Here is a 115,343-nt window from a genome sequence, read left to right as displayed (position 1 = left end):
ATTACCGACGCCGGCAAGAACGTGCAGCTGTGCCTGGAGCACGACATCACCGAGCTGGACCAGTTCGAGCCGTTCCGCCTCAAGACGGACCCGGCGACGGGCGTGGTGGAGGCGCCGGTGTTCCGCGGACCGAAGGTGCGCCAGATCGCGGTGCCGACCACGCTGTCGGGCGGCGAGTTCCACCAGAGCGGCGGCTCCAACGACCCGGTCAGGAAACTCAAGCAGAGCATCCGCAACCCGCTGATGATTCCGCGCACGGTGGTGTTCGATCCGGTGCTGACGCGGCACACGCCGCTCGGGCTGTGGCTGTCCACCGGCATGCGCGCGGTCGACCACGCGGTGGAGTCGTTCTGTTCGCCCTACGGCAGCCCGTTCGTCGACGGCACCGCGCTGCAGGCGCTGCGCACGCTGCCCGATGCGCTCAAGCGTACCCGGAAGGACCCCGGCGACATGGAAGCGCGCGCCGACGCGCAGGCCGGCATGTGGCTGTCGCAGATGGGCATGTGGTCGCTGGTGCCGATGGGCGCCAGCCACGGCATCGGCCACGTGCTCGCGGGCACCTTCCACGTGCCGCACGGCCATTGCACCTGCGTGACCTTGCCGGGCGTGCTGCGCTTCAACAAGCCGGTGACGGAGGAAAAGCAGAAGCTGCTGAGCGCGGCGCTGGGCGACGCGAACCGCGAGACGGCCGACCTCGTGGCCGAGCTGATCGACGCGCTGGAGATGCCAAACCGACTGCACAAGGTCGGCGTGGAGCGCAAGGACTTCGAGCTGGTGGCGAGGAACGCGCTGCTGGACCGCTGGACGCACAGCAATCCGCGCAAGTTCACGGGGCCGGAGGAGATCATCGCGCTGCTGGAGCAGGTCGCGTAGGCGCGGCGGCGGGCCGCCCGTGTATGGGCTCGCCGCCGGAAAGTTCCGTCCACGCATGCGTCATGTAGTGATCTATTTTGTATCGGAATTTGTACAAAGTAGAAACATTGATTTTTCCCCGGAATTTCATTCGGACGAAAGCCGAATGCAAGGCGACGGTAAGCGGTTTGGAAGGCTGCGTTCATAGAGTCTCCACACGCCACGGCATCCGCGATTCATTCGCGGCGCGGTGGCGCAGAAATAGGAGACGAAAGGACCAGCCTATGTACCAAGACACCCACACATACCGCCCCGCGGCCACACGGCCGGCGGCGCCCCCCTCGCTGCCAGCGATCCGGGGAGCCGCGCAATGAGCACACCCTCCCAATTCAAGAAGGACTATTACGGCGGCGCCCTGATGACGCTGGTCGGGCTTGCCTCGGTCACGGCCGGGCTGCAATACCGCACCGGCACGCTGGCCCACATGGGGCCCGGCTTCTTTCCGGTCGCCGTGGGCACGCTGCTGGCGCTGGTCGGCGTGATGATCGCGCTGTCCGCGCGCGGCGAGAAGGCCGCGGCGGCGCCGGTGCCGGGGCATGACCACAGCCACGGCCTGCCCGACCTGCGCGGCTGCGTCTGCATCGTGCTGGGCGTGCTGGCGTTCCTGCTGCTGGGCAAGTACGGCGGCCTGATTCCCGCGACGTTCGCGATCGTGTTCATCTCGGCGCTGGGCGACCGCAGCAACACGATCAAGCAGGCCATCGTGCTGGCGCTGGCGATGTGCGTCATCGCCGCGGTGGTGTTCTGGTGGGCGCTGCAATTGCAGTTGCCGCTGTTTACCTGGGGAGGCTGATCATCATGGTCTCGAGTGCTTTGCATGACCTGTGGTTCGGCTTCGGCGTTGCCTTCCAGGGCACGAACCTGATGTGGTCCTTTTTCGGCGTGTTGGTCGGCAACCTGATCGGCGTGCTGCCCGGCATGGGCGCGCTGTCGGCGATCTCCATCCTGCTGCCGCTGACCTACGCGATGCACCCCGTGCCCGCGGTGCTGATGCTGGCCGGCATCTTCTACGGCTCGCAGTACGGCGGCGCCATCGGCGCGATCCTGCTCAACCTGCCTTCGCATCCGCCGCACGCGGTGACCTGCCTCGACGGCTACCCGATGACGCGGGCGGGCAAGGGCGGCACGGCGCTGGGCATCACCATGATCTGCTCGTTCTTCGCCGCCTCGGTGGGCATCATCGTGATGATCTTCGCCTCGCCGCTGCTGACGGAAATCTCGTTCAAGTTCGGCCCGACCGAGATCTTCTCGATCATGCTGCTGGGGCTGCTGGCAGGTTCCACCATGTCGCGCGGCTCGCCGCTCAAGGGCGTGGCGATGACGCTGTTCGGCCTGCTTTGCGGCGTGGTCGGCACCGACGTGAACACCGGCACGTTCCGCTTCGCGCTGGACATCCCGGAGCTGAGCGACGGCCTGGAACTGGTGGCCATCGCGATGGGCCTGTTCGGCGTGGCGGACTTCCTGCTCAACGTCAACCGCATGGCGGTGGTGCACAACAAGGGCTCGCTGCGCATCCGCGACATGCGGCCATCGATGGCCGAGCTGAAGGAGGCATTCTGGCCGATGGTGCGCGGCACCGGCGTGGGCACCGTGTTCGGCGCCATGCCCGGCACCGGCCCCACCATCACCACCTTCATCGCCTATGCGCTCGAGCGCAAGATCTCCAAGACGCCGGAGAAATTCGGCACCGGCATGATCGCGGGCGTGGCCGCGCCGGAGGCTTCGTCGCACTCCAAGACGCAGGTGGACTTCATCCCCACCATGAGCCTGGGCATCCCCGGCGACGCGGTGATGGCGCTGATCCTCGGCGCGCTGATGATCCAGGGCATCTCTCCCGGCCCGCAGCTGATCGGCGAGCACCCGGACATCTTCTGGGGCCTGATCGCCAGCTTCTGGATCGGCAACGTGCTGCTGATCGTGCTGAACGTGCCGCTGATCGGCGTGTGGGTCAAGCTGCTGCAGGTGCCATACCGCTACCTGTTCCCCTCGGCGATGTTCTTTATCGTGGTGGGCGTCTTCAGCACGCAGAACAGCCTGTTCCAGATCTGGGAAGTCATGGCCTTCGGCCTGATCGGAGCCTTGTTCATGTGGCTCGGGTTCTCGGTGGCGCCGATCCTGCTCGGCTTCGTGCTGGGGCCGATGGTGGAAGAGAACTTCCGCCGCGCCTTGCTGCTGTCGCGCGGCGACATGATGATCTTCGTGCAGCGCCCGATCAGCTGCACCTTCGTCGTCGCCTCCGCGCTGCTGCTGCTCGGCGTCACGTACTCGGTGTGGCGCGGCCGCAAGAAGCCGCGCACGCCGATCGAAGTCCCCGCCAGCGAACCCGCGCTGAGCAAGTAATCCCCCCGCGTAGCGCCCCCGGCGCGGATTGCCGCGGTCATGCGCTGGCGTGGCCGGCAAGCCGCCGGGGAGGGCGGGGCGCGCGCCCCGCCACGAGAGAATCACACGCCGCGCCCCAAGCCTTGGCTATACTTGAGCGGATGCCGGCCGCGAGTGCCGGCCGCATCTCGCAGTCCCTTGCCGGGAGCCCGCATGGAGTTCAAGGATTACTACGCGACGCTGGGCGTGGAGCGCACGGCCACGCAGGACGACATCAAGCGTGCCTATCGCAAGCTGGCGCGCAAGTACCACCCCGACCTGAACAAGGAACCCGATGCGGAGGCCCGCTTCAAGGACGTGGCCGAGGCATACGAGGCGCTGAAGGACAGCGAGAAAAGAGCCGCCTACGACGACGTCGAGGCGCGCTACAAGTCCGGCCGGGAGTTCACCCCGCCGCCGGGCTGGGACAGCGGCTTCGAGTACAGCGGCGGCGATGGCTACGCCGGCGCCGACATGGACCACAGCGATTTCTTCGAGACGCTGTTCGGCGCCCGCGCGGCCGGCGCGCGCGGCACGCGCGGCACGCACATGGCCGGCAGCGACCATCACGCCAAGGTGCAGATCGACCTGCGCGACGCCTACCGGGGCGCCCGCCGCACCATTTCGCTGCGCGTGCCGCAGATGGACGCGGATGGGCACGTGCGCATGCGCGAGCGGCAGCTGGACGTGAGCATCCCGAAGGGCATCCGCGGCGGCCAGCACCTGCGGCTCGCCGGGCAGGGCGGCCCCGCCATCGGCGATGCGCCGGCCGGCGACCTGTACCTCGAAGTCGCGTTCGCGCCGGACCCGCTGTTCCGCGTGGACGGCGGCGATGTCTACGTCGACATCCCGGTGGCGCCCTGGGAAGCCGCGCTCGGCGCGGACGTCATCATCCCCACGCCGGACGGCAGCGTGCAGATGAAACTGCCGCCCGGCTCGGCGTCGGGCCGCAAGCTGCGGCTCAAGGGCAAGGGCATTCCCGGCAGCCAGCCCGGCGACCTGTACGCGGTGCTGTCGATCGCCCTGCCGCCGGCGGACACGGACAAGGCGAAGGCAGCCTACCGGGAGATGGCGAAGACCTTCGACGGCTTTGCCCCGCGCCGTCCACTGGAGGCTTGATGCGATGAGCGATAACGGCATGCCCGGCTTGCAGGGCGTTCTCGTGGAGCAAGAGGTCCAGTTCACGCTGGTCGAACTAAGCGTGGCCTGCCGGGCCGAAACGGATCAGGTGGCCGCGCTGGTGGCGGAGGGCGTGATCCCCGCGCATGGCGAGGACCCGCGCCAATGGCGCTTCGACGGCTCGGCCCTGAAACGCACGCGCACGGCGCTGCGGCTGATGCACGACCTCGAACTGAGCGTGGGCGGCACCGCCGTGGTACTCGACCTGCTGGAGCAGATCGAGACGCTGAGGGCGCGGCTGCGGCAGCTGGGAGAACGATGAGGCAGGCAGGTGACGCAAGACCGGGCGCGGGCGCCCGGTCGCTGCCCGAGCTTTGCAGGTTCCCGGCCCGCATCCATCATCGCCAGTCCGCCAGTCTCCCGATCCGCTGAAGCCATGAATCTGTCCGCCGCCATTCCGATCCTCCGCATCTTCTCGATCGACAAGGCCAGGGAGTTCTATCTGGACTACCTCGGCTTCTCGCTGGAGTGGGAGCATCGGTTCGGCGACGACTTTCCGCTGTACATGCAGGTCAGGCGCTCCGGCCTGACGCTGCACCTGAGCGAGCACCACGGCGACGCGACGCCTGGATCGACGGTGTTCGTGCCGGTCCATGACATCGATGCGCTCCATCGCGAACTGGAATCGAAGCCGTATCGATATGCGAAGCCCGCCATCGAAGCCCTCGGCTGGGGACGGCAACTGCAGGTGGCGGATCCATTCGGCAATCGCCTGCGCTTCTGCGAGCTTTCCGAGGACTAGCGCGGTCCGCGCCGGCCCGGCGAAAAAAAAGCCCGCTTCGCAGCGGGCTGTCCAGCCTGTCCATGTGGAATCCGCCCGGCGGCGCATGGCCGCCGGGCAGGACATCACGGACGATTCACCGAAATGTCGAGGTACGGCTTCGTGACGTGCAGGCCGATGTTCACGCCCACGCCGGTGTTGCCCAGCGACATCGCGATCAGTTCGTCCGCGGCGCTGCCCTTGGCGCGATAGCGCAGGCCGTTTACCGGAACGTTCTGCGTCCAGGCGTCGACGCGCTTGTCGTCGATGCGGGTGCGCGTGTACGTGCTGGTCTTGGGATCGACGCTGGTGATCGTGGTGCTCCAGACGCCAAACTGGCTGGCGAGGTCGGCAAATGCCACATAGTCCCAGTACGAGTTGGTCGAACCGGCAACGGGCAGGGCGCGCACGACCTGCTTGGTGGCGACGATGAGGCCGTTCGACTGGCCGATCACCGCGGACACCAGTCCGTCCGTGCCCTTGAACGCCGCCGCCCGGCCAGTGCCGGCGTTGCTGGTCGCCGCAAAGGAGCCGTCGTTGTTGGCCGTGAGCGTGGCCAGCTCGCCGGCGCCCCAGCTCGTGCAGGCGTTATCGTCGTCGCAGCTCGAAGCGGCCGTCATCTTGCCGTTGGCGTCCAGCGTGAAGGTCAGGCGTGACGTACCGTACGTGTTGCCGTTGTCGGCGCTCTGGAAAGCCAGCGCATTCCAGTTGCCGGCGAGGTCGGCCAGCGGCAGCTGCTGTGCCGGCACGACGAAGCCCAGCAGGCCATTCGGCGCCGCCACGGCGCCGGCGCTCGGGATCAGCAGCGACACGCCCGATTTCGAGACCAGCAGGCTGGAAGGGGTGCCGGTGACGTCGAAGCGGCAGGCATCGTTCACGGCCGGCGCCAGCGGCCACGTCGGATTCACGACGGAAGCCGAGATCATGCTGGTCAGCGGCGAATTGTCCGTCAGGGTCAGCGCGTCCGCATCGACGGTCAGCGAGGAGAAGTAGCCGGCGCGCAGCCCGAAATACTTGCCCGTGCGCAGGCCCGCGCAGGTGGCGGAGGCCTTCTGCAGGATCGTGCCGATGGCCACCGGGCCCGCGTTGCTGCCGATGGCCGTGGACAGGTCGGCCACGGTGGCCTTGGACGTCGCCAGGCGCGCGGCCAGCTGGTCCAGCAACTGGTCCAGCGCGTTGCCGGCCTTGCCGCCGCTGGCCGCCACCAGCGCGCCCTTGAGCGGGTCGGTGCCGGAGATGTCGACCAGGCCGGTCAGCGCCAGGCGCACGGTATCGGTCGAGGTCGACAGGTTGGCGGCGGTCAGCCGTGCCTGGGCGTTGGCGTCGAACTGGTCGAAGAACGTGCTCGTGCTGCCTTGCGCCAGCGCGGCCGTGACCAGTTCGGTCAGCGGCGTGATGTTGGCCACCACGCTGGTGTCCGTGCCGGCTTCCACCACCGAATGCAGCACCGTGCCGTCCGGCGCCACCGCGCTCAGCACGCAGGGGCGCTTGGCGTCGGCGATGTTGATCGTGAAGGTGCCGTCGGCGGCCGTCGTGGCGCTGCCGCCGCCCACCGCGCACTTGGCCTGCACGGTGACGTTGGCCAGTGCCGCGCCCACCGCGGCAGTGCCGCTGACCTTGGTGGTAATGGGCGCAGGCGCAGTTGCTGCGCTATCCCCCGAACCGCCGCCGCACGCGGAAAGCACGGCAGCCGCCAGCCCCGCCAAAACAAGTTTCGATTTCATCCCTGAATGTCTCTTATCTGGTTGATTTCTGTCGCGCACACCGGGAGGTTCCCGACCCTTGACTCCCTTGGCTCTGGCGTGCGCTCCGGCCGGCACGGGCTGTCAGGCCAATGCCAGGCGGCGTCGAGTCTCGCGCAACGGTTTTCGACCTGATACCCCGCCAAAGGTGGAATTGACAAATATGGCGTGATGCACACTTGGCGGGATGGACATCGGCGGCCGGGGTATCCGGGCGCCGTCGTGGGGGGTGGTGCAGGGCGGTGGTGACACGGGCCTGATGCGACCAGGATGGGAGCGGGATGGGAGCGGTTTCACTGCCGATGCCGGTCTTCCGTTGTGCCCCATTCGGGCGGCCACTCAGGCAGGCGGGCTTCAGGCGGTCGGGCGCCATTCTGTTTCCCTGAAGCAAAAGTGACATATAAGACCATTAATATGCCTGTTTCTAATTGTAACAACCGCTCCCATCCCGACTATGGCAACCCCAGAAAAACAATTCAAAACCCGGAGACTGGTCTTCCCCTTGACCGCGCTCGCGCTTGCCCTGAGCGCGTGCGGCAGTGACTCCCCGTCCTCCTCCCCGGCAGGCCCCAGCGCCCAGACTCCCGCGGCCAGCGCGCCGGCGCTTTCCTTCGCGGCTGCGCAAGATACCTACGAGCTGGAGAACTACTACTCGACGGGCAAGTACGCGCTGCCGGTAGGGACCGGAGCCAACCTGCTGGCCGCGGAGGCGTCCGGCGTGACCTACAACCAGGACACCGGGACGCTGTTCGTCATCGGCGATGGCGGCACCTCGATCACGCAGGTCACGAAGCAGGGCCAGTTGATCGACTCCATGCAGTTGGCCGCCGACGCGACCAAGCCGCAGGGCACGTATTTCTACGACACCGAAGGCATCTCCTGGATCGGCGGCAACAAGTTCGTGCTGGTGGAAGAGCGCTTCCGGCAAGTCGACCAGTTCAGCTACGTTCCCAACACCGTTCTGGACGGCACCGGCGCGAAGACCGTCAAGCTGGGCACGACCATTGGCAACATCGGCCTGGAAGGGGTCAGCTACGACCCGATGACGGGCGGCTATATCTTCGCGAAGGAAAAGCAGCCCATCGGGCTGTTCCAGACCACGATCGATTTCGCTGCTGGCACGGCGTCGAACGGTTCGCCGACCACCGACAATTCGGTCGACCTGTTCGATCCCACCAAGACCGGGCTGTCCTCGCACAACGACGTGTTTGCCTTGTCGAACATCCTGCCGTCGACGGCGCCCGACTATGACAACCTCGTCGTCATCAGCGGGCCCGACGGCGAAGTCGTCAAGGTCGACCGGGCCGGCAACGTCCACAGCAGCCTGGCGGTGGGCAGCGCCGCCCAGAACGAAGGCGTGACGATGGACCCGGCCGGCAACCTCTACGCCGTGGGCGAGAAGGGCGATGGCACCGGTCCCGAACTGGCCGTCTTCACGCCGACCAAGAACAAGGACGCGGTCGGCGTCGGCAGCAACCTCTACCTGACTTTCCCGCAGGACGTGACCGCCGGCGACGGCTTCGTGGTCCTCAGCAACGGCGCCAAGGATGTCCGCAAGATTCCCGTGCGCGACGCGCAGGTGACCATCAGCGGCAAGGTCGTGAAGATCAATCCCGCCGTCGATCTGGCGCCGGGTTCCCAGTACACCATCAGCTACGCCGATGGCGTCATCAACGGCGCGCCGGCCGTCTCCAACGCCGCCGCGCTGTCCTTCACCACCGTGGGCGAAGCCGACCACGTGGCGCCCCAGCTCGCCAGCACCATGCCGGCCGACGATGCCACCAATGTCGCCGCGAACGCCTCGATCTCGCTGAACTTCAACGAGACGGTGAGCAGGGGAGTGGGCAACATCGTGATCGAAAGCGCCGGCGATACGCGCACCATTCCGGTCACCGACACGGCGCAGGTCAAGTTCAGCGGCTCGTCGGTCATCGTCACGCCCGGCACGCCGCTGCAGAACAGCATCAACTACGATGTCCGCGTGGATGCCGGTGCCGTCCTGGATACCTCGGGCAATGCCTTCGACGGCATCAGTTCGCCCACGGCATTCAATTTCAGCACCGTCTCACTGGCACCCGTGGTCCCGACCGTGCTGGTCAGCGAAGTGAACTCGAACGAGAGCACGCCCTCCGGCGTCGACTTCTTCGAGATCTACAACTACGGCACGGCAGTGGCCGATCTGTCCGGCTGGAAGTGGAGCGACGACCACGCGACCGCCACGGATGCCAACAACTTCGAGTTGTTCCCCTCCGGCACGGTCATTCCCGCGGGCGGGCGCCTGGTCGTGGTCAACACGACTGACGCCACCGCGTTCAAGACGGCCTGGGGCCTGGATGCGACCACGCCGGTCATCGCAATGGGCGCCAAGGGCATCGGCCTGGGCAAGGAGGACATGGTGGTTCTCTTCGACCAGCAGGGCAAGGTGGTGACGGCCTTCAACTACAAGGGCTCGGCGGTCACGACGACGCAGGCGGACGGATCGACGGTCAGCGTCCCGACTTCGGCGCCTTCCACCGGCGTGACGTTCACCGCGGCCAGCCATGCCGGCGCCGCGTTCGGCGGAACGGCAAACACCTCGGCGGTCTGGGACGGCGTTTCCACCTCGGCGCCGGCCTATAAGGCGGCGGTGGCCGGTGAACTGAATGCCTTCGCCGCGCCTGGCGACCCCACCGAGGTCGGCTCGCCCGGCAAGTAAGGCCGACGCAGGACAACGCACCCCGGATGGTCGGTCGACCTCCGGGGTGCGGTTGTTTTTGCGGGGGCGGTGTGGTGTCCGGGCTTCAAACAGATCGGAGCATCGGCATGTTCGCGTTAGCCTACGGGAGCTATATTTCTATCCGGCCTCCACGGATTCATATGCGCATAATCATTGTTATGTTAAATATGCAATCCGGAACTGAAACCCAGCCCCGGCGAGTCGAAAGACGCAAAACTATGTTTGATCGCGACGTAAATACGTGTCCGAATGCTCTTCGGCTCATACGCGCCAAAACAAACATACTTTTTCATTTGCATCCCTTACTGCCCACAGTTTTGTTATCGGCCGAATGCCTTCGACCCGTGCGATGATGTCCAACGCATACGTGCCGCAGGAGTTTACATGGCCGCTCAAGAAGATGGGCTAAGCATCTCACCGTTTCCTTCTTCCCTGAGGGATCTCCGAACTCTATGCCAACCAGGGCATCCTTGCGATCCCGTCGATCGCGCTTTACATGATGGCGCGTATCAGGAGCTGGGGACTGTACTGCAGTGGCTGTCTGGATTTGCTACCCATGCTACGGAGCGTGCCTATGAGAAGGAAGTCCATAGGTTTTACTGCTGGGCGCTCTTCATCGATCGAAAGCTGTTGGCCGAAATCACCCCGTCAGACCTAGACTTCTATGATGCATTTCTCCGGGATCCTCCAGACTCCTGGTGCGGAATGCGCAATCGGCGTCGTACTGCCGGAGATTGGCGGCCGTTCGAGGGAGCTTTGTCGGACGCGAGCTGCTCATTCGCATTTCGCGTCTTGGAAAGTTTATTTTCGTTTCTGGTCGATTTCCGGCACATCCAATATAACCTCTTCCGCGAGCGACGAATCCGTCGGAAGAAAAGTGCCATGGGATCCACAAAGCCCTCGAGATCCCTGCCCCTTTTGTCGTTTGTTCGATTACTCCGAGAGCTCGAGTTAGAGTGCGAGAAGTTTCCAGTCGGACATCCAGCGCATGACGAGGCCGAGCGGATGCTCTTCGTAATTCGGTTCATGGGAAACACTGGCATCCGCGGGGAGGAGTTGGCCTGTATCCGCCTGTCCGATTTGTTTTGCTACAAGTCACCAAGCTCCGGAGATGAAACGTGGTCGCTTTCTTTAAGGAACGCGAGCGGGCAGCAGGCAAGGAAGATTGTCCTGAATCCTTCGGCCAAGTATGCCATTTACAGATACTTGGCGGCACGTGGTATCCACATTCCTCCTCCTCCGTCAGCAACGCCCTTGGTATCCCGGCTCCACGGAGACGAGCAAGCTGTTCCTTTAGGCCGGGACTCAATCTATGGAATAGTAAAAAACGCCGTGAACCTCGTTGCCGACAGGATCGAACACAAAAATCCGGATGAAGCTGCCCGTTTTAGGAAGGCAACTCCCCATTGGTTGAGGGTCACGTATCGTCGAATGAACGTAGATTCTCGGCAAAATGTCTACGCAATCCCAAGGATGAGTGCTTAGCTTACGGCATATCGGCACCGCTGCACCCGCCCAGGGCACCACCATTCGGCATATGGATACGCGAATAGTCTCGGCATCGTTGTCACTGGCTGGGTTACCGGCTATACGAGCCTGTGGAGTGTTGTGCCGCCGCCAACTAGCGCTGAATCTGAAAATCCTCTAACTGCTATTTCTCGTTCACACATCGCGCCACGCTCGAGTGCTCAGGTTCGCCTTCAGCGCAATTCTGAGCCATAGAGACGAACAAAAGCCCGCTTGCGCGGGCTTTTGGCGGCCACCAATGAGACATTGGGGTGGCCTCGTAGGCTAGGCCTGCTTCCATTATGCCATCGCGAAGCAGGGCTTCATCTATCTCGCAGACGGGGGCAGATTCCAACTGCCGCCGATAGCCTGAAGATGGGCCGCACTGCCAAGGCAGCCAATTGCCTGGCGGTCACGGCAAAGCGTCGGTGGACGCGAGCAGAACGCTTATGATTGACTACTAGCCACGCATTGCTGCCACGATATCAGCGGATTGCCAAATGCACGTGCGTCATTCATGCGCAACGTATAGGTGATGCGACGAAAGCTGGCCTGCCCTGCCCTACGCGTTGACCCGTCGCCGTCCTATTAGCTTGCCGTTGCCGGTGACACCGTGACGTTTGTGAGCGCTTTCGCATTTGGCTGATGAACGACGAAGCCGGTTCTGCAATAGAGCGCTCCGATCGCGGGCGGCTCTATCGCGCCGCCCTCCCCGGCCAATGCAATTCCCGTTTCTAAGCCATGCTCCAGCACGTTGAGAAATTCAGCCTTGTCTTCCCTGGGAATCTCTCGTGTAGCGGGATACGGCGAGGTATAAGCAAACAACATGTCCGCTACTTGCCGCAACCATCGGGCAAAGCCCTCGCGCATTCCTGTGACGTTATCCTTTCTGCGAAACAAGCCATTGGCGATAAATTTCACGAACTCTACAACTGCGCCGTACTGCATGGACACGTTTGGCATTCCTTGAATCAGGTCGCGCGCTAGGCCGATCGCGTACCGGCGATTGAGCGCGGTTGCGAGGTGGGTGGCAACAAATTCAAGCGTCCGCGCCGCCATCTGCGGCTGCTGGAGTCCCCAAAAGACGTCATCTGCATGAAGGGCGAAAACGGTGCGATTGTGCAGCGCCGAGTTGAGGGCGAACTCTGCGTGATCACCACGTGAGATCTTGCCGTCCTGCAAGCCCTTCATCGCCACGAGATAGGGGAACACACCCTTGATACCAAACACTCCATAGACCCAGTTCCTAAGGCGTTCATCCACCGAGAACAAGGCTGCCCCCTTTTCGAGGCACAACGCGAGCGCGTCATAGGTATCTGTATCGAGAAGATCCTTTAGAAGGATGAGTTCGTGAGGCATTTGCTCCGGCCCATACACCGGGCAAACTTCGCAGTGTTCGTCCATTAGCCTCAATGCTTCGGTATATTGGCTTGCCTTCCACTTGCGAGCCTCTTCCGTGATAGGCAAGAATGCGAACTGCCCATCTATATCGGCCGCATGTCCCTCTGCGCGAGAATCCAACGCCTCGACTTCCGCTTGTTTGAATCGATCGTAGGTCCCCCGGCAAACATACACCCGTGGCAACACTGAGAGAAGATCACCCTGTCCAAAGCGGACAAGTTCAGCCAGCGTGAGCGCGTCCATCACAACGGGGAACGATTGGTCGAGCAACAATGCACTTGCGGCCTCAAGCTCTGGCGCTGTGGTGACACCACTTGCGAGCGGAGGGTTGCGCTGGTCCCAACTGAAGACCATTTGCATGCCGTCGGCGCCGAGCATTTGCGCACACAAGCCAAGCGGAAGCTTGCTCTCGGCGTATTGCTCCATTACCGATTTGCTACGTTGCGTTTGCGCCTTGAGTCGGTCATGGATGGGCGAGACATCCAGGTTCCCATCCTCTTTCTCGGTCAGGCTGAAGAGCTGCAGACCAGGCGCGGGTTCTAGCGATTTCGACAAGAGTTCGTGCGCGTACTCGCCCAGTCCTTGATGAGCATCACTGATCTCACGAATCGTGAAATTGCGAACATCGAACGTTCCCTCGATGTCAACGGTGTCGCCGCATGCCAGTCCTAGCATCGTTTTCGCCAGCGGGCTGTCCGCAGCAAGGAATCTCGCAGATTTCGGCAGATCCGTCATGCCTGCAGGATCGATCACGATTTTTACGATGCTCCTGTCCGCGCCCTCAAGCGTCACCATGGAGCCAGGCCTCACCTCCGGAAAGTGTGTTCTACCGTGTCTGGCTCGGTGACCGATCAAAACTCCCATTAGATAGGAGGAGGCGGCACTGACGTCGTCCATGTTCGAGCGGAACATGCGATAAAGCCGCGCGTACCCGACCTCTGGCTTGCCATACTGCAACTCTGCCGCCGCCAAGTGCGCGATCTGCTTCAGGGTCCCCGTAAGACGCTCGGGCGCCTCGCTGAAGGCGTTTCGGATTTGTGCGGGTGGTCTGGTATGAAGAACAACTTGGTACCAAAAGACCCATGCTTCCGCCCGCTCTGGATGGGCCTCGCGATGCAGTCTCGCAAGCAGTTCGAGCTGGCTCCAGTCATTGGCTTCTTGTGCGACGCCCATCGCTAGGCGGCGGAAGGCGTCATCTGAAAGCCATTCGGGTGGCACTTTTTCCAGGAGGTCTTTTGACTTTCGCCGGTACCCACCAAACAATAGGGCACGCAGTCGTCGCGTCTGAATTGGTAGGCTGCGGCCGCTGGGGTCCACCGACTCCAAGAGGCCGACGGCGTCGGAGAACTGATCGGCGCGAATCAAAATATCCGCGACGATCAGACGCTCGCGCGAACTCGAATGGGTGGAGACTCGCTTCTTTATGACCTCGACAAACCGGAGCGCTTCGCTGTCACGGCCGGCATTGAGCATCAGCCCCGCAAAGGCGCTGAGTGTAATCAGATCAAGGCCATCAGCGGGCGTCTCACTGACTTCCTTGACCACCTTTTCGGATTGGCCGGAGTTGCACGCGCACACCATTTCAAGCAGCTTGACAACCGGTTTCTCGTCCGGCGCATGCTCGCGCAATGCGTGAGTGATGCGAGCAAATGCCTCGGACTCGCCTCGGTTTGCGGCCGTTTCGGCCGCAAGGAGCAATCCGTCTTCGTCCAGCGCATTGAGGTGGGCTATGGAAAATTTAACAAGATCCTCGTGCCGGCGGAGGAAGAGCAAGGATCCGATGTGTAGGGCGGCCACGTTATCGGCATACTCAGGAATTTCCGTTTCGATTCGCTCGCATATGGCGAGCGCCACGCCAGGCTTGCCGGTTAGCATGTGGGCAAGCGCCACGTGCGAGGCAGCTTCGGCCCTGTGCTGGCTATTTTCGATCCGCCATAGTTCTGTTGCCGCAGGCTCGAACGCGGCGATTACCTCATCGAGACCCTCACGCAAATCTTCGGCGTAGGCGTCGAAGTCCGCGGAAATCCCGTCCTTTCCTGCGACGCTAACGATGATGCCTGCGGCCCCTTTGCGGGTGAAAAGGCCTGCATCCTTTGCGCGTAAAGCTCGCCGTGCGTAGGTTACCGCCAAGTCGCTCTGTTGCCGATAAAAGGCGTAGGCCATCATTTGCAGCGCATCTGCTTCTTCTCTGAAGCGCGCCGGCAATTCGGCTTCCGTCAAGTCCTCGTTCTCGCAGATTCGAGCATTGGTAGCCGCTAGCCAAACATGGAGCGAAAGCGGGAATAGGCCTAGCAGGCGTGCCCCTTCAGCGTTGGCAAGCTTGAGGTCTCCCTGGATGATATGCGCTCGGATTTTGTTAGCGGCGATGCGCTCGTCATCCCAAAACAGGTCATAGGCACGTAGAAACCACTCAGCAGCGACCTCCTCACGATTCTGTTGCCAGTGTGCAATGCCATTCTGAAGAGTCCAGCGCGCCTTCTGATGTCTGTCGAAGCTCGCGATCTCGGTTTCGAGAGTGGCAAGCAACTCCTGCGCAGCCTGAAATTTCAGGCCGCGCAGCAGGTCGTTCACCTTGTCAAGCTGCCTCGTCACAAGCCCATTCGGTGAATCTGTCCGACCTGTAGGCAACATCTGCAATAGTGCCGCCTTGAATGTTGCTTCCATCGTCGCAGGCATGGCAGCGATCTGCGCCCCAGTCCTTTCTCCCTGCTCACGTAGCACCGCAATGGCACCGCCCGCGCTGTTTGGGGAGTATTTCGGATGCAATGCGTCGTATCGTTGGATGTGGTTGCATATCTCGGTCCACGATTCCACTTCGACCAAGAATTGGCCATTGGCCTGCCGAAGGTCGCTGACTTCCTGTGCGTGCTTGACGAGCGCCGTGTCGCTTGCAGCTGTCGTGGCAATTATGAGGCGGACAATCTTCCAACCCGCCGCGTCGGCCGCGGCAACCTCATCATCAATTGTCTTGGTGGTCACCCCGCCATCGACATACCGCTTGCACTGGATGCCAATTCGACCGGCTCTTGATGTAACGAAAATGTCTACACCGCCCTGCTTCTGCCCTGATCTGCCGTTCCTCTTTGGAGTCGGATCGTCGAACACGACACCGTAGACATCCGTGCACATGTTTTCGAAGCTGTCAGCATTCGTTGGCTTTGAGATCTCGATCTCGAACGCGCGCATTCTGTAGGCCTTTCTAGTTCTGTGTCGACGGATGACCCTTGCAACCATTCCGCGGTCATTGCTTCCCCGCATTCTGCCAACAGGTCCCAGCGACTCCCCTTCCCTTCGCCGCTTGTTCAGACTGGAGCATCATCTTCGACGTGTTCACACGATGAAGTATTGTCCAATGACTGCCACAGGTCTTGCAGCGTAGGGTTGGCGTTGGCAATCGCCCGGTAGCACCTGATTTCCAATTGAGCAGTCCAGGTGTCGTGGCCCGCCTGGACGAGGCGTCCCGCTGCGATCTCCTCCGCAACCGCGCTTACCGGTAACCACGCAACGCCGTATCGCTCGACCACCATCTTCATCAGCAACATCGCCATGTCCGCCTCGTAGCAGCTACGCAGATGGTACGGTGCGTCGGCGCTGTTCAAGATCATATCGACAACGCGTCCCATGAATGTCGTGGCCGTGTACGCGAGGTACGGGAGCGGAGCGTCGGTCGTGCCCGGCAGCGAAAAGATCGGTTTGCCGCGGTCGTCTGGCGCAGATACAGGGATGAAATCCTCATGGCCTAACGTGATGCCGGCGAACTTGTCGCGGTCGAGCAGGATCGGCACGAGTGGATGGTGATAGCCGATCATCAAGTCGCAACTGCCTTCAGCCAATGCGACGACGGCATCGTGAACGTTCGCTGCGACGACTCGCGCATTGAAATCACCGGTTTGTTGGTGGAACTGCTTCAACCACCTTGGCAAGAACGTCAACGAGAGCGTATGGCCGGCGGCGATCTGGATGGAACGGCCTGGCATCTTTGCCTCCTGGCGCAGTTCCGAACGCAGTTCCGTAATGGCACCGACGGATTCTTTGCTTTGCTCGCAGAACCTGCGGCCAGCAGGCGTCAATTCGACCGGGTAGGTGCCTCGGTCTACCAATTCGACGCCAACCCAATCTTCCAGCGACTTTACGCGTCGAGAAAGTGCTGATTGCGTAACAAATCGGAGCTCTGAGGCCCGGGAGAAGCTGTGCGTCTGTTCGATCGCCAAAAGATCTTCGATCCACTTCAGTTGCATTTGGCACCTCTTTGCCGCTGAGGGTCACACGTACCCAAGTGGGCAGCCGAACGCCCACGTAAACCCCATGTATGGACCGAAAACGCAAGAAATAAGCGAATCCTGATCATCAAAGTACAGCATAAAGTGCGCTATGTGGCGCTCCAAGCAAAACTATTCTGGTATGGAATAGTTTCAATTTACATCCTCATAAAGTGGATTCCATTGCGCTCCTAGAATCCGGTTGGCAAACAAGGCGCACTGATGAGGAATGCGATGGCTATTCAACAAGATTTCAAGGGAACGCGGCGCGAGCATGACTTGCTTGGCTACCGCGAGGTGCCGGCAGACGCGTACTACGGCATTCATACGCTGAGGGCACTGGAGAACTTCCCGATCACTGGCGACCCAATCTCGCGTCCAAGGACCAGGATCACATTAAGATGGTCGTGGAGCAGAATCCGCAAATCCCGGATCGCACGGCAAATCTGCTGCGCCACGAAGCGGACCCGACAGTTGCACTCTACGCAACCTGCAAACGTCTGGAATCTGAGGGGGCAAACGCCATTGCGATCCCCTGCAATACCGCCCATGCGTATGTTGAGCGGATTCAGCCGCATCTCTCGATTCCGATCGTCAACATGCTGACGGAAACCATCGGACACATCGTCGGCAAGTATGGAAAGGGAACGAAAGTTGGACTTCTTGCGACGTCGGGCACGGTGGAGAGTCGGGTATATCACGATGCTGCCGCAGGGCAGCTAGAACTGATCACACCGTCGCCCGACTTCCAGGCGATGGTGATGGAGGCAATCTATGGCCCGACAGGCGTGAAGGCTGGCTACACGCAGGGGCACTGTGCAGCGTCGCTTCGGGCAGCCATCGAGCACCTCCAAAATAAGGGTGCGCAAGTCCAGATCCTCGGCTGCACCGAACTCCCGCTCGTTTTCTCGCAGACCGACAGCTTCCCGGTCGGAAGCGCGAGCGTCGCACTAGTGGACCCAACTGATGTCCTTGCAAAACGGTGCGTCCAGCTAGCGTCCTCCGCCCAGGCGTAGTCACCTACACAATGCTCTCCTCGAGGCGGCCTCACGCCTCGGCCCACGCACGACAGTTCATTGATGCCTTTTTTGCGCTTCACTCGTTTTCTTGCCGCCTCGGCATTTGCTTTCGGCGCCCTCCCCCTCCCCGCAACGGCCGCGCAGGCTCCACAGATTGCAGCACGCTCTTACATTTTGCTCGACAGCGGCTCGCATCGCGTCATGCTCGAGAAGAATGCTGACGAGCGTCTACAGCCCGCGTCGCTAACTAAAATGATGACAGCCTACGTCGTGCTTGACGCCCTGAAGGCGAGCACGATCAAGTGGGAACAGTTGGTGCGTGTGGAGGCCAGCGACCTTGCTCATGTGGGCGGCGACGAGGCAACCATGCGCCTCCAGGCCGGCCAGATCATCAGCATTCAGGACCTACTGACGGGTCTCATTGTTGTCTCAGCAAACGATGCGGCAATGGTCCTGGCCCGTACGGTCGCCGGGTCGGAGGACGCATTTCTAGGGAAAATGAACGATTACGCCAATCGTCTAGGGCTGAGTGCCAGTCACTTCGCCACCCCTTCCGGCATTACCACGCCAAACCACTACTCGACTGCCCGAGACATTGCCCACCTGTCGGTGCGCTTGACGGAGGATTTTCCGGTCTACCTGGCCTTCTCCGCTCAGCGGGATTTCAGCTATGGCAGCTTCACCAGACACAACAAGAATCGGCTGCTGGACGATCCAACTATCGATGGCCTGAAGACGGGCCATACTGCCAAGGCAGGCTATTGCCTGGCGGTCACGGCAAAGCGCTCGGTGGCCAAGGGCAAAGCGATGCGACGTGTTTTCGCTGTGGTTCTCGGCGCACCCTCCAACGATGGGCGCTTCGTCGCGGGCAGGCAACTGATCGATTACGGCTTTCATTGAGCCCGCTGCGGCTCTGAGCCGCTCGTCGCTGGGGATGGTCAACGGCAAGCAGCGGTATAGCCCTCTGACTGCATGTTGTGCCGGCGTATGGGGGCGCGCAATGCGAAGCACGAGAACTCCAGGTCGCCGTTGACGGGAGTTTGTGTAATTCCTGGCACGTTAAGACTCTCCCTCACTAGCGGGTTGACGATGCTCACCCCTGCGCTTGGCGAGCGTGATGCGAACCGGTGCCGGGGCAAACGCAGTCTCATGCCGGATGCGCTAACTCCCCTTTGCCCTGCGCCCGCGCGACGTCGGCTTCGCCGGCACACTTCTCCCATACTCATTCCACCACGCTGTCAGCGCCTCCATCGTGGCCCCCAAGCCGCGCGCCTTTGCCGTGATCTCGTACTCGACGCGCGGCGGCACCTCAGCAAACACCGTGCGCGATATTAGGCCATCCGCCTCCAATTCACGAAGCTGTGCCGTCAACATGTGCTGAGTGATCCCCGGTATGGCCTTGCGCAGTTCCCCAAAGCGATAGATCCGCTGGTTGAGCAGCCACATGATTTCCAGCTTCCACTTTCCCGACAGTAGCGCAAATGCCCGGCGCATTTCCTCGTGCATGTTGATCTCATCGCCGCCATTAGTCTTCTTTTCCATACTAACCACCAGTTTTTCATCCTACTTGCTGACTTTTAGCTTAGACGACATTCTGTTGCGTGTCGATGCAATCCCCCAGCTTTAGGAAACCTCATGACTCAAAGTTACGTGTACTGGATCAGCACGGCGCTGCTCTCCTTGCTCTATCTCGCTTCCGCGACGATGTATTTAGCCAAACGGGCTTGGGTTGTCCAGGCACTTACAGACCTTGGCTATCCCGGCTATCTCGTACCGTTTCTCACTGCGGTAAAGCTCCTGGGCGTGGCCGCCATTTTGGCGCGCGTCAGCGCGCCGCTAAGCGACCTGGCCTACGCCGGCATGTTTTATCACCTGCTGCTGTCTGGTTTGGCTCACCTTGGCGTCCGTGAACTGAGAGGTGCGCTGCCTGCGGTAGTCGGCGTTGTGCTGCTCGTTTCGTCGTTCGCAACACAGAACATCGCTCGCGAGACCCCGTCCCCCTACGCTCCATTTGCGGAGCGCCAAACATCCCTCAACTAACGGAGATCAACCATGGCTCGACTCAACGGAAAAGTCGCGATCATCACTGGTGCCAGCCGCGGCATCGCAAAACTGTTTGCCGCAGAAGGCGCCAAAGTGGCCGTTCTTTCGCGCACCCTGGCCAATGTGGATGCGGTCGTTGCCGACATTCGCGCTGATGGCGGAACGGCAATCGGCGCGCTTTGCGACATCGCCAATGCCGGCGAGATTAAGGCAGCGGTGGATAAAGTCGTCGCTACCTATGGCGGGATCGACATCCTCGTCAACAATGCCTTCGACTCATCCGCGCCGTTCTCTTCCATTACCGATCTGTCGACGGAACAGTTGCAGCGCAATTTCGAGATGGGACCGATTGCGTATCTGCGGACGATGCAGGCGGCGTACCCCTACCTCAAGGCGAGCGGTGAAGGACGTGTCATCAACTTCGGCTCAATGGCTGGTGTCCTGGGCTTGGTGGGATATGGTCCGTACAACATGGCCAAAGAGGCAGTGCGCGCTCTCACCCGCACCGCTGCCCGTGAGTGGGGCCCCGACAAGATCACGGTGAATAATGTACTGCCGGTGGCCGAGACATGGGGTCCGGAAACCAACGTCCCTCCGCCGACCAACCCGCTCGGCCGCTATGGTTCGCCGGAAGACGATATTGCGCCTGTCGTCCTGTTCTTGGCGAGTAAGGATGCCCAGTTTTTGACCGGATACAGCCTTACCCCCGACGGCGGCTCGATCATCGACAGCGCTCGATAGCTCGGAGCAACTGTCCGTGGTTCGAACACGTATGCAATGCTATCAAATTTGATCGGGCCACTAGCACCTGAGGCTGTGAAGCGGCAATTGAGAGAGAGATGAAAGTTACCCTTTTCGGAGCGACCGGGAAAACCGGGCCATCCCTTGTAAACGAGGGCCTGCAGCGCGGCTTCGAACTCACCGTCTTTGCACGTTCCAGCAGTAAGTTTGAGAACGCCAATGTGCAGATTGTCCGAGGCGAGTTTACCGATATTGACTTGTTGCGAGACGCAATCCGTGGATCAGATGCGGTGCTTTCGGCGCTGGGCCCTGCCAGGCAGCCACACCCGAAAGGTATGCCAATCACTACGGCGACCCGGGCAATCATCTCAGCGATGGAACGCGAGCAGGTGAAGCGGTTCATCGCGGTCTCGACCGGGACAGCCGCTGATCCTGGCGATGATTTCGACCTCAAGATCTGGCTGCCTGCCGCAATCATCAAGTTCGCGATGCCAAGTGCTTACGAAGATATGATCGGACTTGCAAGAGCGATCCGTATCTCGTCGCTTGATTGGACAATGGTTCGAGCGGCTGTATTGAAGAATCGCCACGCCGCGGAGCAACTCAACGTCGGCTTGTATGGTCACGCCAAGCATTCGCTGACGGTCGCCCGTGAAGACTTGGCCAAATTCATGTTTGATCAAATTGCGAACCACGATTTCGTTCGCCGGGCTCCCGGAATCAGCACCCGACAATGACTTCGGGGAGGAGACCGCTAAGCGCTTAACTGCCCGGCCCAGTGTTCATGAACGCTGATTTTCCGTCCTGCTTACAAAGCGGTAAAACACATCGATTTCCGGGACTGTTGGGAGTTGCACCGCCTTTCAGTCACGAACTGGACTCTCGGCGCATGAATGATGAGCGACCAAGAGTGTCGTACGGGACGGCGGCATTTGACGTCGGTGAAGGGCGCCTCCTACGGCCGTTCTCGTCAGTCCACAGCGCTGCCTCGAACTCTAATGGATGGCCTCGGCACGCAGCAGCTTCCACGTGCCAATTTGGTGGTCGAATACGGCCCCATCGGGAGCCACCGCAGATCGCACATCCCAAAATTGATACCGGTCTGCCTTCCCGCCGATGGCGATAGTTTGTCCGCGGGCAATGCTCGCGCCCTTCACCAACAAATGCCGGGTAATGATTCCGACAACATTCGCACAGTTTGGGATTTCGGCCGGGGCACTGACTTCCTTCATCCCAAAATTATGCATACCGCAACTATAGGCACCGCTGCCGGCCCCATCGACCGTCACGACAAACGCCCGAAGAATCCCATCGACGCCCTCGCTCGCGAAGTCCAGCCATTTTTGCGGCGTATGGGCAATGCCGACGTGCTCGACGAGCACACCCAGCGCCCCAGCTTGAACCACAGCGCTTGCCGCAGCCATCAGATGCATCATCCGATGCAAACTGCCCCCCGCGCCCTTGATAATGACGCACGACGCGTGCTGCCTCACTGCACGCATCTCGCTGGTGTCGTGCCAGTGCAGACCAAAACACCAAAAATCCAGCACGGTATTCCTACGACGTCCTTTCCGAAACTCGATGAGGACGCTCTCCCCCGTGTGCAAATCCGTGAGCATGCCGTCAACAAGACGATACTTTGGCGCTTGAGAACTTAGCGCGGATAGAAATTCGGCACGGGAGACCCACGCGCCCGGAAGGGAAAGAACAACGAGAGAGTTTTGCATCGGACGGCTACATGAAAGTTGTCGAAGCGGCGGCGGAGCGATGCTCGTCACATACCAACTTCGATTTGATCTAATCGACAAAGCAAGGCGTCGGTTAGCCAGGACAGGAAAGCGCACCATCCGCCGTGTGAGAGACCCTGGCCGTCAGGCGTATCGATCAGCCACCCCGACGACTGGCCCGGCGCGCAATCGAGTTGCCACCGTAGCCATCGACGGAGAGGCACCGTGAACTCCGACGGCACGTCGTCAAGGCGGATGTATTCTTCGGGTTCAGATTTGATGGTTTGCAGTCCGCCCGGCAACCAATTCGCCAATGCGCAGTGTCGTTGCGCTGGTGTCGACGTTCGTTCCTCCCTCGGAGGATCTTCGTAACCTACGGTCACCGCCGTCACGCAATCTTCGCAACTGAGCGCACCATCATTCTTTGCGCGTTGGATGTTGCGCAGAATCTCCTGCGTGCGAAGAAACTGGCGCTCGGAAATCTCCCGGGTCGCCCGGAGCCGGCGATTCGCCCGGTACAACGTTTCCAGCGGGTAGCGTTGGGCGAGTTGGACCACATCAAACAGGGTCGGACGCGCGAGGATGATAGGGATTTCCGCCGGGGTGCCGCGCAGTTTGGGGTTGGACCATAGGTGTGCACCCGCGCGAAACGCCAGGTCTCGGAATACAAATTTTTCAGCCATGGTACCCCTCCCAGCAACTCGAAACCGTCTTAGATCGACTCGCGCGATAGCACGGTGCCCTGCGGCACGTCCTCCGAACGATGCATCGTGCGCTTAACCGGTGCCACGACGCTAAGCGCCATGCCGACCAATTGCATTGGGCGAACGAGGTCCCGTTCCACATTGTCTAGCGATGCGATGGTCCGGAACGTTGTGCGCGGCCCCGGGCCCCGCGCATCGAACTCGTCCATGACGATTCGGTAGGCACCGGTCACCAGCGAATCGCCCGCGATGTTCTCGATCTCAAGCTGCCCAAGTGTTCGGCGGCAGTCTTCCTGTCCGTCTGGAATGAGTTCCACGGTCACGCGTAGCATGGTGTTCACTTCCCGCTGAGCGTGCTTGCGGCCATCCCCTGCAGTCGCTGGGTCAGGTCGCACCGTGTCGACGCGCTCGCAAGCCCCAGCGCCCCATCCGTCTCGACCAAGTGGTCGCGCAGCGCGACGGGCCAGCCCTCGCTGTCGTCGTCGATGGCCAGCCAATGTTCGGCCCGCAGCCCAGATCGCGCAACGTATCGCGCGATCTGGGCATACCGCGTGAGTTCGCTGAACCAGCTCGCGTCGATGCGGTGCGCACCCTCATGGTGTCGCGCCATGGCCGAATGCCAAGTAGCGCCGATCACGCGCGCCTGCAACGCAGCGGGCAGATAGGCTTGGGTTCGGCTGAAGCTCTTGAGCACGCGCACCCACGACGTGGAGAGAACAATCTGGACCTGGGGATAGGGGGCGAGAGCTTCCACGAGAATCGGCGCCCACATGAACAGCGAGCCTGCCGCACGCAATTGAGGCCGGCCATTGACCAGATAGGCCGCATCGGGGTGCAGAACACCGTCGTAGTCCAGAAACAAAATCATCGTGCATCGTGTCGTTGCGCTGACGCAGGGCAATGCGTAGCCGCTCGTGCCTGCCGCCCCAGATCCGCCGTTCGGCGGCAGGCCCTCTCGGTGCTATGCGCGCGGGGCGGCGATCGGTGTGCGCAGCAGTGTGACGCCGCGCGAAGCCCTTGGTTAAGGGCCGCTGCAAAGGCGGCATTGTGTCTCAACGACTACAGAATGAGAAGACCTTGACGCAAGAATATGTTCGGAAAGCCTTGTCTTTCATGGAAACGGCGAGCTTATATAGCAGGAAAATATTGTGACTCAACGACCACTGACAGATAAGGGAACGGTCCGCAATATGGACGCATGTCCCGTGTCCATCAGCCCTCCGCTCGTGAATTGCTCGCCCTGAATATTCGGCGACTGCGCGCGGCCTATGCATGGACGCAGGAAGATCTGGCCTGGCAAGCGGACATGGACCGTTCGTTTCTGGCACACGTCGAAAGGGCGGCCCGCAATTTGTCGATCGACGTCATTGAACGGCTGGCGCTCGCCCTGGAAGTCCCGGTCGCGGAACTGTTTCGCGTGCCAGACGTGACGCCCCCGCGCAAGCGCGCCCCGCGTCATTGAGCCAGGGGCGTTTGGCGCAGATTCCTCAGTCGATCTGAAAGAATTCCGGCTGCTGTCCGGCGTTGATGGCCCGCTGAAACCAGTCGGGACGCTCCCCTCGCCCATCCCAGGTTTGCCCCTCGGCATTTTGCGGTAGCGTGGCCGTGCCGCTGTGGGCGCGAAACAGCCGGCCGCCAATAAATCGGCCAGTGTCAGGCCCGATTGCGCCATCTTGATACGCACCCAGCGAATGGCGTCGGCGCGGGCAATCTCATGGGGCGCGTGCATGGGCGGTGGCTCGAAGCGGTTAGGCGGCGGCCTTGCGCCGTGCCCCGGATCGCACCTTGGCGCCGTCGCGCCAATTGCCCAGCAACTCGCGCGACAGGTCCCGTTCAGTCTCGGCACGCTCGGCCCGCCGGGTCATTTCTGCCAAGGCCTCCTGGGCGGCACCCAGTTGTTGCTGTCCGCTCTCCTGCGCGTCCTGCAGCGCCGCGCAACGTACCTGCGCCGCCTGCGCCTGGGCTTGCCAACTACCCAGCGCTTCGGCCGCGGCCACCGCTTCCTGCCGCTGCATGTCGCGCAAGCGATCCACCTCCACCCGCGCCGCATCGAGTCCCCGGTCACTCTGGCGCCGCGCCGTGCGTTCCTGGTCCAATTCCAGTTGGGCACGCCGCACGGCAGCGTCCCCGCGCGCCTCCATCGCTTCGAGTTGCTCGCGCATGCGCTCCAGCTCCGCCAGGAAATCACTGCGCGCGGCGCCCGCCTGCTCGCGCGCCGCCAGCAGTTCGCTCTGCAAGGCCTCCCGGTGCGTCGATGCGGCTGCTTCGGCGCCGCGCGCCTGCGCCACCTGCTCCTGCAACTGGCGGCATTCAGCCCGCAACGCCTCGCGCTCGCGCTCGAGCGCGGTGAGCGCGGCTTGAGCGTCGGCGAAAGCCATCTGCGCGGCATCCCGCTCGGCCGCGACGACTTGCTCCTGCGCCTCTATGTCTTGGCGCGTCGCGGCGAGTTCGGCCAAGACGGCTTCGCCGGCGGCGCGCCAGATGGTCTGGACGGCGTCGGCAGCCACCTGCTTCAGGCTGTCGGGGAGATCGGGATGGTCAATCGTGACCCGCGAACGGGCGCGCAGGTCTTGCCAGAACTGCTGCAGCGCCTGGGCCGGCGTGCCCATGCTGCCCTTGCGCACCAGTTGATAGAGCTTGTTGGTGGTGGGCGTGATGCCGTAGCGAAAGAACAGCAGCCCGCACACCTCGCGGTAGAGCGTGCGCGTGTCGGCGTGAAGGTGCCGCAACTGCTCGACCTCGGCTTCGAGGCGAAGGGGATCTACAGCGTCTGGCGTCATGGTCGAGCACCTTTTTGGACATTCAGAGTTAAATATTACTACGTAATACGTAGTGGATAACAAGATTCGTGTAAAAGTTTAGACATAAGTACGCTTATGTCTATAATATTGGCTCGAATCGCCTCCCCACGCTGCCCCTGTCGGTATGCATAAATTTGTGCCCTCTTTTTGCAGAATTTTGTTCCCGACCCCCATGGGCACGCCTGGCTGGCGCGCTGGAGCGCACGCACCGGCGGCAGGCGCGGCGTGACTCGGCTAGCTTGCGTGGCACGCCTGACGGCGAACGTCATCGCTTTGCGCAGCTGAATCCCGTCCATCGGATCGCCCCGCGCCGTCGGCGGGGTGAAGGCTGACGACGGACCGATGCGTTGGGGGAAGGTACAAAATTGCTTCAAGTGTCGGCTGGGGGAACAATTTCTTGCAGCGTTTCTCGACGCAATATTGTTACCATCGCCCTGCAATCGGCTTGCTGGCGTGCGACCAGCGGGAACAAATTTGTGCAAACCGACGCTTAGGCCGATACACCATGGAACTGCTCCCGATTAAACCTTTGGATGGCCTGGCCGCCCCGCTTCCCACCCCGCTGGAGCGCCTGCGCCTGACCCCGGCGCTGTCCGGCGCGGCCGGCAGCAACCGCGCGCCCGCCAGCGCCACGCGGATCGCCGCGGCCGACGACCTGGCCGCCGTCACCGCCTGGCTCGCGCGCTATGCCGACAGCACCGCGACGCTCACCACTTATCGCCGCGAGGTGGAGCGGCTGATCCTGTGGACCGTGCTCCAGGTGGGCAAGCCCTTGTCCTCGCTGACGCACGAAGACCTGCTCGCCTACGAGCGCTTCCTCGCCGATCCGCAACCCGCCGCGCGCTGGGTGCTGGCCGGCAGCAAGAAGCTTGCACGCGGCCACCCCGACTGGCGCCCGTTTGCCGGGCCGCTGTCGCCGTCCAGCGTGCGCCACGCGATGGTGATCCTGAACGCGCTGTTCGCCTGGCTGACCGAGGCGGGCTACCTGGCCGGCAACCCGCTTGCCCTCGCCCGCCGCCGGCGCGCCCCCACCCGAGCGCGCATCACCCGCTATCTGAGCCACGACCTGTGGGAAACGGTCAAAGACACCGTCGCGGCCATGCCGACCGAGACCGCGCGGGAACGCCGGCACGCCGCGCGCTGCCGGTGGGTGCTGACCGTGCTCTATCTGGGCGGCCTGCGCGCCTCCGAGCTGACGGCGACCCCCATGGGCGCGTTCTTCTGCCGGCGCGATGGCCAGGGCATCGAGCGCTGGTGGCTCGAGGTGACCGGCAAAGGCAACAAGACCCGGCTGGTGCCGGCGACCGACGAACTGATTGCCGAACTCGCGCGCTACCGTCGCGCCCACGACCTGCCGCCTACCCCGCAGTTCGGGGAGACGCGGCCACTGGTGCTGCCGGTGATTGGCAGAGAGGGTGGCGAGAAACCCCTGTCACGCGGCGCGCTGCACCTGATCCTGAAAGAGGTGTTTGGCATGGCCGCGGAGCGCCTGCGGGCGCGCGGGCCCGAGTGGGGGGCGCAGGCCGCGGTGCTGGCCAGCGCCTCGGCCCACTGGCTGCGCCACACCGCCGGCTCGCATATGACCGACCAGCAGGTCGACCTGCGTTATGTGCGCGACAACTTTGGGCACAGCTCGCTGTCGACGACGAGCGGCTATCTGCACAGCGAAGAGGATGCGCGGCACGAGGCCACGCAGGAGCGGCACCGCATCGGATGGATCAGGAAAGCATAAGGCGCGTCAGCACACCAAGCGAAGTGCATTTCCGCACCGATCTGGGATCGCATCAGAGATTGATGCCCAGCCTGATCGCAGGCCTCTACTACTCTTCCAGCCAGGCGTGCTGTCGCCTGGCCGCGTCCTCGCCGATCTTGGCCGTATGGGCCGCTGCCTGTTCAAGCCAAGGCGCATGCGCCCTGGGAACGACCAGCATCGCCAAACCCAGTCCGTCCAACGCACGCAGGGCGTGCTCGAGATTGACGCCCTTGCCGTTCTCGAGCTTGGACAGCATGCCGACCGAGACCCCGCAATGTCTTGCCGCCTGGTCAATGGGCATCCTTTTCCCTGCCCGCGTTGCTCGAATGCGGTCGCCCAGTTGGTGAATGGTGCGAATCGTCGCACGCGACGGTGGCTTCGGATCAGGTAGTGGTCGTGGCATGGAGGTCGTTCTTGCAAAAGGAACACCAGCGTGGAGAGCGGTTTTCTGTGTTGTTTCACTATCGTGAAATTATACTCTCACAATGGCGGCCGGATGCCGGCAAAGATCTGCGCCTGCTAATAAGCACTTCGCAGAGGGTGGCAATTGCAGACACGGCATCGAAAGACCCCAGAAGAGACCGAACACTACGGTCCTGGACGCAACCTCCGTAGTCTCTACTGGGGCCAGGCCCCAACACCTTGACTGCTCTCGGGAGAGCTAGCGTTCTCTTCGCTGCGTCGGACCCGTCGCGATGAAAGGATGCTTAGAAAGCGGTGAAGCCCGTCAACGCGGATATCTCGCGCGTTGTCCGCAAGACCGGTATCAGGACAGGTGGAGGTTGATCGGTGCGAGTTTAACTTGATAGGACTGGGTGAACGATGACCTCATGTCCACGCGTCGCGGGCGCTCAAAGTGAGCGCTCATCTCATGGAAGAGCGCGCATCATGTTTGTTGAGGAAGCACAACAGCGCTAGGCCGGTGAATGCCGCTGCTGCTTCGATTCCAAGCAACATTCGAACGAGATCATTTGGCCACCCGTCAGCGGAAATGCTGACCAGCCGCCCGAGCACCAGGCCGCTGGTGAACACGACGTTGATCCACATCGAGGGCTTTCGCCACGCCTTCGAGAGTAGACCCAGGGCCAGCAACAGACTGATACCGAGATGCATGCCACCGTAGTTGGCACGGATCTCATTGAAGGCATTCACCGAATGGGGTTGCATATCGAGGCCCGCCATTGCCGTAGCGGGGTCGTGAAACGTATGCAAGCCAATTAGCAGGAAAGCCAGTGCCGAAACGGCCAGGTATATTTGAGAGAGGCGATGCATGAGTTGGCTCTCAGGTAGCGGACGTTGACGGAGTGGGTGTCGACTCACTGCCGGTCGGCTCGTTCCTGTCCACCGTCCATGTGTGGATGGGTTCATGACCACGGCGCACCCATTCCGGCGGCCGCCACAGGTGTTGCAGTCGCTGCCACACGGGCCCCGGTGACATCACGTCACGCCACATGTCGACAAACTCGTGGAGATTCAGCACCAGGATATTGTAGGACTTAATCTGTTGGGTGATGCCGTATTGCACCGTCTCCCGTTCTTCTTCGAAAGTGCCAAACATGCGATCGAAAATGATCAACATGCCACCGTAGTTCTTGTCGATATATTGGTCGTTTCGGCCATGATGGGCACGGTGATGGGACGGTGTATTGAAGATGTACTCAATCCAGCCAGGAAGGCGGCGGATCAGTTCGGTATGAATGAAATACTGATAGGACAGATTCACGGCCAGGATGAGTGCGACTGCGGCCGGCGGCACACCGAGGAGCACGGGAGGAAGGAAAAAGATGAAACTCCCAGCGACCACATTGAGCATCGATTGTCGTGCCGCCGTAGTGAAGTTCATGTTCTCGCCGGTATGATGAACGACGTGCGCCGCCCAAAACCAGCGGATTCGATGGCTGGCGCGATGAAACCAGTAGTAGCAGAACTCGACCGACAGAATGATTGGGAGAATGGTCCAACCGTCCACCGGGATATCAAACAAACGTTTTGAATATACCCACGCATAGATGGATCCTGTCACAAGAGCCACTCCCAGGGGCTCCATGATCTGGTAAGTGGTGCCCAATGCGATGTTCGCCCACACCTCTTTCCAGTTCAGTGTCGATTCGGCTCTACGCCTTCGATTGATCAGGGTCTCGAGACTGAATGCAATGATGAAGAGAGGAACCATGCTGAGCATGAACGCCTGCTTCCAATCCACGGACTTCCCAAATATGGAATGCAGCCAGTTCATCATATCGGACGGCAATTTAGACTCCTGTTCGCTTGGCTTGCCGACAGTTTGATCAAACTGGTGACCCTCCGCATTGACAGTCCTCGACACTTTCTTGACACTTCGCGACATTGTTCATTGTCATCCCATGTCCGCGCCCACCGCTTACTACGCCAGCACCTACGTGAACCTGCTTTTCGACTACTTGCAGGACCAAGGGCTGGATGCCGTGCATGTGCTGGGGGAATCCAGCCCTAATTGCCAGGAAGTGCGACTCTACGCGCTCGATCACTGGCGGCGTTTGCTTGAGCGTGCCGCCGAGGTTTGCAATGATCCGCTCCTCGGATTGCACGTTGGCCAGCGCATTGCGCCTGCGCATCTCGGCGTGCTTGGATACGCACTTGGGGCTTGCTCTGACGTCGGGGCTGTCTTGCAACGCTGGCAACAGTACGACCGTGTGGTTGCAAACGTTACGCCGGCGGAGCTAAGAACCGAAGGTAAGTCCGTCGTGATGACGTGGCCCCGTTCGACGGAACCAACGGGGCCGCTCGTTGACGAAACGGCCTTGGCTGCGATGACCCGTTTCACGCGAGCCATGACAGATGGTGATGTGAGGCTGGAGGAGGTGTGCTTTGTTAACGCAACACCTCAAGACACCACCCCTTATCTTGCATACTTCGGCTGCCCGGTGAAGTTCGACCAACCGGAGACGAGTCTGCGCTTCCCCGTCGACCTTTTGCAGGCGCCTCTGCGTCAACCTGATGAAGCGCTACTGCGAATCATGGAGCTTCAGGTACAGGCTCTGCTGGGTGCCATGCCGAAGATGGATGACATGGAACATGCCATCAGGCAAGCGGTAGCCGGGCTCGCGCGTCAAGGCGAAGTGAGCCTTGAAACAGTGGCTTCCTCCATGCACATGACCCCCCGCACGTTGCAGCGGCGACTCGACAAACTGGGTCTGAAATTTCGCGAGCTACGTGACGACACGAGACGCCGGATTGCAGAGAATTACCTAAAAGATCCACGGCTTTCGCTCGCTGAGGTGGCCTGGATACTTGGGTACTCGGAGCACAGTGCATTTACTCGCGCATTCCGGAGATGGACATCGCAGAGCCCGCAAGCCTGGCGCCGCGAAATGGATGCGTGATCCGCTACGGGCAACAGCGCAGTCGCCCATGTGATTGCAGCGCTGAAGGTTTTAGGCTGGCCTCCTCGGCCCAAGTCCCAAGCTCTCGCACCGGGTTGCATGGCCTTCCATCGCCGCTACGGCGGAGTAAGCGACCCGCCCTGGCCCGTCGCCTCACGTGGCGGAGAAGCTGTTGAGCTTCTACCCGACTCATCTTTGAGACGACGGGAAAGCAGGTACTTCCATGCCGTCTACTTACTGCGAATCACCTCGGTGATTGGCTCGAAATAGCAACCATATTTGACATCGCCCACCGTGTCACTCATTTGCATCTCCGCTGTGTTGACGCGAGCCTGGATCCCATCTGTGACGACCTGCGGGTCAGCGGCCTCGCAGTTATAGAGTGCCAGGTACTGCCACGGATGAGGCCCCGCTTTTCGCTGCTGCTCCGTGCGACTGAAGCGCTGTGCGCTCACCACGCCCGGTACGCGCAACACGTCTGGAAGGTGCTGCTCGGTATACCAGCGATTGAACTCTTCTTCACGCCCCGGAACCGCGTTCGTGAGTACCAGATAGGTGAACTTGACCATTCTTATCTCCTTAAGGTTATTGAAGTACAGGGAATGTCCAGCGGCCGATGCCCTGTGACGCGCCCGTGATGGGTATGTGTTGACTGGCGAGTCCCTTGTTCACGTGGTCCTCTTTGCTGGAACCCGCGCTTTGGCATTCCGGCGGTTTCGGCGCTTGAGAGAAAGGGTGTGGCCCAACGCTTCCATCAAACGACGCAAGCCCGTAGACGTTCCCATTCGATGCTGGGAAATCTATGCTGCAACCTTTCGTCCCCGTGTAAGGGGACAACCGGGAAGAAGGCGACGGAGCAAGCTCGAAACGCCAGTGAACAGAGTTCTCCGAAAACTTCAACGAGCGGATGTGCGTGAATTTCGTATCAAGTCTGCGGCCTTCTCTGCCATGGCCATAATGGGAAGGTTCGTGTTCCCACTGATGATCGTTGGCATCACAGATCCATCAATTACTCTCAAGTTCTCAACCCCGCGCACTTTCAACTCCTCGTCAACAACAGCGTTGTCGTCGACTCCCATGCGACACGTGCCAACCGGGTGATAGATGGTTTCCGCATGCGAGCGTATCCATGCCTTACGGGCTGCACCGGTGGAGAAAGCATCGATGTCGAGCCTTCGTTTGATGTACTTCCGGAGCGCCGGCTGGTCGACAATCTCGCACGTGCGTTCCACGCCGCGCACCAAACTCTCCAGGTCAGACTCGTCTGAGAGGAAGCGAGGGTCGATTCGGGGAGAATCGGACGGATCTGAAGAACGCAGTCGCAGCACGCCTCTACTTTTTGGACGCAGCTGGCATACGCGGACTGCAAATCCGTGGGGAACTTTTTCGTTAGGCGGTGGATTGCGCAGCGCAATGATCAGATGGGCCTGCCACTCAGGCAGATCCGGATTTCTGTCGGAGTTGTAAAATGCTCCTGCCTCAACGCCTTGAGAGGAAGCCGGCCCGCCTCCTGAAAGAAGATAGCGAGCTCCTGCCATTCCGCCTCTTACCAGGCCGATATAGGGCGTGAGCGTATTGGGCTGCGACGCTTCTAAGCGAATCGCGCAATCAAGATGGTCCTGAAGGTTCTCACCGACGCCTTGCAGATCGACCACGGGAGCGATACCAATCGACTGCAGATGTTTGGCCGGTCCGATCCCCGAAAGCATCAGGAGTTGCGGTGAGGCAATGGCCCCTGCTGTCAGAATCACTTCGCGGTCCGCGCGAAGCTCCACCTCCTCCCATCCATCCTCAATCACTACGCCTTGCGCTCGCTTTCCGGCAAGGAGAATCCTGCGGACTTTACAGTTCGCCATCAATGTCAGATTGGATCGGTTACCTGCTCGATCCAGGTAACGATAAGCACCGGATCGCTTTCCCTCGGCAATCGTAAGCTCGTAGAATCCTGCGCCTACCTGCGACGCCCCATTGAATCCGTTGTTCTCCGGCATACCGGCCGATACTGCGCTCTCTATGAACGCAGTCGATATGGCGTTTTGCTGCGTGCCGTATGACAGGCGAATCGGACCCGCGTACCCGCGATCGTCATTCCTCGCCTTCGTTACCAGTGATGCATCCTCAATCTTTCGAAAGTACGGACGAAGGGATTCATAGTCCCAGCCCGACAGGCCCTGAGATGCCCAGTTGTCGTAATCGGATCGGTTCCCCCGGATAGCAATCATGGAATTGATCGAGGATGAACCGCCCACCACCTTGCCCCGGGGTATATAAATATTCCGATTGTCCAGTTGTGTCTGGGGCTCCGTCCAATAGCGCCAGTTGAATTTTTGGCTCTTATAGAGAACCCGGATCCCTGCCGGCATCTGAACAAAGATGGATGACGCGGGAGCGCCCGCCTCTATCAGCAGTACCTTGACGCTGGGATCTTCACTCAGCCGAGAAGCGAGAACACACCCTGCCGAGCCGGCGCCGATAACAATGTAGTCGTATGTAGCGGTTTTCATAATCAGGAGATCACTCAACGCGAGCCGATGCCTTGAGCGCCATGCGCACGCGGCGAATGTGCTCGTCCGACTGTCCGAGCTCATCAATCGGTACTCGTGACGTTTCAGGAGACGCCAAGATGGCAAAAATAGACAACACTGCGCCCCCCATCATGAAATAGGCGGGTGATGAAGGGTTTCCGGTCAGCTTCGTCAGAGAAGCGCTGATTAAAGGAGCGGTGCCGCCAAATAGCACCATGGCCACGTTGTAGCCTACCGACATGGCGCTGTAGCGTGTGCGTGTCGGAAACAACTCCGTCATCATGCAGAACGGCGCGCTGCCATACATCCCCATCAATACCCCGACGCTAGCCATCGTGGCAATTACCACCTCTGGTGTCGAGCCCACGACGATCCGGAACAAAGGAAGCGCAACGACGAGGTATGCCAATGCCGCCGTAAAGGCGACGGGTCGTCGACCCACGCGGTCGGATAGCGCTGCAGCGAATGGGATCACAATCACTGAACCCAGAAAGGCCAGGCCGGACGCCGCTAGAGCTTGCCCGCTACTCAACCGTCCAGTTGACACGAGATAAGACGGGAGATACGCCAGGATCAAGTAGTAAGGGATGCCGTGTGAGATCGCTACGCCAAGACATTTGACAATGCTTCGCCAGTCGTCACGAAGGGCTTCGCGCAATGGTGCTTGTGCCGCGCCCTCGCGTTCCAAGTGCAACCGGAATGCCGGTGTTTCCTCGATGCGCAGCCGCAGCCAGAACGCACCCAACCCAATCGGACCAGCGATCAGGAAGGGCAATCGCCAGGCCCATGCCTCAACTGCCGTCTGACCAAAAATGCTGGTGATCGCCAGAACAAGACCGGATCCGCTCAACGCACCAATTCCAGCCGACATACCGAAGAACCCGATCACAACGCCACGCCGGCGTGTCGGGGCGTACTCGGCAAGGAATGCGAGTGCTCCACCTGCTTCGCCTCCCGCGGAAAATCCCTGAATCATGCGTAGGGCTACCAGCAGCAAAGGAGCGGCGATGCCAATCGCCTCGTATCCCGGTAGGACACCGACCAACCCCGTCGAAACGCTGATCAAACCAACGACAATCGCGAGCGTATCGCGCCGTCCAAGCCGGTCTCCCAGCGATCCAAAAAACAGAGCGCCGAGTGGTCGGGTAACGAATGCGACGGAGAATGCCGCGAAAGCCGCTATCAGGCTAACGATCGGGTCGCTGCTTGGGAAGAACACCTTCGCCAGGGTGGCGGAAAGATAGCCATACAACGAGTAGTCAAACCACTCCAGCATGTTTCCCACGGCGGCACCGGAGATCGGCTTGAGAACATCCCGGACCCGCTGGGGGGTGGGGGTCGAACCTCTTCGGGGATGATGTTGCATTGATTTTGTCTCCACTTCTATAAGCAATGTTTGAAAAACCGAAGCGCGCTTACTCTTATTTGTGGTAAATATTAGGTAGCCTACCTATTACAATCAAATAGGCGTTTACCCTCCCATCAACGAAGTCAGGTGGCTGATTTTGAGCCGCAAATGACACTTTTACGCTTTATCTTGACAGACCATCGTGGCGACCTACGCTCTATGTAATCGATTGCATCGTGGAATGGGCTATGCGCCGATGCGAACGAGTGTTGAAAGACCTGCTTTTTTCTTGCGGTGGCCCCCCTAACTAAAGTCGATCACCCCGGAGGTAGCTATGTCACTGATGGCAGCGGTACGCGAGGCGTTCAATCAATGGGAGCGCTTTCGATTCATGTCGATGTTCGAGTACCTCAGTGCCGAGTTAGGGGAGAGCTGGAGCCTATTTATTTGATTTGTAGGCTGCCAAAGCGAGGTCGCTTCGGCTTTCTCGCTTGCCTTCTTGCACCGGCTTCACTGTCCCCCCGCGCCTCTTTAACAACGCGTCGTGAGGCTGCCCCCTTGGTCAGCGAGTGGTGGCGATCGCGCACTTCTAACCCCACGTCCATGCGGGTGTTTTTTCACGCCTATGCATAGGTAAGAACCGAAGCCCTGCGATCCCGACCTTACGGAAGGTCCCGGCGTCAAAGGTGGCCTCCAGCAGGTCCCAAGCGGGCCTCCGGCCGCGCCTCACTCGGTACCGACCTCTGTCGTCAGCCAGCCCGGCCGGACCGCATATCTACCCTGGGACGAGCTATAACAACCAGAAGGCAAACAGTCCTCGCGCATACCCAGTGGGTCACCGGCGGCATATCTTGACCACTGAAATCGGCGGTCGCCCGCCTTCAGGCCAACTGGGCTCCCCCAGTCTAGCCACGCCCTCCTCTCCCACCCCTGGTCCCGCTCGAGATTTGTGACGCGAGGTCAATCCTCTGCACCGATTAGGGTAAACCCCTTTTGCATATAGTAGGTAGGCTACCTAATATGTACTCACAATTTCCCATCGGAGACATATTCATGACCGCCCCCCAAACCCCCACGCAGTCGACTGGCTGCCCGTTTCACGCGGCCTCACCTGCGCAGTCCACGTGTCCGATGCACGCTGGCGGGGACAGCGGCATCCCCGACTTTCCGCCCGAACGGGTCGATCCTTTGTCGCCGCCGCCGGTGTACTTCCAGATGCAGCAAGGAAGCGGCTTGGGGCAAGCTAGGCTCTGGGACGGAAAGATCGCCTGGCTGATTACGCGCTATGACGACGTCCGCTCGGTCCTGTCTGACCCTCGCTTTAGTTCTGACATTACGAATCCCGGCTATCCCACTGTCAGTGCTGCAATGAAAGTTGCCCGGGGTAGTAACCGGACCTTCATCACCATGGATGCACCCAAGCATGCAGAGCATCGGCGCATGCTGACAGGTGAATTCTCGATCCGCAAAATCGAGGCCCTTCGCCCGCGGATTCAGGCGATCGTAGACAAGCTGCTGGACGACTTCGCAACAAAGCCTCAACCCTCCGACCTGGTTAGCGCCTTTACGTTGGCTACGCCGGCATTGGCGATCTCAGAGTTGCTTGGCGTTCCGTACGAAGACCATGACTTCTTTCAGGAACTGGCGATGGTCCTGACGTCGAGTAGTGCGACGCTTGAGGAGGCCATCGCCGCAAATCATGAGTTGTGCGAGGTGTACCTGAAGGGCCTGGTGGCGAAGAGATCGGAGAACCCCGGGGAAGATATCCTCAGCCGCCTCATCGTCAATCACGTACGAAAGGGCGATATCACCGAAACGGACGTTGTTTCCCTTGCAAGGCTCTTGCTGATTGCCGGCCACGAGACCACGGCGAATACGACCGCAATGGGAGTGCTTTTCCTCCTGCAACGACCGGATATCTGGAATGAGCTTCGACAAGACACAAGCCTCGTTCCAAATGCGGTGGAAGAAATTCTGCGCTATCTGGATGTCACACATTCAGGAAAGCGTCGTGTCGCGACCGAGGACATTGTCGTGAACGGACAAATGATCCAGGCGGGCGACCCCGTTGTAGTGCTGAGTGTCTCGGCCAATCGCGACAGCTCGAAATTTGAAGATCCGAATGTGTTCGACCTTCGCCGAGATTCAAGGACGCAGGTCTCGTTCGGATACGGCCCGCATCAGTGCATCGGTCAACCCCTCGCACGGCTCGAAATGCAGATCATGTTCACCGCCTTGCTGGAGCGGTTTCCGAACCTCGAGCTTGCTGTTCCCGTGGAAAGCCTTGAGTTCAAGGGCGATTCACTCATGTATGGCGTCAAGGAACTCCCTGTTCGCTGGTAATCCCGACTTAAATGAGAAGCATCATGAAAATCACAATCTACCCCGAAAAGTGCTGCGGTTCTGGTCAATGTGTCGTCAACGCGCCGGATCTGTTCGACCAAAAGGACAATGGCATCGTCATTCTCTTGAACGCAGAGCCGTCGGCTGACCAATTCGAATCAGCACGCCTGGCGGCTGGCATCTGCCCAGCGCTCGCCATCGAGATTCACGAGGATCAGTGATGAACTCCCCCGAGCACATCGTCGTTGTCGGCGCCTCGGCCGCCGGCATCACGGCAGCACGAGCGCTGCGCGCACAGGGCTGGGGAGGGCGGCTCACGCTGATTGGAAAGGAAGGCGGCATGCCCTATGACCGCCCTCCTCTTTCAAAGCGGCTGATGGCAGGAGAATGTCCGGTAGAGGCGCTCAACCTTGTGTCCGAAGACGGCATGAAGGCGCTGAACCTGCACTACCTGGACGGGACATCGGCCACCGGCCTCGATACGGACGCCAGTTCACTGCAACTCAGCAACGGCTCCACACTTCAATATGATCGCTTGCTGATCGCCACGGGCGCGGACGCTCGAGTGATTCCCAACCTCAGCCAGGCGGCGAACTGCTACAGCCTGCGCAACTTAAACGACGCGCTGGCGATTCGGGAACATCTGACTGCCGGAAAGCGGGCACTAGTAGTCGGCGCGGGCTTCATCGGCACAGAGTTAGCGGCGATTGCAAAGACCAGCGGCTGTGAGGTGACCGTCATCGACAAGTCGAAAGTTCCTCTCGGGGCGCGAGTCGGGGATATCGTTGGGAAGCGGATCGAAAAACTCCATGAAGCCAACGGCGTGGTTTTCCACAACGACTGCGAACTCAGGGAGGTGAAATGGCGTGACCGCACCATTACCGAAGTCCGCTTGGACACTGGGGTTGTGATTGCTTGCGACGTAATTGTTGTGGCTATCGGCGCAGTTCCCAGCGTGCAGTGGTGCAGCGGATTAAACATCCGCAGCGGCGTAGTCTGCAATGAATACTGTGAAGCAGCCCCGAACGTATATGCCGCCGGCGATGCTGCAGAGTGGTTTCACAAAGGCTACGGCGAGCACATGCGTATTGAACACCGGACGAATGCAAGCGAACAGGCGATGGCCGCGGCAAAGAACATGCTCGGCTCTCGCGTTGAATACGCTCCGCTGCCGTTCTTCTGGTCGGATCAGTACCAGGTCCAAATCCACAGCTACGGACGCATCGGCCCTCAATACACCGTTGAAGTTGTCGAAGGGGATCAACTGAAAGACGACTCCTGCATCTTTCGCTACTACCAGGGAGACGTTTTGATGGGCGTTCTTAGTTGGAACGCCAGTAGAAAAGCGCGTGAGCACATCAAGCTGTTGAAGGAGGAGTGGACGAAGAGCCACGCTCCAGCTGCGGTAGCAGGTTAAGGCTGTATTTCATAATAAAAGAGGAGACAACATGACAAAACCCGCTTCGGCTATCCGCAGAGCAGTCCTACTCTGCTCCCTGGCCCTGCCCTCCATCCTGTACGCCCAGCAATCTGGCCCGTTGCCGGTCCGGCTCTTTGTTGGCTACGGACCGGGCGGTGGCACCGACGTAGTTGCACGCGCAGTTGGCGAAGAGCTGGCAAAAATCTGGAATCGGCCCGTAATCGTCGAAAATCGGCCAGGCGCAAACGGGGCGATCGCCAGCAAGGCTGTCGCGCGAGCTGAACCGGACGGTTCGATCCTTCTGGTCATGCCCCCGTCCACGTTGATCATCGACGCAAACTTGCGCCCCACTGTTGCTGTCGATCCCACCAAGGAACTCACCCTTGTGAGCGGGCTAGCCGCAACCCCACTCGTTGTGGTGACCCCGGCTTCCGCGCCATACAACAACCTCGCTGACCTCATTAAGGCAGCTCGTGCGGCCAACGGGAAGTTCACGTACGGATGGGCCAACTTGGGCATGCGTGTCGGTATGGAGGAGTTCGCGCAAAAGACCGGGGTAAAGATGACCCCAGTCGGCTACAAGAGTGCTGGGCAAAGTGTCCCCGCTATCGTTTCAGGCGAGATCGATATGCTCATGATCGATATGGCACCGATCGCGCAACTCGTTAAGGCTGGAAAAGTGAAGGCCTTTGCCGTGTCGACGCCAGAACGCTCGCCTATGCTGCCAAACGTCCCTACATTCAAGGAAGCGGGGATTGACGTCCAGCTTACGGGAACCATCGCCCTGTATGCGCCTGCCAAGATGCCCCAGAACGCAATCAAAAAAATGCAGAGCGATGTCGCTACGATTTTGAAGAACGGCGAGCTTCGCACGCGGATGCAAGGCACTGGAATGGAAGTCATTACGCAGTCCCCGGAGGATTTCGAGGGCTACCTTAAGCAGCGCAAGAAGAGCATTGATGCAGTAATTAAGGTCGGTGATTTTAAGCTCGAATAGATCGACCTCCGTCACAAGCACAGAATTTCGTAGCTAACCTCTTAGTCATTGGAGTACACGCTGTGTATCCAGAATTATCCCTTTACATCAATGGCGAATTTCTCGGCATTGAAGGCCGGCGACACCAGGACGTAGTCAATCCTGCGACGGAGGAGGTCGTTGGGCGACTGCCGCTCGCCACCCGCGAGGACCTCGACACCGCCGTCGAGGCGGCTCATCGAGCTTTCCTGACGTGGCGCGACTCATCGCCTTTGGAACGCAGTGCAATCTTGCGTAAAGTTGCGGAGCTCGCCCGTCAAAGGGCGCCGGAAATCGGCCGCAACATGACCATTGACCAGGGGAAGCCTCTGCACGAAGCCGTGGGCGAAGTAACGGTTTGTGCAGAGCATGCGGACTGGCATGCAGAAGAGGCTCGGCGGATCTACGGCCGCGTGATCCCCAGCCGCAACCCTAACGTCCGCCAGCTCGTGCTACGTCAGCCGGTCGGAGTCTGCGCAGCCTTCACCCCTTGGAATTTTCCCTTCAATCAGGCGATCCGGAAAATCTCTGCCGCGCTTGGCGCAGGCTGTACGATCATTCTGAAGGGACCAGAAGAGACACCGAGTGCCGTGCTGGCGATCGCTCAACTGTTCCATGATGCGGGCCTTCCTCCTGGTTGCTTAAACATTGTATTTGGCGTCCCGGCGGAGGTGTCAGCACACCTCATTGCATCTCCGCTGGTCCAGAAGATCTCCTTTACGGGGTCCACTGCTGTTGGCAAACAACTAGCAGCTCTAGCAGGATCCCATATGAAGCGAATCACTATGGAGCTTGGTGGTCACTCCCCTGCAATCGTCTTCGACGATGCGGATGTCCATACCGCCGCCGAGATGCTTGCAAACTACAAGCTGCGAAACGCTGGTCAGGTATGCGTCTCGCCCTCCCGCTTCTTCGTCCAGCGCGGGGCTTACGATAGGTTCCTCAGGCGTTTTACGGACGTCATTGGCGCAGTGCGGGTCGGCAACGGTATAGACAGCTCGACACAGATGGGACCGCTCGCAAACCAACGCCGTGTTGCTGCAATGGAAGGGTTGATTGCCGACTCCAAAGCGCGCGGCGGAAAGGTTGTCGTGGGAGGGACCAGGTGCAGCGACACAGGACATTTCTTCGCGCCCAGCGTCGTTATAGACATTTCAGACGACTCCATGCTCATGACTTGCGAGCCATTCGGCCCTGTCGCCCCGGTTGTAGCGTTCGACGATCTGGATGAGGTGCTGGCACGGGCGAACAAACTGACTTACGGCCTGTCGTCTTACGTGTTTACCGAGTCAGCGAAGACAGCGCATGCTGTCTCTACCCGCCTTGAGGCCGGCATGGTCAACATCAACCACTTTGGAAGCGCTCTCGCCGAAACACCGTTTGGAGGCATTAAAGATAGCGGTATCGGGAGTGAGGGTGGGACCGAGACGTTCGACGGCTATCTCGTCACGAAATTTGTAACTCAAGTGTAGATCGGGGGCCGCAAAGGGCGATACGTCGCCCTTTCCCCCGAAGCTACGTTCCCAGTCAGGTTTTGGCGCCTAAGTGAGTGTTAGGCGCCTTTTTTATTAGCGTATAGGTCGCGGCAGTGCGCCCCATATTGGGCGATGCGGTTGCTCTCGGCGACTCTGACAACTCCCTGCATGGCTCCGCAGTTGCAGCGCAAGCGCGGCCGGCTAGCGATAAGCCTTCTCGAATCGTGTCGTCTTCCAGGAAGATTTCGTTGGTATTACTCGTGGTCCAGCCACGGTTCTCTTTTGAACATCTTATCGATGATGGGGAACATCGCGATCACCGTCTGCAACTCCTCGGGCGTCAATCCCTCCATGCGCTTGCCCAGTGCCGCCGTCCGCTGTGCGGCCAATTTGCCGGCCACAGCCCGGCCTTCATCAGTAATCTGAATCATGTTGTTGTACGAGCCGACGGGTGCGGAGCGCGCGATTAACTCGGCGTCGACCATCCGCCCGACAATCTGCGTCATCGTAGGCAATCTGACGCCTTCATTCCTGGCCAGATCGCTAACTCGCATCGGCCCTCTTACGAGCAATGCACTAAGAACAGCGCTCTGCGCGGGGGGCACGTGCGCCGCTCTCATTTCCCGCCGCAGCGCTACAACGATCCGCATCAAGCGGGGTCTAAGTTCGTCCGCAAGCATTTCAACCGTAGGTTCTGTCATGTCTACAAAAAGGGGGCAATCACTGAGCAGATGATATAAAGATTCAGTGAAGAATGATCGCGCGAAGTACCTGGAGGCACCGAGTCGATATGGTCCGACTGGTGAGGGTAGCGACCACGCAGACAGCGGCGGCGCGTGAAGGGGTTCTGTGCCTGTGGCCGGGTAGCAACTCAAGGCCGGGCCTTGTCGCGTTCGTTCGCGATGGCCGGAGCACCAATCTTGATGGAGAGGGATGACGAGACGAGGCGCTGGCTGGCGCTCTCGTCTCAAGGCGTCGACGCTTGATCCGCCGACGCGCGGAGCTTGCTAACTCAGCTTGACCAGGTCCTTCTTGTACGTCTTCGCCTTGTTAATGTAGTCGTCAGCGTTCTTCTCGATCGCAGCTTTGACTTCCTCCGTTAGTTCACGTACCTGCTTTGCAGGTGTGCCCATGACCAAGCCTCCTGCCGGGAAGTTCTTGCGCTCGCCGATCAAGGATCCGGCCCCCACGAGGCATTGTTGTCCGAGTTCGGATCCATTCAGGATCACAGCCTGAATGCCGACCAGACTACGTGCTCCGACCTTGCAACCGTGAAGCATCGCCTGGTGTCCAATGGAGACCATCTCGCCTACCTCGACGGGAAAGCCAGGATCGGTGTGCAACACAGCCCCCTCCTGGACGTTCACGCCTCGCCTAATCGTGATCTTTTCATTGTCGCCGCGGATCACAGCGCCGGGCCAGATGGACACGTCTTCGGCGATTTCCACGTCGCCGATGATTACCGCATGCTCGGATACATACGAGCTCGGATGAATTGTCGGTTCTTTCTCTCCAATTCGATAGATCGCCACAAAATGCTCCTCTTATCTTGATGTGACTAACTTTTCGCCGACCGCGTTACTTGCAGGAGGCGAAACACTACTGCATGGGCCGCTCTCGCAGCCCGTGCCGACTTCGACGCCGTTTCTTGCCCTGCCGCTAGATAAATACTTGTTCCTCTGGTTGGACTGCCGGCTCGATTGCATCATCCAGTACCTCGATCCAGTGCTTTACTGGCGTGGGCGTTCCACTTTGCAAATGCTGGATGCAACCGATGTTCGCGGACACGATGCAGTCAGGTTGCTTCTCGCTCAGATGCTCGATCTTGCGGTCTCTGAGCTGGAGTGAAATTTCGGGCTGCAGAACGGAGTAGGTGCCGGCTGAGCCGCAACAAAGGTGACTCTCCACGCTGGCACGATGAACGGAAAAGCCCAACTGTCCCAGATGCTCCTCCACCACTCCCCGCAGCTTCTGGCCGTGTTGCAGCGTGCACGGCGGATGGAACGCCAAGGCCGGCTTGTCGCACGCTTTGACTTTGCCGCGCAGTCTTGGCAGAAGTTCAGGAAGCAATTCGCTCAGGTCGCGGGTCAACTCGCTAACCCGAGCTGCCTTCTCGGCGTACTCCGCGTCATGCTTTAGCAAGTCGGCGTAGTCCTTCACGGTCGCGCCGCAGCCGGACGCGTTCATGACAATTGCCTCGACTTCACCGCTGGAAATCGCCGGCCACCAGGCGTCGATGTTTCTGCGCATATCATCGAGGCCGCCCTTGTGATCTCCGGTGTGCAGCCGGATCGCGCCACAGCAACCGGCTCGAGGAACACTTACAACCTGAAAGTCGGCTGCATCGAGTACCCGCGCGGTCGCAGAATTGATGTTCGGCATCATCGCCGGCTGCACACAACCTTCGAGCATGAGCACTTTCCTGGCGTGGCGGCGCGTTGGGCGCTGACCCGCAGGTCTGCTCGGCGTAAGCTTGTTGGCGAGCTTGGAAGGAAGTAGCGGCCGAACCATTCGGCCAATCTTCATGGCCGGCAAGAACAATGGCGAAGTTAGCCCCTCACGCAGCAGCCAACGCACCGCGCGGTCTTTTGGCGGACGAGGAATTCGCTCATCGACTAGCTTCCGCCCAATGTGAACTAGCTTGCCGTACTCGACACCGCTGGGACAGGTGCTTTCACAGTTCCGGCACGTCAAGCAGCGGTCTAGATTCTGTTGGGTGCTTGCTGTGACCTCTTCCCCCTCAAGCAACTGCTTCATCAAGTAGATGCGTCCCCGGGGTCCGTTACGTTCATCGCCCAGAAGCAGGTAAGTCGGACACGTTGCCGTACAAAAGCCGCAATGCACGCACTTGCGCAGAATCTCTTCGGCCTCCGCCCCTTCTGGAGTGTTGGCAAACTCATGACTTAGTTTTGTCTGCATATGGAGCCCCTTACAGGCCGGGGTAGAGTCGACCAACATTGAAGATGCCATCGGGATCAAACGCTTGCTTGAGATTGCGATGAATCTCGAAGAGCGCATCGCTCGGTGGCGTGAACACGCCGCTCCTATGATGCGGATCCCTGAACAGCGTGGCGTGACCACCAAGCGATGACGCCATTTCCCGAACGTCCTCGATGGGATCGTCGGTGTATAGCCATCTCAATGCACCACCCCATTCAATAAGCTGATTCGCGGCCAAGAAGGGTTGGGAGACTGCCGGAACGGAAACACGCCAGAGAGGCGCGTCGCTCTGTGAAAAGAAGTCGTGGCGGTGGTCGCGGACGGCATCCCACCAGGACAACGCTTCGTCTGGTTCCAGCTCAGTCCCGCCCAAACGCTTTCTGGCTTCCGTGACAGCAGAGGCTGCACCACTCAGTCGGAGGAACAGCTTTCCGTCGTGCCAGGCACTCGCATTGACTGGCAATGCTTGCCGAGTCAGCCCGTTTAAGAGAGACAACGCCCCTGCTTCGTCGCGTTCAATGAACAGGGTGATCCTCGATGAATGAATGGGCAGAACCTTCAGCGAGACCTCACAGATAACACCGAGTGTTCCCATTGAGCCCGCCAGGAGACGCGAAACGTCATAACCGGCAACGTTCTTCATCACTTGCCCGCCGAATGTCAGAAGCTCGCCTTTGCCGTTAATCATGGTCGCGCCGAGAACGAAGTCCCGAATGGACCCTACCCCGACGCGTGCTGGCCCGCTCAGACCTGCCGCGACCGCTCCTCCGACAGTACTTCCTTTAGCAAAGCGTGGCGGCTCAAAGGCAAGGTACTGATTGTGCTCGGCCAGCACGGCCTCAAGTTCTTCTAGCGGTGTGCCTGCACGAGCGGTGACAACCAGCTCAGACGGTTCATAGCTGCAAATTCCGCTGAGGCGCCGGACATCACACGGTTCACCCGACGGCTCTTCACCGTAGAAGCATTTCGTACCGCCGCCAACGATGTTGAGAGAGGTCTTCGTTTTTCTTGCATGCAGGACTGTCTCAATCAGATGAGACACTTCCGTGGGGATCGTCGTCATTCTAGAACCTCGGGATTTCTGGATGCGGCAGCATCCCACGCCGAACAGTCATGCGACCATATTCGGCACATCGATGCAGCGTCGGAATTACCTTCCCAGGATTCAAGAGCGATTGCGGATCGAATGCACGTTTCAGCGCAAACATTTGTTCTCGCTCTGCGCCTGAGAACTGAACGCACATTGAGTTCAGCTTCTCCACGCCCACACCGTGCTCTCCGGTCACCGTCCCGCCAAGCGTGACGCTTGTTTCCAGAATCTCAGCGCCGAATTGCTCCGCCTGGTGCAGTTCTTCGGGATTGTTGGCGTCGAAAAGGATCAGCGGATGTAGATTCCCGTCGCCGGCGTGGAACACGTTCACGCAGCGAAGCCCATAGCGCACCTCCATCTCGCTGATTGCTCGAAGGATCGCAGCGAGACTCTTGCGAGGAATCGTGGAATCCATGCACAGGTAATCCGGGCTCATGCGCCCCGTCGCGGGAAATGCATTCTTTCGCCCGCTCCAGAAACGAAGACGCTGCGCCTCGTCCTGACTTGCTTCAAGACGAGTGGCCCCGCTGGCGGTGAGGACGGCATTCATCTTCACAATCTCGTCCTCGACCTCCAACGCCGTCCCATCACTCTCGCACAATAGGATTGCGGCCGCGTCCAGGTCATAGCCAGCATGCACGAAGTCCTCTACGGCGGCGGTCATCGGCTTGTCCATCAGTTCCAGGCCGGCTGGGATGATGCCGGCCGCGATGACGTTGGCTACGGCGTCACCAGCGGCTTCGACGGTGTCGAAGCTTGCAACGATGCATCGCGCAAGTTCTGGCTTAGGAATTAACTTGACGGTGACTTCCAATGTCACTGCGAGCATCCCTTCACTGCCTACAACGACGCCGAGCAAATCGAGCCCAGGGACATCAAGGGCTTCCGATCCAAACTCTATCGCCTCGCCCTGAATGGTGTATCCCCGTACTTTCATTACGTTCTGCAACGTGAGTCCGTACTTGAGGCAATGGACGCCTCCGGAATTCTCGGCCACGTTTCCACCGATCGTGCAGGCAATCTGGCTGGACGGATCGGGGGCGTAGTACAGCCCATACGTAGCGGCTGCCTCACTGATTGCGGCGTTGCGTACACCGCATTGGACCACTGCGGTACAACTCACAGGATCTACCCTGACGATCCGGTTAAAACGAGCGAGCGAAAGGAGCACGCCCATCTCATGTGGGAGCGCACCGCCTGACAATCCCGTGCCTGCGCCCCGAGCCACGACGGGCGCACCGAGCGTCTTGCACGTTCGCAGAATGGCAACAACCTGCTCTTCTGTTTCGGGAAGCACCACGACGAGCGGCTGCGCCCGATAGGCCGTAAGGCCATCGCATTCAAATGGCTGGGTGTCCTCGCGCTGCGACAGGATAAGGTCCCTAGGCAGCACGCCTTCTAGCGCGGAAACCACTTCCGCACGCCGGGCTTCCCTCCGCTCAGCGTCAGTAGGATGTGCCAACCAGCCGTCACGCGTCGCATTCATGACTTTGCCCTCCTGGTGCGATGAAGCTGCGTCGTGCTGTGCCGGTCTATTGGATAATCAGTGCGGAGCGACGGCGCGACCGTAGCGAGCCGGCGAACCGCGCAATCAGCCTGGACGGATGCTGCAGCTCCAAGGCGGAGCGTTGCTTCCGGGCGCTGAGGCTCAAACGTTGAGCGATGAATGCGATGCATTGTGTGGGGAGGTTCTAATACACTTCTGTCAAAGGCGTCGACGAGACGCCATGACTTGACTGTAGACAATCACGCGATATAGCAGGTTGAGAGTTATTTGCGGTTGAGTTGCAGAAAACTTGATTGCCGTGTTTGGGCCGCTCAACTTAGCGAGTCGGTGAGCCACTCCATAAAGGCGGCGCACTCCCATCTCTCCAGGGCCCCAGGTTCCCAGCATAAGTAGTGCGCCATCGGTGAAGGCACGGATCGATCCGATATGCGGATGAGTCGCCCCCCCTCTAGCCATGACTGCGCCATACGGGTCCTCACTAGTGCCACGCCGAACCCGCACGCGGCTGCGTCATAGAGAAGCCCTAGATCGTTGAATTGAGCGCCCACATGCGGCTCCGTTCTCGTCAATCCACATGAGGAGAACCATGTCGTCCAAGGCTCAAGCGGGCTACGTATCAGACGCGCCTGGTCGATTTCACCCGCCATTTCGAAGCCTTCGAAGGGGCCGAACTCGTTGAGATAGGTAGGGCTGCAAGCCGGCGCCACCTCCTCCGAGAGAACGACGCGATGATCGACGTCCGCATATCCGCCGGCGCCGTACCGGATTTCCAAATCGGATGGCTCGGCTGTGACGTCCAGGAATGGGATGGAGACCTGCAAGATAAGGTCGATGTCCGGATACTTGTTGCGGAACAGTTCCAGTTTGGGCATCAGGAACTGCCTGGAGAAAGTTGGGGTCACCGCGACCCGCAGTCGCGTGGAAGAGGCTTTTCCATTTTTGACCGGCATCTGCTGTAGCGCAGCGAGGCCGCTTCGGACATTCGCCAGGTACGCTGCACCATGTGCAGAAAGCGTGAAGTCACTCCGCCCGAAGAGTTCAACACCGAGGTGAGATTCAAGCTGGCGGATTCGATGACTCACGGCGCTGGTTGTTACACACAACTCGTCGGCGGCACGTGTGGCGCTCCGAAGCCTTGCAACCGTCTCGAAGGTGACAAGACATTGAATGGGCGGGATGTGTTGCAGGGCCATATCTTCTCTCCGTTTGGTGGGCTACCCAGGGCGGATATGCCGCATGTCATCGCTTGAGGCCTAGGGAGCGGCCACACTTCTTGCTGCTCTGTCGCTCGAGCACCATGCCAACGCTGCAACGAGCAAGCGCCCCCAGATTGCTTGCTCAGGATCGACTCACTGGGTCCTCAGGCAAGGACGTACGTGACGCCCTGCAAGGGAAGACCACCAAGTAAGTCGCTCTCCAACCCACAGTGACCTCGCCGCGGGAAGGTCTCTTAGCGATCCGATCTCTTCGTCGACTCCTGCTCCAACCCATGGCCGCGACTGCGTTAACTGCTTGACATTATGCCGCACCAATCTAAACTTATGTAATCGATTGCACGCAGTGCTGTTTTCGCCTCATCACCGTACTGGCATTGGTTATTTACAGTCTCTGATGCAGGTTACCGTAACGTATGTAATCGATTACCACATTACACAGGAGGCAACAATGCAGGAACGTCGTCGTAAGTTTTACGGGTGGGGCTATGAGGGTGACACCGTCACGCCGGACGAAATCCGGGAGTTCGAGGCAGCGTGGACACGCTTGCTGGGTGTCGAGCACTTCGAAGCGACACCTTTTCCGACGCCCGAAGAAATTTCGCTGCGCAAACCTCGCGTACAGCTGCCCGCGTCGCTTCGCGAAATCTGCACAAGCGATCATTACGACCGCCTGTATCACACCTACGGCGCGGGCACCATGGATGTTGCGCGCGCAATGCGCCGGGAATTTTCCAACCCGCCGGACGTCATCGCCTACCCGCGCACTGAGCAGGACATCGTGGACCTGTTCGACTGGTGCGGGCGCCAGAACGTTGCTGCAGTTCCGTACGGCGGCGGCACCAGCGTCGTGGCCGGCGTGAATCCGCCCGAGCACGATCGTTACCGTGGCGTGGTGTCCATCGACATGAAGCACTTCAACAAAGTGCTGGAGGTAGACCAAACATCGCAGGCCGCGCGCATTCAAGCGGGCGTCCTTGGCCCGGAGCTGGAACGACAGCTCAAGCCCACCGGCCTGACCATGCGATTCTTCCTGCAAGCGTGGGAGTTCTCGTCACTGGGGGGTTGGATCGCAACGCGAGCAGCAGGCCACTTTGCGACCGCGTTCACTCAGATCGACGACCACGTCGAGAGCATGCGAGTGGTAACGCCCCAGGGTGCCATTGAATCCCGACGTTTCCCGGTATCGGGTTCGGGACCCAATCCGGATCGACTTTTCCTCGGCTCCGAAGGCGCACTGGGCATCATTACCGAGGCGTGGGTCAAGCTTCACCGCCGGCCGGTCTTCCGCAAGCAGGTGACCGTACGTTTCCGTGACTATGCGCGCGCTGTCGAGGCCACACGGGTACTGTCTCAATCTGGACTGAACCCTGCCAATGCCCGCCTTGTGGAACGCGAAGAAGCCTTGTACACGGGTTCGAGCGACGGCAGCTATGACATTCTCGTGCTGGGATTCGAGTCCGCCGACCACCCGGTCGAGGCACGCCTGAAGCGAGCACTGGAAATTTGCGCGGAGTGCGGCGGCGAATGGGACGATGATCCGGTCAGCGGAAACCAAGGTGGTGCGGACGCTGCGACATCGAGCTGGCGAAACAAGTTCCTGCGCGGCCCATACCTGCGCGAGTACGCCATTGCTCGCGGCGTCATGCGCGAGACCATGGAAACCGCGTGCACGTGGGACAAGTTCGCCGCTCTTCACGCGCACGTCAAGGCAGAAACGCATCGGGCCATTCGCGAAGTTACCGGCCGCCCGGGTTCGGTGACTTGCCGCTTTACCCACCTCTACCCTGATGGCCCTGCGCCATATTTCACGTGGTTTGCCTATGGCGATAAGGCTCGATTGCCCGAGCAGTTCCAAGCGATCAAACGCATTGGAGAGCAAGCCATGGTGGACGCAGGCGGTACGGTGACCCACCACCATGCGCTTGGTCGGGACCATCGCCCTTGGTACGACAAGGAACGGCCGGAGCTGTTCTGCACCGCGCTAAAGGCCGCCAAGCAGGCCTTTGATCCGCACCAGGTCTTGAACCCTGGCGTGCTGTTCGACCCGAGCTAATTAGTTAGAAACTCAAAAAAGAGGAGTAGGAGATATGGCAGGCCCCCTTGCAGGTATCAAGGTCCTAGACTTGAGCCGGATCCTTGCTGGACCCTGGAGCACGCAACTATTGTCCGACCTGGGCGCTGACGTGATGAAGGTTGAGCGTCCCGGCACCGGCGATGACACGCGAGCTTGGGGCCCGCCGTTCCTTACTCGTGAGGATGGCACGACGACGGAAGAGTCGGCGTACTTCCTTTGCGCCAATCGCGGGAAGCGTTCGATCACTCTGGATGTCAGCAGCAAGGTCGGTCAGGATTTGCTGCACGAGCTAGTCAAAGATTGCGACGTCTTCGTTGAGAACTACAAGTTCGGCGATATGCAACGTTACGGGTTGGACTTCAAGACCCTGAGTGAGATCAATCCTCGGCTCGTCTACTGCTCCATCACCGGCTTCGGGCAGACGGGCCCATACCGCAAGCGGGCTGGATACGATTTCGTGGTGCAAGCCATGGGCGGGCTGATGAGCATCACAGGCGAGCGCGACGGCGTCCCCGGTGGCGGCCCGCAAAAATGCGGGGTGCCCATATCGGACTTGATGACTGGCATGTATGCAAGCGTTGCAATTGTCAGCGCGCTATTTGAGCGAGTCGGCAGTGGCCGCGGGCAGTACATCGATATGAGCCTGCTGGATACGCAGGTGGCGTGGCTGGCAAACCAGGCCTCGAACTATTTGGTGGGCGGGAGCCACCCGCGTCGTTGGGGCAACGCGCACCCCAATCTCGCACCTTATCAGTCATTCCCTGCAAGCGATGGCTCTCTGATCGTAGCAGTCGGTAATGACCGGCAGTTCCGAGCCATGTGCGAAGCGCTGGGTTTAATCAATCTTCCGGATGATGACCGCTATCGACGCAATGCGGATCGTCTAAAGAACCGTGAAAGTCTTGTGGAGGTGCTCTCGGCTCGCTTTGAAGAAGAAGAGAGAGACACGTGGCTCAAACTGCTGGAATCGGTCGGCGTACCTTGTGGCCCGATCCAGAGCATTCCAGAAGCACTGGAGGATCCCCATATCCGGGCGCGTGAAATGGTTTTCTCTTTGCCCCACAGCAGCGGTGCAAGCGCGCCCCAGGTTGCGAACCCTATCAAGTTCTCTCGCAGCAGTATCGACTACCTTCGCGCGCCCCCAGCGCTGGGCGAACACACTGAAACCATCCTGAAAAATGAGCTCGGGAAGTCTGTGGAGCAAATTGAGGCAATGCGCCGCGATGGGACGATCTGACGTGTAATCCGCCCGACCACAGTGATCACCATAAAGATCACGTTCAAAGGAGACAGACATGCATCGATTGCTACGAATTGCGGGGGCATTAGCCGTTTGCGGAGTGACACTGACCATCGGTCTGGCCGCCGCCCACGCTAAGGAATGGCCGGTCCAGCCGATTCGGGTCGTTCTTCCATATCCCCCTGGCGGCGCCTCAGACGTGACCGCCAGGCTCCTAAGCGCTAAGCTTAGCCAGGCATGGGGAGAGTCTGTTGTTGTGGAGAACCGGCCTGGCGCAAACGGCATCATCGCTAATGAAGCCGTTGCGAAGGCGCAGCCTGACGGCTACACCGTGCTGATGGCCAACCTTGGGCCGAATGCCATCAACCCGGCCGTATACGGGAGACTTCCTTATGACACGCTGAAAGACTTTACGCCAGTTGTCTTGGTGACAAAGGTGCCGCTCATTATCGTCACGGCAGCAAATTCGCCGGTGAAGGACCTGCGCCAACTGGTCTCATTAGCAAAGGCCAAGCCAGGACAGATTACCTTTGGATCTGCAGGCAACGGTTCGGGCAGCCATCTGGCCGGGGAACTCCTTAGTACCATGGCTGGCGTCAAGATGAACCACGTTCCCTATAAGGGAGACGCGCCTTCGCTCACAGACGTGCTCGGTCAGCAGATCAATGTTGCCCTTCCCACCGCGCTTGCTGGAATGCCACATGTCAAGAGTGGAAAACTCAGGGCTCTTGCGGTCACGAGCAAGACTCGATTGCCGGCACTGCCCGATGTGCCGACGGTAGATGAAGCGCTCGGGATAAGCGGATACGAAGCCGTTTCTTGGGGTGGATTTATGGTGCCGACCGGGACCTCACCAGCCATCGTTGCTAAGATGAACAGCCAGTTCAACAAAGCCCTTCAGGATCCGGAGGTCCGCGACAAGCTGATGGCTCAAGGCGCGCAGATCGCAGGCGGCACCCCGGAAGCATTCGATGCGTTTCTGCGCACCGAAGTTACGAAATGGAAGCGCGTGGCTGATTCAGCAAAGGTCCGGCTCGACTAGCCCTCACCGGGAATGCCGGTCCGTCGTCGGGATACCCCCCGACGACGGAAACTGCCTGTGGACTACCAAGGTCGTTACAATGACGGCAGTCGGCCGATATCCCAGGCTGAAGATAACCGCTGATCCGATATGGTGAATGTCAAGCAAGTCGCCCTCCTCGCCGGCGTTTCCTCGGCAACAGTCTCCCGTGCACTGACATCGCCGGATCGGCTGCGACCTGACACGCTGGAGCGCGTGCAGAACGCCATCGCAAGCCTCAACTACGTCCCGTCTTCCTCGGCTCGGGACCTGCGTCAAGGGCGCACGCGATCGGTCGGCATCATTGCGCCGACACTGATGAACGAGCTTTACGCGAAAGCGGTCGATACCTTAGAGGCGCAGCTCGATCGGCTCGGATACACCGTTTTATTGACGTGCCACCGGGACGACAGTGAGACAGAACTACGCTGCGCGCGCGCGCTTTTGGAGCGCAGAGTCGACGGAATCGCCATTATCGGGTCACAGCATCACCCTGACGTCTTCTCGCTAATCCACAAGCATGCCATTCCGTATGTCCTAATGTGGGCCGTCGATCGTGAGGGTATGCATCCCACGGTGGGATATGACAATCGCTTGGCGATGCGCAGGTTGACGAGCTATTTGGTCAAACAGGGACATCGAAAGTTTGCCGTCCTCCCAGGGCCACTAGAGACTCAATTTCTCTCCTCTCAACGACTTCTGGGCATCCAAGACGTCCTCAGTGAGAACGGCATTTCGATACCCGACGACCGCATTCTCCCGACACCGTACGAAGCATCTGCCGTCCGGCAAGCGGTTCGGACCTGTCTCGAGCGTAATGACTCGCTGCCGCATCAGGAACAGCCGACTGCCCTGATATGCATCAATGACTTCGTTGCTGTGGCAGCGATCGCGGAGTGCCGCACATTGGGACTATCGGTTCCGAGCGACATCTCAGTTACAGGCTTCGGCGACTGGCAGATGGCGGAACTGATGACGCCCGCACTCACGACCGTACACTCGAATCCCGTTCTGATTGGCGAACTTACTTCTCGTAACCTGGTTGATCAGATTGAAGGCGGGTCCAAACGCATTCAGACCGAGTTCGAGCCTGACCTTGTAGTTCGCGAAAGTACGGCGCCGCCCCAATAGTTGGTGAGCCAAACTACGTTTTGTCGCTACGGACGGAACTCAGCCGTCGCTCTAGCTAGGCCCTCACCGGGCACAAAGCGGTCGAAGCATACGTTGTCCAGCTATTAAATGAAGCGTTGCAGACAACGTTCTGAGGGAATTCTTCAGTCATGCGGGGCGCCTAATGGATATCAGTCTCTGCTCCATCCTGATGTCCGCTTAGGGTGGGCCGGTAAGCGCCGGTCATGCCACTGACCTTTGATTGAGGCGTCAGGGTACCGCCGTTGCCAACTAAGTCGAACGTGTCCCAAAAAGCGGACACATTCGTCCCCTCCGGCGCGAGCCAGAAGCGTCACCGCACGAAAAGGGAGTTCGAACCTATTTCGGCCACCCCGCTTTGGCTGCCGCCGCATCCAGCGCACGAGAAAATCGCCCGATGTCTTCCGGCCGGAACTCGGCCAGAAACAGTTCTTTGACCGCCGCCTCGTAGATGCCCCACATCTTCTTGCGCAAGGCCTTACCTTGCCGTGTGACGGACACGAACGCGGCGCGGCCGTCTTCCTCTGACCGGATACGGGTCACCAGCTCTTCACGCTCCAGCCGGTCAATCAGGCGAGTCAGGTTGTACCGCTCGATGGCAAGCACATCGGCCAGCTCATGCATCCGGCGGCTTTCCTCCGGCCCGCTTTCAATCCCCCACAGCACGTCGTACCACGCGTAGACAGGCAGTCCAGCCTCGGCAAGACGCCGATCCACCTCACGTATCAAGGCCCGGTGCGACCGTACAAACGAAAACCACAAATCCGGCTTCTCAGTCGACATGGTATCTCCAATAGTTGCAGTTGCAATTATGCCGCAGAGCGCTCACAATGCCCAGACGATTGCAACTGCAATTTATTTGAAGCGCAATGGCCACGCCTATCCGACCGGGCCTGATGCGAACCGAAGCCCCGTCAATCCCATGGAGACAGAGATGAATGCCCCGGTGTTGCCGCTACACGTATTGCCGCTGGATGTGGACCCGCAGGAAACCCAGGAATGGATTGAGGCCCTGGCCGCCGTGACCGAAGTGGAAGGCCGCGAACGCGCCCACTACCTGATCGGCCGCCTGCATGAATCGGACGCGGCCCGACACGGGGATTTCCATGGCGCAATCACGACGCCCTACGTCAATACGATTGCCGAATCGGGCGAGCAGCCGTACCCAGGCGACACCTCGATCGAGCGCCGACTGGCCGCCATGGCGCGCTGGAATGCCATGGCGATGGTGTTGCGGGCGGGCAAGCACTCCAACGTCGGCGGGCATATCGCCACATATGGGTTCTCCGCTTTCTTCTGATGTCTACGGGTCGACCTTCGATTCTGTTGTTGAGGGTAAACCCCCCTTTGCGCCACATAGGTAGGCTACCTAACATTAGCCACCAATCGCCCTCGGAGATATTTCCATGACGGAGTCGCCTGCTCCCACCCCTTCCTCCAACCCATCTTCCGCGGTAGAAGGGCGCTGTCCTTTTGATGCGGCTGCGAACGAGCCGAAATCAGCGTGTCCTTTTCACGCTGAGGGCGACAGCGGCGGAATCCCAGATTTCCCCCCTAAGCGCGTAGATCCCTTGGCGCCGCCGCCGGTGTTCTTCCAGATGCAACAGAAGGGCGAATTGGCACAAGGTAAGCTTTGGGACGGAAAGATCGCTTGGCTTGTCACGCGTTATGACGATGTTCGCGCTGTCTTGTCGGACTCTCGCTTTAGCTCCGACGTCTCACATCCGGGATTTCCCTCTTCCAGCGCCGCAGTAAAGGTTGTTCGGAGTAGTAACCGGACCTTCATTACCATGGATGAACCCAAGCATTCAGAGCAACGGCGGATGCTGACCAGCGAATTCACGATCCGAAAGATCGAGAATCTGCGGCCGCGACTTCAGGCCATCGTGGACAAGCTCTTGGAAGATTTTGCGATGGGGCCGCAGCCTTCTGACCTGGTTAGCGCCTTTACATTGGCGACACCAGCATTGGCTATCTCAGAGTTGCTTGGTGTTCCATACGACGATCACGACTTCTTCCAAGAACAGGCGATGATCATGACGTCGAGCACCGCGACGAGGGAAGAGGCTAGCGCCGCGAATCAAGCGTTGTGCGAATACCTGCGTGAACTGGTGGCGAAGAGATCCGAAAGCCCCGGGGAGGACATCCTCAGTCGCCTTATCGTTAATCATGTACGGAAGGGCGATATCACTGAAACAGACGTGGTCTCGCTTGGAAGGCTTCTGCTGATTGCCGGGCACGAGACGACGGCAAATACGACGTCGATGGGGGTGCTCTTCCTACTTCAGAGGCCGGACATCTGGGAAGAGCTTCGCCAGAATCCAAGCCTCGTTCCAAACGCGGTGGAGGAGATGCTACGCTTCCTGGATGTCATACAGTCCGGGACGCGACGTGTCGCACTGGAGGACGTTGTCGTGAATGGGCAATTGATCCGAGCCGGTGATCCCGTTGTCGTGCTTAGTATTTCCGCAAATCGCGACCAGGAGCAGTTCAAAGATCCCCACGTCTTTGACCTCCGCCGTGATGCCCGGACACAGATCGCATTCGGATACGGCCCGCATCAGTGCATGGGACAAGTTCTCGCCAGAGTCGAAATGCAGATCATGTTCACCGCCCTACTGAAGCGCCTGCCGAATCTTCGGCTGGCCGTGCCCATCGAGAGCCTCGCGTTCAAGAGCGATTCGCTCATGTATGGTGTTAGGGCACTGCCCGTTAGCTGGTAAATCCACTACGGCGAATCACGATGAAAATCACAATCTATCCCGAAAAATGCTGCGGTTCCGGCCAATGCGTCGTCAATGCGCCGGATCTGTTCGACCAAAAGGATGACGGAATCGTCATTCTTTTGAATGCCGATCCGTCGGCCGATCAATACAAAATCTGCACGCTTGGCTGCTGGGATCTGTCCGGCGTTGGCAATCGAGATTCACGAGGCTCTCTGATGATTCCCCTAAGCAAATCGTAGTCATCGGGGCAACGGCCGCCGGCATCACGGCGGCACGAGCAGCCTGCGCGCGCGAGGCTGGGGCGGATGGTACTTCCATCGCAAAAGAGGGCGGCCTGCCCAACGGCCGCCCATCTCTTTCGAAGCGGTTGATGGCTGGCAAACGTTCAGTAGAGCTCCTCTAAATAGATCGCCTAGCGGGCATAAAATTTCATTCCGCAAATAACATCTGCCGAAACTTTAAATCTATTATAGAAAGATGACTCAAAGTCATAGGATTGGCTCCACCCAATTCTGTTCGAAATATCCGGTATAGATCTTTCCAGTCCTGCCAATTCGAACAGCGAACGCATAAGCCGCTGCGTGTTACATATTTCCGTGAAGCAATTGCCCTGGCTGAAGAGGGTCCGCCTGACTCTCGAGGATGTTGTCTGCAAACTATCCGCTATATCTGCAATATTCCAAGCTTCCTTTGGATTCATAAACACCGACAATGAAATTGCCTCCCAAAGCGGCCTGGAATCCCACAGATCGTGCATTGGTTGATCACGCACCACAGAATAACTAGTTACATCCAGATCGAAGCTGCAATGCGAGCTCTTAAAAATAGAGCCGCCCAAGAACAGACTCGCAGGAGAAAAAGCGGGGAGCTTCACGAACTTCCCCTCTTTAATTACGCGTGAATAGCCTTGTCGGATGATTATCTGCTCGCCACTCAACGAAGTCACTTTCATTGGAATTGGAAGAAAAATATCATGGATCCCGACTTGGCTTCGTGACTGAAGTTGCGTCTGCATCAATTACGCTACTATCCCGGTCCGATACTATGAGCAGCGCGAGGATGTACCACCGCGCTGCCGGAAACGATGAGGGTCACCCGCCATCGCAATTCATCGAGCACTTACTCTTCGCGGCGCCTTAGGCAGCCTTGTCAAGCTCGGGATGCATGGAGTCCGACATCTGCGCCAGATGATGCAGCGTATCTCCGAACACCGATTCCATTTGGGTAAGGCGTCTAAAATAGTGGCTGACGATATACTCATCCGTCATTCCAATCCCACCGTGCAATTGCACGGCCTGCTGGCCGACGAATCGCATCGACCCGCCCAACTGATATTTCGCTTGTGCCATGGCGCGACGTCTCTGGTTCGCCGGCGCGTTGACGTTGAGCGAGGCGTAGTAGCTCATAGACCTCGCGAGCTCTAGACTCATCTTCATATCTGCGACGCGGTGACGCAACGCTTGGAAGCTCGCGATAGCGACGCCGAACTGCTTGCGCGTCTTCATGTAATCCACCAGAGCCTCCAGGGTTACGTCCATCACGCCCACGGCCTCTGCACACGTCATTGCAATGCCAAGATCCACGGCATACGACAGGCAATCCTGGCCTTCGCGGGTGACTAGCGTGCCCGGCGCCTTCGACAACGTCAGCTCCGCGGCGCGCGAGCCGTCGACAGTTTGATAAGGGTGTACCAATACACCTGGGGCGGAGCGCTCCACAAGGAACGCTCCGAGAGTGTCAGCAATCATGGCGGGTACAATGTACGCAGCAGCATGATCGCCAACCGGCACGAGGCTCTTACTCCCAGTAAGCTCCCAACCTTCCGCCGTCTCGACTGCTCGCGTCTCGCACGTATCGATGCGATAACGATTCGCGCGCTCCTGCTGGGCCAGTACGACCAGACTTTCTCCAGAAGCGATCGTAGGCAGCCACGCCGCACGTACGCTTGCTTCGGCGTAGTTCGACAGCACTGCACCCGCAAGTAGAACTTGCGCCAGCGGTTCGAGTACGATGCCCCGCCCCAGTTCCTCCATAACCACCATAACGTCGACCGGCCCCATACCGACGCCGCCATACTCTTCTGGGACGTAAAGTCCAGTCAGCCCAAGCTCCGCAAGCTCCGAATACGCGTCCGGGGAAAATCCGCCGCTGCTCTCGGAACTGCGACGGTGCTCAAACGTATAGCTACGCTTTACCCACTTTCTTACTGCATCTCGCAGTTGGTCCTGGTCGTCAGTGAATTCGAAATCCATGCTCTACTCCTTTATCCGAGGACCACTTGCGAAACAATGTTACGCTGCACTTCATTGGAGCCACCGTAGATAGTGGTTTTCCGCAGATTAAAATATGTCGCGGCAAGCGGAGCGTTCCGTCGCTCTCCACCTGGGAACTCGCCATCCCACTCCGTCAACATAGCGTCTTGAATAAATGGGAGGCTATAGGGACCTGCAGCCAGCATCATCAATTCACTGTAGCGCTGTTGAATCTCACTGCCTCGGATTTTCAGTAGGCCTGCGATATCCAATGGATTCTTCCCGGATTTTTCTGCCGAGATAACGCGAAGAACCAGCATTTCGAGCGCGATAATATCTACCTCGAGCTTCGAAACCTCGTCTTTGAAACGAGGGTCGTCCATCATGCCTTCTGCAGCCGCGATTCGCTTCAGGCGTCGGAGCTCACGCTTGGCACGCCCGACTTCTGCAATGTTCGAGCGTTCGTGACTGAGAAGGTGTTTGGCATAGGTCCAGCCCTTATTTTCTTCGCCAATCAGGTTCTCAACGGGGACCTCAACATTGTCGAACCAGACCTCATTGACCTCGCACTCGCCGTCCAGCAGCTTAATGGGCCGAACCGTGACGCCAGGCGAACGCATGTCAATGAGCAGGAAACTGATCCCTGCCTGCGGCTTCCCTTCTGTATTGGTCCGGACGAGACAGAAAATCCACTCCCCGTACTGAGCCAACGTGGTCCAGATCTTTTGACCATTGACTATGTACTTGTCTCCCTTTCGCTCCGCTCGTGTCTTGAGCGAAGCCAGGTCGGAACCCGATCCCGGCTCGCTGTAACCCTGGCTCCACCAAACATCGCCCGTCACAATGCCGGGCAAGAAGCGCGCCTGTTGCTCAGCGTTACCAAATGCCATGATGACTGGTGCCACCATGACAGGCCCATAGGGCACGAGTCGCGGTGCTCCTGCCAACGCGCACTCTTCCTCGAATATGTGCCGCTGCACTGGTGTCCAGCCCGTGCCGCCGAACTCGACTGGCCACTTATACGTCAGCCAACCCTTTTTCCCCAGAATTTGGTGCCAACGCTGCATATCGGTGCGGGATAGCTGCAGTCCGTTGTGCACCTTGTGCGAGATCTCCTTCGGCAAATGGGCGTCGATCCACGCATGTACCTCTTTTCTAAATTCCTGCTCTTCTTCTGTGAAATTCAGATCCATTTCTCAGTCCCCTACTGTGTTAGTTAGTCCTAGCGGCCCACGAAAACGGGAGCGCGACGCTCCTTGGCCGCCAACGCCCCTTCCCGGGCGTCTTCACTCCTGGCCAGCATCTGAGCTTGGTACTGGGCGCTATAGCCTGCCTCAACCAGTCCTACCGGAATCGAGTGTCTCGCCGCCTGTTTGAGGAAACGCAGTACCAGCGGCGCTGCGCTCGCAATCTGACGCGCTGTCACTAGAGCTGCCTCTGTTTCGCTTCCTGGTTCACAGAGTTCGTTTACGAATCCGACTTCATAGGCCCGTTGGGCGGATACCGGGCGCCCGGTCAACATGAGCTCCATCGCGATCTTGTGGGGAATCCGACCGACCAGCGAGCTAATCAAGCCGGCTGCCATGCCTAGGCGACCTTCGGGATAAACGAAGGTCGTTGCCGAAGTCGCTACACAAAGATCGCAGAATGCAAGCATCGATACGCCCGCCGCTATCACGGGGCCATTAACCGCTGCAATAACCGGCTTTCCAATGTCAAATGCGACATTGGGAATGGCATGCCAAAAGGAATCCGGTGGATCGTTCGTGTCGAGGCCTGCCGTAAACACCGACCCCTCTGCACGTAGCAGGGCAACGCGATCCTCTGAGCCCGCGAAGTCTTGCCACGCGTCGTGCAACGCGTCGCACATTTCCGAGTTCAGCGCGTTTCTCTTATCCGGCCGATTCATCGTAATGACCCGGACGAAATTTTCTGATTCGATTTTTATCAACTCGGCCATGGCGTTCTTAACGCTTCTTGTTCAGGAAGGATTTGAAGATTTCCTGAGTGGCTTCGGTATTCAAGAGTTCGGCGAACATCTTCACTTCCAGGTCGAGCGCAGAACCCACAGCGGCACGATTCTCGTGGTTCAACATCCGCTTTGTCGCGCGTACCGAAGCCTTGGGAAGCTTTGCCAGTTCGGCAGCCGTTTCGCGCGCCCGTGCAAGGGCTTCCCCGTCCTGCGTCAGCGACGTCAGAAGCCCGGCATCGAAAGCTTCTTCTGCATCAAAGAACTTTCCAAGCATCAACCACTCACGTGCCTTCCGGACACCTACCAGCGATTCGAGCAGGTAGCTGGATGCGCCCTCGGGGCACAGACCCAGCGATACGAACGGCATGCGGAAGCGCGCATCTTGGGATGCGTAGGCAAAATCGACGTGTTGCAGCATCGTGGCGCCGATTCCAATCGCCAGTCCCTCGACTGCTGCGATTAGCGGCACATCGATCGCGGCCATCTTCCGGAGAAGCGTGACAGCAGGGGAATCTTCATTACCCCGCCGGGTCTGGAAATCATTGATATCGGCACCGACAGTGAAGTGTCCGCCCGCACCATGCACGATGACTGCGGCACATTCCTTGTCCGCGTTGGCCTCATCCAGAAGACGGGTCAGTTCCTGGTACATCGCGGCGCTGATCGCATTGCGCTTTTCTGGACGCGCAATGCAAATCTCCAGGACGTTTCCGACATTATTAGCTTGGATGCTCATGATTGCTCCTGAAGTGTCTTTTTTGACGTTTGGCAACTAATCACCCCACGTTCTTCGAGACCGGCGATGTGGTCCGCGGAAAGTTCTAGCAAGTCGGAAAGCACGTCTTCTGTGTGCTGACCGAGTTTCGCGGGCGCCCGAACGTAGTGCACCGGCGTTTTACTGAATTTGATGGGATTGGCGATGCCCCGTACCGAGCCGATACCTTTGTCAACCGGCACGTCGATCGCCATCTGACGGTGGATGACCTGTGGGTGAGCAAAGGCTTCCTTGTAGGTATTGATACGACCGTGCGGGATATCCGCTGCGGAGAACGCGGCAAGCCAATGCTCGGTTTGGCGCGCCGCAAGAACCGACGACACCTGCGCAATTAGCGCCTCTCGATTCCGAATGCGTCCGGATGCGGAATAGAACGTCGAATCCCGGGCCAGTTCTTTGGCGTCGATCGCTTGGCAAAAGCGTTGCCACTGGGAATCGTTCCCCACAGCAACTACCACCTTACCGTCTGCCGTATCAAAGACTTGATACGGTACGAGAGACGGATGCGCGTTCCCCCACCGGTGCGGTTCGGCGCCATTGATCAGGCACGACAATCCCTGATTCGACGACAAGCCAACCAGACAATCGAGCAGTGCCAAATCGATGTGCTGACCTTCTCCCGTGACATTCCTGTGGTTCAACGCGGCGAGGATCGCGACCGTCGCATACAGTCCCGTCGTCAGATCAGCAATGGCGATCCCGACCTTCTGTGGCCCACCACCAGGCTCGTCATCACGCTCGCCCGTTATGCTCATCAGCCCGCTTTCCCCCTGGAAAACGAAGTCGTAGCCGGGGCGGTCAGCGTACGGCCCGGATTGGCCGTACCCGGTGATAGAGCAATAGATCAGGCGCGGATTGATCTTTTTCAGACTGTCGTAGTCAAGCCCTCGACGAGCCAGATCACCAACCTTAAAGTTCTCTACAAAGATGTCGCACTCAAGAACGAGCTTACGGATCAGATCCGCACCGTCTGGGTTGGCGATGTCCACGCCAACCGATCGTTTGTTCCGATTTGCGGAAGCGAAGTAGGTGGAATCCTCAAGCACTTCCGCTTCACTCGTCATCGCATACGGCGGCCCCCACTGCCGCGTATCATCCCCTCGCGATGGGTGCTCAATCTTGATGACATCGGCTCCCATGTCGCCCAGCATCTGGGTACACCATGGCCCTGCGAGCACTCGCGTCATATCCAATACGCGAATGTTCCCTAGAGCTTGTTTCTGCATAAGAGACATCCCGTCATCCCTCGTTCATTTGGATAGATTTGTACTCGAGGAACTCATCCAAACCGACGTGACCCGCCTCCCGGCCAACACCGCTTTGTTTGAAGCCGCCGAAGGGCGCTACGGGGTTGAATCGGGCGCCGTTAATATCGACCTGTCCTGCACGAATCTTCTTAGCGGCGTCGAGTGCGAGGTCAGGATCGCCCCAAACGGCCGCCGCCAGGCCATACACCGTTGCGTTGGCGATGCGGATGCCGTCGTCGATTTCGTCGTAGGGAATCACGCAGAGCACGGGGCCAAACACCTCTTCCTTGGCCAGATAGTTATGTTGATCTGTGAGAAACACCTTCGGGCTGACGAAGAATCCTGCAGGCGGAACATCCTGGCCTGACGCGATGAGCGTGGCGCCCTCCGCTACCCCTTTTTCCGCTAGTTCCTGCACGCGGTCACGCTGCTTGCCAGAAATGAGCGGGCCGATCCGATGGCCTTCGACGAGGCTGGATCCGACAGAGAACTTGGCGAGTTCTTGCTTCACCAGGGCTTCGACGGCCGACACATCACGCGAGTGAACAATCAACCTGGTCAGCGCGCTGCAAGTCTGACCGTTGTTGAGGAAGCAGGAAGCGAGCGTTCCCTTGACGGCCACAGTCAGGTCCGCACCCGGCAATACCAAGGAAGGCGACTTGCCGCCCAATTCCAGCGTCACCTTCTTAATGGTCGACGCGGCCAAGCAAGACACTGCACGACCCGCTTCCGTGGATCCTGTGAAGCTAACCATGTCCACGCCGTCAGCTCGCGCCAACGCTGCGCCCACTACCGCACCCAAGCCGTTCACAACGTTCACCACGCCCGAAGGAAAGCCTGCGTCATTGATGGCATCGCAGATAAGGCGCGTTGTTCGGGGCGTCAATTCACTTGGTTTGAGCACGACTGTGTTCCCGGCCAGAAGCGCGGGCACCACCTTCAGAATGATCTGATGAAGCGGGAAATTCCATGGCGTGATACATGCCACGACGCCGAATGGCTCCCGGACGATGACAGATGGGCCCGTTCGCGATTGCCATGGAAATCCTTCCGCCAGCTTTACGAAGTTCCCAATGTTCCGAATGGGCGAGTCGACTTGAACGATGCGTGAGATCTTCAAGGGCGTGCCAACCTCAGCCGCGATAGCATCGGCCAACGACTCCTGCCGATTTGTGAGTTGGTCTTTTAGGCGATTAAGAATTGCGCATTTGTCCGACACGGATGTTGCGGACCAGCTGGCCAATGCGTTCTGCGCGGCACCCAAGGCGAGACCGACGTCCTCCTCGGTACCTGGAAGAATTTGGGCCGATACCAGGCCAGTATTCGGGTCCTCTACGTCGATGAGCTGTGTGCCAGAAGCACGGCGCCACGATCCCCCGATGTATTGCTGATCGAAGATCTCCGGCATCACGACTGCACCTCTGAAATCTCTTCGACTTTCTCGGGGCTACCGGACCATCCCCACGCCAACGAGGTTCGGGATACACCAAGTAGGACGCCATTCAGCGCGCTCGGATGGATCCAGAGGCCGTCCTGCTCGGGCTTGCCCGTGTCGGTCCTTCGGGTCCACTTTGCGTTGCGCGATTCGAGTCGCCTGATTACGTCCGCCAAATCATGCGTTTCGATGTAGCACATGTAAAGTGCGTCACCTCGCTTGCCCGAAAACCTGCCCATGGCAAAGGCGGGATCATGCGCTTCAGCCAATTCGATGCGATCGAGACGATCCGGCGCGAACATCAGCAGCGTGCCTTCATAGCCAAATCGCGCGAACGTGATGTCTACTGCCTTGTCGCGCTGCAGGCCCAGTTTTCGCGCGTAGCAATCCGCGACTTCTCGCCAGTCGGTGCTGAGAACCATGGTGAGCTCGTACAGAAACGACACAGGACCATTCGCTCGAACCCGCGCTGCCGCTTCGCTGACAACGAGTGGCATGCCATAGAGGCCGCCCGCGTTCAAATAGAGACGGCCGTCGGCTTCAGCAAATCGGATACCTTGCTCGGCAAGGAACCTCTGGCATTCAGCCAGGCTAGCTGTCGAGACCCCTCCAAAGAAGAGGCCTTCCCCGAAGCTATCAAGATGATCACTTACGACCCCTGCTCCCCGCGGGGTCCAAAGTTCGACCGTGCTTTCGCCGATTACCAGGCTACGGCCACGGGCATTCAGATGGTCGCTTGCAAGCTCATCAAGATACTGCGCCCCAAGTACTTCCCTGTAGTTCTGCTCTGCTTGATCGAGGTCGCGCACCGCAACGAGGATTCTGTCAACCGAGTTCAACATTGCTTCTTCCTTAAAGTAACTGACCTACTGCACGGTGATGTGCGCGGTACGAATGAGCTTTTGCCATTTCGCCGACTCCTGCTGGATGAATCGGCCGAACTCATCTCGTCCTGCGCCAGAGATGATTCCGCCGATGTCGCCAATCTTGCTGCGGACGTCAGGCATCTTGAGTACAGCTTGAATTTCGGCATCCAAACGGGTGACGATCGGCTTCGGCGTTGCGGCAGGTACCAAGACGCCGAACCAACCAGTGATCTGATAGTTGCTCAGACCAGCTTCAGTCATCGTTGGGACGTCCGGCAGCAACGGGGAACGGACAGCACTCGTGATGGCGAGTGCGCGAACCTTTCCGCCTTTTACGAGATTCAATGCCGAAGGCATGTTGTCAAACATGATCGGTACATGGCCTGCCATCGTGTCGTTCAGGCCGGGGCCGCTACCGCGGTATGGCACATGAACCATGCGCAGGCCCGCTGTCGAAGCGAACAGTTCACCCGCCAAGTGCAAAGATGTTCCGTTGCCAGGCGTTGCGTACGACAAGGGATTGGGCTGTTGCTTCGCGTACTGAACGAGTTCCTTCACCGATTTGACCGGCAGTTGCGGGTTGACCACCAGCAGGTTGGGAACCTCCGCCAGGAGCGTCACCGGCGCGAGATCTCGCGTGGGAGAAAAGCGAGCGTCGGGAGTAAGCGTGGGGTTGATGGCAATAGGACCAATATTGCCCATAACGATGGTGTATCCATCAGCGGGCTGTTTCGCAACATAGGCCGTGCCAACATCGCCCCCAGCGCCTGGCTTGTTCTCGATCACCACGGGCTGCCCGAGTCGTTCAGAGAGCTTGGCACCGACGATACGTGCCAGCATGTCAGTGGTGCCGCCCGGCGGATACGGCACGACCCACTTGATCGGGCGACTCGGCCAGGACTCGCTGGCGTTCGCAACAGATTGACCGGTCGCTGCCCAGCACCCCACCACAGCGGCGCTAAAGCCCAATATCCATCGTTTCATTCGTTGTCTCCTGACCTCAAGAAGCAGGTTGCATCTCAAGGGCACCTGGTTTATGATGTTCACTAGGTGAACTAGCGGTACACAGGGTGTACGAATGAAGAATAATAGATCGATCCAACGCTGTCTAGCGGTGCTGCGCGCTTTCCGAGAGAACGGGCGACCTACGTTGGCGGAGTTGTCGCGTGCCGTAGACCTGCCGCACCCGACCGTTCTGCGCTTTCTATTGACTTTGGAGGAGGAGGGATATGTCGCGCGCGAGGGCAACCAATGGCGCTTGACTACCCGAGTCTTCGAAATCGGCTTTGCTGCTTTGGAAAGTTTGGGAGTGACAGACTCGGTTCAGCAGATGCTCCAGCAACTGGCTGACACGTACGCAGGAACATCCAACCTGGGTGAAGCGAACCCCGACGGGGTGATCATTATTGGAAGGGCGATGGCACTCGCGGAACGCCGTCGCCTCGTGGTGATGAATCTCCGGGTTGGAAGCATCCTGCCTCCAAGTAGCGCGCTCACACAGGCGTTGACCCTCGGGGTCGGTGAATGGGCGATGGTCGAGTATCCAGAGAGCAATCAGATCTCAGTTGCAGTCCCGCTTGCTCGGGTTGGCAACCGCCAGCTGGCTATCGGGATTTCCACATCGCCAGCCGAGGCGACACCCGAAAGGATCGAGAATGAAATCATTCCAACACTTCAGAATGCCGCAGCGATGGTCTCAAGGCTTGTTGGGATGGGGCCAGCGTAGGGAGTTCGCTCATCGCCCCGGGTGCGGAACCGTCGACTGATCAACACGAATCTGCCCGCTTGGCCGCTGGGATCTGTCCGGCGCTTGCAATCGAGGTTCACGAGGATCTCTGATGATTTCCCGTGAGCACATCGTAGTCGTCGGGACACCCGCCGCCGGCATCACGGCATCACGGCATCACGGCGGCACGAGCGCTGCGGGCGCAAGGGCTGGCCCGGACGCCTTACTCTCATCGGAAAAGTAGGCGGCTTACCCTAGCATGGCGCTCATTGGACACGCCGACGAGGCCAGTTTCGCGACGGCTTGTGAAACGCGACGCATCATACTGACGCACGATTCTGATTTCTTGGATGATCAGCGCTTCCCATTTCACCGTAACCCAGGCGTGGTCGTTCTACTAGCTGCAACTGGCAATGGGACGCTGGAAATCGCATTAGCAGATCACTTGCGCATACTAACGCCCCGTACGGCAACGCCCATGTTGGCGCCAATATCTTCGCAACAGACGATCGAGAATGGACCGTCCGCAGGCATACTCGCGCCGAAGGAACGCACGTTGAAACCCGCATCAAGCTGCATCCAGGAGATGACGCCCTAATTTGGGAGTAGCGGAGGCGTACCTAGCTACGCAGACGATTCTGCGACATGAAAGTTGCCGGGCAGGATCAATCTTCGAAGCTGTTCTGATGCGTGGTGTCTGCGACACTGCCGCTTTGGCTGGCGGTCAACGTAAAGGCATTGAGATCTGGGGCCGCTCAGTAGCCAGTACTTTGAGCCCGCATCCGATACTCCAGATCAATGCGGCCACCTTGGTTGTCAGCGTGCTCGTACTGATGATGGCGCGACAACCCGGTGTTCTGGCGATGCACAACTGTCATAGTTGCTGCGGCGCGATCCGTCACTAGGGAATCGCCTTATGTGGACGCCTCCCGGATTGCAAGCCGATTGACATGGTGGTCGACAGGTGAAGGCAGCACGCCTATGTCCGGCCCTTTTGTGCAGGCCGCTCAGCCTGCTGGCCCATATGGAATTCGCTGGCGAGGTCCTCATCTGATCATCGAGCGTTGCTGCTCACATTCCCTATCGGGTTTTCCTCGCCCCGGTCCAACCTGTTAGCCATCATGCGATCAATGCTTGCGCTCCTTGAGAAGAAGTCAGTTCAGGCGGGCCACGCACCTGGCTATGCAGCCATGGCGGGTGCCGTGTATCTCGTATCCCTTGCTAGCACCGCCCAGATGGTCCGGGCGAGTTTGTTGGCTACGGCAGCCACCACTACATTGAAAGGACGTCGCTGAAGCAATCCGTCGAGCCAGGCGGTTCATGCGCCTTTGATGATCACCGATCTGGCGCCGTGTATGAGTAGGGTGCGCAGGTAGGTGTCACCTCGCTTGCTAATGCCAAGCTGGCGCACGTGACCACCGGTGCCCGTTTGTTTCGGTACCAAGCCTAACCAGGCAGCGAACTCACGCCCGGAGCGAAACGTTTTGGCATCGCCGATCGCAGCCACCGCAGCCGTGGCGGTTAGCAGCCCCACGCCAGGAATTTCAGCGATCTTCTGGCATTCCTGATTGTCGCAAAGCGCAACCTTGAGCCGACGTTCCAGCACAGCGATTTCCTTGTCGGTTGCCTGCACGCGTGCCCATTGCTCTCGTAGGCTGTCGATCAGTATGGCTGGCAAGCGATTCGCGATCTTGGCAAGCGCACCAGAAATTTTTTCGGCAAATTCCCGAGATCCTTCCGGAAGGACTTCACCAAACTCATAGAGTAAGCCGCGCAATGCGTTCGTCTGCATGATCCGGAACTTCATCAGTTGAGCCCGGATGCGGTGCAGCGCCAGAATGGTCTGTTGCTGCTCGCTCTTGATCGCAACAAACCGCGCCTCGGGCTGCTGGACTGCTGTCCAGATAGCTCTGGCATCGGCAGCGTCGGTTTTATTACGCAACACAAAGGGACGAACCGATCGCACAGAGATGAGCTTCACTTCGTGGCCGAGCTTCTGCAGTTCTCGTGCCCAACGGTGGGCGCTGCCGCAAGCTTCGATGGCAATGAGTGAACGCTCCCGCTGAGCAAGGAAGTCGGTGACCTGGCTCCGCTTCAACTTGATGCGCTCGATTTCACCGGTGTTGGCATTCACCGCATGAAGTTGGAAGACATGCTTGGCAATATCCATGCCGATGACGGTAAGCTTCATTTTGGATCGTCCCGATCAGGGTCGTTTGCAATCGACACCTCCACTTTGGCATAGGGATGCCATGGCAGCGAGGACCCTTACAGTTACTCTTGCAGGTAAGCGGCGCCCCGTTGCCGGGGGGAGGCGTCCATACCATCTGATTAAATCAGTGCGCGAGTCATCGAGGCATTGGGTGAGCGCGTTGTCATGAGCGTGTCCATGATTCAGGTCCTGTGATGAAGCGACAGATCAGTTTTGCGGAAGCGGAAAGTCACGGCAAGAAGCGTGTGACGCGCCGCCAGCGCTTCCTGTCGGAGATGGAGAGCGTGGTGCCGTGGGCGCGCCTGATTGCGGCGGTCGAGCCGTACTACCCCAAGGGCAAACGTGGCCGGCCGCCGATCGGCCTTGAGCGGATGCTGCGCATTTACTTCCTCCTGCAGTGGTACGGGCTGTCGGACGAGGCACTGGAAGACGCGCTGTACGACAGCATGGCGATGCGGGCGTTTGCCGGGATCGACCTGGCAGTCGAGGCGGTGCCAGACGCGACCACGCTGCTGAAGTTTCGCCGCCTGCTCGTCGAGCATGAACTGACGCGAAAGCCGACGGCTTCGGGAAGAGTTTGCCAAGTTGCAGGTCGAGGTCAATGAAGAGAAGAGTCGCACGGTGGATTTGGACTGCGGTGAGAGCTTTGGCTTTCTGGGATTCGACTTCCGTCGATTGCGCAGCATAAAGAGACAGGTGTGGCGAGCGCACTATACGCCCAAGTTGAAGAAACGCACGGCGTTGCTGCGCAAACTCAAGGAGGTGTTCAGGCGATACCAGTCGCAGCCGGTGGATCGGGTGGTGCAACTGATAAATCCGGTGCTACGTGGCTGGGTGAACTACTTCGCGGTCGGACACTCCAGTGAGTGCTTCAGCTTCATCCAGGACTGGGTGGAAAAGAAGGTCAGGCGCCATCTGGAGCGCTCCCGGAATCGTCGGGGCTTCGGCTGGAAGACGTGGAGTAGGCGGTGGCTCTATGACGAACTGAAGCTGTTCAACGGCTATCGGGTTCGTCGTCGACCATCGACGAAAGCGGCCCCGGCATGATAGGTCCCATATACCTTGACATGAAGCAAACAGGAAAGCGTAGTGCGGGAAAACCGCATGCTGCGTTTGACGTGGCGGGAGTTGGAAACGTGACTATGGTCGCCGGATTGCGGGCCATCGCGAAAGCGGTGGAATCACCACCGGCACCTGAAGGTGCGCGCGCCAGTTCTCGACCCTACCTTAGGGGGCAGTGGCGCAGAAATGCGCCGCTGCTACCCGACGTCGGCGTGGATGCGGCCTCTGGGCTGGTGCATAGCGTGGTGGGCACAGCGGCCAAGAGTCGGACGTGTCGCAGGCCCATGCCTTGCTGCATGGCCACGAGGAGCATGCGTTTGGCGACGCGGGCTACACGGGCGTGGACAAGCGCGAGGAGATGCAAGGCAAGACCGTGAAGTGGCAGGTGGCCGTCAAGCGCGGCAAGATCAAGGCGATGTGTGACGGAGCCGTCAAGGACTTGCTGATCGCCGTCGAGCGGGTCAAGGCACAGATTCGGTCGCGGGTTGAGCATCCGTTCCACGTTATCAAGAATCTGTTTGGTCATCGCAAGGTTCGCTACAAGGGCCTGTTCAAGAACACGGCGCAGTTGTTCAGCCTGTTTGGTTTGGCGAATCTGGTGTTCGCCAGGAGGCTGTTGTTGTCCTTAGAGGGGAGCAATCCGTCCTGAGCGCGCAAAAGCGCGACCAGGAAAGGTGCGAAACGCGAGAAAGACGGCTTGAATCGGCCCATCTCTCCCGGATTGCGAAAGCTGAAGTCCTTGGCTTGTGCAACATCAAGCGCAAACCTCATTGATCAGCAATTCCTTAGTGACAACGGTGCCGCTCATTATCGTCACAGCAGCAAATTCGCCAATAAAGGACCTGCGCCAACTAGTCTCGATGGCAAAGGCTAGGCCAGGGCAGATCACCTTTGGATGCGCCGGCAATGGTTCGGGCAGCCATCTGGCCGGGGAACTCCTTAGTACCATGGCTGGCGTCAAGATGAACCACGTTCCCTATAAGGGAGACGCGCCTTCGCTCACAGACGTGCTCGGTCAGCAGATCAATGTTGCCCTTCCCACCTCGCTCGCGGGAATGCCGCAAGTCAAGAGTGGAAAGCTCAGGGCGCTCGCGGTCACGAGCAAGACTCGATTACCGTCACTGCCCGATGTGCCCACGGTAGATGAAGCACTCGGGATAAACGGCTACGAAGCCGTTTCCTGGGGCGGGTTCATGGTCCCGAGCGGGACATCACAGGCCATCATTGCTAAGATGAACAGCGAGTTCAACAAAGCCCTTCAGGATCCGGAGGTCCGCGACAAGCTGATGGCTCAAGGAGCGCAGATCGCAGGCGGCACGCCTGAGGCGTTCAATGCGTTGCTTCGCGCCGAAGTTTCGAAGTGGAAGCGAGTGGCAGATTCAGCAAAGGTCCGGCTCGACTAGCCTCACCAGGGATGTCGATCCGTCTTCGGGAACCCTCCAACGACGGGAACTGCTTTCGACTACCAATCGTTACAATGGATGGCAGACGGCCGTCATTCCGGCTGAAGATAACATCTGACCCGATATGGTGAATGTCAAGCAAGTCGCCCTCCTCGCCGGCGTTTCCTCGGCAACAGTCTCCCGTGCACTGACATCGCCGGATAGGCTGCGACCTGACACGCTGGAGCGAGTGCAGAACGCTATTGCAAGCCTCAACTACGTTCCCTTCTCGGCGGCTCGCGAACTACGTCAGGGGCGCACGCGATCGGTGGGCATAATTGCGCCGACACTGATGAATGAACTTTACGCCAAAGCAGTAGATACCTTGGAGGCCCAGCTCGACCGGCTTGGATATACCGTTCTGTTGACTTGCCATCGGGACGACAGTGAGACCGAATTGCGCTGCGCCCGCGCCCTATTGGAGCGTAGAGTGGACGGGATCGCAATAATCGGTTCACAACATCATCCCGAAGTCTTCTCGCTGATACACAAGCACGCTATCCCGTATGTACTAATGTGGGCCGTGGACCGCGAAGGGATGCATCCGACGGTGGGGTATGACAACCGCTTGGCTATGCGCAGGCTAACCACCTACTTAGTCAAACAAGGACACCGGCAGTTTGCAGTGCTCCCAGGTCCTCTCGAAACTCAGTTTCTATCGTCTCAACGGCTTCTGGGGATCCGAGACGTCCTCAGCGAGAACGACATTTCCTTACCCGATAACCGCATTTTTCCGACCCCTTACGATGCATCTGCTGTGCGACAAGCGGTGCGCGTCTGCCTGCAGCGCAAGGACTTGCTGTTGCATCGGGAACAGCCGACCGCCCTGATATGCATCAATGACTTCATTGCTGTGGCGGCGATCGCGGAGTGCCGCACATTGGGACTTTCGGTTCCGAGCGACATCTCTGTCACAGGCTTCGGCGACTGGCAGATGGCGGAACTGGTAACACCCGCGCTAACGACAGTGCACTCGAATCCCGTTCTGATTGGCGAGCTTACTTCGCGCAACTTGATTGAGCAGATCGAAGGAGGAGCCAAAAACATCCAGACCGAGTTCGAGCCTGACCTAGTAATTCGCGAAAGTACTGCGCCACCTCGACAATAAATGGCGGCCTCAAATCAAAAGTGCAACACCTTGCCATCATGCATTACTGTCCTGATCGTCCCAAGGCTTCCCATAGCCGCATGATTTCGCGAGCCTTGGTCTGACGGTCGATGACGTTGAACGGTCTTCCATCGAGGCCCATCGCCTCACGAGGGAATTCCGCACATCCTGCTGGTGCAAGTTGGACGATCGAGATGCCCTTTCAAAACGGCATAAAGCTGCCTTGCGGCAGCGACGCATTCTTGTGGCGTTGTTGCTTGTGACACGACCCCGGTCCCCTTTGATGCAGTGGGTAGGATTTTATCGCGCGAGACCTATGTGCCACACGAGCAAATGGGGCACGAAGCAACTGTAGGCGCAGGCAGGACATGGTTCCAGATGGATCGCGGCGATCCAATCGGGTTACATGGCGGTTACATAGACCGCAAAATGCACAAGGGTTTACAGGAAAACCCCTGTAAACCCTTGATTTTATTGGTGCGGCTGCAGGGCTCGAACGCGCCGCCCGATTTCCCGACACAGCGCAGGCAGCGCCACTATGGATTCAAAGATCCATCGCGCAGGCAGCCCAATGAGGCCCGCCACATCAGCTCGATTCGGTCTGTGCAACTTGCGCAATTTGCTCCTTCAGCCATTGCAGACCAGACATGTGTTGTTGTTGACGGTGCCATATCAAGCTGACCTGCACCGCAGGCGTTTCGAAAGGAAGCTCCGCGAGCTGCAAGCCATAGTTGTGCACGAAATGCCTGGCCAAGTGCCAGGGCACGGTACCCAGCAAATCGGTGCTGGCGACGATGGCTGGAATGGTCAGGTAGTGCGGAACTTGCAACTGCACATGGCGCTGCACTTTGGCCGAGCCCAGGACGATCTCGAGCGGACTGCCGCGGCCGGCTCGCGGCAAGAGCGAGACGTGCTGTGCGGCCAGATACGCCGTCTTGTCGAGGCCTTCCCTGAATGCAGGGTGGCCCGGTCGGCCGATAACTGCGAGGCGCTCTTCGTGAATCGGTTGGTAGAGCAAATCGGCGTCGTCGAAGTACAGGTAATCAATCGCCAAGTCCAGATCTCCGCTGGCCAGTCGCTGCGGGATCAGGGCACCTTCGTCCGACAGTACCTGCAGCTTCACCTGCGGCGCCAGCGCCATCAGCCGGGTCATCAGGCTCGGTAACAGCCGTAGCTGCCCATAGTCATTCATCGACAGTCGGAAGGTTCGCTCCGTGTCCGGCTGAAAACTCTCTTGAACGGCAAGCCCTGCCTGCAGCAAGCGCAGGGCTTGCCGTACCGGCACGTGCAGCGTCATCGCCCCGGCAGTGGGCTCGAGTCCCTTAGCGGTACGGCGGAAAAGAGGTTGCCCCAGTTGCTCGCGCAGACGACTGAGCGCATTGCTCACCGCCGGCTGGCTCTTGTGCAGTCGCTCGGCCGCGCGTGACAGGTTGCGCTCCTGCATCAGCATGTCGAACACGAAGAGGAGATTGAGATCAATCTGCTGCAAATTCTGATTCATCAATAATTCTCATCATCAATATCCATTGGAATGAAAATGATCGCACCAATAGACTACAACACCAAGCGACCTACTGGCGCCAGACGTCAGAAAGGTCCGCGGGGGCTTGGCGGAACTGGCCACGTATCGCGAGCCCGACAGCGCAACAGTCTTTGAGAGCCGATCATGTCTTTTGATACCCAAACCTTCCGGAAGAAATACCGGGCGAACATTTCGCCTTACTACAACCCCTGGCTGCATGCTGGCTTCGTTCTTGTTTTCGGCGTGACCTTGATCCTCTTCTTGCTGAACAAGTTGGACCACGTCAGCGCGGTGGAGTGGCTAACTGTGCCGGCCACCTTAATTTTCTACAGCAGTGGCGAGTACCGCACCCATAAGGGTCTCGGGCACAACAAGAAGCGATTCGCGAAGGCGTTCTACCAGCGCCACACGGGCGACCATCATAGTTTTTTCGCAGATGACCAGATGCGCTACGAGTTCGCCAAGGACTGGCGGGTGATTCTGTTCCCGGCATGGCTGATCGTTGTCTACAGCATTGGCGCGCTGCTCGCTTGGTCGATCATCGGCCTGGTCAATGCGAACGTCGCTGCGCTGTTTGCCGCCACGCTACTGGGCGGCTATCTCAGCTACGAGATCTTTCATGCCTGCGAGCACCTCCCGCCGCAGAATCCGATCTGTCGCCTGCCGTGGATTCGCCACATGCGGCGGTTGCATGAGTTGCATCACCGCCGTGACCTGATGCAGACCAAGAACTTCGCCGTAGTGTTTCCACTGTGGGACTGGATCTATGGAACCCTTCATTGGGAGCCCGAAGAAGCAAGCGAGAGCCTGGTCCCCACCGTCAAGATGCAGCATTCCATTGATATCGCCCGGACGCCAAGCCAGGTACTGGCCTACGTGAGTACTCCGCTTCGTTGGCACGAGTGGCATCCTTACCACGTAGCGATCACCGGGCAGGGAGGGTCGCTGCCGGTTGGGAGCCACTTTGCGTACGTCGGCGGCCGTGCAGGCAAGTTGCAGTGGGAAGTCGTGGAAAGTCTTCCGGATCGGCTCTGGCGAACCCGGGCCCGTGGCAACCGGGGTCTTGAGATGTTCGTCACGTATGAGTGCATCGGCACAGCCACTGGCACGCGCTTCGTGCGGACGCTGGAGTATCGGTTTTCCAGTGTGGTGGCCCGCATGGCTGATCGGCTGGTTTTGCGTAAGCGAATTGAGCGCGACTCTGTTGCCTTGCTTCACAAGCTGCGCAGCGTCTCCGAGAGTGTTCTTCCCGCGGCAGAAACGGATTGTGCTTCCAAACAGGCGACATGAAGGGCATGGGGGCATGCAGGCTCCACCGCGCGTGTCAGGCTGCAATGGAGCAATGGCCAGACGGAGGGTCATGTCAACAGGCTCAAGCTCCTCAAGCGCCAAATGTATGGCCGCGCCAATATCGAGCTTCTGCGGCTGCGGGTTGTTACGTCCCGCGCAATCTGAGGTTTGGGGAGGGCCGTTTATCCCGCGAACGGCTGGGGCGATTTTCTGAACATCTCCGCAATCAGCGCGAGACGCAACGGACATAAGGAAGGCCAGTACTGCTCTGATATCGTGCGATGTTTTCCAGGCGCCACACGACAACCAGAACAGACTGGCCTATGCATCGCATTGTATTTGCGTTTCTCACGCTCGAACAACATCTTCTCGCTATCCGTTGGAGAGCGTGCAAAGGTTGGGGAGGACACCAAGAAAGTGCCGCTTAGGCACCGCGCCGGTTGTATGTGAACTAGGCTGATCGGTATCGCAACGGTGGGAGCAAGCCATGCGGTTGATCATCGAAGCCAGGTTGGCGGACGAGGGCAGCGATATTGGCCATGCCGGTGAGGGCGTTTTGGCAGTGATCGAGCGCCGTGACGGTAGTCTTGCGGATCTGGGCCTGACCCTCGCGGAGGGCCGCTCGCTGTTGGCCAAGGTTCAGACCGAGCTGGTTTCGAAACAAGTCGCGGGATGGCTTTCGGGCCAGACTCATTGCAGGAGTTGCGGGGCGGCTTTGAGCCACAAGGACCAGCGCTCGACGGTGGTGCGCACGGTGTATGGCAAGGTGATGGTGAACAGTCCGAGGCTGTGGTCGTGTGCTTGCCAACGGACTGTGCCGACGCCACGATCCGTGATCCATCCCTTGTCTAAAGCGCTGACTAATCGCGCCACGCCAGAGCTGGAATACCTCCAGGCGAAGTGGGCAAGCCATCTGCCATATCGGCAGGCCACGGCGATGCTGAAGGAAATACTGCCTCTGGACAAGGGCATTTCGTTCAGCGGCACTCGAAATCGGATTCGTGCTATCGGAAAGCAACTCGACGCTGACATCGAGCGTGATATTGCGAAGCTGCCCCCTTTCGACGGAGGCGTCCAGGTTCGCGAATCCAGCCATGTCGCGACCGTGAGCGTTGACTCGGCGTGGTTGCGGCATTGCGACTCGGTGAGGGGCCTTGGCCGACATGTCAACCTCATCGCTGGACGAGCGACGTTCACCGACAGGCCGCCAAAGTTCTATGCCTATGTGCACCGGGAAGTTACCTCGGCAGTAGCGCGGCTGGATCAATTTCTCACTCGAAACGGTGTGGCGACCGACGAGCGCGTTACCGTGATCAGCGACGACGCCGGTGAATTTGAGAAGACCATCCGGGGCAGTCAGCTCGCACGCGGCAGGATTCTCGATTGGTTCCACATCGCTATGAAGTTCAAAGCGGCGCAGCGTTCCGTGTTCGGCAGTAAGGTTATCGATTCACTGGAACGAGAGTCGATAGAGACCGAAATCACGCACGCCAAGTGGCTCGCGTGGCATGGCAAGGGCCGCAAAGCGTTGGAGCGCATCAAGGCATTGGACGCGCAGCTCCTGACCAGAGCGGGGTATGAATTCAGTACGCTGTGGTGGAATCTAGATAAGGTCTGCGGGTACCTGCGGAGCAACGCGTCTACGTTGGTCAACTATGGCGCCCGGCATCGAAAGGGCTTGCCCATCGTAAGCGCCAGTTTCGGCACACCTTGAGTGCGACGAGCGTATTCAGGCAGGATGCGGCGGGGCGGCTTTCGGCGGGGCGAAGCTGAACGGCAACAGGTCGCTGATGTCGGCGTCTGGCGTTCGCTGTGGCAACTCTGTGAGCACGTGGAGCAGATAGGCATATGGCTCGACGTCACAGGCCCGGCACGTCAGCATCAGGCTATAGATCATGGCGCTTGCCTTGGCGCCGGCCACGGTGTCTGCGAAGAGCCATGCCTTTCGATTATGGAAGCCCTTCCATAATCGAAATTATCGTAAGTTCGCAATTATGGAAGCTTCGCGGGAGCTATATCGAACGAACACGCGTCGATCCATGCCGCGGCCCTGCATTTGCTGGGCTACGGCATCGATGCGGATGCATGTCCCGCCGCGCGTCAGCTATCGACTGCCGATAACTAAAGCGCCTGTGCGTCGGGACGGCGACAACTTCCAGGCCCGGATTTTCTGGCGCAAGGCCGTTTGCCTGCTTGACCCTAACAGCCCCGTCATTCGCGTGGGTTTCGAATCCGGTCCCAAAGGCTTCGACGACGTATGGGTGGAATATGACCCCAGCCGTGCACCAAATGACCCAGAAGGAAAACCAATCCTGCGGGAGTACACGCAATGCAAGTGGCACGTTTCGGTAAGCGACTTCGGACATAGCGACCTCATAGATCCCGAGTGGATCAACGCCAATCGTTTTTCCTTTCTTCAGCGGGCCCGAAATGCTCAGCACGCCCACGCGAAAGACGGGATCGGGGTCCGATTCAAATTGCTAACCAACTGGCGGATCGCGCAGACCGACCCGCTCCGACCCCTTATCCATCAGCGTCACAAAGCCATTCGCCTGGAGCAGTTGTTTGGCACGAAGACCGATGCGTCGGCGACAGGCCGGATCCGGAAACTGTGGCGGGAACATCTGGGCATCGACGATGCCGAATTGCGTCTACTGGCCCGCACGCTTTCGCTCGACACCGACTCCACATCGCTGGATGACCTCCGCGAACTGTTGGACATGCACTTCGAGAACCGGGGACTGCTTCGCATACCGCTGAACGAGAGTAGCTTCCGGTATGACGACATCGTCTTCCAATGGCTCGCCCAGGGTCGCCTCGAGTTCACGCGGGACACCTTTCGGGACGCCTGCCAGCGCGAGAATCTGTTTGCGAAAAGGAACTCTCCAAGGACACTAGTGGGTGTCAAGTCGTTCGAGCACGCGTTCGACCGACTAGAGGAACGATGCAGCACCGTCCTGGACTTGATACCGTATTTCAACGATCGGGCCATTCGCGACCAGCAAGATTGGACCGGCAACCTGTACCCCGCGCTCAAGCGCTTTCTCATTGACGCGGCGCGCGAACCGCAACCGTTACTCCTGGCGCTAGACGCCCACTTGACGCTGGCGTTTGCCGCTGGGTCCGTCGTCAACATCAAGTCTGGACGGCACGTGGAAATCGAGCAGCGTACGATCGACCGGCAAAGCTGGAGCGCGACGGACACTTTCACCAATCCAGACTGGCCGACGTGGAACTTTGAAGTGGAAGACTTGACGTCAGAGTCAGGAGAGATGGCCGTGGCTGTTGCGCTCACCCACGATATTCCCGACGCGGTGCGCGGCTATATTGCCACCGCCTTGCCTGGCGTCAGCAAGCTATTAGTCGCGAAACCGTCGTGCGGATCGGGAGCGCAGTCGGTCGCAAGCGGCAGGCACGCTTTCGAACTCGCCGAAGCCTTGGTTCAGCGCATCAATATGGAGCGGAAGGACGTGAAACCTCCAATGCATATTTTTATTGCGGCGCCCAACGCCTTTACGTTCTTCCTGGGCCAGCGTCAGCCGGGTATGGGACGAACAACCTTGTATGAGTATGACTTCGAGGGCGCGTTTGGCGGCGGCTATCAAGCCTCCCTGACGCTCCCGACCTAGCACGCGCGTCAGGCATTGCCGAATGACTGGGCCGATGTGGCTTTGGTGTGGGACATATCTGGCGAAAGTGATGGCAAAAAGCTACCGAACGGTGAGCCACGTCGATGGCTGGACTGGCCTCCCGCAATACGAGATTCGCGACAACAAGGTCTACCGGGCGGTGTCCCATGTTAGCGGTTGAACTGGCCTGCCTCAGTATGAGATCCGTGGCGATAAGGTGTACCGTACCGTGTCGCATGCAGACAGCTGGAGCGCAGTTCCTCAATATGAAATCCGAGGCAACAAGTTGTATCGCACGTGCTCCCATGCACAGGGTTGGACCGGCTCTGCACAATACGAATTACGCTAGCGCAACCAGCGCGTACGCGGAGTGGCTCACGTCGCATGTACCGTCAGCTTTCTTAGAATCACTCGTATTGGAGCGTGCGGCGGCGTTCCAGCCATTGAAAGCGCCGATCAATGTCCAACGTTGGGTCAGTTGCCGAGAGTTGATCGGGCACTCGGCCTACTGGTCGGTATGCCCTGGAGAAGCTGGCCCGCACAGAATCCATAACAGTTCGAGGCAAGACATCGCTGCCGATCGGGTGACATTCGCTACCTCCGGAACTAGTTTTCGTTCCAGCCTGCCTCCAACGAAAACAAAGTGATGGCGGATACCCGCCAAGGAAGCTCGAAACGCTGCAGCGGCACTGACGCAAAGCCCGGCGAGTTCATGAGAAACGGCCGGACGTCTAAACTGTGCTTCCTTCGGCCACACAGCCTCAAATATCGGCCCGTTGAAGGTCCGACCACGCCCTCTCGGGATCATAAGGGGCGTGCTGGCTTTCCCGCTTTCAAGGTGCTTTCGCTGCTGGCGAGTTGGCGCATGACTCCGACCACCACCGTGCGATGCCCGATTTCAGATTTCTTACGCAGAAATGCGGGGAAGATTCGGCAAAGGCCGAAACGGAGCCAAAGGCATTCCCACGGGCATCCGGAATACTACGACTCCCCGCTCGACAGTCTCCGAGTATTGATGGGCCATGACGACACCTTGTACCAGTTCGATCAGACGATCCCATTTCACAAATCCGGAGGTCGCTGCTTCTCGAATCGCACGATGCATTGTCGCATACGCCAATAGAATTCCTGCTCGGGTCGATGCTCTCGAGTTCTCGTCCCTGGAGAGAAACCATCCCAAATCTCTACTTGGCGACACCTGTTCTACTGCTGAATCAAGCGCGATAACACTATTGGCAGGTTGTTCCACAAAATAGCGTAGCAGCAGGTAGGCCTGTACTCGTGCATCCCCTGTGCTGACTTGTATTCCGTCGCCCTTCCTGAAGACGACAAATTGCTTCAGCGGAACCCTCCCGGAGCTCGCAATACCCGCAGCATAAGAACGCAGAAGCCGCAAAGTGCAGCAATAGACAACGCGTATAAGCTCGTCTTCGCGCCGTCTAATAGTAAACAAAGGCACGAATGACATATTTCCCGCCAAATGTCGTTGCCAGAACAGGGCTACGCCGTTGCATGATGGCCGTTCCAATATCTCCGGAGGCTTTGCCAGCGCACATGCAATCGCAAAGGCACATTCCGCATCCGCGGCCCATATTTCGACGTTGGAGTAGGCGATCCAACTGTCACCGCGAGCGGAGACATCCTCTACCCACTCATTCAACGTAGAGAATGCTTGTCGATATATTTTTACGTGGGTTCGATGTTCGTGGAGGTAGCTTTCGACAAAAACTCCTGGACTAAGGGGCGCCCCCGATAATGCACAGTGACATACCGGACAATGAAGCGCCTCTCTGAAGTTTTCCAAAATACCTATATCGGAGAGAAGGCTACTACACTTCATGCAACGATCATGTATATCAACATTGTGAATCGGGCATCGCGCTAACTTGCTACACTGAAACCAGATCGAGTGATATCCGGACTCCAAACAAACGGGACAAAATCTAAGGCGACTAGTAAAAATGGCGCCCAACAAATTTGAAACCTCCCCAGCCACCAGCGAACGCTCCTCTGGAAACCTAGTACTATTGAAGTTAACTCGCTCTATGACATGGCGGATTCGTTTCAGCTTGCCGAAAAAAGTCTGCGTGCGCGTGGGAAAATTCGGAGCATCGAGTAACCTCATTGCGGCTTGCATGCCAACTGCATTCAGCCAACACAACCGATGAAAATACCCGAATGAAGACTCATTTGGTATCGAATCTAATCCACCACCGCACCAGTGAGCGTCTTTCATGCCTAAGCTTGAGAGCAGTCTGGTCTATCCGTGGCATCCGGTTTTTCATCCCAGGCCGATTTAGCTGCAAACTTAGCGGCACTCTGCCAATCTTCCTTTGGAAACTCGAAGTTTGGGCAATCTTTATCCATACCCTTAAACGCTAAAAACCCAAGAGCATCGAAAATACGCCTCGAAAGCAATTTTCCATTTTGACTTGGTTCTGATATTTTATCGTCTCTTATAAGATGTACCTCCTTCATTGCCTGCCAAAATAAACTGGCTTGATTAGCTAGGCGAAAGCCAGAGGCATATCCGAGTGGAAAACAAAATTCTGTCCATGTTGGTCCAAAATCCGTCGGCCATCTTTTCACGTCGATCACCTCAAGCAGATCTTGCAGCTCTTCCAATCCATATCCGCTGAGTCTCAGCCGATGCCTAAAATACCGATCCAGGCAGCCTATTTGCTGCTCACTGGATAAGGTTCTGAATAATTCACGAATTTTTGGAGACTCGCCACAACAAATCACGACGAAATCAATCCTCACCTCTTCTAATTCATTATGCAGATCTTTGATAAAACCGAAATCTATAGGACGAAGGGCCTGCGCTTCGTCAACCAGCATCACAATTAGCTTCCAATTAGTCTCCAGTGCAGAAGCCACAATGTCATTAATCAATCTCCGACTTAATTCGTATGAATTTCCATCAAGAGCAGCATGATTAACCGTATAAAGCAAATCCCTCACAAATCCACCATGAGAAAATATTTCCCTATTTAAGCCTCTATAAGAGAGTACGTGAATTTCGCTGAGATCTCTTGGTAACCGCTCACGAAGGACATTCATCATGATGGTTTTTCCCTCGCCAGCGATCTCTTCTATGAAAAAACTTTGCCTGAGAAACAATAAAGTTCTGGCGTTGTCATAAAAATTCGATATCGGGAGTGTCCATAATGGTGATTCCGCTCTGCTCTTCTTGGATATAATCGGGTGCTGCAGCATTAATGCTCGAAGATGACCCTCATCCATTTCTTTCTCCACGATCGCACGCAATCATTTCTTATTCCCCGAATCCAGCTTGAATATTCCGCGCGGATTTATATTTGGAAGCAGATCGTTATCACTCCCAACATTATTATTGTGGTTATCTTCTTCGGCCGGCTTTAGGGATGCTGATTTCGAACCAGTAAAGCTATCCCGAGCTACTTTCGCTATCGCAAGCGCAGTTTTTTTTCCGATATTTTCGCCGCTATTTTCGCTCGTTACAAACTCATAATCTACTTTTCCGGATCTAGCATAAATATCGGGGCTCCGGCCTCGGGGCCGTCCCTTTGCTTTTGCGCCTACCAGTTCTCTGACCCGCAATGCACATCGCCAGTTTTCCCATTTTTCCTCACCGTATAGCTTGCCCAAATTCTCGCCAGTTTCCGCGTCACTTGCCCATGCCTCTCTCGCATCGAGACGATTGATGTAGACAAACACTTTTCTTCCTATCATAGAAAAATCAGAAGCGATACGAGGATTTGTATATCGGCAGTATGCCGTATTAATGTACGGCCTACGCGTATGGACGCCCCATTCTCCCCTAACCTCCACCTTTCGTCGGTGCATAAGGAGTCGATCATTTGAATTGATAGATCTTGGTAGAGGCTGTGGAACCCATAGAAGCTCATGCTTATCTACGAATCTTTGCAGAACATTAATTACAGTTGCACCATTAAGTCGATCACCGGTTGAGATAGTATTATGTTCACGGACAACGGCATTCAACATATCGACCACAAAATCAAGGTCGATTCCGTCATTTAAACCGAGCTGTTCGACATCGGGGGGCCGGCGAACATCGTCGGGGCCCGACGCGTATGTGGCCTTCAGGCGATGCTCTCCGCGTTCTTTTGAAACCCCAATGATCCTTTCGACTAACGACCTTCCCCACCAGGCACGTGGGGGGCCGAACTCAATGGCACAACCAAATACATCAATAACGTTATTTACAAAATCATTTGCAATATTGCACCAACCGTTATCCACCCTAAGCAAACTGAATGCTTGCCCTGCCAACTGCGGTATCAACGAGCATATCAAGGTGGGGCCGCGTGCAACAAAATCCATATTGGTGCTACGTACCTCAATGCGAACGTCACCAGAATTCCGTGCGTCTAACACGACAGGCACACTGCTCAACATCGTCTGCAACGCACAATCGGCGCTCGGGTTAACTTCCAGAGAGATATGTGCGCCCAAAATTGCGCTTGTTTTTACCTCGACCAGCAACCCTAGATACCAACGAGATATAGGTATCAAATGCCCTGTACCGTTGGGATCAATCACCCTAACATGAGTGGGAATATCAATAACTGTGTAATCAAGCTCTACGACTGCAAACGGGAGAAGTGGCGATATGAGAGCATTAGGACCCATACCATGTCCTAGATTGTTAGTCGCCTCAGCACCCATTCTGGCTTTTACCGCACGCTCTGATCTTTCATTCTTCAAAGAATGAAGGAAGCGCAAAAGGGATCGTCTACCCTTGTCTTCCGTCAGGAAGGGCCATTCATTCTCTCCAACCCCTTTTGTCCGTAATTCAGAAAGAAACTCGCCATGTATTTCAATATAAGGCTGCGGCCCTAACTGCGGCGAACGGCTATTTTTTGACTTCTTTTGTTTATCCGGCTGCAGAAAGAATTTTTGTATTAAATCTTTCTTGACATCAGGAAACTTTTCGAATAACTGCGCCAGCGCGCCAGCGTAACCACTAGAGCGTTGATCGGCCAATGGATGCTTCGCAATAATGGGTTTCGTTCTGAAGTAAGGCTTAATGCGAAAACTCGGAAGCAACGCATAAAATCCTACAATACACCCCTCCCCTGCTGATGCCACGCATCGTCGGAGCAAGCGCCTCACTTCGTTTGGCGAGAATTTTGTCTGTTCTTGAATCTCACCGTAGGGAATATCGGCAGCATATAACTCAACGGCAAGCTTTCGATTCAGAAACGTTCGACGAGTCGCATCGTCAAGAACGGTGATATCGGGATGGGGCCAGTCGACAAGCTCACCGTGATATTGTTGAATCAACGATCTCCGCGCGCCCCCGCCCATTATTCAACCCGTTCTAGAAGGGAACGTCGGTGAAATGCGCTAGTACGAAGTTCGGTTTTAAGTTTCCCGTTTGCCAAGTAGCGCGCCACACTAGCAAGTAAGTGTGCGGGATCACAATCTTCTAGTGCGAGAACCTCCTGGAGCGTGAAGCTACTTCTGGCGCTAATTAATCCTGGGAGGGCCCTGGGATTCGGGTCTATAGCTCCTCTAACGCGTGTTCGATAGGAACATAGCAACATCCAATTATGGGGCAGCCATTGCGCCATTCGGATTTCGCCTTCGGTCTTGGTTATCCTATTCTTGTGTCGCGTGGGTTCCCCGTTCCTAGAGTGATTGAAGTGCCAACACTCCGTCTTGCCAGACTGATATAAAACATCAACTGTTTGTTTGTATTTTTTTTCAGATTTTTCTTTTGGTGGCCTGGATGGAAGATACGACAGTATTTCAGGATTTCCTTCGGCTAGCAATAAATGCGAAAATGCAACCACGCCGAAAATGCCAAAGCGACGATCATTTTTTGGGGAATCAAAAAAATAGACCGACGCGTGGCCGCGATTTGGATTTCTAACAAATTCAGCCGGGCTCAATCTGTGCTGGTCTGCGGCGTGATACATGATGAGTCACAACGGCGAGTCTTGGAGAATATATGGTAGAAAATTTTGTGAGTAGATAACGGTATCAGTAACCCTATGAAACTGGTTGCATAGTGCGCATAATTTTAATATTTTTTATTATCAGAAAATCGCAAAATTCGCATTTAAACCCAAGGACTTTCCCCAAAAAAATACTTTCGGTTGCGGGGACAATGTGTGGAGTGGAGCGGAATGAACTCCATGAACTGCAGGCGATTACTAGGAGCTCTGAGACAAGAGCGCAGAACCAAGGCTTTCGCCGTTTGCCTGCAAGCTCAAGGGAGGTAGGGGCGGGTAGGCGGCGCTCACACGCCAGCGGAGACATAGGCAGCATGACAACGGCTGCGGTCGCTCCCGAAAAAGACACACAATTACATCTTCGGCGTAGAACCGATAGAATATTTCATCCCCAAAAAAGACGAAAATATGTGTTGAATGCAGCGACAAAGTCTACGTAAGTAGATAATTCTTATCAGATTTTACCCCATCACTTTTCTCGTCGTCTGACTCGGCGCGGCTCGACAGACGAAAAATCCTCTTGCGCATGACGCACCGCGTGCTGTAGCCAGGCCACACAGCGCGAGATCACACCCCATTCGCACCGCTCTCGCTGCGCCTACCCGGTCCAGCGCCATTTGATCGCGGCTGCATGTCGACATGCGGCCGCGTCGCATTTCAATGCGCGAACAAATGCTAAGTGCGTTCGCGAAATTCCAAGACAATCGAATGCCTATTCAACGACGCTGCGATCCACGCTGCATGTCATGCTCCCATCCTTGCTTAGGACTCTCAAGTTCGACCGCCGGTATCTTCATCTCGTGCTGGCAGCCTTGCCACTCGCTGTCACTGCGCAGAGCAATGCACAGTCGCCCGTGGAGGGTGGCACACTGACATACGCCCTCTCGCAAGAGCCTACGGCACTCGTCTCCTTTCTTGACACAAAGACCGACAATCGCAACGTCAGCGGCAAGATCACGGAAGGCTTGCTTCGCTATGATGCGAAGTTCAACCCCCAGCCGCTACTGGCTACGGCCTGGCAAGTCAGTGCCGATGGCCTGAAGTACACCTTCAAGCTTCGGCCGGGCATCAAATTTCACGACGGCACCAACTTTACCGCTGAGGACGTCCGGTACTCGGTGCTTGCGCAAAAAAAGCAGGGGCCGCGCGGACGCATCACGCTGGCCAATGTGGAGCGCGTCGACACGCCTGACCCGCTTACCGCGGTCATTGTCCTGTCCAGACCGGCGCCCTTTCTCCTCAAGGCGCTGTCGTCTGCCGAGCTGCCCGTCGTGCCTGCGCATCGCTATGGTGACGGTGCGCCGCTGAGCAGCCCGAACAGCAATGCGCCTGTTGGCACCGGGCCTTTCCTATTCGAGCAGTGGGTCCGCGGCAGCCACGTGGTGCTTCGCAAGAATCCGAACTACTGGCGCAATGGCTATCCGCACCTCGACCGGGTGATCCTGAAGTTCATGCGAGATCCGGCCGCTATTTCGACCGCGGTGGAAACCGGCGAGGTCGATGCGGCACAGGGGGTCGGACTGGCTGACCTGGAGCGGTTGGCCGCGAACCCGAAGCTGAGGACGGACGACACGTACGATGGCTTCCTCAACAACGCGTCGTTCCTGGAATTCAATGTAGAGAATCCAATCCTGGCGAACGTCAAGGTGCGCCACGCCATTGCACAGGCCATCGATCGCAACTTCATCCGGAACGCCATCTACTACAAGCGCACAGAGCTGGTGAACTCCCCTGTTCCGCGCGTCTTGTCTGACTACTATGACGACAGTACCTTCCAGTACCCGTTCGATGTCGCGGCGGCGAACCGGTTGCTTGACGAGGCGGGCTATCCGAAGCCGGCCACCGGCCAGCGCTTTGCCCTCCGACTGAGCTACATCCCCGGGGCGGAATTCAAGCGGACCACGGACTATCTGCGCTCGGCGCTCGGCCGCGTCGGCATCAAGGTGGAAGTCGTGGATGGCGACCTTCCCACCTTTCTGAAACGCGTTTACACCACGCGCGACTTCGACATCAATATCAACGGCCTCGGACGCCTGTTCGACCCGACAGTGGGCGTGCAGCGGATCTACTGGGGCGACGGTGTGCGCAACCCGCTGGTCTGGATCAACGGCTCGCACTATGTCAATGCGCAGGTCGACGAGCTATTTCGCCAGGCGGCCGTGGAGGTCGACCCTGGCAGGCGCGCAAGTCATTTCAAGCAGATCCAGCAGATCGTCGGGCGCGACCTGCCGGTGCTGCCGCTTGTCACCGTTCCATTTGTCCAGGTGTACAGCGTGCGCGTACACAACCTCAATAACAGCATCGACCTGATGGCGGGCGATCTCTCGGACGCCTGGATCGAGCCGCGCAAATGAATGCCGACACCCGGGGATCCAGCATGACGACGCAGGACATCCAGCAGTCTCGCTTGCAGGCGCTGACCTTTGCGAGCGCGAGCGCACAGGCCCAGGCGCTTGCTGACGGCCACGTAACGGCTGTCGAGTTGCTCGAACACGTACTGGCGCGCATCGACCGCCTCGACGGAGCGATCAACGCCGTCGTCGTGCGAAACGACGAAGCAGCCCGCGCCGACGCGCGCGCGGCCGACGCTGCCCTGGCTCGCGGCGAACGCCAGCCATTGCTAGGCGTGCCGATCACGGTAAAGGCATCGTTCGACGTGGCCGGACTTGTCACCAGCAACGGCAACCCCGCCTATGCCGGCAACGTCGCCGCAACCGACGCGCTGGCCGTCGCGGCACTGCGTGAGGCCGGTGCCGTGATCGTCGGCAAGAGCAATGTTCCTCTCGCGCTGGCCGACCTGCAGAGCTATAACGCCATCCACGGTACGAGCAACAATCCATGGGATCTTGCACGTACCCCGGGCGGCTCGTCGGGCGGTTCGGCAGCCGCGCTGGCGGCTGGCTATGTCTCCCTGGAATTGGGGACCGACATCGGCGGCTCGATCCGCATTCCCGCGCACTTCAACGGCGTCTACGGCCACAAGCCGACCGCGGGCCTGGTCGCGCTGGGCGGCACCGGCGTGCCCTCGGGCCGCCTGGCGGACCGCGACCTGGTGGTGGCGGGTCCGTTGGCACGCACCGCCGCCGACCTGGAGCTGGCGCTCGACCTGCTGCTCAACCGCGAGCCGATCGCCGCCAAGGCCTGGAAGGTCGCGCTGCCGCCTGCGCGCCACGCACGGCTGCGGGACTTCCGGGTGCTGGTCATCGACCAGTGGCCGGGCACCGAACGCAGCCTGCACGAACAGCAGGTGGTGGAGCGCCTCGTGGAACGCCTGTGCACTCAAGGCACGCAAGTGAACCACATCGCCGACGTGCCGGCCGGTCTCCTGCCCGACCTGGTGCTGCAGCACCGCGTGTACCGCAGCCTGCTGGGCTCCTCGCTGGCGTCGCCGCCCGCGCAGAGCGAGGCCGCGCGCCAACGCCTTGCGGCACTCTCGCCTGATGACGACAGCGCCGATGCCGCCTGGCTGCGCGCGCCGGCCTTGCGTCATGCCGACTGGCTGCGCGACAACGAAGCGCGCTTCGCACTGCGCCACCAATGGGAGCGCCTGTTCGGACGCTTCGACGTGGTGGTGACGCCGGTGGCGCCGCTGCCGGCCTTCGCGCACGACCAGCGCGAGCCGAAGGACGCGCGCACGTTCCCGGTCGAGTTCGCCGACGGCACCCGCCAGGTCCGCTTCCTCGACCTGTTCTACTGGGCGGGCCTGCCGGTGTTGCCGGGACTGCCGGCCACCAGCTTTCCGCTCGGACTCGATGCGCAAGGCTTGCCCATCAGCGCGCAAGCCGTTGGCCCTTACCTCGAAGATCGCACCACCCTGCACTTCGCGCACCTGCTGGAACAGGCCTACGGCGGCTTCGTCGCGCCGCCTGGCTACGACGAGCAGCCGGCGGGATAGGACGGCCGCCTCGCGCCGCCCGATGGCAGGCGCGCGCCGCCGCTCCGGCCACCGGGTGCCGCGGGCCGTGCAGTGCAGTGCAGTGCAGTGCAGTGCAGTGCATAACGATAGTCGAACGCGTTCGTTGCCCAGGCCGCCGCACGCGCGCAAGATGACCGGTTTCCTCCGCGTGGCTTATGGCCCTGCCCCACGGCGCATGCCGTGGCGAGAGCGTGCGCCGCCAGCGCGGTTGCATCTGCGTCGCCGGCCGGCGCCAAGCGGATTCGAGCGCCGACCCTTTCAAAGAGCTTCTCCCTCATGTCTTCGCAACTCCCCTCCCCCTCCGCCGCGCATGACCCGCGCCTGCGTGTCGCCGTCGACGTCGGCGGCACCTTTACCGACGTGGTGTTGCTGCGCGGCACCGAGAAGCACACGCTGAAGGTACTCACCACGCCGACGGCGCCGGAGCAAGCCGTCCTTGGCGGCGTCGAAGAAATGCTGCGACTGGCCGGCGCCGGCTGGGCCGACGTCGACCTGCTGATCCTCGGCACCACGCTGGCCACCAACGCGCTGATCGAGCGCAAAGGCGCGCCTACCGCGCTGCTCACCACGCACGGATTCCGCGACCTGGTGGAAATCGGCCTCGAAGACCGTTTCGCGCAGTACGACGTGTTCCTCGACAAGCCCGCGCCGCTGGTTCCGCGCCACTGGCGTCATGGCGTGGTCGAACGCACCGATGCGGCCGGCCGCGTGATCACGCCGCTCGACGAGGCGCAGGTGGTCGAGCTGGCGCGGCAGCTGCTGGCCGACGGCATCGAGAGCGTGGCCGTCTGCTTCCTGCACGGCTACGCCAATCCCGCGCACGAGCGCCGCGTGCGCGACCTGCTGCGCGAGCACGCACCCGGCCTGTGGGTGTCGCTGGCCTCGGACGTATGCCCCGAGATCCGCGAGTACGAGCGACTGTCCACCGTCAGCGCCAACGCCTACGTGCAGCCGCAGGTGGCAGGCTACCTGCGCCGCCTGCAGGAAGGGGCGGCCGCGCGCGGCCTGCGCGCCGAGCCGTTCCTGATGACCTCGGGCGGCGCCATCACCACGCTGCAGGCCGGCATCGACGAACCGGTGCGCCTGGTCGAATCCGGCCCCGCCGGCGGCGCGGTGCTCGCACGCCAGGTCGCCGAGCAGATCGGCGCCGCGCGCGCGCTGTCGTTCGACATGGGCGGCACCACGGCCAAGATCTGCTTCATCGACGACTATCAGCCGCAGGTGAGCCGCAGCTTCGAGTTCGGTCGCGTGCACCGGCACCTCAAGGGCTCCGGCCTGCCGATCCGCATCCCGGTCATCGAGATGGTGGAGATCGGCGCCGGCGGTGGCTCCATCGCGCGCGTCAACCACCTTGGCGTGGTCCAGGTCGGCCCCGACAGCGCGGGTTCCTCGCCCGGCCCGGCGGCTTATGGGCTGGGCGGCGAACTGCCTACCGTGACCGATGCGCACGCCGCGCTCGGCACCATCGACCCGGCGCGCTTCGCGGTCGGCAAGGTGCGGCTGGACCCGCAACGCGCACGCGAGGCGCTGCTGCGGGGCCTGGCCGCGCAAACGGGCCTCGACATCGAGCCGGCCGCGCAGGCCGTGATCGAGATCGTCACGGAAAACATGGCCAACGCGGCGCGCGTGCATGCCTCCGAGCTCGGCAAGGTGGCGGAAGACAGCACCGTCATTGCCTTCGGTGGTGCCGCGCCGCTGCATGCCGCGCTGCTGGCGCGCAAGCTGGGCGTGGCGCGGCTGGTGATTCCCAATTCCGCCGGCGTGGGTTCGGCGCTGGGCTTCCTGTGGGCACCGGTGGCTTACCAGACGGTACGCAGCCTCGCGCAGCGGCTCGATCGCATCGACCACGCGGCGGTGGACAAGCTGCTTGCCGAACTCACCGCCACCGCTGACGACGTGGTGCTGCGCGCCGCACCGGGCGCTTCGCTGGTACGCCATCGCCAGGCCTTCATGCGGTACGCGGGCCAGGGCCACGAGATTCCCGTGGAACTGCCGGACGGCCCGTTCGACGTGGCCAGCGGCAAGGCCCTGCACGAGCGCTTCGAGGCGCGCTATGCCGCGCTCTACGGCCGCAGCCTGCCGCACATCGCGGCGGAGGCGGTGAGCTGGTCGGTCGCCGTGGAAGCCGGCGGGCGCGCGGCGCCCGAGCCGGACGAAATCGTGGCCGACGCGCACCGCGCCCAGCCCTCCGGCACCCGGCGGCTGTACGACGCGGAGACCGGGCAGTGGAGCGAGGTGCCAGTCTTCGAGCGTGCCGCGCTCGGCGCGGGCAAGTGGATCGAAGGCCCGGCACTGGTGGTGGAAGACGAGACGACCACGCACGTCATTTCGGGCTTCGAGGCGCGCGTGAGCAAGCTGGGCGCGCTGGTGCTCGACGACACCACCGCCGCGCGCCGGCAGCGCGCGCCCGCAGCCGAAGCGGAGGCCGTATGACAAACGCTGCTGGCCGTCAGGCGCTGCGCCGGCAACTGGTCTGGAGCCGCCTGCTCGCGGTGGTGGAAGAACAGGCCCAGACCCTGATCCGCACCGCCTTCGGCACTCCCACGCGCGAGGCCGGCGACCTGTCGGCCGGCGTGTTCCTGCCCGATGGCCGGATGATCGCGCAGGCCGTGACCGGCACGCCAGGCCACGTCAATTCGATGGCCGATTCCGTGCTGCATTTCCTGCGCGCGTTTCCGGTGGAAACCATGCGCGACGGCGATGTCTACGTCACCAACGATCCGTGGAAAGGAACCGGGCACCTGTTCGACGTGGTCATGCTCACGCCGGTCTTCCACGGGGATGGCGACGGCGATGGAGAAAACGGCGCGAAGCGCCTCGTCGCGCTGTTCGCCTCCACCGTGCACGTGGTCGACATCGGTGGCGTCAATGCCGGCCCCGATGCGCTGGATATCTACCAGGAGGGACTGTTCCTGCCGCCGCTGCGCTTCGTCAGCGAGGGCGTGATCGAGGAAGCGGTGCTGGACATCGTGCGCGCCAATGTGCGCGAGCCCGGCCAGGTGGAGGGCGACTTCCACGCGCTGGTGGCCTGCAACGCCGTGGGCGCCACGCGACTGCGGCGCATGCTGCGCGAGTTCGGGCTCGGCGACCTGCAGGCGCAGGGAGACTACATCATCGAACGTTCGCGGCTGGCCATGCGCGAGGCGCTGCGCGCATGGCCCAAGGGTACCTGGCACAACCACATGACGGTGGACGGCTATGACTCGCCGCTGGATCTCCATGCGGCCATCACGGTGTCGGACGACGGCATCGTGGTCGACTTCGCGGGCACCTCGGCCAGCATCGCCCGCGGCATCAACGTGCCCAAGGCCTACACCGACGCCTACACCTCGTTCGGCATCCGCTGCCTGATCGGCGCCGACGTGCCCAACAACTCGGGCTCGCTCGCGCCCATCCGGGTCGTGGCGCCGGAGGGCTCCATCGTGAACGCGCTGCCGCCCGCCGCCGTTGCCGCGCGCGCGGCGATCGGCCAGATGTTGCCCGACCTGGTATTCGGCGCGCTGCGCCAGGCGCGGCCCGACCGCGTGCCCGCCGAAGGCGCCTCGTCGCTCTGGAACGTTCGCCTGTTCGGCGGCCAGCCGATCGAGGGCGGGCCGAACGACGCTCTGCGCCGCGCGCGGCGCTTCAACATCGTGAGCTTCTCCACCGGAGGCACCGGCGCGCGCCCGGGCAAGGACGGCCTCTCGGCCACGGCCTATCCGAGCGGCGTGCGCAACGTGTCGCTCGAAATCCTCGAGACGCAGGCGCCGCTGCTGTTCCGGCGCAAGGAGTACCGCCCGGACTCGGGCGGCGTCGGCGCGTCGCGCGGCGGCCTCGGGCAGGTCATCGAAATCGAGAACGCCGACGGCGATCCGATGGTGCTGTCCGCCACCTGGGACCGCGTGCGCTTTCCCGCGCGCGGCGCGCTCGGCGGCGGCGACGGCGCGCCCGGTACGGCTCGGCTCCGACACGCCGGTACCGTGCTGCGCGGCAAGGGCCGACAGGTCATTCCGGCCGGCGAGGTGCTGGTGGTCGAGACGCCAGGCGGCGCCGGCCTTGGCGACCCCGCCGAGCGTGACCCCGCCCTGCTCGCGCGAGACATCGAGGCGGGCCTGGTCACGAAGCACGTCGCCACCCCTACCAAAGATCCCGCAGGAACCGCCGCATGAGCAAGACACCCGCTGCCAGGACACTGGCTGACGTCCCGACCAGTCCGTCCGGTCAGGCCGCCCGACCCGGCCGGCTCATCCGCCACCAACTCGCCTGGAACCGTCTGCTCTCCGTGGTCGAGGAACAGGCGCAGGTGCTGATCCACACGGCCTTCGGCACCCCCACGCGCGAGGCCGGCGACCTGTCGGCCGGCGTGTTCCTGCCCGATGGCCGGATGATCGCGCAGGCCGTGACCGGCACGCCGGGCCACGTCAACTCGATGGCCGAATCGGTCAAGCACTTCCTGCGGCGCTTTCCGCCGGACACGATGGAAGACGGCGACGTGTTCCTCACCAACGATCCGTGGAAAGGCACCGGCCACCTGTTCGACATGACGATGGTCACGCCCGTCTTCCACCACGGCGAGCGCGATGACGGCGAGCCGGGGACGGCGCGCCCGGTGGCGCTGTTCGCCTCCACGCTGCACGTGGTGGACATCGGCGGCATCGGCTCCAGCCCGGACGGCCTGGAGATCTACCATGAAGGCCTGTTCCTCCCCATCCTGCGCTTCGTGCGCCGCGGCACGGTGGACCCGGCCGTGCGGGCCATCATCCGCGCCAACGTGCGCGACCCGGAGCAGGTGGAGGGCGACCTCTTCGCGCTGATCGCGTGCAACGAGGTCGGTGGCCGGCGGCTGCGCACGCTGTTGCGCGAGTTCAAGTTATCCGATCTCGAGGAACTGGGCGAATTTGTCATCGCGCGCTCGGCCCAGGCGATGCGCGACGCGCTGCGCGGCTGGCCGCGCGGGACCTGGCACAACACCCTGGTAGCGGATGGCTACGACGCGCCCATCACGCTGCAGGTCTCGGTGACCATCGCCGACGACGGCATCACGGTGGACTACGCGGGCACCTCGGGCAGCGTGGCGCGCGGCATCAACGTGCCCAAGGCCTACACCGACGCCTACACCTCGTTCGGCATCCGCTGCCTGGTCGGGCCCGACGTGCCGAACAACGCCGGATCGCTGGCGCCGATCCGCGTCGAGGCGCCCGCCGGCTGCATCCTGAACGCGCTGCATCCCGCCGCCGTGACGGCGCGCCACGTGCTCGGGCAACTGCTGCCCGACGCCGTGTTCGGCGCGCTCCGCCAGGCGCGGGCGGATCGCGTGCCGGCCGAGGGCGCTTCGTCGCTGTGGAACCTGCAGCTCGTTGGCGGCGAGGTGCTGGCAGGGGCAAGCCAGGCCGATGCCGAGGCCATGCGCCGCGGCGAGCGTTTCAACGTGATCAGTTTCTCCACCGGCGGCACCGGCGCGCGGCCCGGCAAGGACGGCCTCTCGGTCACGGCCTATCCGAGCGGCGTGCGCAACGTCTCGGTCGAAATCCTGGAAACCCAGGCCCCGATCATCTTCGACCGCAAGGAGTTCCGCATCGGCTCGGGCGGCACCGGCGCCACGCGCGGCGGCCTTGGCCAGGTGATCGAGGTACGCCATGCGCGCGAGGACGCGGCCATGCTGATCGCGGCGGCGTTCGACCGCGTGGCCAACCCCGCGCGCGGCGCGCTCGGCGGCGGCGACGGCGCACCTGGCCGGCTGCGGCTGGCCTCCGGCGCCACGCTGCGGGCCAAGGGCCGCCAGGTCGTGCCGGCCGGCGACCGCCTGATCGTCGAGACGCCGGGCGGCGGCGGCCTTGGCGACCCCGCCGGGCGCGACCCCGCGCTGGCGGCGCGCGACCTGCGCGAGGGGCTGGTTTCGCCCGAAACCCCGGTGGCAAAGACGGACGACGACATGCCGGCCGAAGCCACCTCCTGACTCATTTCCACCTTGATCCTGCGTCCTACTCCATGCACCTCCTGAAGCCCTCGTTGCCCCTGCGTCGCACCTTCCTCGCCACGCTGCTCGCCATCGGCCTCGCGGCCAATGCCGGCGGCATCGCCTTCGCCGCGCCACCCAACCACAACGGCACGCTCACGCTGCTGTCCACCAGCGAGCCGACCGCGCTCGTCACCATCGGCAACGTCGCCACGCCCATCCTGAGCGTGAGCGCCAAGGTGACCGAAGGCCTGCTGAAGTACGACTACGACGTCAACCCGCAGCCGCAACTGGCCACCAGATGGGCGATCAGCCCCGACGGCCTGACCTACACGTTCACGCTGCGTCACGGCGTGAAATGGCATGACGGGAAGGATTTCACGTCGGCCGACGTCGCCTACTCCATCGAACTGCTGAAGAAGATCCACCCGCGCGGGCGCAACACGTTCGCCAACCTCGTCGGCATCGACACGCCCGACAAGTACACCGCCATCCTGCGGCTGTCCAGGCCCGCGCCGTACCTCATCCGCGCGCTGGTCGCGACCGAGACGCCCATCGTGCCCCGCCATCTCTACGAGGGGACCGATCCCGCCAGCAATCCGAACAACAACGCGCCCATCGGCACCGGCCCGTTCCGGTTCAAGGAATGGGTGCGCGGCAGCCACATCGTGTACGAACGCAACCCCGACTACTGGGACAAGCCCAAGCCCTTCGTCGACCAGCTGATCGTACGCTTCGTGGCCGACCCCGCCGCCGCCGCCGTGGCGTTCGAGACCGGCGCGGTGGACCTCGGCTACCGCACGCCGGTGCCGCTGGCCGACCTCGACCGTCTCAAGAAGGTGCCGTCGCTGCGCTTCGAGACCAAGGGCAACAGCTACTCGTCGAATGTCACGCGGCTGGAGTTCAACCTCGACAACGAGTACTTCCGCAATGAGAAGGTGCGCCAGGCCGTGGCCCATGCGGTGGACCGAAACGTCATCGTCAAGGTCGTGAACTACGGCTATGGCCAGGTAAGCTACTCGCCGATCGCGCCGGGCCTCAAGGCCTTCCACGATCCGGCGCCCTCGCCTTACGCGCTCGATCTGAAGAAGGCCAATGCGCTGCTGGACGAGGCAGGCTATCCGAAGAAAGCCGGCGGCGTCCGCTTCAGCGTGCCGCTCGACTACAACCCCATCGCCGGCGACGGTGCGCGCCTGGCGGACTACCTCCGCGCGGCGCTGGCACGCGTGGGTATCGCGGTGACGGTACGCTCGCAGGATCCGAGCGCGTTCATCAAGCGCATCTACACGGACCGCGATTTCGCGTTCACCACCAACGGCGCGAGCAACCTGTTCGACCCGACCGTGGGCGTGCAGCGGCTGTACTGGTCGAAGAACTTCATCAAGGGCGTGCCCTTCTCCAACGGCACGCATTACCAGAACCCGGTGGTGGACAAGCTCCTGGAGGACGCGGCGGTGGAAAACAACCCCGCCGTGCGCCTGAAGCTGTTCAAGACGTTCCAGGACACCGTGGCGCGCGACGTGCCGGACCTGAACCTCTACCAGCCGATGTTCATCACGATCGCCAACCAGCGCGTGCATGACCATTCGCTGACGGCGGACGGCGTGGAGTCGAACCTGGCGGACGTGTGGGTGGACGCGCCGAAGAAGTAGGCGCCGGCCTGCCGGCCGTCAGGCCGGCAGGCGCTTGCGGATCTCCGGCGGCGGATGCCCGTGGCAGGGCGATCACGCCGCCTTGCGCTGCTGCGCGCCCGGCACGGCCGCGATCAGGCTGCGCGTGTACGGATGCTGCGGCCGGTCCCAGATCTCGCGGTGGCTGCCGGTCTCGACGATCTTTCCCTGATGCATCACCATCACGCGGTCGGCGATATAGCGCACCACCGAAAGGTCGTGCGAGATGAACAGGTACGAGAGCCCGAAGTCTTCCTTGAGCTCCACCAGCAGGTTCAGGATCTGCGCCTGCACCGACACGTCCAGCGCCGACACGGGCTCGTCGAGCACCACGAGGGAGGGCCGCAGCACCAGCGCGCGCGCGATGCCGATGCGCTGGCGCTGTCCGCCCGAGAACTCATTGGGAAAACGGCGCGCCGCATCGGCCGGCAAGCCCACGCGTTCCAGGATCGCCGCGATGCGGTTGCGCCGCTCGGCACGGTCGCTCACCCCATGTACCTTGAGCACGGCATCGATGATGTCGAACACGCTGCGCCTCGGGTTCAGCGAGGCATACGGGTCCTGGAACACCATCTGCACGCGGCGGCGCCACGGCTTGAGCGCCTTTTCGGCGAGCGGCGCGATGTCGGTGCCGTCGAACACGACGCGGCCCGCCGCCGGATCGACGAGACGCAGCAGCGTGCGCGACAGCGTGGACTTCCCGCAGCCCGACTCCCCCACGAGTCCCACGGTCTCTCCCGCGTGGATGTCGAACGACACGCCGTCCACCGCGTGCAGCACGCCGCCCCCCCGCTTGGGATAATCGGTGCGCAGCGCCTGTACCGACAGCAGCGGCGCGCCCGCCGGCACACGCCTGAGCGGCTTCGCCGCGGGCACATGCAAGGCGAACTCGCGCGCGCCGGTGACGGGATCGAGGCGAGGCTGTATCTCGGGCAGCCGCGCCTCGGCATAATGCAGCGCGCTGCCCGCGTGCAGCGACGCGCCGAGCAGGCCTTTGGTGTATGCGTGCGCGGGCGCCTCGAACAAACTCGCGGCCGGCCCCTCCTCGACCTTCTCGCCGCCGTACATGACCGCCACGCGATCGGCCCATTGCGCGACCAGGCCCAGGTCGTGCGTGATGAGCAGCAGCGCCATGTCGAGATCGCGGCGCAGGCCGTCGAGCAGCGCGAGGATCTGCGCCTGGATGGTGACGTCCAGCGCGGTCGTGGGTTCGTCCGCGACCAGCAGGCGCGGATTGCAGGCCACCGCCATCGCGATCATCACGCGCTGCCGCTGGCCGCCGGACAGGTTGTGCGGGTGGTCGTCGATACGCCGGTGCGCCTCGGGAATGCGCACCAAGTCGAGCAGTTCGATGGCGCGCCTGCGGGCCGCCGGGGCCGAAAGCCTTTCGTGCCTGCGCAGCGTCTCCCCGATCTGCGCGCCGATCGTGTGCACGGGGTTCAGCGAGGTCATCGGCTCCTGGAAGATCATGGCGATCTCGCGGCCACGCACTTCGCGCAGCTGGGCGGGAGACAAGGCGAGGATGTCGCGGCCATCGAAACGGATGCTGCCGCGCAGCGCGGCGCCGGGCGCCAGCAGGCGCAGCAGCGCGAGCGCCGTGGTGGACTTCCCGCAGCCGGATTCGCCAACGAGCGCGAGCGTCTCGCCGCGCCGCAAGGTCAGGTCCAGCCCGCGGACAGCCTGGATCGGACCATTCGATCCGTGGAAGAAGACATCGAGGCCGCGCACGTCGAGCAGCGGCGCGTCTTGGTTGATGTGGTTTGCCGCCATGTCAGTGGCGCCCCCTCAGGCGCGGGTTGAATGCATCGTTGAGCCCGTCGCCCACGAGGTTGAGCGCCAGCACCGTCAGCACGATGGCCGCGCCCGGCAGCGCCGTGAGGTACCACGCCGTACGCAGCAGCTCCCTGCCCTGGCCGATCATGCTGCCCCAGGACACCGCGTTCGGATCGCCCATGCCGAGGAAGGACAGCGCCGACTCGATGAGGATGGCGCTGGCCACCAGCACCGACGTCGTCACGATCACCGGCGGTAACGCGTTGGGCAGCATCTCCTGGAAGATGATGCGCGCGTGGCTGAAGCCCTGGCTGCGCGCGGCGAGCACGAACTCCGTCTCGCGCAGCGCGCGGAACTCGGCGCGCACCAGCCGCGCGATCACCGGCCACGAGGCCAGACCGATCGCGAGCACGATCACCGGCACGGAAGGCTGGCCGATGGCCACCACCACGATCACGAACAGGAACGACGGCATCGTCTGGAACAGCTCCGTGATGCGTACCAGGGCGTCGTCGATGCGGCCGCCGAAGTAGCCGGCGCTTGCCCCGACCAGCACCCCGATCAGCAGGCTCAGCACCGCGGCGACCACGCCCACGGCGAGCGACACGCGCGCGCCGTGGGCGATGCCGGCGATGACGTCGCGGCCCAGCGAGTCGCTGCCGAGCGGGAAGGCCGCGTCATGACCCGGCCACAACAGCGGCGGCGCGACCATGTCGAGCGGGTCGCCCGGATAGAGCAGCGGCGCGGCGAGCGCCAGCACGAGCATGAACGCCAGCAGCAGCACGCCCGCCACGGCGGCCGGATTGCGCAGGAAGGCGCGCAGCGCGGCATGGCGGCTGGAGACCGGCCTGGCGCCGGCGCCGACCTTCGCGGCCGCGGTTGCCGTCAAGGCAGGTTCGGAGCGAGGCACCGGCGGGGACGCAAGCGCGGAATCGGATGAGAGCGGTGTGGACATCGAACGCGTTGAAGCCTGGTTGTTCGGAAACAGGGAGAAAAAGGAAGACGGACGGGAAGACCGCGGCGGGACGCTCATCGCACCTGGATGCGCGGATCGAGCCAGGCATGCAGCAGGTCGACCAGCATGTTGGCGACGATGACCAGCATCGACGACATCAGCAAGACGCCGAGCAGCACCGTGTAGTCCCGTCCGGCCACCGAGTCGAACGCCAGGCGTCCCAGTCCGGGCCAGCTGAACACGGTCTCGACCACCACCGCGCCTCCCAGCAGCGTGCCGAAATGCATGCCGGCCACGGTGGTGACGGGGATCAGCGCATTGCGCAGGATGTGGCGCAGGTTCACTGTCCACGGATGCAGCCCCTTGGCTTCGGCCGTGCGCACGAAGTCCTGCCGGGCCACCTCGAGCATCGCGGCGCGCGTGAGCCGCGAGAAGATCGCGATATAGAAGCCGGCCATCGCCAGCGCGGGGAGCACCAGATGCAGTGCCACGTCCACCACGTGCGTCCAGCCGGCATAGCCCGCGCCGATGGTTTCGCTGCCGCCGGTGGGCAGCCAGCCCAGGTGCACCGAGAACAGTACGATGGCCATCAGCCCCAGCCAGAAACCCGGCGTGGAATACAGCAGCAGTGCCAGCACGGAAAGCGTGCGGTCCTGCCAGCGGCCCGCGCGCGTGGACATGACCGTGCCCGCGGCGATGCCGATGGCCAGCGCCAACGTCAGCGCCGTCACCATCAGCAGCAGCGTATTGCCGAGCCGCGCGCCGATCAGCGCCACCACCGGCATGTTGTAGCGCGGCGAAACGCCCAGGCTGAAATGCGCGAGGTTGTTCAGGTAGGCACCCAGTTGCTGGAGCACGGGCAGGTCGAGGCCGAAATGCGTGCGCAGCTGCGCCATGCTCTCCGCCGTGGCGGAGCCCGACTCGGCCGCCACCACGTCGGCGGCGTCGCCGGGAATCAGCTGCATCAGGATGAAATTGAGAAGGATCACGCCAATGACCGTCGGCACGGCCTGCCACGCCGTGCGGATCAGCGTGCGGCTCGCCTGACGCAGCTTCATGGCTGCACCGCCTCGTCCGGGCTGACCACGCCTGCATCGGAAGGCCGGCGCATGACGGCCGTGGTCGGTGAGACGCCGCGATGGACGGCGCCGGCACCACGCGAGCGGGTGCCAAGGAACTTGCTGCAGGAGAGGATCATGAGGGACTGTCTGGCGGAAAGCTGGATCGACAGTCAGGCTAAGGCGGTCTCCGTGCGCACCCAACGAACTTTATCGTCTACGCATATTCGATTTACTTCCGTCAGACGGCTGCGGCACCGGGGGCCGCAATCCGCGCCGCGCCGGCCCGCCAGACAGGCCTGCAGCCGCCCCCAACCGCCGCCGGCGTTGCTGCCCCCGGCCACGCGCCGTCATCCCCCCAGTTTCCGCCAGAACCGCCAGTCCGACGCCAGCCGCTTGCCCTGCTTCAGGCGCCGCGCGGCGGAGCGCAGGTTCAGTGCGTGCGCGGTCTCCAGGATGCGCGCGCGGGCGAGCAGCGTTTCGAGGGACGGCAGCGTCCATGCGCCTTTCCAGGCGAACAGCGTGTAGTTGCAGCTGTCTTCCGACAGCGAAACGGCGAACGACTCGCCGAACACGGAGCGGACCTCTTCCAGGTAGAACGGAATGTCCTGGTCGCTCTCGAGGAAATTGGCGACCAGCACGCCGTCGTCGGCCAGCCGCGCGTGGCAGGCGCCGTAGAAATCCGCCGTTCCCAGCTGGGCCGGCATGCCGTGCGCGAGGAAGCCGTCGACCATGATCACGTCGGGCCGCGCGTCCTGGCCCTTGACGTACTCGGCGCCGTCCGCGCAGATGACTTCGAGGCGGTCGTCGTCGGGCGGGATATGGAAGGTGTCGCGCAAGGCGATCACGGCCGGATCGATCTCGATGGCCACGACCTTGGCGTTGGGCAGATGGCGGTAGCAGTATTTGGCCAGCGAGCCGCCGCCGAGGCCGATCATCGAGATGCGGGCCGGCGCCGGGCGCAGCAGCAGGAAGCCCATCATGGTCCGGGTATAACCGAGCACCAGCTTGTCGGGGTCGCGCCGCGACATGAGACTTTGCGTGGCATGCACGTCGAAATGCAGCGACAGCGCGTGATCGGTTTCCAGGATCACCGGCTTGCCGTCATCGGGCGTTTCGGCAAGAAACTTCAAATACGCTTCGAACGAGGCGCGGGATGGATCCATCTTAATGACGTGGGCTTGCAGGGCCAGGCAGCTTGTGCGGGCCTCCCGGAATCGGTCCCGGGGCGGCACGGCCAGCCTGAGCCAGCGGGCCAGTACTCCGGCTGTCAGGTTGTATACTATGATAATAGCATTATCATACGATGCGACTCTGATACGCATGGAAAACGCATGGAAACCAAGACCGCACGGCTTACCGTGTTGATTGACCCGGTGAAGAAGAAAGCTTTCGAGACGCTGTGCGCGGCACAGGACCAGACGCCATCGCAGGTCGTGCGCCAGTTGATCCGCGATTATCTGGAACAGCACGGCGTCGACTATGCGACGCGGCCCAAGGTCGGCTCGGTGAGGGAAAGCAGCCGGTAGCCGCATGCCGCCGTCCGGCGGGCGCATGCGCCGCTGCCGGAATATCGCCTGGGATCGCACTGGTGCCGTCCCAGAGCCGCCCGCTCCACCGTCCAAATAAGCCCTCCGGCAGTGGAGGGCATCGCCGCCCTCCCCGCGCCTGCCGGGCCGGACCGGGCGCCCCGCCCCCGCCCGCCGCGCGTGGCCGGTTCAGTCGCCAACGGCCACGAAGTCCTCGGCAAACTCATCGGAATGAATCCTGGCCAGCGCGCTGCGCAGGGCCTTCGCGTCGTCCTCGCCGTAGACGTGCTCGAACCGCGCCTGCGCCAGGCGCCACAGCCGCTTCGATTCGACGAGCTTGCTCCGGCCGGCGTCGGTCAGCGCGACGAGGCGGCTGCGGCCGTCCTCCGGGTCCCGCAACTGTTCGATCAGGCCGTCGCGCTCGAGCGGCTTGATGTTGTGGGCCAGCGCGGAGCGGTCGAGCACCAGCGCCTTCGCCAGTTGCCCCATCGACGGCGGCGCCCCGGCGCGGTCGACGTGGGCGAGGATCGCGTGCTGCGACAGCTTCAGGCCACACGGCGCCAGCACGGCGTCGTAGAGCTGGGACACGCGGCGGGCTGCCTTGCGCAGCGCGCCGCCATTGCACAGGGTTGCGTCGCTCCGGAGGGATGTCATTGTGGCTTGGCGGTCCTGGCCGCGGCAGTGGACGTGATGCGGCGAGCTTACCTCACTTGACATTGCTTGCATATGCACATACCTTTGCGTTTCCGGCTACTTGCATATGCCTGCATGTGGCATCGGCCGAGGCGGTGTGCCAGTCACCGTGCGAATCCCTCCGAGGTGACAGAATGACGACTCCCGCGGCATCCAATGCGCCGCATGCCGCCAGCGTGGCGGCCAACCCGCGGCTGCAGGCGATGCTCAAGGGGCCGGTGCTGCCGACGGTCGCGCGGCTGGCCTGGCCCAACCTCGCCATGATGCTGGCGCAGTCGAGCACGGGCCTGATCGAGACCTGGTTCGTCTCGCGCCTGGGCACGGCGCCGCTGGCCGGCATGGCGCTGGTCCTGCCGGTGCTGATGCTGCTGCAGAACATGGCCGGCGGCGCCATGGGCGGCGGCATTTCCGCGGCGGTGTCGCGCGCGCTCGGCGGCGGCAGGCATGCCGAAGCCAGCAGCCTCGCCCTGCACGCGGTGGCCATCAACGCGGGACTGGGCATCGTCTCGTCCGCCGCCCTGCTGCTTGCCGGCCCGTATCTCTACCGCGCGCTCGGCGGCAGCGGCGCCGCGCTGGACGCGGCGCTGACCTACTCGGACATCGTCTTCGCCGGCTCGGTCATGATGTGGGTCATGAACGCACTGGCCAGCGTGATCCGCGGCACCGGCAACATGGTCACGCCGGGCGCGGTGATCTGCGGCGGCGCGCTGCTGCTGATCCCGCTGTCGCCCAGCCTGATCTTCGGATGGGGCCCGATGCCGGAGCTCGGCATCGCTGGCGCGGGCGTCGCCATGCTCATCTACTACGCGCTCGGCGCCGCCGTGCTGGCCTGGTACTGCCTGAGCGGGCGCAACGCCGCGAAGCTGCAGCGCGGCCCGCTGCGCTGGCCGCTGGCGATGGAAATACTCTCGGTCGGCGGCGTGGCCGCGATCAACCCGTTCATCACCAACACCATGATCGGCGCCACCACCGCGATGGTCGGCGCGAGCTTCGGGGTGTCGGCGCTGGCCGGCTACGGCACCGGGGTGCGGCTCGAATATCTCGTCATTCCGGTGGCCTTCGGCATCGGCGCGCCGCTGGTGGCGATGGTCGGCTCGAACCTGGGCGCGCGCCAGCCGGCGCGGGTGCGCCAGATCGCGCTCATCGGCGGCGCGATGTCGTTCGCGGTGACGGAGGCCATCGGCCTGTGCGCCGCCATCTGGCCGTTGAGCTGGCTCCGGCTGTTCGGCACCGATCCGGGCATGCTCGCGACGGGCACGACCTACCTGCGCGTGGTCGGCCCCTTCTATGGCTTCTTCGGGCTGGGATTCGCGCTGTACTTCGCCTCGCAGGGCGCGCGCCGCCTGAAATGGCCGCTGCTGGCCGGCCTGCTGCGGCTGCTGGTCGCGGTCGGCGGCGGATGGCTGGCCATCCACCTCACCGGCTCGCTGGTCGCGTTCTTCGCCGCCTCGGCGCTCGGCATGGTGCTGTACGGCGCGGTCATCGCATCGGTCTTCCTCTTCGGCTTCCGGGAGACCAGCTAGGCGCCGGCGGCGAGGCTGGCTTCAGCGCCGCGCCACCTCCAGCGCCCGCGGGTTGACGAGGTTCTTCGGCACGCCGGCAAAGAAGCTGTTGATGTTGTCGAAGGCGGTGCCGAAGTACGCCTCGTAGTTGTCGCGCTCGACGAAGCCGATGTGCGGCGTGCACAGCGCGTTGTCCAGCTGGAGCAGCGGATGCGCGGCGCCCAGCACCGGCTCCTGCTCATAGGCATCGACCGCCGCAAAGCCCGGGCGGCCCGCGCGCAGCGCCGCCACCAGCGCGCCGGGCGCCACCAGCTCGGCGCGGCTGGTGTTGACCAGCAGCGCGGCCGGGCCCATGCGCGCCAGATCGGCGGCGCCGATTAGGCCCTCGGTCTCGGCGTTGAGCCGGACATGCAGGCTGACGATGTCGCTCTCGGCAAAAAAAGCCTCGCGCGACGGCGCGGCCTCGAAGCCGTCGGCGCGCGCATCCGCCACCGAACCTTCGCGGCCCCACACCCACACCTTCATGCCGAAGGCGCGCCCGTAGGCGGCCACCTGCCTGCCGATGCGGCCATAGCTCCAGACCCCCAGCCGCTGCCCGCGCAGCTCCTGCCCCAGCGTGCCCTGCCACTGGCCGCCGCGCAGCCGGTTGACCTCGGCGACGAGATGGCGCCGGCTCGCCAGGATCAGCGCCCAGGTCAGCTCCGCCGTGGCGGCGCCCGAACCCGAGCCTTCGGCCACGGCGACTCCGCGCGCGGTGCAGGCATCCACGTCCACATGCCCGGCCACCTTGCCGGTCTGGCTGATCAGCCGCAGCCGTGGCAGGCGGTCCAGCAGCGCGGCCGTGATCTGCGTGCGCTCGCGCGTGAGCACCAGCGCGTCGGCGTCGCGGAAGCGCTCGGCCAGCGCATCGAGGGACTTGACGTTGTCCTCGTAGACGGTGACGTCGTGGCCGGCCAGCGTGGAGAAACAGTGCAGGCCCCGGACGCAGCCCTGATAGTCGTCGGGAATGACAATTCGCATGGTTGGAAACTCCGAGGAAGGCTCAGGACAGAGAAATGTGCAGGCGCTCGACGACGCCCCGCCAGCTAGCCAGGTCCGCGCGGATCAGCGCGCCGAACTCGGCCGGCGGCATGCCGCCCGGCTCGATGCCCTGCGCTTTCAGGTACGCCCGCCCTGCCTCGCTCTGGATGGCGCGGCGCGTTTCCTGGTAGAGCCGCTGCTGGATCTCGGGCGGCGTGCCGGTGCGCGTCAGCAGGCCGTACCACGCGTGGATGTCGAAGCCGGGATAACCGGAGGCGGCGATGGTCGGCACGTCGGGCAGCACCGAGGCGCCGCTGCTGGGCGCCAGCGCCAGTGCGCGCAGCTTGCCGGATTTCAGGTAAGGCAAGGCGGTCGGCACGTCGAGGAACATGAACTGGATCTGCCCGCCCAGCAGGTCGGTCAGCGCCGGCGAGGCGCCGCGGTACGGCGCGTGCACGGCGCGGATGCCGGCGCGCTCGGCGAACATCGCGCCGGCCAGATGGGCCGAGGTGCCGTTGCCGGACGAGCCGTAGTTCATCGAGCCCGGCGCCTTGCGCGCCATCGCGACGAGATCCTGCAGCGTGCGCGCCGGATAGTCGCCGCGCACCACCAGCGCGTGCGGGATGAACCCGACCACCGTCACCGGCGCGAAATCCCGCTCGGCCACGAACGGCAGCGACGGCATCAGCGCCGGATTCGTCACCAGCTGGATCGACGACAGCACCATGCTGTAGCCGTCGGCCGGCGCGCTGGCGATGGCGCTCAGGCCGATGACGCCGCCGGCGCCGGGCCGGTTGTCCACCACCACCGGCTGCGCCAGCCCGCCGCCCATCTGGCGCGACAGCATGCGCGCGATGCCGTCCACGGGCCCGCCCGCGGCGAACGGCACCACCAGCCGCACCGGCTTGTCCGGGTACGCCGCGGCGTGGGCGCGCGGCAGCCAGCCCGCGCAGAGCGCCGCCGGCGCGGCCAGCAGCAGCGCCCGGCGGCGGCCAGAAATATGGGCCATGCCAATGTCTCCTTTTTTCTCGTGTGCCGTCGCTGCGGCATGCCTTGATGCCAGCCGAGTTTAAGAGATGTGCCGGCAAAAACGACCCGGTATTTCCGTGCCGTGGAAATGCGCGCGCCCCGCTCCTGTTCCCGCGGCGGCTGGTCGCATGCGTCACGGTGTACAGCGGCAAGGTCGACCTCGGCACCGGCGCGCGCATCGCGCTGGCGCAGATGGTGGCCGAGGAGCCCGACGTCGGGCTGGCGCGGCCGCGCATGCGCTGGTCGGCAAGGGCGTGCCGCGCGTGGACCTGCCGGCCAAGCTGGCCGGACGCTTCACCTACGTGCGCGACTTCCGCCTGGGCGGCGGGTTCAGATCACCGGGCCGCGCCCGCCGTTGACCGACAGGATCGCGCCGACGATGTAGCTGGCGCGCTCGCTGGCGAGGAACAGCGCCGCATCGGCGATCTCCTCGGGCCGGCCGTAGCGGCCCAGCGGCACGTCGGCCGCGGTGCGGGCGAAGGCCTCGTCGCGGCTGATGTCGAGCCGCTTGGCCTCTAGCGCGAGGGACTGCTCGACGCGCCCCGTCAGCGTGTGGCCCGGATTGATGCCGTTGATGCGGATGCCCAGCGCGGCATAGTGCGCCGCGTGGCCCACCGTGGACAGCATCAGCGCCGCGTTCGCCGCCCCGCCGGAGAGATGGGTGGAGGTCGGCATCTTGCCGCCGGTGCCGATGATGTTGACGATGGCGCCCCTGCCGCGCGGCCGCATGCGCGCCAGCACCGCCTCCTGCGCATTGGCGACGGGAAAATACTTGTCCTCCATGCCCGCGCGCAGCGCATTGCCGTCGAGCGCCTCCGGCTCGTAGCGCTTGGCCGCGCCGGCGCTGTTGATCAGCACGTCGACCGCGCCCTGCTCGTCCTCGATGGCCGCCACCACCCTGGCCGCGTCCTCGTACGCCGACAGGTTGGCCGCGTAGCCGGCGGCCCGGATGCCCTCCTGCGCCAGTCCGGCCAGCGCGCGCTCGACGTTGCCGGGGTCCCTGGAGATGATGGCGACGCGCGCGCCCTCGCGCGCGAATGCCCGCGCGCATGCCAGCCCGATGCCCTTGCTGCTGCCCGTGACGATGACGAGCTTGTCCCGCAGATTGAGTTCCACCGCTGCACTCCCTTGATTGTGATCGCCGTTGTTGTCGCCGACATCGTAACCGCGCTTGCCGCCGTGCGTGAGGCGGCACACATGCCCGATGCCGCCGTCCCGCCCTCGGGGAGCACGCTCAAGGCCGCCAGGGCGCAAGTCGCGTTGCCGTCACCGCATGCGGCCCGGACCTACCCCGACAGGAGGAAATTGCCCGCACGAACGCTCCGGCAAGACAGGCGGGAACCGCGCCGCTCCCGCCTCTTGCCTTCCGGCTCGAACTTCCGCTCGCAAATTCCTCTTGTCTTTATCTGACATGTCAGCTACTGTTCGATCAATCAAGAACGGGAGGCAGCCGTGAACCACTACACCAGGGAAACCTACCCGCTGACCCACAGCGTCGGGTACTTCCTCAATCGCGCCCGCAACGGCCTGATGGAAGAACTGGACGCCGCGCTGAAGGACCTCGGCATCAACAGCCAGCAGATGGCCATCCTGCTGTCGATGCGCCACGGCAACGCCACGCCGTTCGGGCTGTGCAGGCGGCTCGGCGTGGACACCGGCCTGATGACGCGCATGCTCGACAAGCTCGAGACCCGCGGACTGCTGTGCCGCAGCCGGAGCCTGGACGACCGCCGCGTGGTCAACCTGGCGCTGACCGGGGCGGGCCGGCAAGTCACCGAACGCGCCGCGGAGATCGCGCCGGACGTGCTCAATGCCCGCCTCGCCGCGTTCTCGCGCGAAGAGTTCGCCGAGTTCCGACGGCTGCTGGTCAAGTTCGCAGGCGCCTGAGCCCGCTTTTTTTCGCCCAATTAACTGATAGGTCAGAAAATGAGAAATCAGCATACCAATCCGGCCAGCCGCCTGCGCCGCCTTGCCCGCCCGGCCGGCCTCGCCCTCTCCGCGCTGATGGTCGCCGTGCTGGCCGGCTGCGCCAACTACGCCGGCATCCACAGCGACAAGCAGATCGCCGGCGCCGGCGACTACGCCGCCACGCGGAGCATCCCCACCGCGCAAGGCCGCTGGCCGTCGCCCGACTGGGCCGGCCAGTTCGGCGACGCGCAGCTCAAGGCCCTGCTTGCCGAAGCGCTGCAGGGCAGCCCCTCGCTGGACAAGGCCCGCGCGCGCGTGGCCGCCGCCGCCGCGGTCAGCGAAAGCGCCAACGCCAGCACGCTGCCGCAGGTCGGCTTCGGCTACTCGTGGAACCGCCAGCGCTTTTCCGCGAACGCCATGACGCCGCCGCCGTATGGCGGCTCGTGGCAGACCGAGAACAAGGCGGTGCTGGGCGCCAGCTATGAACTGGACCTGTGGGGCAAGAACCGCGAAGCGCTGCGCGCGTCGGTGTCCGCCCTGCGCGCCAGCGAGGCCGAGTCGGAGCAGGTCCGGCTCACGCTCGGCACCGCGGTCGCGCGCGCCTACAACGAACTGGCGCGCCTGTACGCGCTGCTCGACATCGCCCGCGACGAGGTGGCCCAGCGCGCCGCCGTGCTGCGCCTGACCGACGGCCGCGTGCGGATGGGCCTGGAAACCGAGGTCGAGAAGCGCACCGCCGAGGCCAACCTCGCCACCAGCGAGGTCGCCGTCTCGGCGCTGGAAGGCAGCATCCTGCGCACCCGCTACCAGCTCGGCGCGCTGCTCGGCCAGGGCCCGGACCGCGGCCTGGCCATCGCCCGCCCGAGCCTGGGCGCCGGCGACGAAGTGCGCCTGCCCGACAACCTGCCCGCCGACCTGGTCTCGCGCCGCCCCGACATCGTGGCCGCGCGCTGGCGCGTGGACGCCACCCTGCACGACATCAAGGTGGCCAAGGCCGAGTTCTACCCGGACATCAACCTGTCGGCCGCCATCGGCCTCGACGCGTTCGGCTTCGGCCGCTTCCTGCGCGCGGCCAGCGGCACCGTGGCGGCCGGCCCGGCCATCCACCTGCCGATCTTCGACGGCGGCGCGCTGCGCGCCCAGCTCAAGGGCCGCTACGCCGAGTTCGACTTCGCCGTGGCCAGCTACAACGAGACGCTGGTCAACGCGCTGGCCGACGCCGCCACGCAGCTCGCCGACATCCGCGCCACCGACGCCCAGATCGCCAACGCCGTGCGCAGCGACGAAGCCGCGCGGCGCGCGCTCGCGCTGGCCCTGGCGCAGTACAAGGCCGGCCTGACCACGCAGCTCACCGTGCTCAACGCGCAGACCAACGCGCTGGCCAGTGCCCAGGCCGTGGCCAACCTGCGCATGGCCCGCCGCGACCGCCAGATCGCGCTGGCCGCCGCGCTCGGCGGCGGCTACGCCGACACGCCGGACGCCGCCGCGCAGGTGGCGCTGGCCCGCTGAACCGGCCTGCCGCCGCCGCTCACCCAACCGCAAATCGTCAACCCCCATTCACCGCGACTTCCGCACACAGGTGCCGCCATGACTACCCAGAACCAGACCGAACCCAGCCCCCGGCAAGACAACCCGCAAGCCGCGGCCCGGCCCGCGGCCAACGCGCGCAGGCGCTCCCTGGCCGTGCTCGGCCTCGCTGCAACGCTGGCCGCCGCCGGCTGGGGCGCGTACTACTACACCGTGGCCCGCTTCCACGAAGACACCGACGACGCCTACGTCAACGGCAACCTGGTCCAGATCACGCCGCAAGTCACCGGCACCGTGATCGCGGTCAACGCCGACGACACGCAGATCGTCAAGGCCGGCGAGCCGCTGGTCAGCCTCGACGCGGCCGATGCCCGCGTGGCGCTGGCCAACGCCGAGGCCGTGCTCGGCCAGACCGTGCGCCAGGTCAGCGCGCTCTACGTCAACAACGGCGTGCTCGCCGCCACCATCGCCCAGCGCGAGGCCGACCTCGCGCGCGCCCGCGACGACCTGCGCCGCCGCACCGAGGTCAGCGAGAGCGGCGCCGTGGCCGCCGAAGACGTGGCGCACGCGCGCGATGCCGTCAAGACCGCCGCCGCCGCGCTCGAGACCGCGCGCCAGCAGCTCGCCGCCAACCGCGCGCTGACCGACCAGGCCAGCGTGTCGAGCCACCCCAGCGTGCAGGCCGCCGCGGCCAGGGTGCGCGACGCCTACCTCGCCAACGCGCGCAACAGCCTGCCCGCGCCCGTGGCCGGCTACGTGGCGCGCCGCTCGGTGCAGGTAGGCCAGCGCGTCGCGCCCGGCAACCCGCTGATGGCCATCGTGCCGCTCGACGGCGTGTGGATCGACGCCAATTTCAAGGAAGTGCAGCTCAAGAACATCCGCATCGGCCAGCCGGTGGCGCTGCACGCCGACCTGTACGGCAGCGGCGTGACCTACCACGGCAAGGTGGTCGGCTTCTCCGCCGGCACCGGCAGCGCGTTCTCGGCGCTGCCCGCGCAGAACGCCACCGGCAACTGGATCAAGGTGGTGCAGCGCCTGCCCGTGCGCATCGCGCTCGATGCGGCGGAACTGCGCGCGCACCCGCTGCAGATCGGCCTGTCGATGCAGGTGGACGTCGACACCCGCAACGCCGGCGGCTCGCATCTCGCGCCCGCCGCGGACGGCGCCGGCACCGGCTACCGCACCGTCTACAAGACCGACGTGTTCGAACGCTACGGCGCGGAAGCCGACGGCGAGATCGCGCGCATCGTGGCGCAGAACAGCGGCAACAACGGCAGCAGCAACGGCGGTAGCGGCCCGGGCGCGCAGGCCACGCAGGCGGCGCGCCCGGCGAAACCCGGCGCAGGCGTCTGATCTTTTTTTTGAGCAATTATCTGACTTATCAGCAGATGCCGGCCAGCCGCCGGCATCCACCGAGACCGCGCCGGAGCGCCCCATGCAAGCCCAATCCCAACCTCTCGCCCCACCGCCGCCGCTGACCGGCGGCAAGCTCGTGCTGGCCACTTTCGCGGTGGCGCTGGCCACCTTCATGAACGTGCTCGATTCGTCGATCGCCAACGTGGCCATCCCCACCATCTCCGGCAACCTCGGCGTCTCCATCGACGAAGGCACGTGGGTCATCACGCTGTTCGCCGCGGCCAACGCGGTGTCGATCCCGCTGACCGGCTGGCTGACCCAGCGCGTCGGCCAGATCCGCCTGTTCGTGGGCGCCATCCTGCTGTTCGTGCTGTCGTCGTGGCTGTGCGGCATGGCGCCCAACCTCACCGTGCTGCTGGCCGCGCGCATCCTGCAAGGCGCCGTGGCCGGCCCGCTGGTGCCGCTCTCGCAGGCCATCCTGCTCGGCTCGTATCCCAAGGAAAAAAGCGCCACCGCGCTCGCGCTGTGGGCCATGACCGCCACCGTGGGCCCCATCGCCGGCCCCGCGCTGGGGGGCTGGATGACCGACAGCTACTCGTGGTCGTGGATCTTCTACATCAACATCCCGGTCGGCCTGTTCGCCGCCGCCGTGACCTGGGCCATCTACCGCGACCGCGAGACCCCGCCGCGCAAGCTGCCGATCGACGTGGTCGGCCTGGGCGCGCTGGTGCTGTGGGTCGCCGCGCTGCAGATCATGCTCGACAAGGGCAAGGACCTCGACTGGTTCAGCTCGCCGGTGATCGTCACGCTCGCCGTGGTGGCCCTGCTCGGCTTCGCCTTCTTCGTGATCTGGGAACTGACCGAGAAGAACCCCGTGATCGACCTGCGCCTGTTCAAGCGCCGCAACTTCCTCGGCGGCACCGTCGCCATCTCGGTCGCCTACGCGGTGTTCTTCGCCAACCTCGTGCTGCTGCCGCAATGGATGCAGCAGTACCTGAACTACCCGGCCGTCAACGCCGGGCTGGCCACCGCGCCGCTGGGCATCTTCGCTGTGCTGCTCACGCCGGTGCTCGGCAAGTGCCTGCCCCGGCTCGACCTGCGCGTGTGGGCCACCGCCGCCTTCCTCGGCTTCGCCGCCGTCTTCTTCATGCGCTCGCACTACACCACCGGCGTGGATACGTGGACGCTGGTGCTGCCGACGCTGCTGCAGGGCATCCCCACCGGGCTGTTCTTCGTGCCGCTGACCTCCATCATCCTGTCCGGCCTGCCCCCGGAAAAGATCCCCGCCGCCGCCGGCCTGTCCAACTTCGCGCGCGTGTTCGCCGGCGCCGCCGGCACGTCGATCGCCGGCACGGCGTGGAACGACCGCAGCGTCCTGCACCACAGCCAGCTCGCCGAGCAGGCCAGCCCGACCAGCCCGCTTTACCACGCCGCGCTCGCATCGATCCAGTCCACGCTCAACTTCAGCCCCGAGCAGGCCGTGGCCTACTTCGAGCGCGGCCTCAACGCGCAGGCGATCATGCTCGGCCTGAACGACATCTTCTGGATCTCGGGCGTGATCTTCGTGATGATCGTGCCGCTGGTCTGGCTCACGCGGCCGGTGAAAGGGCCGGTGAAGGGGCCGATGTCGGACGCGGCGGCCGCGGCGCATTGAGCCGTGCGCGGGCTTCTCTCCGCTGCCTCAGAACAAATCCCGCTGCCCCGTCACCAGCCTTGAGAAATCCTCGTCCAGGAACGGCAGGATCGCGTCCGCCACCGGCTGCAGCTGGCGCTCCAGGTAGTGGTCGTAATCGAGCGCGCCGCGCCGCGTCTCCAGCGGCTCGGGGCCGGCGGTGGTCATCACGTAGCTGATCCAGCCGCCGTTCTGGTATTGCAGCGGCCGCCCCTCGCGCTGGTTGAACTCGTCGGCCGCGCGCGCGGCGCGCACGTGGGGCGGCACGTTGCGCTGGTAGGCTTCCAGCGGCCGGCGCAGGCGCTTGCGGTAGACCAGCAGGTCGTCGAACTCGCCGCCCAGCGTGCGCGCCACGTAGTCCTGCACGTATTCGCGGTAGGGCTGCTTCTTGAACACGCGCTGGTAGAGCTCCTGCTGGAAGCGCTGGGCCAGCGGGGTCCAGTCGGTGCGCACGGTCTCCAGCCCCTTGAACACCATCTCCTCGTTGCCGTGCTCGTCCGTCACCAGTCCGGCGTAGCGCTTCTTGCTGCCCTGCTCGGCGCCGCGCACGGTGGGCATCAGGAAGCGGTGGTAGTGGGTGTCGAATTCGAGTTCCAGCGCGCTTTCGAGTCCGTAGGCCGCGCGCAGGTGGTCGCGCCACCACTGGTTGACGTGCGCCACCAGCGCGCGGCCGAGCTGCTGCGCGTCGCGCTCCGAGTGCGGGTGCCTGAGCCAGACGAAGGTGGAGTCGGTGTCGCCGTAGATGACCTCGTAGCCGCGCGCCTTGATCAGCTCGCGCGTGCGGTGCATGATCTCGTGGCCGCGCATGGTGATCGACGAGGCCAGGCGCGGGTCGAAGAAGCGGCAGCCGCTCGAGCCCAGCACGCCGTAGAAGGCGTTCATGATGATCTTGAGCGCCTGCGACAGCGGCTGGTTGCGCTGGCGCTTGGCGGCCTCGCGCTCCTGCCAGATCTGGCTGACGATGGCCGGCAGGCTGTGCTTGCCGCGCGAGAAGCGCGCGCCGCGGAAGCCCGGCACCGAATCGGCGTCGGACGGATGCTGCATGCCTTCCACCAGCCCGACCGGATCGATCAGGAAGGTGCGGATGATGGACGGGTACAGGCTCTTGTAGTCGAGCACCAGCACCGAGTCGTACAGGCCCGGCCGCGAGTCCATGACGAAGCCGCCGGGGCTGCCCTGCTCGGGCACGTCGCCGAGGTTGGGCGCCACGTAGCCCTGGCGGTGCATCAGCGGCATGTACAGGTGGCTGAACGCGGCCACCGAGCCGCCGCTGCGGTCGGCGGCGAGGCCGGTGACGGCGGCGCGCTCGAGCAGGAAGTGCAGCAGCTCGGTCCTGGCGAAGATGCGCGTGACCAGCTCGCAGTCCTTGAGGTTGTAGCGCGCCAGCGCGGGCTTGTCCTCGGCGAAGCGGCGGTCGATCTCCGCCATGCGCTGGTACGGGTTGTCGATGGACTTGCCTTCGCCGAGCAGCGTCTGCGCCACGCTTTCCAGGCTGAACGAGGGGAAATTCCAGGTGGCCGAGCGCAATGCCTCGATGCCGTCGACGATCAGGCGCCCGGCGGCGGAGGCGAAATAATGCTCCTGCTTGAAGCCGTGCTCGCGCCACTCCAGCAGGCCGCCGCCGCGCCCGAAGCGCAGCGGCACGCGGTAGCGGTCGGCGTGCTTCTGCAGCACGCGCAAATCGAACTGCACCACGTTCCAGCCGATGAGGACGTCGGGGTCGTGGCGCGCCATCCACTGGTTCAGCCGCTCCAGCATGTCGGCATGGCTGGCGCAATATTCGAGGTCGAAATCGATGCCGTCGGCGTTGCCGTTAGGCGGGCCGAGCATGTACACCTGGCGCTGGCCGCAGCCTTCCAGCGCGATCGAGTACAGCTCGCCGTGGGCGGTGGTCTCGATGTCGAGCGAGACCAGCTTCAGGCGCGGCCGGTAGTCCGGCGCGGGTTTCATCTGGGTGTTGAGCAGCGGGCCCGCGCTGCCGGGCGCGGGCGGCTCGCCGCCGAACCACACCGGCGCGTTGATGAAGCGCTCCATCAGGTAGCGGTCGGTGGGCCGGATGTCGGCTTCGTAGACGTCCACGCCGTATTCGCGCAGCAGCTTTTCCAGCTTGCCGAGCTGGCGGTATTGCGGGCAGTACAGGCCCAGCACCGGGCGCTGGTGGAAGTCGGTCAGCGGCAGCGGCTTGAGCTCGAAGCCGCGCTCGCCGCGCAGCGCCTGCGTGGCGCGCTCGCCGTGCTCGGCCGGGATGAAGGCCACCGATTGCTGCGGGGCCAGGCGGACATGGCGCGGGCCGTCGTCGGTCGCCAGCCAGAACTCGACCTCGGCGCCGGCCGCGGTGTCGCGCCAGTGCCGGGTCAGAAGAAAACCCTGTTGTCGTAGTCGGTCCACCCTGTCGTTGCCTTCGCTGCCCTGGAAATTCCGGCCTTCGCGGCCACCGGACATTCTACCGGCGCCGGCGCCTCAGAGCATGGCCGAGTGCAGGTGGTGCGGGTCGTCCAGGGTGTCGGCGATGATCTGCAGGGATTCCTCCACCTCGTCGCGGTCGCTCGGGCCGCCCAGGCAGATGCGCACCGCGTCGGGCGGGTTGCCGTCGGTGGAGAACGCCGCGCTGGACACCGCGCCGATGCTGCGCGAGCGCAGGTGCAGCGCCAGCTCGGACGGGCTCCACACGCTTTCGCCGGGGATCGGCAGCCACAGGTGGAAGCCGCCGGGATCGGCGTCGTAGGGCCGGCTCGCCAGGATGCGCTGCGCGATCGCCTGGCGCGCCACGCTCTCGGCGCGGATCGCCTTGAGCATGTCGTCCACGGTGCCGTCCTGGATCCACGCGGTGGCCAGCAGCGTGTTGAACGGGCTGGCCATCACCGTGGTGGCGCGCAGCGTGCCGGCCAGGCGCTGGGTCTGGCGCGCGTTGGGGCCGTGGATGAAGGCGATGCGCAGGCCCGCGCCGAAGCACTTGGACAGCCCGGTCACGTAGTACGTGAGCTCCGGCGCCAGCGTGGCGAACGCATCGGGCACGCTGTGCGGCAGCATGCCGTAGGCGTCGTCCTCGATGATCGGCACGCTGTAGCGCAGCGCGATGTCGGCGAGGATCTCGCGGCGGCGCTGCGGGATCGTGCGCGTGCTCGGGTTCTGCAGCGTGGGGTTGCAGTAGAACGCGGCCGGCTTCTGGGTCTTGCACAGCGCC

General features: G+C 61.4%; 91 protein-coding genes and 7 pseudogenes (2 of these 98 cut by a window edge). 50 read left to right on the top strand and 48 right to left on the bottom strand.

Annotated features, from left to right (window positions below):
* From AC3WXD_RS03425 to AC3WXD_RS03400, 6 genes are all read left to right on the top strand, one after another.
* Nucleotides 1-873 carry the 3' portion of an iron-containing alcohol dehydrogenase gene (locus AC3WXD_RS03425; protein WP_059411679.1) on the top strand. 270 nt of this gene lie to the left of the window's left edge, so the window shows 873 of its 1,143 coding nt (coding positions 271-1,143); its start codon lies beyond the left edge, outside the window; the stop codon is at nt 871-873.
* A gap of 349 nt (nt 874-1,222) precedes the next feature.
* Entirely contained in the window at nt 1,223-1,705 is a 483-nt protein-coding gene (locus tag AC3WXD_RS03420) for a tripartite tricarboxylate transporter TctB family protein (RefSeq protein WP_020202532.1), read from the top strand.
* A gap of 5 nt (nt 1,706-1,710) precedes the next feature.
* Complete coding sequence (locus tag AC3WXD_RS03415; protein ID WP_492323021.1) at nt 1,711-3,252, top strand: tripartite tricarboxylate transporter permease; 1,542 nt, start codon at nt 1,711-1,713, stop codon at nt 3,250-3,252.
* Nucleotides 3,253-3,444: 192 nt separating this feature from the next.
* Complete coding sequence (locus AC3WXD_RS03410) at nt 3,445-4,389, top strand: DnaJ C-terminal domain-containing protein (protein WP_492323020.1); 945 nt, start codon at nt 3,445-3,447, stop codon at nt 4,387-4,389.
* 43 nt (nt 4,390-4,432) lie between these two features.
* A complete protein-coding gene (locus tag AC3WXD_RS03405; RefSeq protein ID WP_197090336.1) occupies nt 4,433-4,711 on the top strand; it encodes a chaperone modulator CbpM in 279 nt (92 codons plus the stop codon).
* 114 nt (nt 4,712-4,825) lie between these two features.
* Nucleotides 4,826-5,191 carry a glyoxalase superfamily protein gene (locus AC3WXD_RS03400; protein WP_020202528.1) on the top strand — a complete coding sequence of 122 codons (366 nt, stop codon included), beginning with the start codon at nt 4,826-4,828 and terminating at the stop codon, nt 5,189-5,191.
* Nucleotides 5,192-5,295: 104 nt separating this feature from the next.
* On the opposite strand, the gene AC3WXD_RS03395 is transcribed toward AC3WXD_RS03400, so the two are convergent.
* Entirely contained in the window at nt 5,296-6,933 is a 1,638-nt protein-coding gene (locus tag AC3WXD_RS03395; RefSeq protein ID WP_059411681.1) for a hypothetical protein, read from the bottom strand.
* A gap of 520 nt (nt 6,934-7,453) precedes the next feature.
* Between AC3WXD_RS03395 and AC3WXD_RS03390 the strand changes: the two genes are divergently transcribed.
* Nucleotides 7,454-9,646: an SdiA-regulated domain-containing protein gene (locus AC3WXD_RS03390; RefSeq protein WP_492323019.1), complete on the top strand. Its 2,193-nt coding sequence runs from the start codon at nt 7,454-7,456 to the stop codon at nt 9,644-9,646.
* A 2,115-nt stretch (nt 9,647-11,761) separates the two neighbouring features.
* Here AC3WXD_RS03390 and AC3WXD_RS03385 read toward each other — a convergent pair.
* Together AC3WXD_RS03385 and AC3WXD_RS03380 are read right to left on the bottom strand one after the other, a co-directional pair.
* On the bottom strand, nt 11,762-15,760 hold the full coding sequence (locus tag AC3WXD_RS03385; RefSeq protein WP_043355224.1) for a PIN domain-containing protein: 3,999 nt from the start codon (nt 15,758-15,760) through the stop codon (nt 11,762-11,764).
* 116 nt (nt 15,761-15,876) lie between these two features.
* The gene (locus AC3WXD_RS03380; protein ID WP_052495059.1) at nt 15,877-16,812 is read right to left on the bottom strand and encodes a LysR substrate-binding domain-containing protein; all 936 of its coding nucleotides are present in this window, start codon (nt 16,810-16,812) and stop codon (nt 15,877-15,879) included.
* A 410-nt stretch (nt 16,813-17,222) separates the two neighbouring features.
* On the opposite strand from AC3WXD_RS03380, the pseudogene AC3WXD_RS03375 reads away from it, so the two are divergent.
* Nucleotides 17,223-17,849 (top strand): annotated as a pseudogene (locus tag AC3WXD_RS03375) (aspartate/glutamate racemase family protein); the annotation flags it as partial.
* A gap of 63 nt (nt 17,850-17,912) precedes the next feature.
* Nucleotides 17,913-18,752 (top strand): D-alanyl-D-alanine carboxypeptidase family protein, encoded by an 840-nt coding sequence (locus AC3WXD_RS03370; protein WP_052495066.1) that lies wholly within the window; start codon nt 17,913-17,915, stop codon nt 18,750-18,752.
* A gap of 261 nt (nt 18,753-19,013) precedes the next feature.
* Here the strand turns inward: AC3WXD_RS03370 and AC3WXD_RS03365 are convergent, their stop codons facing one another.
* Nucleotides 19,014-19,394: a winged helix-turn-helix transcriptional regulator gene (locus AC3WXD_RS03365; protein ID WP_043355288.1), complete on the bottom strand. Its 381-nt coding sequence runs from the start codon at nt 19,392-19,394 to the stop codon at nt 19,014-19,016.
* A 93-nt stretch (nt 19,395-19,487) separates the two neighbouring features.
* Between AC3WXD_RS03365 and AC3WXD_RS03360 the strand changes: the two genes are divergently transcribed.
* The 3 genes from AC3WXD_RS03360 (at nt 19,488) to AC3WXD_RS03350 (ending at nt 21,373) form a co-directional block, all read left to right on the top strand.
* Nucleotides 19,488-19,892, top strand: coding sequence for a DoxX family protein (locus AC3WXD_RS03360; protein WP_043355290.1), 405 nt, complete (start codon nt 19,488-19,490; stop codon nt 19,890-19,892).
* 12 nt (nt 19,893-19,904) lie between these two features.
* Nucleotides 19,905-20,636 (top strand): SDR family NAD(P)-dependent oxidoreductase, encoded by a 732-nt coding sequence (locus AC3WXD_RS03355; protein ID WP_043355291.1) that lies wholly within the window; start codon nt 19,905-19,907, stop codon nt 20,634-20,636.
* 98 nt (nt 20,637-20,734) lie between these two features.
* A complete protein-coding gene (locus AC3WXD_RS03350; RefSeq protein WP_043355292.1) occupies nt 20,735-21,373 on the top strand; it encodes an NAD(P)-dependent oxidoreductase in 639 nt (212 codons plus the stop codon).
* A 258-nt stretch (nt 21,374-21,631) separates the two neighbouring features.
* On the opposite strand, the gene AC3WXD_RS03345 is transcribed toward AC3WXD_RS03350, so the two are convergent.
* Genes AC3WXD_RS03345 through AC3WXD_RS03330 form a run of 4 tightly spaced genes read right to left on the bottom strand, consistent with a single transcriptional unit; the run spans nt 21,632 to nt 23,935 of the window.
* Nucleotides 21,632-22,363: a hypothetical protein gene (locus AC3WXD_RS03345; RefSeq protein ID WP_066735637.1), complete on the bottom strand. Its 732-nt coding sequence runs from the start codon at nt 22,361-22,363 to the stop codon at nt 21,632-21,634.
* 47 nt (nt 22,364-22,410) lie between these two features.
* Nucleotides 22,411-23,046: a hypothetical protein gene (locus AC3WXD_RS03340; RefSeq protein WP_043355296.1), complete on the bottom strand. Its 636-nt coding sequence runs from the start codon at nt 23,044-23,046 to the stop codon at nt 22,411-22,413.
* Nucleotides 23,047-23,075: 29 nt separating this feature from the next.
* Nucleotides 23,076-23,399, bottom strand: a complete 324-nt coding sequence (locus tag AC3WXD_RS03335; protein ID WP_066735635.1) for a hypothetical protein — start codon at nt 23,397-23,399, stop codon at nt 23,076-23,078.
* 5 nt (nt 23,400-23,404) lie between these two features.
* On the bottom strand, nt 23,405-23,935 hold the full coding sequence (locus tag AC3WXD_RS03330) for an HAD domain-containing protein (protein ID WP_043355300.1): 531 nt from the start codon (nt 23,933-23,935) through the stop codon (nt 23,405-23,407).
* Nucleotides 23,936-24,265: 330 nt separating this feature from the next.
* On the opposite strand from AC3WXD_RS03330, the gene AC3WXD_RS03325 reads away from it, so the two are divergent.
* Complete coding sequence (locus AC3WXD_RS03325; RefSeq protein WP_043355301.1) at nt 24,266-24,529, top strand: helix-turn-helix domain-containing protein; 264 nt, start codon at nt 24,266-24,268, stop codon at nt 24,527-24,529.
* Nucleotides 24,530-24,554: 25 nt separating this feature from the next.
* Here AC3WXD_RS03325 and AC3WXD_RS03320 read toward each other — a convergent pair whose 3' ends face one another.
* On the bottom strand, nt 24,555-24,695 hold the full coding sequence (locus AC3WXD_RS03320) for an H-NS family nucleoid-associated regulatory protein (protein ID WP_370459387.1): 141 nt from the start codon (nt 24,693-24,695) through the stop codon (nt 24,555-24,557).
* 120 nt (nt 24,696-24,815) lie between these two features.
* Nucleotides 24,816-25,847 (bottom strand): DNA-binding protein, encoded by a 1,032-nt coding sequence (locus AC3WXD_RS03315; RefSeq protein ID WP_043358190.1) that lies wholly within the window; start codon nt 25,845-25,847, stop codon nt 24,816-24,818.
* 526 nt (nt 25,848-26,373) lie between these two features.
* Here AC3WXD_RS03315 and AC3WXD_RS03310 point away from each other — a divergent pair.
* On the top strand, nt 26,374-27,600 hold the full coding sequence (locus AC3WXD_RS03310) for a tyrosine-type recombinase/integrase (protein ID WP_043355303.1): 1,227 nt from the start codon (nt 26,374-26,376) through the stop codon (nt 27,598-27,600).
* 88 nt (nt 27,601-27,688) lie between these two features.
* Here AC3WXD_RS03310 and AC3WXD_RS03305 read toward each other — a convergent pair whose 3' ends face one another.
* The 3 genes from AC3WXD_RS03305 to AC3WXD_RS03295 form a co-directional block, all read right to left on the bottom strand.
* Entirely contained in the window at nt 27,689-28,024 is a 336-nt protein-coding gene (locus AC3WXD_RS03305; protein ID WP_043355318.1) for a helix-turn-helix domain-containing protein, read from the bottom strand.
* Between the two features lie 461 nt (nt 28,025-28,485).
* Nucleotides 28,486-28,893, bottom strand: coding sequence for a DUF4345 domain-containing protein (locus AC3WXD_RS03300; protein ID WP_043355321.1), 408 nt, complete (start codon nt 28,891-28,893; stop codon nt 28,486-28,488).
* A gap of 10 nt (nt 28,894-28,903) precedes the next feature.
* Nucleotides 28,904-29,872 (bottom strand): sterol desaturase family protein, encoded by a 969-nt coding sequence (locus AC3WXD_RS03295; protein ID WP_492323018.1) that lies wholly within the window; start codon nt 29,870-29,872, stop codon nt 28,904-28,906.
* A 58-nt stretch (nt 29,873-29,930) separates the two neighbouring features.
* On the opposite strand from AC3WXD_RS03295, the gene AC3WXD_RS03290 reads away from it, so the two are divergent.
* Nucleotides 29,931-30,983, top strand: a complete 1,053-nt coding sequence (locus AC3WXD_RS03290; RefSeq protein WP_492323017.1) for an AraC family transcriptional regulator — start codon at nt 29,931-29,933, stop codon at nt 30,981-30,983.
* Between the two features lie 230 nt (nt 30,984-31,213).
* Here AC3WXD_RS03290 and AC3WXD_RS03285 read toward each other — a convergent pair whose 3' ends face one another.
* The 3 genes from AC3WXD_RS03285 to AC3WXD_RS03275 form a co-directional block, all read right to left on the bottom strand.
* Nucleotides 31,214-31,552 carry an EthD domain-containing protein gene (locus AC3WXD_RS03285; RefSeq protein WP_052495067.1) on the bottom strand — a complete coding sequence of 113 codons (339 nt, stop codon included), beginning with the start codon at nt 31,550-31,552 and terminating at the stop codon, nt 31,214-31,216.
* 327 nt (nt 31,553-31,879) lie between these two features.
* Nucleotides 31,880-33,505: a GMC family oxidoreductase gene (locus tag AC3WXD_RS03280; RefSeq protein WP_196765235.1), complete on the bottom strand. Its 1,626-nt coding sequence runs from the start codon at nt 33,503-33,505 to the stop codon at nt 31,880-31,882.
* The gene (locus tag AC3WXD_RS03275) at nt 33,498-34,874 is read right to left on the bottom strand and encodes an MFS transporter (protein ID WP_063778466.1); all 1,377 of its coding nucleotides are present in this window, start codon (nt 34,872-34,874) and stop codon (nt 33,498-33,500) included. The genes AC3WXD_RS03280 and AC3WXD_RS03275 overlap by 8 nt, the downstream gene beginning before the upstream one ends.
* A gap of 1,035 nt (nt 34,875-35,909) precedes the next feature.
* Between AC3WXD_RS03275 and AC3WXD_RS03270 the strand changes: the two genes are divergently transcribed.
* From AC3WXD_RS03270 to AC3WXD_RS03250, 5 genes are all read left to right on the top strand, one after another.
* Nucleotides 35,910-37,199 (top strand): cytochrome P450, encoded by a 1,290-nt coding sequence (locus AC3WXD_RS03270; RefSeq protein ID WP_196765234.1) that lies wholly within the window; start codon nt 35,910-35,912, stop codon nt 37,197-37,199.
* A gap of 23 nt (nt 37,200-37,222) precedes the next feature.
* Nucleotides 37,223-37,420: a ferredoxin gene (locus tag AC3WXD_RS03265; RefSeq protein ID WP_043355325.1), complete on the top strand. Its 198-nt coding sequence runs from the start codon at nt 37,223-37,225 to the stop codon at nt 37,418-37,420.
* The gene (locus tag AC3WXD_RS03260; RefSeq protein ID WP_062794398.1) at nt 37,420-38,616 is read left to right on the top strand and encodes an NAD(P)/FAD-dependent oxidoreductase; all 1,197 of its coding nucleotides are present in this window, start codon (nt 37,420-37,422) and stop codon (nt 38,614-38,616) included. The genes AC3WXD_RS03265 and AC3WXD_RS03260 overlap by 1 nt, the downstream gene beginning before the upstream one ends.
* A 31-nt stretch (nt 38,617-38,647) precedes the next feature.
* Nucleotides 38,648-39,616 carry a Bug family tripartite tricarboxylate transporter substrate binding protein gene (locus AC3WXD_RS03255; protein WP_043355327.1) on the top strand — a complete coding sequence of 323 codons (969 nt, stop codon included), beginning with the start codon at nt 38,648-38,650 and terminating at the stop codon, nt 39,614-39,616.
* A gap of 62 nt (nt 39,617-39,678) precedes the next feature.
* Entirely contained in the window at nt 39,679-41,106 is a 1,428-nt protein-coding gene (locus AC3WXD_RS03250; protein WP_062794397.1) for an NAD-dependent succinate-semialdehyde dehydrogenase, read from the top strand.
* A 257-nt stretch (nt 41,107-41,363) separates the two neighbouring features.
* Here the strand turns inward: AC3WXD_RS03250 and AC3WXD_RS03245 are convergent, their stop codons facing one another.
* The 6 genes from AC3WXD_RS03245 to AC3WXD_RS03220 form a co-directional block, all read right to left on the bottom strand.
* The gene (locus AC3WXD_RS03245; protein ID WP_224040759.1) at nt 41,364-41,729 is read right to left on the bottom strand and encodes a MarR family transcriptional regulator; all 366 of its coding nucleotides are present in this window, start codon (nt 41,727-41,729) and stop codon (nt 41,364-41,366) included.
* Nucleotides 41,730-42,116: 387 nt separating this feature from the next.
* The gene (locus AC3WXD_RS03240; protein ID WP_043355330.1) at nt 42,117-42,641 is read right to left on the bottom strand and encodes a gamma carbonic anhydrase family protein; all 525 of its coding nucleotides are present in this window, start codon (nt 42,639-42,641) and stop codon (nt 42,117-42,119) included.
* A gap of 127 nt (nt 42,642-42,768) precedes the next feature.
* Nucleotides 42,769-44,028 carry a glycolate oxidase subunit GlcF gene (glcF, locus tag AC3WXD_RS03235; protein ID WP_043358198.1) on the bottom strand — a complete coding sequence of 420 codons (1,260 nt, stop codon included), beginning with the start codon at nt 44,026-44,028 and terminating at the stop codon, nt 42,769-42,771.
* Between the two features lie 10 nt (nt 44,029-44,038).
* Entirely contained in the window at nt 44,039-45,112 is a 1,074-nt protein-coding gene (glcE, locus tag AC3WXD_RS03230) for a glycolate oxidase subunit GlcE (RefSeq protein ID WP_062794395.1), read from the bottom strand.
* A 1-nt stretch (nt 45,113) separates the two neighbouring features.
* Entirely contained in the window at nt 45,114-46,625 is a 1,512-nt protein-coding gene (locus tag AC3WXD_RS03225; protein WP_043355338.1) for an FAD-linked oxidase C-terminal domain-containing protein, read from the bottom strand.
* Between the two features lie 332 nt (nt 46,626-46,957).
* Nucleotides 46,958-47,839 (bottom strand): LysR substrate-binding domain-containing protein, encoded by an 882-nt coding sequence (locus AC3WXD_RS03220; protein ID WP_043355340.1) that lies wholly within the window; start codon nt 47,837-47,839, stop codon nt 46,958-46,960.
* A 472-nt stretch (nt 47,840-48,311) separates the two neighbouring features.
* Here AC3WXD_RS03220 and AC3WXD_RS03215 point away from each other — a divergent pair, with 472 nt between their 5' ends.
* From AC3WXD_RS03215 to AC3WXD_RS03200, 4 genes are all read left to right on the top strand, one after another.
* The gene (locus AC3WXD_RS03215; protein WP_043355342.1) at nt 48,312-49,916 is read left to right on the top strand and encodes an FAD-binding oxidoreductase; all 1,605 of its coding nucleotides are present in this window, start codon (nt 48,312-48,314) and stop codon (nt 49,914-49,916) included.
* 34 nt (nt 49,917-49,950) lie between these two features.
* Nucleotides 49,951-51,174 (top strand): CaiB/BaiF CoA transferase family protein, encoded by a 1,224-nt coding sequence (locus AC3WXD_RS03210; protein WP_043355344.1) that lies wholly within the window; start codon nt 49,951-49,953, stop codon nt 51,172-51,174.
* Nucleotides 51,175-51,232: 58 nt separating this feature from the next.
* On the top strand, nt 51,233-52,219 hold the full coding sequence (locus tag AC3WXD_RS03205) for a Bug family tripartite tricarboxylate transporter substrate binding protein (protein WP_043355346.1): 987 nt from the start codon (nt 51,233-51,235) through the stop codon (nt 52,217-52,219).
* Nucleotides 52,220-52,348: 129 nt separating this feature from the next.
* Nucleotides 52,349-53,368, top strand: a complete 1,020-nt coding sequence (locus AC3WXD_RS03200) for a LacI family DNA-binding transcriptional regulator (RefSeq protein ID WP_043355348.1) — start codon at nt 52,349-52,351, stop codon at nt 53,366-53,368.
* A gap of 357 nt (nt 53,369-53,725) precedes the next feature.
* Here the strand turns inward: AC3WXD_RS03200 and AC3WXD_RS03195 are convergent, their stop codons facing one another.
* On the bottom strand, nt 53,726-54,169 hold the full coding sequence (locus tag AC3WXD_RS03195) for a MarR family winged helix-turn-helix transcriptional regulator (RefSeq protein ID WP_043355349.1): 444 nt from the start codon (nt 54,167-54,169) through the stop codon (nt 53,726-53,728).
* Between the two features lie 151 nt (nt 54,170-54,320).
* Here AC3WXD_RS03195 and aceE point away from each other — a divergent pair.
* The 3 genes and pseudogenes from aceE to AC3WXD_RS03180 all read left to right on the top strand — a co-directional run.
* Nucleotides 54,321-54,683, top strand: a pseudogene (gene aceE, locus AC3WXD_RS03190) (pyruvate dehydrogenase (acetyl-transferring), homodimeric type); the annotation flags it as partial.
* A 109-nt stretch (nt 54,684-54,792) separates the two neighbouring features.
* The gene (locus AC3WXD_RS03185) at nt 54,793-56,109 is read left to right on the top strand and encodes a cytochrome P450 (RefSeq protein ID WP_081201625.1); all 1,317 of its coding nucleotides are present in this window, start codon (nt 54,793-54,795) and stop codon (nt 56,107-56,109) included.
* Nucleotides 56,110-56,129: 20 nt separating this feature from the next.
* Entirely contained in the window at nt 56,130-56,351 is a 222-nt protein-coding gene (locus AC3WXD_RS03180) for a ferredoxin (protein WP_196765233.1), read from the top strand.
* 173 nt (nt 56,352-56,524) lie between these two features.
* On the opposite strand, the gene AC3WXD_RS03175 is transcribed toward AC3WXD_RS03180, so the two are convergent.
* The 9 genes from AC3WXD_RS03175 to AC3WXD_RS03135 form a co-directional block, all read right to left on the bottom strand.
* Nucleotides 56,525-57,127, bottom strand: a complete 603-nt coding sequence (locus AC3WXD_RS03175; protein WP_124684263.1) for a helix-turn-helix transcriptional regulator — start codon at nt 57,125-57,127, stop codon at nt 56,525-56,527.
* Nucleotides 57,128-57,248: 121 nt separating this feature from the next.
* Nucleotides 57,249-58,364, bottom strand: coding sequence for an acyl-CoA dehydrogenase family protein (locus tag AC3WXD_RS03170; protein ID WP_043355352.1), 1,116 nt, complete (start codon nt 58,362-58,364; stop codon nt 57,249-57,251).
* 11 nt (nt 58,365-58,375) lie between these two features.
* A complete protein-coding gene (locus AC3WXD_RS03165) occupies nt 58,376-59,557 on the bottom strand; it encodes an acyl-CoA dehydrogenase family protein (protein ID WP_043355354.1) in 1,182 nt (393 codons plus the stop codon).
* Between the two features lie 29 nt (nt 59,558-59,586).
* Nucleotides 59,587-60,324 carry an enoyl-CoA hydratase/isomerase family protein gene (locus AC3WXD_RS03160; protein WP_043355356.1) on the bottom strand — a complete coding sequence of 246 codons (738 nt, stop codon included), beginning with the start codon at nt 60,322-60,324 and terminating at the stop codon, nt 59,587-59,589.
* A gap of 7 nt (nt 60,325-60,331) precedes the next feature.
* Nucleotides 60,332-61,072, bottom strand: coding sequence for an enoyl-CoA hydratase/isomerase family protein (locus AC3WXD_RS03155; protein WP_043355358.1), 741 nt, complete (start codon nt 61,070-61,072; stop codon nt 60,332-60,334).
* A complete protein-coding gene (locus tag AC3WXD_RS03150) occupies nt 61,069-62,337 on the bottom strand; it encodes a CaiB/BaiF CoA transferase family protein (RefSeq protein WP_043358200.1) in 1,269 nt (422 codons plus the stop codon). The genes AC3WXD_RS03155 and AC3WXD_RS03150 overlap by 4 nt, the downstream gene beginning before the upstream one ends.
* Nucleotides 62,338-62,350: 13 nt before the next feature.
* A complete protein-coding gene (locus tag AC3WXD_RS03145) occupies nt 62,351-63,766 on the bottom strand; it encodes an aldehyde dehydrogenase family protein (RefSeq protein WP_043355360.1) in 1,416 nt (471 codons plus the stop codon).
* Nucleotides 63,766-64,635, bottom strand: coding sequence for a VOC family protein (locus tag AC3WXD_RS03140; RefSeq protein WP_052495072.1), 870 nt, complete (start codon nt 64,633-64,635; stop codon nt 63,766-63,768). Before AC3WXD_RS03140 ends, AC3WXD_RS03145 begins: the two co-directional genes overlap by 1 nt.
* A 24-nt stretch (nt 64,636-64,659) precedes the next feature.
* Nucleotides 64,660-65,643: a Bug family tripartite tricarboxylate transporter substrate binding protein gene (locus AC3WXD_RS03135; RefSeq protein WP_043355363.1), complete on the bottom strand. Its 984-nt coding sequence runs from the start codon at nt 65,641-65,643 to the stop codon at nt 64,660-64,662.
* 94 nt (nt 65,644-65,737) lie between these two features.
* Here AC3WXD_RS03135 and AC3WXD_RS03130 point away from each other — a divergent pair, with 94 nt between their 5' ends.
* On the top strand, nt 65,738-66,385 hold the full coding sequence (locus tag AC3WXD_RS03130) for an IclR family transcriptional regulator (RefSeq protein WP_043355366.1): 648 nt from the start codon (nt 65,738-65,740) through the stop codon (nt 66,383-66,385).
* A 259-nt stretch (nt 66,386-66,644) separates the two neighbouring features.
* A complete protein-coding gene (locus tag AC3WXD_RS03125; RefSeq protein WP_373424146.1) occupies nt 66,645-66,983 on the top strand; it encodes a DUF5615 family PIN-like protein in 339 nt (112 codons plus the stop codon).
* A gap of 582 nt (nt 66,984-67,565) precedes the next feature.
* On the opposite strand, the pseudogene AC3WXD_RS03120 reads toward AC3WXD_RS03125, so the two are convergent.
* Nucleotides 67,566-68,576: pseudogene (locus tag AC3WXD_RS03120) on the bottom strand (IS110 family RNA-guided transposase).
* Between the two features lie 215 nt (nt 68,577-68,791).
* On the opposite strand from AC3WXD_RS03120, the pseudogene AC3WXD_RS03115 reads away from it, so the two are divergent.
* From AC3WXD_RS03115 to AC3WXD_RS03095, 5 genes and pseudogenes are all read left to right on the top strand, one after another.
* Nucleotides 68,792-69,154, top strand: a pseudogene (locus AC3WXD_RS03115) (IS5/IS1182 family transposase); the annotation flags it as partial.
* Between the two features lie 28 nt (nt 69,155-69,182).
* On the top strand, nt 69,183-69,644 hold the full coding sequence (locus AC3WXD_RS03110) for a group II intron maturase-specific domain-containing protein (protein ID WP_224039293.1): 462 nt from the start codon (nt 69,183-69,185) through the stop codon (nt 69,642-69,644).
* 221 nt (nt 69,645-69,865) lie between these two features.
* Nucleotides 69,866-70,308 (top strand): annotated as a pseudogene (locus tag AC3WXD_RS03105) (transposase); the annotation flags it as partial.
* 121 nt (nt 70,309-70,429) lie between these two features.
* Nucleotides 70,430-71,062 (top strand): tripartite tricarboxylate transporter substrate-binding protein, encoded by a 633-nt coding sequence (locus tag AC3WXD_RS03100; protein ID WP_231108945.1) that lies wholly within the window; start codon nt 70,430-70,432, stop codon nt 71,060-71,062.
* A 124-nt stretch (nt 71,063-71,186) separates the two neighbouring features.
* A complete protein-coding gene (locus AC3WXD_RS03095; RefSeq protein ID WP_043355368.1) occupies nt 71,187-72,209 on the top strand; it encodes a LacI family DNA-binding transcriptional regulator in 1,023 nt (340 codons plus the stop codon).
* A 586-nt stretch (nt 72,210-72,795) separates the two neighbouring features.
* On the opposite strand, the gene bsrA is transcribed toward AC3WXD_RS03095, so the two are convergent.
* Nucleotides 72,796-73,710 (bottom strand): LysR family transcriptional regulator BsrA, encoded by a 915-nt coding sequence (gene bsrA, locus AC3WXD_RS03090; RefSeq protein WP_043355370.1) that lies wholly within the window; start codon nt 73,708-73,710, stop codon nt 72,796-72,798.
* A 165-nt stretch (nt 73,711-73,875) separates the two neighbouring features.
* Here bsrA and AC3WXD_RS03085 point away from each other — a divergent pair, with 165 nt between their 5' ends.
* From AC3WXD_RS03085 to AC3WXD_RS03075, 3 genes and pseudogenes are all read left to right on the top strand, one after another.
* Nucleotides 73,876-75,021, top strand: a complete 1,146-nt coding sequence (locus tag AC3WXD_RS03085; protein ID WP_043355372.1) for a sterol desaturase/SRPBCC family protein — start codon at nt 73,876-73,878, stop codon at nt 75,019-75,021.
* 42 nt (nt 75,022-75,063) lie between these two features.
* Nucleotides 75,064-75,186: pseudogene (locus AC3WXD_RS03080) on the top strand (hypothetical protein); the annotation flags it as partial.
* 322 nt (nt 75,187-75,508) lie between these two features.
* Nucleotides 75,509-76,735, top strand: coding sequence for a hypothetical protein (locus AC3WXD_RS03075; RefSeq protein ID WP_043355374.1), 1,227 nt, complete (start codon nt 75,509-75,511; stop codon nt 76,733-76,735).
* Between the two features lie 15 nt (nt 76,736-76,750).
* Here AC3WXD_RS03075 and AC3WXD_RS03070 read toward each other — a convergent pair.
* Nucleotides 76,751-76,969: pseudogene (locus AC3WXD_RS03070) on the bottom strand (transposase domain-containing protein); the annotation flags it as partial.
* On the opposite strand from AC3WXD_RS03070, the gene AC3WXD_RS03065 reads away from it, so the two are divergent.
* The gene (locus AC3WXD_RS03065) at nt 76,917-78,650 is read left to right on the top strand and encodes an SAVED domain-containing protein (protein ID WP_224039289.1); all 1,734 of its coding nucleotides are present in this window, start codon (nt 76,917-76,919) and stop codon (nt 78,648-78,650) included. The pseudogene AC3WXD_RS03070 and the gene AC3WXD_RS03065 sit on opposite strands and share 53 nt — an antisense overlap.
* Nucleotides 78,651-79,557: 907 nt before the next feature.
* Here AC3WXD_RS03065 and AC3WXD_RS03060 read toward each other — a convergent pair.
* The 3 genes from AC3WXD_RS03060 to AC3WXD_RS03050 all read right to left on the bottom strand — a co-directional run bounded on the left by AC3WXD_RS03060 (nt 79,558) and on the right by AC3WXD_RS03050 (nt 83,942).
* Complete coding sequence (locus AC3WXD_RS03060; RefSeq protein ID WP_137924358.1) at nt 79,558-80,310, bottom strand: hypothetical protein; 753 nt, start codon at nt 80,308-80,310, stop codon at nt 79,558-79,560.
* 578 nt (nt 80,311-80,888) lie between these two features.
* The gene (locus AC3WXD_RS03055; protein ID WP_124684262.1) at nt 80,889-81,896 is read right to left on the bottom strand and encodes an ATP-binding protein; all 1,008 of its coding nucleotides are present in this window, start codon (nt 81,894-81,896) and stop codon (nt 80,889-80,891) included.
* A gap of 24 nt (nt 81,897-81,920) precedes the next feature.
* Nucleotides 81,921-83,942, bottom strand: coding sequence for a hypothetical protein (locus AC3WXD_RS03050; protein ID WP_124684261.1), 2,022 nt, complete (start codon nt 83,940-83,942; stop codon nt 81,921-81,923).
* Between the two features lie 1,420 nt (nt 83,943-85,362).
* On the opposite strand from AC3WXD_RS03050, the gene AC3WXD_RS03045 reads away from it, so the two are divergent.
* From AC3WXD_RS03045 to AC3WXD_RS03020, 6 genes are all read left to right on the top strand, one after another.
* Nucleotides 85,363-86,970, top strand: a complete 1,608-nt coding sequence (locus AC3WXD_RS03045) for an ABC transporter substrate-binding protein (RefSeq protein WP_492323016.1) — start codon at nt 85,363-85,365, stop codon at nt 86,968-86,970.
* Nucleotides 86,967-88,511 carry an amidase gene (locus AC3WXD_RS03040; RefSeq protein WP_492323015.1) on the top strand — a complete coding sequence of 515 codons (1,545 nt, stop codon included), beginning with the start codon at nt 86,967-86,969 and terminating at the stop codon, nt 88,509-88,511. The genes AC3WXD_RS03045 and AC3WXD_RS03040 overlap by 4 nt, the downstream gene beginning before the upstream one ends.
* Nucleotides 88,512-88,808: 297 nt before the next feature.
* Nucleotides 88,809-90,965, top strand: coding sequence for a hydantoinase/oxoprolinase family protein (locus tag AC3WXD_RS03035; RefSeq protein ID WP_492323014.1), 2,157 nt, complete (start codon nt 88,809-88,811; stop codon nt 90,963-90,965).
* The gene (locus AC3WXD_RS03030; RefSeq protein WP_492323013.1) at nt 90,962-92,680 is read left to right on the top strand and encodes a hydantoinase B/oxoprolinase family protein; all 1,719 of its coding nucleotides are present in this window, start codon (nt 90,962-90,964) and stop codon (nt 92,678-92,680) included. Before AC3WXD_RS03035 ends, AC3WXD_RS03030 begins: the two co-directional genes overlap by 4 nt.
* Nucleotides 92,677-94,467, top strand: coding sequence for a hydantoinase B/oxoprolinase family protein (locus AC3WXD_RS03025; protein ID WP_492323012.1), 1,791 nt, complete (start codon nt 92,677-92,679; stop codon nt 94,465-94,467). Before AC3WXD_RS03030 ends, AC3WXD_RS03025 begins: the two co-directional genes overlap by 4 nt.
* Nucleotides 94,468-94,499: 32 nt before the next feature.
* Complete coding sequence (locus AC3WXD_RS03020) at nt 94,500-96,119, top strand: ABC transporter substrate-binding protein (RefSeq protein WP_492323011.1); 1,620 nt, start codon at nt 94,500-94,502, stop codon at nt 96,117-96,119.
* Nucleotides 96,120-96,191: 72 nt separating this feature from the next.
* On the opposite strand, the gene AC3WXD_RS03015 is transcribed toward AC3WXD_RS03020, so the two are convergent.
* The 4 genes from AC3WXD_RS03015 to AC3WXD_RS03000 all read right to left on the bottom strand — a co-directional run bounded on the left by AC3WXD_RS03015 (nt 96,192) and on the right by AC3WXD_RS03000 (nt 101,089).
* A complete protein-coding gene (locus tag AC3WXD_RS03015) occupies nt 96,192-97,907 on the bottom strand; it encodes an ABC transporter ATP-binding protein (protein WP_492323010.1) in 1,716 nt (571 codons plus the stop codon).
* Between the two features lies 1 nt (nt 97,908).
* On the bottom strand, nt 97,909-98,799 hold the full coding sequence (locus AC3WXD_RS03010; protein WP_020202516.1) for an ABC transporter permease: 891 nt from the start codon (nt 98,797-98,799) through the stop codon (nt 97,909-97,911).
* Between the two features lie 140 nt (nt 98,800-98,939).
* Entirely contained in the window at nt 98,940-99,923 is a 984-nt protein-coding gene (locus tag AC3WXD_RS03005; RefSeq protein WP_492323009.1) for an ABC transporter permease, read from the bottom strand.
* 350 nt (nt 99,924-100,273) lie between these two features.
* Nucleotides 100,274-101,089: a fused MFS/spermidine synthase gene (locus tag AC3WXD_RS03000; RefSeq protein WP_020202514.1), complete on the bottom strand. Its 816-nt coding sequence runs from the start codon at nt 101,087-101,089 to the stop codon at nt 100,274-100,276.
* 168 nt (nt 101,090-101,257) lie between these two features.
* Here AC3WXD_RS03000 and AC3WXD_RS02995 point away from each other — a divergent pair, with 168 nt between their 5' ends.
* Nucleotides 101,258-101,452 carry a hypothetical protein gene (locus tag AC3WXD_RS02995; protein WP_020202513.1) on the top strand — a complete coding sequence of 65 codons (195 nt, stop codon included), beginning with the start codon at nt 101,258-101,260 and terminating at the stop codon, nt 101,450-101,452.
* 189 nt (nt 101,453-101,641) lie between these two features.
* Here the strand turns inward: AC3WXD_RS02995 and AC3WXD_RS02990 are convergent, their stop codons facing one another.
* Nucleotides 101,642-102,106 carry a MarR family winged helix-turn-helix transcriptional regulator gene (locus AC3WXD_RS02990; RefSeq protein ID WP_020423748.1) on the bottom strand — a complete coding sequence of 155 codons (465 nt, stop codon included), beginning with the start codon at nt 102,104-102,106 and terminating at the stop codon, nt 101,642-101,644.
* A gap of 173 nt (nt 102,107-102,279) precedes the next feature.
* On the opposite strand from AC3WXD_RS02990, the gene AC3WXD_RS02985 reads away from it, so the two are divergent.
* The gene (locus tag AC3WXD_RS02985; protein ID WP_492323008.1) at nt 102,280-103,668 is read left to right on the top strand and encodes an MATE family efflux transporter; all 1,389 of its coding nucleotides are present in this window, start codon (nt 102,280-102,282) and stop codon (nt 103,666-103,668) included.
* Between the two features lie 21 nt (nt 103,669-103,689).
* Here AC3WXD_RS02985 and AC3WXD_RS02980 read toward each other — a convergent pair whose 3' ends face one another.
* The 3 genes from AC3WXD_RS02980 to AC3WXD_RS02970 form a co-directional block, all read right to left on the bottom strand.
* Complete coding sequence (locus AC3WXD_RS02980) at nt 103,690-104,667, bottom strand: D-2-hydroxyacid dehydrogenase family protein (protein WP_492323007.1); 978 nt, start codon at nt 104,665-104,667, stop codon at nt 103,690-103,692.
* Nucleotides 104,668-104,689: 22 nt separating this feature from the next.
* Nucleotides 104,690-105,676, bottom strand: coding sequence for a tripartite tricarboxylate transporter substrate binding protein (locus AC3WXD_RS02975; protein WP_059411716.1), 987 nt, complete (start codon nt 105,674-105,676; stop codon nt 104,690-104,692).
* Nucleotides 105,677-106,026: 350 nt separating this feature from the next.
* Nucleotides 106,027-106,812 carry an SDR family NAD(P)-dependent oxidoreductase gene (locus AC3WXD_RS02970; RefSeq protein WP_492323006.1) on the bottom strand — a complete coding sequence of 262 codons (786 nt, stop codon included), beginning with the start codon at nt 106,810-106,812 and terminating at the stop codon, nt 106,027-106,029.
* Between the two features lie 336 nt (nt 106,813-107,148).
* Here AC3WXD_RS02970 and AC3WXD_RS02965 point away from each other — a divergent pair, with 336 nt between their 5' ends.
* From AC3WXD_RS02965 to AC3WXD_RS02950, 4 genes are all read left to right on the top strand, one after another.
* Nucleotides 107,149-107,583 carry a MarR family winged helix-turn-helix transcriptional regulator gene (locus AC3WXD_RS02965; protein ID WP_020202507.1) on the top strand — a complete coding sequence of 145 codons (435 nt, stop codon included), beginning with the start codon at nt 107,149-107,151 and terminating at the stop codon, nt 107,581-107,583.
* Between the two features lie 39 nt (nt 107,584-107,622).
* Nucleotides 107,623-109,113, top strand: a complete 1,491-nt coding sequence (locus AC3WXD_RS02960; protein ID WP_492323005.1) for an efflux transporter outer membrane subunit — start codon at nt 107,623-107,625, stop codon at nt 109,111-109,113.
* A 78-nt stretch (nt 109,114-109,191) separates the two neighbouring features.
* Nucleotides 109,192-110,484: an HlyD family secretion protein gene (locus AC3WXD_RS02955; protein WP_492323004.1), complete on the top strand. Its 1,293-nt coding sequence runs from the start codon at nt 109,192-109,194 to the stop codon at nt 110,482-110,484.
* An 82-nt stretch (nt 110,485-110,566) separates the two neighbouring features.
* The gene (locus tag AC3WXD_RS02950) at nt 110,567-112,141 is read left to right on the top strand and encodes a DHA2 family efflux MFS transporter permease subunit (protein ID WP_020202504.1); all 1,575 of its coding nucleotides are present in this window, start codon (nt 110,567-110,569) and stop codon (nt 112,139-112,141) included.
* A gap of 27 nt (nt 112,142-112,168) precedes the next feature.
* Here the strand turns inward: AC3WXD_RS02950 and AC3WXD_RS02945 are convergent, their stop codons facing one another.
* Both AC3WXD_RS02945 and AC3WXD_RS02940 read right to left on the bottom strand, forming a co-directional pair.
* Complete coding sequence (locus tag AC3WXD_RS02945) at nt 112,169-114,601, bottom strand: DNA polymerase II (RefSeq protein ID WP_492323003.1); 2,433 nt, start codon at nt 114,599-114,601, stop codon at nt 112,169-112,171.
* A gap of 18 nt (nt 114,602-114,619) precedes the next feature.
* Nucleotides 114,620-115,343: the 3' portion of an aminotransferase-like domain-containing protein gene (locus AC3WXD_RS02940; protein ID WP_020202502.1), read on the bottom strand. Its footprint extends 668 nt past the window's final position; only the last 724 of its 1,392 coding nucleotides appear in the window; the start codon falls outside the window, past its right edge; its stop codon occupies nt 114,620-114,622.

The sequence above is a fragment of the Cupriavidus sp. FW216-B1 genome, assembly GCF_058789195.1.
The sequence above is the reverse complement of the archived record's forward strand: the minus strand, read 5'-3'. Positions and strand labels throughout refer to the sequence as shown.

What these genes read in the sequence shown, in the direction of transcription:
- AC3WXD_RS03415 (WP_492323021.1), top strand. Translation starts at nt 1,711, where the DNA reads ATGGTCTCGAGTGCTTTGCATGACCTGTGGTTCGGCTTCGGCGTTGCC.
- AC3WXD_RS03245 (WP_224040759.1), bottom strand. Translation starts at nt 41,729, where the DNA reads ATGAGAGCGGCGCACGTGCCCCCCGCGCAGAGCGCTGTTCTTAGTGCA.
- AC3WXD_RS02995 (WP_020202513.1), top strand. Translation starts at nt 101,258, where the DNA reads ATGGAAACCAAGACCGCACGGCTTACCGTGTTGATTGACCCGGTGAAG.
- AC3WXD_RS03400 (WP_020202528.1), top strand. Translation starts at nt 4,826, where the DNA reads ATGAATCTGTCCGCCGCCATTCCGATCCTCCGCATCTTCTCGATCGAC.
- AC3WXD_RS03145 (WP_043355360.1), bottom strand. Translation starts at nt 63,766, where the DNA reads ATGCCGGAGATCTTCGATCAGCAATACATCGGGGGATCGTGGCGCCGT.
- AC3WXD_RS03260 (WP_062794398.1), top strand. Translation starts at nt 37,420, where the DNA reads ATGAACTCCCCCGAGCACATCGTCGTTGTCGGCGCCTCGGCCGCCGGC.
- AC3WXD_RS03305 (WP_043355318.1), bottom strand. Translation starts at nt 28,024, where the DNA reads ATGCCACGACCACTACCTGATCCGAAGCCACCGTCGCGTGCGACGATT.
- AC3WXD_RS03220 (WP_043355340.1), bottom strand. Translation starts at nt 47,839, where the DNA reads ATGGCCCTGCAACACATCCCGCCCATTCAATGTCTTGTCACCTTCGAG.
- AC3WXD_RS03255 (WP_043355327.1), top strand. Translation starts at nt 38,648, where the DNA reads ATGACAAAACCCGCTTCGGCTATCCGCAGAGCAGTCCTACTCTGCTCC.
- AC3WXD_RS03130 (WP_043355366.1), top strand. Translation starts at nt 65,738, where the DNA reads ATGAAGAATAATAGATCGATCCAACGCTGTCTAGCGGTGCTGCGCGCT.
- AC3WXD_RS03005 (WP_492323009.1), bottom strand. Translation starts at nt 99,923, where the DNA reads ATGAAGCTGCGTCAGGCGAGCCGCACGCTGATCCGCACGGCGTGGCAG.
- AC3WXD_RS03095 (WP_043355368.1), top strand. Translation starts at nt 71,187, where the DNA reads ATGGTGAATGTCAAGCAAGTCGCCCTCCTCGCCGGCGTTTCCTCGGCA.
- AC3WXD_RS03355 (WP_043355291.1), top strand. Translation starts at nt 19,905, where the DNA reads ATGGCTCGACTCAACGGAAAAGTCGCGATCATCACTGGTGCCAGCCGC.
- AC3WXD_RS02960 (WP_492323005.1), top strand. Translation starts at nt 107,623, where the DNA reads ATGAGAAATCAGCATACCAATCCGGCCAGCCGCCTGCGCCGCCTTGCC.
- AC3WXD_RS03020 (WP_492323011.1), top strand. Translation starts at nt 94,500, where the DNA reads ATGCACCTCCTGAAGCCCTCGTTGCCCCTGCGTCGCACCTTCCTCGCC.
- AC3WXD_RS03150 (WP_043358200.1), bottom strand. Translation starts at nt 62,337, where the DNA reads ATGCAGAAACAAGCTCTAGGGAACATTCGCGTATTGGATATGACGCGA.
- AC3WXD_RS03345 (WP_066735637.1), bottom strand. Translation starts at nt 22,363, where the DNA reads ATGCAAAACTCTCTCGTTGTTCTTTCCCTTCCGGGCGCGTGGGTCTCC.
- AC3WXD_RS03335 (WP_066735635.1), bottom strand. Translation starts at nt 23,399, where the DNA reads ATGCTACGCGTGACCGTGGAACTCATTCCAGACGGACAGGAAGACTGC.
- AC3WXD_RS03410 (WP_492323020.1), top strand. Translation starts at nt 3,445, where the DNA reads ATGGAGTTCAAGGATTACTACGCGACGCTGGGCGTGGAGCGCACGGCC.
- AC3WXD_RS03000 (WP_020202514.1), bottom strand. Translation starts at nt 101,089, where the DNA reads ATGGATCCATCCCGCGCCTCGTTCGAAGCGTATTTGAAGTTTCTTGCC.
- AC3WXD_RS03170 (WP_043355352.1), bottom strand. Translation starts at nt 58,364, where the DNA reads ATGGATTTCGAATTCACTGACGACCAGGACCAACTGCGAGATGCAGTA.
- AC3WXD_RS03330 (WP_043355300.1), bottom strand. Translation starts at nt 23,935, where the DNA reads ATGATTTTGTTTCTGGACTACGACGGTGTTCTGCACCCCGATGCGGCC.
- AC3WXD_RS03085 (WP_043355372.1), top strand. Translation starts at nt 73,876, where the DNA reads ATGTCTTTTGATACCCAAACCTTCCGGAAGAAATACCGGGCGAACATT.
- AC3WXD_RS03135 (WP_043355363.1), bottom strand. Translation starts at nt 65,643, where the DNA reads ATGAAACGATGGATATTGGGCTTTAGCGCCGCTGTGGTGGGGTGCTGG.
- AC3WXD_RS03045 (WP_492323016.1), top strand. Translation starts at nt 85,363, where the DNA reads ATGCTCCCATCCTTGCTTAGGACTCTCAAGTTCGACCGCCGGTATCTT.
- AC3WXD_RS03385 (WP_043355224.1), bottom strand. Translation starts at nt 15,760, where the DNA reads ATGCGCGCGTTCGAGATCGAGATCTCAAAGCCAACGAATGCTGACAGC.
- AC3WXD_RS03360 (WP_043355290.1), top strand. Translation starts at nt 19,488, where the DNA reads ATGACTCAAAGTTACGTGTACTGGATCAGCACGGCGCTGCTCTCCTTG.
- AC3WXD_RS03395 (WP_059411681.1), bottom strand. Translation starts at nt 6,933, where the DNA reads ATGAAATCGAAACTTGTTTTGGCGGGGCTGGCGGCTGCCGTGCTTTCC.
- AC3WXD_RS02950 (WP_020202504.1), top strand. Translation starts at nt 110,567, where the DNA reads ATGCAAGCCCAATCCCAACCTCTCGCCCCACCGCCGCCGCTGACCGGC.
- glcE (WP_062794395.1), bottom strand. Translation starts at nt 45,112, where the DNA reads ATGACGACGATCCCCACGGAAGTGTCTCATCTGATTGAGACAGTCCTG.
- AC3WXD_RS02985 (WP_492323008.1), top strand. Translation starts at nt 102,280, where the DNA reads ATGACGACTCCCGCGGCATCCAATGCGCCGCATGCCGCCAGCGTGGCG.
- AC3WXD_RS03015 (WP_492323010.1), bottom strand. Translation starts at nt 97,907, where the DNA reads ATGGCGGCAAACCACATCAACCAAGACGCGCCGCTGCTCGACGTGCGC.
- AC3WXD_RS03285 (WP_052495067.1), bottom strand. Translation starts at nt 31,552, where the DNA reads ATGGTCAAGTTCACCTATCTGGTACTCACGAACGCGGTTCCGGGGCGT.
- AC3WXD_RS03210 (WP_043355344.1), top strand. Translation starts at nt 49,951, where the DNA reads ATGGCAGGCCCCCTTGCAGGTATCAAGGTCCTAGACTTGAGCCGGATC.
- AC3WXD_RS02980 (WP_492323007.1), bottom strand. Translation starts at nt 104,667, where the DNA reads ATGCGAATTGTCATTCCCGACGACTATCAGGGCTGCGTCCGGGGCCTG.
- AC3WXD_RS03365 (WP_043355288.1), bottom strand. Translation starts at nt 19,394, where the DNA reads ATGGAAAAGAAGACTAATGGCGGCGATGAGATCAACATGCACGAGGAA.
- AC3WXD_RS03205 (WP_043355346.1), top strand. Translation starts at nt 51,233, where the DNA reads ATGCATCGATTGCTACGAATTGCGGGGGCATTAGCCGTTTGCGGAGTG.
- AC3WXD_RS03200 (WP_043355348.1), top strand. Translation starts at nt 52,349, where the DNA reads ATGGTGAATGTCAAGCAAGTCGCCCTCCTCGCCGGCGTTTCCTCGGCA.
- AC3WXD_RS02955 (WP_492323004.1), top strand. Translation starts at nt 109,192, where the DNA reads ATGACTACCCAGAACCAGACCGAACCCAGCCCCCGGCAAGACAACCCG.
- AC3WXD_RS03065 (WP_224039289.1), top strand. Translation starts at nt 76,917, where the DNA reads ATGGCGCTTGCCTTGGCGCCGGCCACGGTGTCTGCGAAGAGCCATGCC.
- AC3WXD_RS03165 (WP_043355354.1), bottom strand. Translation starts at nt 59,557, where the DNA reads ATGGATCTGAATTTCACAGAAGAAGAGCAGGAATTTAGAAAAGAGGTA.
- AC3WXD_RS02975 (WP_059411716.1), bottom strand. Translation starts at nt 105,676, where the DNA reads ATGGCCCATATTTCTGGCCGCCGCCGGGCGCTGCTGCTGGCCGCGCCG.
- AC3WXD_RS03030 (WP_492323013.1), top strand. Translation starts at nt 90,962, where the DNA reads ATGACAAACGCTGCTGGCCGTCAGGCGCTGCGCCGGCAACTGGTCTGG.
- AC3WXD_RS03380 (WP_052495059.1), bottom strand. Translation starts at nt 16,812, where the DNA reads ATGCAACTGAAGTGGATCGAAGATCTTTTGGCGATCGAACAGACGCAC.
- AC3WXD_RS03055 (WP_124684262.1), bottom strand. Translation starts at nt 81,896, where the DNA reads ATGGATGAGGGTCATCTTCGAGCATTAATGCTGCAGCACCCGATTATA.
- AC3WXD_RS03040 (WP_492323015.1), top strand. Translation starts at nt 86,967, where the DNA reads ATGAATGCCGACACCCGGGGATCCAGCATGACGACGCAGGACATCCAG.
- AC3WXD_RS03180 (WP_196765233.1), top strand. Translation starts at nt 56,130, where the DNA reads ATGAAAATCACAATCTATCCCGAAAAATGCTGCGGTTCCGGCCAATGC.
- AC3WXD_RS03140 (WP_052495072.1), bottom strand. Translation starts at nt 64,635, where the DNA reads ATGTTGAACTCGGTTGACAGAATCCTCGTTGCGGTGCGCGACCTCGAT.
- AC3WXD_RS03025 (WP_492323012.1), top strand. Translation starts at nt 92,677, where the DNA reads ATGAGCAAGACACCCGCTGCCAGGACACTGGCTGACGTCCCGACCAGT.
- AC3WXD_RS03185 (WP_081201625.1), top strand. Translation starts at nt 54,793, where the DNA reads ATGACGGAGTCGCCTGCTCCCACCCCTTCCTCCAACCCATCTTCCGCG.
- AC3WXD_RS03265 (WP_043355325.1), top strand. Translation starts at nt 37,223, where the DNA reads ATGAAAATCACAATCTACCCCGAAAAGTGCTGCGGTTCTGGTCAATGT.
- AC3WXD_RS02990 (WP_020423748.1), bottom strand. Translation starts at nt 102,106, where the DNA reads ATGACATCCCTCCGGAGCGACGCAACCCTGTGCAATGGCGGCGCGCTG.
- AC3WXD_RS02945 (WP_492323003.1), bottom strand. Translation starts at nt 114,601, where the DNA reads ATGTCCGGTGGCCGCGAAGGCCGGAATTTCCAGGGCAGCGAAGGCAAC.
- AC3WXD_RS03275 (WP_063778466.1), bottom strand. Translation starts at nt 34,874, where the DNA reads ATGCAACATCATCCCCGAAGAGGTTCGACCCCCACCCCCCAGCGGGTC.
- AC3WXD_RS03370 (WP_052495066.1), top strand. Translation starts at nt 17,913, where the DNA reads ATGCCTTTTTTGCGCTTCACTCGTTTTCTTGCCGCCTCGGCATTTGCT.
- AC3WXD_RS03075 (WP_043355374.1), top strand. Translation starts at nt 75,509, where the DNA reads ATGCGGTTGATCATCGAAGCCAGGTTGGCGGACGAGGGCAGCGATATT.
- AC3WXD_RS03160 (WP_043355356.1), bottom strand. Translation starts at nt 60,324, where the DNA reads ATGGCCGAGTTGATAAAAATCGAATCAGAAAATTTCGTCCGGGTCATT.
- AC3WXD_RS03215 (WP_043355342.1), top strand. Translation starts at nt 48,312, where the DNA reads ATGCAGGAACGTCGTCGTAAGTTTTACGGGTGGGGCTATGAGGGTGAC.
- AC3WXD_RS03350 (WP_043355292.1), top strand. Translation starts at nt 20,735, where the DNA reads ATGAAAGTTACCCTTTTCGGAGCGACCGGGAAAACCGGGCCATCCCTT.
- AC3WXD_RS03175 (WP_124684263.1), bottom strand. Translation starts at nt 57,127, where the DNA reads ATGCAGACGCAACTTCAGTCACGAAGCCAAGTCGGGATCCATGATATT.
- AC3WXD_RS03340 (WP_043355296.1), bottom strand. Translation starts at nt 23,046, where the DNA reads ATGGCTGAAAAATTTGTATTCCGAGACCTGGCGTTTCGCGCGGGTGCA.
- glcF (WP_043358198.1), bottom strand. Translation starts at nt 44,028, where the DNA reads ATGCAGACAAAACTAAGTCATGAGTTTGCCAACACTCCAGAAGGGGCG.
- bsrA (WP_043355370.1), bottom strand. Translation starts at nt 73,710, where the DNA reads ATGAATCAGAATTTGCAGCAGATTGATCTCAATCTCCTCTTCGTGTTC.
- AC3WXD_RS03310 (WP_043355303.1), top strand. Translation starts at nt 26,374, where the DNA reads ATGGAACTGCTCCCGATTAAACCTTTGGATGGCCTGGCCGCCCCGCTT.
- AC3WXD_RS03270 (WP_196765234.1), top strand. Translation starts at nt 35,910, where the DNA reads ATGACCGCCCCCCAAACCCCCACGCAGTCGACTGGCTGCCCGTTTCAC.
- AC3WXD_RS03420 (WP_020202532.1), top strand. Translation starts at nt 1,223, where the DNA reads ATGAGCACACCCTCCCAATTCAAGAAGGACTATTACGGCGGCGCCCTG.
- AC3WXD_RS03195 (WP_043355349.1), bottom strand. Translation starts at nt 54,169, where the DNA reads ATGTCGACTGAGAAGCCGGATTTGTGGTTTTCGTTTGTACGGTCGCAC.
- AC3WXD_RS03035 (WP_492323014.1), top strand. Translation starts at nt 88,809, where the DNA reads ATGTCTTCGCAACTCCCCTCCCCCTCCGCCGCGCATGACCCGCGCCTG.
- AC3WXD_RS03225 (WP_043355338.1), bottom strand. Translation starts at nt 46,625, where the DNA reads ATGAATGCGACGCGTGACGGCTGGTTGGCACATCCTACTGACGCTGAG.
- AC3WXD_RS03125 (WP_373424146.1), top strand. Translation starts at nt 66,645, where the DNA reads ATGGCGCTCATTGGACACGCCGACGAGGCCAGTTTCGCGACGGCTTGT.
- AC3WXD_RS03325 (WP_043355301.1), top strand. Translation starts at nt 24,266, where the DNA reads ATGTCCCGTGTCCATCAGCCCTCCGCTCGTGAATTGCTCGCCCTGAAT.
- AC3WXD_RS03315 (WP_043358190.1), bottom strand. Translation starts at nt 25,847, where the DNA reads ATGACGCCAGACGCTGTAGATCCCCTTCGCCTCGAAGCCGAGGTCGAG.
- AC3WXD_RS03155 (WP_043355358.1), bottom strand. Translation starts at nt 61,072, where the DNA reads ATGAGCATCCAAGCTAATAATGTCGGAAACGTCCTGGAGATTTGCATT.
- AC3WXD_RS03300 (WP_043355321.1), bottom strand. Translation starts at nt 28,893, where the DNA reads ATGCATCGCCTCTCTCAAATATACCTGGCCGTTTCGGCACTGGCTTTC.